Origin of the sequence: Stappia taiwanensis (assembly GCF_014635285.1) — a bacterium.
Classification (GTDB): Bacteria; Pseudomonadota; Alphaproteobacteria; order Rhizobiales; family Stappiaceae; genus Stappia; species Stappia taiwanensis.
In genome coordinates this window covers 114,139-228,491 of the sequence record NZ_BMCR01000005.1, presented here as the reverse complement: position 1 = coordinate 228,491, position 114,353 = coordinate 114,139, and the positions used below count along the sequence as shown (strand labels likewise).

The 114,353-nt window shown below is 64.8% G+C and carries 97 protein-coding genes and 2 tRNA genes (2 of these 99 only partly in view); 52 read left to right on the top strand and 47 right to left on the bottom strand.

From position 1 onward, the window contains the following. The 3 genes from IEV83_RS13650 to IEV83_RS13640 all read left to right on the top strand — a co-directional run. Positions 1 to 1,158 carry the 3' portion of an NnrS family protein gene (locus IEV83_RS13650; RefSeq protein WP_181759802.1) on the top strand. It extends 39 nt beyond the left edge of the window, so the window shows 1,158 of its 1,197 coding nt (coding positions 40-1,197); its start codon lies beyond the left edge, outside the window; it ends in the stop codon at positions 1,156 to 1,158. Between the two features lie 3 nt (positions 1,159 to 1,161). Next, on the top strand, positions 1,162 to 1,833 hold the full coding sequence (locus IEV83_RS13645) for an NnrU family protein (protein ID WP_181759803.1): 672 nt from the start codon (positions 1,162 to 1,164) through the stop codon (positions 1,831 to 1,833). 68 nt (positions 1,834 to 1,901) lie between these two features. Further along, a complete protein-coding gene (locus tag IEV83_RS13640; protein ID WP_181759804.1) occupies positions 1,902 to 2,447 on the top strand; it encodes a DUF2478 domain-containing protein in 546 nt (181 codons plus the stop codon). 32 nt (positions 2,448 to 2,479) lie between these two features. On the opposite strand, the gene IEV83_RS13635 is transcribed toward IEV83_RS13640, so the two are convergent. Genes IEV83_RS13635 through IEV83_RS13620 form a run of 4 tightly spaced genes read right to left on the bottom strand, consistent with a single transcriptional unit; the run spans position 2,480 to position 4,833 of the window. Further along, on the bottom strand, positions 2,480 to 2,899 hold the full coding sequence (locus IEV83_RS13635) for a MaoC family dehydratase (RefSeq protein WP_181759805.1): 420 nt from the start codon (positions 2,897 to 2,899) through the stop codon (positions 2,480 to 2,482). Continuing rightward, positions 2,896 to 3,321: a hypothetical protein gene (locus tag IEV83_RS13630; protein ID WP_181759806.1), complete on the bottom strand. Its 426-nt coding sequence runs from the start codon at positions 3,319 to 3,321 to the stop codon at positions 2,896 to 2,898. Before IEV83_RS13630 ends, IEV83_RS13635 begins: the two co-directional genes overlap by 4 nt. 22 nt (positions 3,322 to 3,343) lie before the next feature. After that, entirely contained in the window at positions 3,344 to 4,564 is a 1,221-nt protein-coding gene (locus tag IEV83_RS13625; RefSeq protein ID WP_280514000.1) for a beta-ketoacyl-[acyl-carrier-protein] synthase family protein, read from the bottom strand. Further along, a complete protein-coding gene (locus IEV83_RS13620) occupies positions 4,561 to 4,833 on the bottom strand; it encodes a phosphopantetheine-binding protein (protein ID WP_181759807.1) in 273 nt (90 codons plus the stop codon). Before IEV83_RS13620 ends, IEV83_RS13625 begins: the two co-directional genes overlap by 4 nt. A gap of 368 nt (positions 4,834 to 5,201) precedes the next feature. Here IEV83_RS13620 and IEV83_RS13615 point away from each other — a divergent pair, with 368 nt between their 5' ends. Then, a complete protein-coding gene (locus tag IEV83_RS13615) occupies positions 5,202 to 5,909 on the top strand; it encodes a hypothetical protein (RefSeq protein WP_181759808.1) in 708 nt (235 codons plus the stop codon). 7 nt (positions 5,910 to 5,916) lie between these two features. Here the strand turns inward: IEV83_RS13615 and IEV83_RS13610 are convergent, their stop codons facing one another. Next, a complete protein-coding gene (locus IEV83_RS13610; protein ID WP_181759809.1) occupies positions 5,917 to 6,681 on the bottom strand; it encodes a lysophospholipid acyltransferase family protein in 765 nt (254 codons plus the stop codon). 52 nt (positions 6,682 to 6,733) lie between these two features. Further along, positions 6,734 to 7,432: a fumarylacetoacetate hydrolase family protein gene (locus tag IEV83_RS13605; RefSeq protein ID WP_181759810.1), complete on the bottom strand. Its 699-nt coding sequence runs from the start codon at positions 7,430 to 7,432 to the stop codon at positions 6,734 to 6,736. 231 nt (positions 7,433 to 7,663) lie between these two features. Here IEV83_RS13605 and parA point away from each other — a divergent pair, with 231 nt between their 5' ends. Further along, positions 7,664 to 8,311, top strand: a complete 648-nt coding sequence (gene parA, locus IEV83_RS13600) for a ParA family partition ATPase (protein WP_181759811.1) — start codon at positions 7,664 to 7,666, stop codon at positions 8,309 to 8,311. Positions 8,312 to 8,356: 45 nt separating this feature from the next. Here parA and aat read toward each other — a convergent pair whose 3' ends face one another. The 6 genes from aat to IEV83_RS13570 form a co-directional block, all read right to left on the bottom strand. After that, positions 8,357 to 9,025: a leucyl/phenylalanyl-tRNA--protein transferase gene (aat, locus tag IEV83_RS13595; RefSeq protein ID WP_181759812.1), complete on the bottom strand. Its 669-nt coding sequence runs from the start codon at positions 9,023 to 9,025 to the stop codon at positions 8,357 to 8,359. 61 nt (positions 9,026 to 9,086) lie between these two features. After that, positions 9,087 to 10,436, bottom strand: a complete 1,350-nt coding sequence (gene accC, locus IEV83_RS13590) for an acetyl-CoA carboxylase biotin carboxylase subunit (protein WP_181759813.1) — start codon at positions 10,434 to 10,436, stop codon at positions 9,087 to 9,089. A gap of 14 nt (positions 10,437 to 10,450) precedes the next feature. Next, complete coding sequence (gene accB, locus IEV83_RS13585) at positions 10,451 to 10,909, bottom strand: acetyl-CoA carboxylase biotin carboxyl carrier protein (RefSeq protein ID WP_181759814.1); 459 nt, start codon at positions 10,907 to 10,909, stop codon at positions 10,451 to 10,453. Positions 10,910 to 10,939: 30 nt separating this feature from the next. Next, on the bottom strand, positions 10,940 to 11,380 hold the full coding sequence (aroQ, locus tag IEV83_RS13580; protein ID WP_181759815.1) for a type II 3-dehydroquinate dehydratase: 441 nt from the start codon (positions 11,378 to 11,380) through the stop codon (positions 10,940 to 10,942). Between the two features lie 143 nt (positions 11,381 to 11,523). After that, positions 11,524 to 12,282 carry a DsbA family protein gene (locus tag IEV83_RS13575; protein ID WP_181759816.1) on the bottom strand — a complete coding sequence of 253 codons (759 nt, stop codon included), beginning with the start codon at positions 12,280 to 12,282 and terminating at the stop codon, positions 11,524 to 11,526. An 84-nt stretch (positions 12,283 to 12,366) separates the two neighbouring features. Next, a complete protein-coding gene (locus IEV83_RS13570; RefSeq protein ID WP_244628190.1) occupies positions 12,367 to 13,701 on the bottom strand; it encodes a M48 family metalloprotease in 1,335 nt (444 codons plus the stop codon). Between the two features lie 268 nt (positions 13,702 to 13,969). On the opposite strand from IEV83_RS13570, the gene IEV83_RS13565 reads away from it, so the two are divergent. Next, a complete protein-coding gene (locus tag IEV83_RS13565) occupies positions 13,970 to 15,130 on the top strand; it encodes a pyridoxal phosphate-dependent aminotransferase (protein WP_181759818.1) in 1,161 nt (386 codons plus the stop codon). A 98-nt stretch (positions 15,131 to 15,228) separates the two neighbouring features. Further along, positions 15,229 to 15,825: a hypothetical protein gene (locus IEV83_RS13560; protein WP_181759819.1), complete on the top strand. Its 597-nt coding sequence runs from the start codon at positions 15,229 to 15,231 to the stop codon at positions 15,823 to 15,825. A 118-nt stretch (positions 15,826 to 15,943) separates the two neighbouring features. On the opposite strand, the gene IEV83_RS13555 is transcribed toward IEV83_RS13560, so the two are convergent. Next, the gene (locus IEV83_RS13555; RefSeq protein WP_181759820.1) at positions 15,944 to 18,787 is read right to left on the bottom strand and encodes an Rne/Rng family ribonuclease; all 2,844 of its coding nucleotides are present in this window, start codon (positions 18,785 to 18,787) and stop codon (positions 15,944 to 15,946) included. A 691-nt stretch (positions 18,788 to 19,478) separates the two neighbouring features. Here IEV83_RS13555 and IEV83_RS13550 point away from each other — a divergent pair. The 3 genes from IEV83_RS13550 to prfB all read left to right on the top strand — a co-directional run bounded on the left by IEV83_RS13550 (position 19,479) and on the right by prfB (position 24,746). Further along, on the top strand, positions 19,479 to 20,756 hold the full coding sequence (locus IEV83_RS13550; RefSeq protein WP_209003154.1) for an N-acetylmuramoyl-L-alanine amidase: 1,278 nt from the start codon (positions 19,479 to 19,481) through the stop codon (positions 20,754 to 20,756). 282 nt (positions 20,757 to 21,038) lie between these two features. After that, complete coding sequence (locus IEV83_RS13545; protein WP_209003174.1) at positions 21,039 to 23,477, top strand: penicillin-binding protein 1A; 2,439 nt, start codon at positions 21,039 to 21,041, stop codon at positions 23,475 to 23,477. Positions 23,478 to 23,614: 137 nt separating this feature from the next. After that, positions 23,615 to 24,746, top strand: a protein-coding gene (gene prfB / locus IEV83_RS13540) for a peptide chain release factor 2 (RefSeq protein ID WP_181759823.1) whose coding sequence is annotated in 2 segments (ribosomal slippage) — positions 23,615 to 23,683 and positions 23,685 to 24,746 — 1,131 coding nt in all. Because the reading frame shifts where the segments join, the coding sequence is not laid out codon by codon here. A gap of 133 nt (positions 24,747 to 24,879) precedes the next feature. On the opposite strand, the gene phnE is transcribed toward prfB, so the two are convergent. The 6 genes from phnE to IEV83_RS13510 form a co-directional block, all read right to left on the bottom strand. After that, positions 24,880 to 25,692, bottom strand: a complete 813-nt coding sequence (phnE, locus tag IEV83_RS13535; protein ID WP_181759824.1) for a phosphonate ABC transporter, permease protein PhnE — start codon at positions 25,690 to 25,692, stop codon at positions 24,880 to 24,882. Between the two features lie 128 nt (positions 25,693 to 25,820). After that, positions 25,821 to 26,825 (bottom strand): phosphonate ABC transporter substrate-binding protein, encoded by a 1,005-nt coding sequence (gene phnD, locus IEV83_RS13530; RefSeq protein ID WP_181759825.1) that lies wholly within the window; start codon positions 26,823 to 26,825, stop codon positions 25,821 to 25,823. Between the two features lie 43 nt (positions 26,826 to 26,868). Continuing rightward, entirely contained in the window at positions 26,869 to 27,732 is an 864-nt protein-coding gene (gene phnC / locus IEV83_RS13525; protein WP_181759826.1) for a phosphonate ABC transporter ATP-binding protein, read from the bottom strand. A 176-nt stretch (positions 27,733 to 27,908) separates the two neighbouring features. After that, entirely contained in the window at positions 27,909 to 29,228 is a 1,320-nt protein-coding gene (locus tag IEV83_RS13520; protein ID WP_181759827.1) for a peptidoglycan DD-metalloendopeptidase family protein, read from the bottom strand. Between the two features lie 134 nt (positions 29,229 to 29,362). Beyond that, positions 29,363 to 30,214, bottom strand: coding sequence for a ferritin-like domain-containing protein (locus tag IEV83_RS13515; protein ID WP_244628189.1), 852 nt, complete (start codon positions 30,212 to 30,214; stop codon positions 29,363 to 29,365). Between the two features lie 55 nt (positions 30,215 to 30,269). After that, on the bottom strand, positions 30,270 to 30,740 hold the full coding sequence (locus IEV83_RS13510; RefSeq protein ID WP_181759828.1) for a peroxiredoxin: 471 nt from the start codon (positions 30,738 to 30,740) through the stop codon (positions 30,270 to 30,272). 243 nt (positions 30,741 to 30,983) lie between these two features. Here IEV83_RS13510 and IEV83_RS13505 point away from each other — a divergent pair, with 243 nt between their 5' ends. Beyond that, positions 30,984 to 34,208 (top strand): AsmA-like C-terminal domain-containing protein, encoded by a 3,225-nt coding sequence (locus IEV83_RS13505; protein WP_181759829.1) that lies wholly within the window; start codon positions 30,984 to 30,986, stop codon positions 34,206 to 34,208. Positions 34,209 to 34,272: 64 nt separating this feature from the next. Here the strand turns inward: IEV83_RS13505 and tyrS are convergent, their stop codons facing one another. The 3 genes from tyrS to IEV83_RS13490 all read right to left on the bottom strand — a co-directional run bounded on the left by tyrS (position 34,273) and on the right by IEV83_RS13490 (position 37,343). After that, a complete protein-coding gene (tyrS, locus tag IEV83_RS13500) occupies positions 34,273 to 35,526 on the bottom strand; it encodes a tyrosine--tRNA ligase (protein WP_181759830.1) in 1,254 nt (417 codons plus the stop codon). A gap of 147 nt (positions 35,527 to 35,673) precedes the next feature. Then, entirely contained in the window at positions 35,674 to 37,104 is a 1,431-nt protein-coding gene (locus IEV83_RS13495; protein ID WP_181759831.1) for an MFS transporter, read from the bottom strand. Next, entirely contained in the window at positions 37,101 to 37,343 is a 243-nt protein-coding gene (locus IEV83_RS13490) for a DUF2798 domain-containing protein (RefSeq protein ID WP_181759832.1), read from the bottom strand. Before IEV83_RS13490 ends, IEV83_RS13495 begins: the two co-directional genes overlap by 4 nt. 130 nt (positions 37,344 to 37,473) lie before the next feature. Between IEV83_RS13490 and IEV83_RS13485 the strand changes: the two genes are divergently transcribed. Next, a complete protein-coding gene (locus IEV83_RS13485) occupies positions 37,474 to 38,388 on the top strand; it encodes a LysR family transcriptional regulator (protein WP_181759833.1) in 915 nt (304 codons plus the stop codon). A 61-nt stretch (positions 38,389 to 38,449) separates the two neighbouring features. After that, entirely contained in the window at positions 38,450 to 39,691 is a 1,242-nt protein-coding gene (locus tag IEV83_RS13480) for an amidase family protein (protein ID WP_181759834.1), read from the top strand. A 92-nt stretch (positions 39,692 to 39,783) separates the two neighbouring features. On the opposite strand, the gene IEV83_RS13475 is transcribed toward IEV83_RS13480, so the two are convergent. The 5 genes from IEV83_RS13475 to rpsF form a co-directional block, all read right to left on the bottom strand. After that, entirely contained in the window at positions 39,784 to 42,330 is a 2,547-nt protein-coding gene (locus tag IEV83_RS13475; RefSeq protein WP_181759835.1) for a zinc-dependent metalloprotease, read from the bottom strand. 489 nt (positions 42,331 to 42,819) lie between these two features. Further along, entirely contained in the window at positions 42,820 to 43,527 is a 708-nt protein-coding gene (locus IEV83_RS13470) for a carbonic anhydrase (protein ID WP_181759836.1), read from the bottom strand. 279 nt (positions 43,528 to 43,806) lie between these two features. Continuing rightward, positions 43,807 to 44,406, bottom strand: coding sequence for a 50S ribosomal protein L9 (rplI, locus tag IEV83_RS13465; RefSeq protein ID WP_181759837.1), 600 nt, complete (start codon positions 44,404 to 44,406; stop codon positions 43,807 to 43,809). 133 nt (positions 44,407 to 44,539) lie between these two features. After that, entirely contained in the window at positions 44,540 to 44,788 is a 249-nt protein-coding gene (gene rpsR / locus IEV83_RS13460; protein ID WP_181759838.1) for a 30S ribosomal protein S18, read from the bottom strand. 11 nt (positions 44,789 to 44,799) lie between these two features. Then, positions 44,800 to 45,219, bottom strand: a complete 420-nt coding sequence (rpsF, locus tag IEV83_RS13455; RefSeq protein ID WP_181759839.1) for a 30S ribosomal protein S6 — start codon at positions 45,217 to 45,219, stop codon at positions 44,800 to 44,802. Between the two features lie 360 nt (positions 45,220 to 45,579). Between rpsF and fabD the strand changes: the two genes are divergently transcribed. From fabD to gmk, 7 genes are all read left to right on the top strand, one after another. Then, positions 45,580 to 46,527 (top strand): ACP S-malonyltransferase, encoded by a 948-nt coding sequence (fabD, locus tag IEV83_RS13450; protein WP_181759840.1) that lies wholly within the window; start codon positions 45,580 to 45,582, stop codon positions 46,525 to 46,527. A gap of 36 nt (positions 46,528 to 46,563) precedes the next feature. Beyond that, entirely contained in the window at positions 46,564 to 47,301 is a 738-nt protein-coding gene (gene fabG / locus IEV83_RS13445) for a 3-oxoacyl-[acyl-carrier-protein] reductase (protein ID WP_181759841.1), read from the top strand. Positions 47,302 to 47,580: 279 nt separating this feature from the next. Further along, positions 47,581 to 47,817, top strand: coding sequence for an acyl carrier protein (locus IEV83_RS13440; RefSeq protein WP_181759842.1), 237 nt, complete (start codon positions 47,581 to 47,583; stop codon positions 47,815 to 47,817). A gap of 60 nt (positions 47,818 to 47,877) precedes the next feature. After that, on the top strand, positions 47,878 to 49,140 hold the full coding sequence (fabF, locus tag IEV83_RS13435) for a beta-ketoacyl-ACP synthase II (protein WP_181759843.1): 1,263 nt from the start codon (positions 47,878 to 47,880) through the stop codon (positions 49,138 to 49,140). Between the two features lie 85 nt (positions 49,141 to 49,225). Continuing rightward, on the top strand, positions 49,226 to 50,443 hold the full coding sequence (mltG, locus tag IEV83_RS13430; RefSeq protein ID WP_181759844.1) for an endolytic transglycosylase MltG: 1,218 nt from the start codon (positions 49,226 to 49,228) through the stop codon (positions 50,441 to 50,443). Beyond that, the gene (locus IEV83_RS13425; protein WP_209003153.1) at positions 50,440 to 51,354 is read left to right on the top strand and encodes a YicC/YloC family endoribonuclease; all 915 of its coding nucleotides are present in this window, start codon (positions 50,440 to 50,442) and stop codon (positions 51,352 to 51,354) included. Before mltG ends, IEV83_RS13425 begins: the two co-directional genes overlap by 4 nt. Positions 51,355 to 51,357: 3 nt before the next feature. Next, entirely contained in the window at positions 51,358 to 52,062 is a 705-nt protein-coding gene (gene gmk, locus IEV83_RS13420) for a guanylate kinase (protein WP_181759845.1), read from the top strand. Between the two features lie 45 nt (positions 52,063 to 52,107). Here the strand turns inward: gmk and rsmA are convergent, their stop codons facing one another. From rsmA to lptF, 6 genes are all read right to left on the bottom strand, one after another. After that, a complete protein-coding gene (rsmA, locus tag IEV83_RS13415) occupies positions 52,108 to 52,965 on the bottom strand; it encodes a 16S rRNA (adenine(1518)-N(6)/adenine(1519)-N(6))-dimethyltransferase RsmA (protein ID WP_181759846.1) in 858 nt (285 codons plus the stop codon). Positions 52,966 to 52,975: 10 nt separating this feature from the next. After that, positions 52,976 to 53,995, bottom strand: coding sequence for a 4-hydroxythreonine-4-phosphate dehydrogenase PdxA (gene pdxA / locus IEV83_RS13410; protein WP_181759847.1), 1,020 nt, complete (start codon positions 53,993 to 53,995; stop codon positions 52,976 to 52,978). Positions 53,996 to 54,002: 7 nt separating this feature from the next. Beyond that, a complete protein-coding gene (locus tag IEV83_RS13405) occupies positions 54,003 to 54,929 on the bottom strand; it encodes a peptidylprolyl isomerase (RefSeq protein WP_209003152.1) in 927 nt (308 codons plus the stop codon). Between the two features lie 177 nt (positions 54,930 to 55,106). Beyond that, a complete protein-coding gene (locus tag IEV83_RS13400; RefSeq protein ID WP_209003151.1) occupies positions 55,107 to 57,524 on the bottom strand; it encodes an LPS-assembly protein LptD in 2,418 nt (805 codons plus the stop codon). After that, the gene (lptG, locus tag IEV83_RS13395; protein ID WP_209003330.1) at positions 57,524 to 58,621 is read right to left on the bottom strand and encodes an LPS export ABC transporter permease LptG; all 1,098 of its coding nucleotides are present in this window, start codon (positions 58,619 to 58,621) and stop codon (positions 57,524 to 57,526) included. The genes IEV83_RS13400 and lptG overlap by 1 nt, the downstream gene beginning before the upstream one ends. A 13-nt stretch (positions 58,622 to 58,634) precedes the next feature. Beyond that, positions 58,635 to 59,822, bottom strand: coding sequence for an LPS export ABC transporter permease LptF (gene lptF, locus IEV83_RS13390; RefSeq protein ID WP_181759849.1), 1,188 nt, complete (start codon positions 59,820 to 59,822; stop codon positions 58,635 to 58,637). A gap of 269 nt (positions 59,823 to 60,091) precedes the next feature. On the opposite strand from lptF, the gene IEV83_RS13385 reads away from it, so the two are divergent. The 3 genes from IEV83_RS13385 (at position 60,092) to IEV83_RS13375 (ending at position 63,266) form a co-directional block, all read left to right on the top strand. Then, positions 60,092 to 61,582 carry a leucyl aminopeptidase gene (locus IEV83_RS13385; RefSeq protein WP_181759975.1) on the top strand — a complete coding sequence of 497 codons (1,491 nt, stop codon included), beginning with the start codon at positions 60,092 to 60,094 and terminating at the stop codon, positions 61,580 to 61,582. Positions 61,583 to 62,103: 521 nt separating this feature from the next. Beyond that, a complete protein-coding gene (locus tag IEV83_RS13380; protein ID WP_181759976.1) occupies positions 62,104 to 62,553 on the top strand; it encodes a DNA polymerase III subunit chi in 450 nt (149 codons plus the stop codon). After that, the gene (locus IEV83_RS13375) at positions 62,550 to 63,266 is read left to right on the top strand and encodes a class I SAM-dependent methyltransferase (RefSeq protein WP_181759850.1); all 717 of its coding nucleotides are present in this window, start codon (positions 62,550 to 62,552) and stop codon (positions 63,264 to 63,266) included. Before IEV83_RS13380 ends, IEV83_RS13375 begins: the two co-directional genes overlap by 4 nt. 11 nt (positions 63,267 to 63,277) lie before the next feature. Here IEV83_RS13375 and IEV83_RS13370 read toward each other — a convergent pair whose 3' ends face one another. The 3 genes from IEV83_RS13370 to IEV83_RS13360 all read right to left on the bottom strand — a co-directional run bounded on the left by IEV83_RS13370 (position 63,278) and on the right by IEV83_RS13360 (position 66,831). Beyond that, entirely contained in the window at positions 63,278 to 63,985 is a 708-nt protein-coding gene (locus IEV83_RS13370) for a hypothetical protein (protein ID WP_181759851.1), read from the bottom strand. Positions 63,986 to 64,004: 19 nt separating this feature from the next. Then, the gene (locus IEV83_RS13365) at positions 64,005 to 64,784 is read right to left on the bottom strand and encodes a hypothetical protein (RefSeq protein ID WP_181759852.1); all 780 of its coding nucleotides are present in this window, start codon (positions 64,782 to 64,784) and stop codon (positions 64,005 to 64,007) included. A gap of 160 nt (positions 64,785 to 64,944) precedes the next feature. Further along, on the bottom strand, positions 64,945 to 66,831 hold the full coding sequence (locus IEV83_RS13360) for an ABC-F family ATP-binding cassette domain-containing protein (RefSeq protein ID WP_181759977.1): 1,887 nt from the start codon (positions 66,829 to 66,831) through the stop codon (positions 64,945 to 64,947). 124 nt (positions 66,832 to 66,955) lie between these two features. Here IEV83_RS13360 and IEV83_RS13355 point away from each other — a divergent pair, with 124 nt between their 5' ends. Together IEV83_RS13355 and IEV83_RS13350 are read left to right on the top strand one after the other, a co-directional pair. Further along, positions 66,956 to 67,780: a cyclase family protein gene (locus IEV83_RS13355; RefSeq protein WP_181759853.1), complete on the top strand. Its 825-nt coding sequence runs from the start codon at positions 66,956 to 66,958 to the stop codon at positions 67,778 to 67,780. A 98-nt stretch (positions 67,781 to 67,878) separates the two neighbouring features. Next, positions 67,879 to 68,118 carry a GIY-YIG nuclease family protein gene (locus IEV83_RS13350; RefSeq protein ID WP_244628186.1) on the top strand — a complete coding sequence of 80 codons (240 nt, stop codon included), beginning with the start codon at positions 67,879 to 67,881 and terminating at the stop codon, positions 68,116 to 68,118. Between the two features lie 49 nt (positions 68,119 to 68,167). Here IEV83_RS13350 and glnA read toward each other — a convergent pair whose 3' ends face one another. Continuing rightward, the gene (glnA, locus tag IEV83_RS13345) at positions 68,168 to 69,577 is read right to left on the bottom strand and encodes a type I glutamate--ammonia ligase (protein ID WP_181759855.1); all 1,410 of its coding nucleotides are present in this window, start codon (positions 69,575 to 69,577) and stop codon (positions 68,168 to 68,170) included. Positions 69,578 to 69,719: 142 nt separating this feature from the next. Continuing rightward, a complete protein-coding gene (locus IEV83_RS13340) occupies positions 69,720 to 70,058 on the bottom strand; it encodes a P-II family nitrogen regulator (RefSeq protein WP_181759856.1) in 339 nt (112 codons plus the stop codon). A gap of 418 nt (positions 70,059 to 70,476) precedes the next feature. Here IEV83_RS13340 and IEV83_RS13335 point away from each other — a divergent pair, with 418 nt between their 5' ends. From IEV83_RS13335 to IEV83_RS13290, 10 genes are all read left to right on the top strand, one after another. Beyond that, a complete protein-coding gene (locus tag IEV83_RS13335) occupies positions 70,477 to 70,887 on the top strand; it encodes a VOC family protein (protein WP_181759857.1) in 411 nt (136 codons plus the stop codon). Further along, positions 70,884 to 72,446 carry an NAD(P)H-hydrate dehydratase gene (locus tag IEV83_RS13330; protein WP_244628185.1) on the top strand — a complete coding sequence of 521 codons (1,563 nt, stop codon included), beginning with the start codon at positions 70,884 to 70,886 and terminating at the stop codon, positions 72,444 to 72,446. The genes IEV83_RS13335 and IEV83_RS13330 overlap by 4 nt, the downstream gene beginning before the upstream one ends. A gap of 101 nt (positions 72,447 to 72,547) precedes the next feature. Next, positions 72,548 to 72,632: transfer RNA gene (locus IEV83_RS13325), tRNA-Leu, on the top strand. Positions 72,633 to 72,727: 95 nt separating this feature from the next. Continuing rightward, positions 72,728 to 74,077 carry a trigger factor gene (gene tig, locus IEV83_RS13320; RefSeq protein WP_181759858.1) on the top strand — a complete coding sequence of 450 codons (1,350 nt, stop codon included), beginning with the start codon at positions 72,728 to 72,730 and terminating at the stop codon, positions 74,075 to 74,077. Positions 74,078 to 74,278: 201 nt separating this feature from the next. Further along, positions 74,279 to 74,923 carry an ATP-dependent Clp endopeptidase proteolytic subunit ClpP gene (clpP, locus tag IEV83_RS13315; protein ID WP_181759859.1) on the top strand — a complete coding sequence of 215 codons (645 nt, stop codon included), beginning with the start codon at positions 74,279 to 74,281 and terminating at the stop codon, positions 74,921 to 74,923. Between the two features lie 224 nt (positions 74,924 to 75,147). Then, positions 75,148 to 76,413, top strand: coding sequence for an ATP-dependent Clp protease ATP-binding subunit ClpX (clpX, locus tag IEV83_RS13310; protein ID WP_181759860.1), 1,266 nt, complete (start codon positions 75,148 to 75,150; stop codon positions 76,411 to 76,413). Positions 76,414 to 76,869: 456 nt separating this feature from the next. Continuing rightward, positions 76,870 to 79,305: an endopeptidase La gene (gene lon / locus IEV83_RS13305; RefSeq protein ID WP_181759861.1), complete on the top strand. Its 2,436-nt coding sequence runs from the start codon at positions 76,870 to 76,872 to the stop codon at positions 79,303 to 79,305. 185 nt (positions 79,306 to 79,490) lie between these two features. Beyond that, positions 79,491 to 79,766, top strand: coding sequence for a non-specific DNA-binding protein Hbs (hbs, locus tag IEV83_RS13300; RefSeq protein WP_181759862.1), 276 nt, complete (start codon positions 79,491 to 79,493; stop codon positions 79,764 to 79,766). A 221-nt stretch (positions 79,767 to 79,987) separates the two neighbouring features. Further along, positions 79,988 to 80,251 carry a hypothetical protein gene (locus tag IEV83_RS13295; protein ID WP_181759863.1) on the top strand — a complete coding sequence of 88 codons (264 nt, stop codon included), beginning with the start codon at positions 79,988 to 79,990 and terminating at the stop codon, positions 80,249 to 80,251. Positions 80,252 to 80,744: 493 nt separating this feature from the next. Beyond that, a complete protein-coding gene (locus tag IEV83_RS13290; RefSeq protein WP_181759864.1) occupies positions 80,745 to 82,241 on the top strand; it encodes a TIR domain-containing anti-phage reverse transcriptase in 1,497 nt (498 codons plus the stop codon). Between the two features lie 461 nt (positions 82,242 to 82,702). Here IEV83_RS13290 and IEV83_RS13285 read toward each other — a convergent pair. Further along, positions 82,703 to 82,778 (bottom strand) — tRNA-Val (locus tag IEV83_RS13285). A gap of 280 nt (positions 82,779 to 83,058) precedes the next feature. Here IEV83_RS13285 and IEV83_RS13280 point away from each other — a divergent pair. The 4 genes from IEV83_RS13280 (at position 83,059) to IEV83_RS13265 (ending at position 87,693) form a co-directional block, all read left to right on the top strand. After that, the gene (locus IEV83_RS13280; RefSeq protein WP_181759865.1) at positions 83,059 to 83,649 is read left to right on the top strand and encodes a gamma-glutamylcyclotransferase family protein; all 591 of its coding nucleotides are present in this window, start codon (positions 83,059 to 83,061) and stop codon (positions 83,647 to 83,649) included. A gap of 207 nt (positions 83,650 to 83,856) precedes the next feature. Continuing rightward, positions 83,857 to 85,239, top strand: a complete 1,383-nt coding sequence (locus tag IEV83_RS13275) for a class II 3-deoxy-7-phosphoheptulonate synthase (protein WP_181759866.1) — start codon at positions 83,857 to 83,859, stop codon at positions 85,237 to 85,239. Between the two features lie 181 nt (positions 85,240 to 85,420). After that, positions 85,421 to 85,921 carry a response regulator gene (locus IEV83_RS13270; RefSeq protein ID WP_181759867.1) on the top strand — a complete coding sequence of 167 codons (501 nt, stop codon included), beginning with the start codon at positions 85,421 to 85,423 and terminating at the stop codon, positions 85,919 to 85,921. A gap of 83 nt (positions 85,922 to 86,004) precedes the next feature. Next, complete coding sequence (locus IEV83_RS13265) at positions 86,005 to 87,693, top strand: NAD+ synthase (RefSeq protein ID WP_181759868.1); 1,689 nt, start codon at positions 86,005 to 86,007, stop codon at positions 87,691 to 87,693. Positions 87,694 to 87,724: 31 nt separating this feature from the next. On the opposite strand, the gene IEV83_RS13260 is transcribed toward IEV83_RS13265, so the two are convergent. Beyond that, on the bottom strand, positions 87,725 to 88,348 hold the full coding sequence (locus IEV83_RS13260) for a TetR/AcrR family transcriptional regulator (protein ID WP_181759869.1): 624 nt from the start codon (positions 88,346 to 88,348) through the stop codon (positions 87,725 to 87,727). Positions 88,349 to 88,562: 214 nt separating this feature from the next. Between IEV83_RS13260 and IEV83_RS13255 the strand changes: the two genes are divergently transcribed. Together IEV83_RS13255 and IEV83_RS13250 are read left to right on the top strand one after the other, a co-directional pair. Beyond that, positions 88,563 to 89,744, top strand: a complete 1,182-nt coding sequence (locus tag IEV83_RS13255; protein WP_181759870.1) for an efflux RND transporter periplasmic adaptor subunit — start codon at positions 88,563 to 88,565, stop codon at positions 89,742 to 89,744. Next, positions 89,741 to 92,824 carry an efflux RND transporter permease subunit gene (locus IEV83_RS13250; protein ID WP_181759871.1) on the top strand — a complete coding sequence of 1,028 codons (3,084 nt, stop codon included), beginning with the start codon at positions 89,741 to 89,743 and terminating at the stop codon, positions 92,822 to 92,824. The genes IEV83_RS13255 and IEV83_RS13250 overlap by 4 nt, the downstream gene beginning before the upstream one ends. Positions 92,825 to 93,052: 228 nt before the next feature. Here the strand turns inward: IEV83_RS13250 and IEV83_RS13245 are convergent, their stop codons facing one another. Continuing rightward, the gene (locus IEV83_RS13245; RefSeq protein ID WP_181759872.1) at positions 93,053 to 95,059 is read right to left on the bottom strand and encodes a HAMP domain-containing methyl-accepting chemotaxis protein; all 2,007 of its coding nucleotides are present in this window, start codon (positions 95,057 to 95,059) and stop codon (positions 93,053 to 93,055) included. 501 nt (positions 95,060 to 95,560) lie between these two features. On the opposite strand from IEV83_RS13245, the gene gltX reads away from it, so the two are divergent. Next, positions 95,561 to 96,934: a glutamate--tRNA ligase gene (gene gltX, locus IEV83_RS13240; protein WP_181759873.1), complete on the top strand. Its 1,374-nt coding sequence runs from the start codon at positions 95,561 to 95,563 to the stop codon at positions 96,932 to 96,934. Here the strand turns inward: gltX and IEV83_RS13235 are convergent. Both IEV83_RS13235 and IEV83_RS13230 read right to left on the bottom strand, forming a co-directional pair. Next, positions 96,897 to 98,141, bottom strand: coding sequence for a DUF2865 domain-containing protein (locus IEV83_RS13235; protein WP_181759874.1), 1,245 nt, complete (start codon positions 98,139 to 98,141; stop codon positions 96,897 to 96,899). The genes gltX and IEV83_RS13235 overlap by 38 nt on opposite strands. 117 nt (positions 98,142 to 98,258) lie before the next feature. Next, the gene (locus IEV83_RS13230; protein ID WP_181759875.1) at positions 98,259 to 98,747 is read right to left on the bottom strand and encodes a MarR family winged helix-turn-helix transcriptional regulator; all 489 of its coding nucleotides are present in this window, start codon (positions 98,745 to 98,747) and stop codon (positions 98,259 to 98,261) included. Between the two features lie 251 nt (positions 98,748 to 98,998). On the opposite strand from IEV83_RS13230, the gene IEV83_RS13225 reads away from it, so the two are divergent. Both IEV83_RS13225 and IEV83_RS13220 read left to right on the top strand, forming a co-directional pair. Continuing rightward, positions 98,999 to 99,352, top strand: a complete 354-nt coding sequence (locus tag IEV83_RS13225; RefSeq protein ID WP_181759876.1) for a hypothetical protein — start codon at positions 98,999 to 99,001, stop codon at positions 99,350 to 99,352. Between the two features lie 124 nt (positions 99,353 to 99,476). Continuing rightward, positions 99,477 to 100,019 carry a CreA family protein gene (locus IEV83_RS13220; RefSeq protein ID WP_181759979.1) on the top strand — a complete coding sequence of 181 codons (543 nt, stop codon included), beginning with the start codon at positions 99,477 to 99,479 and terminating at the stop codon, positions 100,017 to 100,019. 64 nt (positions 100,020 to 100,083) lie between these two features. Here IEV83_RS13220 and IEV83_RS13215 read toward each other — a convergent pair whose 3' ends face one another. Beyond that, on the bottom strand, positions 100,084 to 100,416 hold the full coding sequence (locus IEV83_RS13215; RefSeq protein WP_181759877.1) for an ArsR/SmtB family transcription factor: 333 nt from the start codon (positions 100,414 to 100,416) through the stop codon (positions 100,084 to 100,086). Between the two features lie 486 nt (positions 100,417 to 100,902). After that, on the bottom strand, positions 100,903 to 102,630 hold the full coding sequence (locus IEV83_RS13210) for a L,D-transpeptidase family protein (RefSeq protein ID WP_181759878.1): 1,728 nt from the start codon (positions 102,628 to 102,630) through the stop codon (positions 100,903 to 100,905). A 300-nt stretch (positions 102,631 to 102,930) separates the two neighbouring features. Here IEV83_RS13210 and cysS point away from each other — a divergent pair, with 300 nt between their 5' ends. Genes cysS through rarD form a run of 3 tightly spaced genes read left to right on the top strand, consistent with a single transcriptional unit; the run spans position 102,931 to position 106,957 of the window. Beyond that, a complete protein-coding gene (gene cysS, locus IEV83_RS13205) occupies positions 102,931 to 104,364 on the top strand; it encodes a cysteine--tRNA ligase (protein ID WP_181759879.1) in 1,434 nt (477 codons plus the stop codon). Between the two features lie 35 nt (positions 104,365 to 104,399). Further along, positions 104,400 to 105,992: a citramalate synthase gene (gene cimA, locus IEV83_RS13200; RefSeq protein ID WP_181759880.1), complete on the top strand. Its 1,593-nt coding sequence runs from the start codon at positions 104,400 to 104,402 to the stop codon at positions 105,990 to 105,992. A gap of 35 nt (positions 105,993 to 106,027) precedes the next feature. After that, entirely contained in the window at positions 106,028 to 106,957 is a 930-nt protein-coding gene (gene rarD, locus IEV83_RS13195; RefSeq protein ID WP_209003149.1) for an EamA family transporter RarD, read from the top strand. A 72-nt stretch (positions 106,958 to 107,029) separates the two neighbouring features. Here the strand turns inward: rarD and IEV83_RS13190 are convergent, their stop codons facing one another. Further along, on the bottom strand, positions 107,030 to 107,626 hold the full coding sequence (locus tag IEV83_RS13190) for an LOG family protein (RefSeq protein ID WP_181759881.1): 597 nt from the start codon (positions 107,624 to 107,626) through the stop codon (positions 107,030 to 107,032). A gap of 257 nt (positions 107,627 to 107,883) precedes the next feature. Here IEV83_RS13190 and IEV83_RS13185 point away from each other — a divergent pair, with 257 nt between their 5' ends. The 5 genes from IEV83_RS13185 to pssA all read left to right on the top strand — a co-directional run bounded on the left by IEV83_RS13185 (position 107,884) and on the right by pssA (position 113,387). Next, on the top strand, positions 107,884 to 109,173 hold the full coding sequence (locus IEV83_RS13185; RefSeq protein WP_181759882.1) for an Ig-like domain-containing protein: 1,290 nt from the start codon (positions 107,884 to 107,886) through the stop codon (positions 109,171 to 109,173). A gap of 120 nt (positions 109,174 to 109,293) precedes the next feature. Beyond that, positions 109,294 to 109,650, top strand: coding sequence for an ArsR/SmtB family transcription factor (locus IEV83_RS13180; protein ID WP_181759883.1), 357 nt, complete (start codon positions 109,294 to 109,296; stop codon positions 109,648 to 109,650). Positions 109,651 to 109,697: 47 nt separating this feature from the next. Beyond that, the gene (locus tag IEV83_RS13175; RefSeq protein ID WP_181759884.1) at positions 109,698 to 111,617 is read left to right on the top strand and encodes an ABCB family ABC transporter ATP-binding protein/permease; all 1,920 of its coding nucleotides are present in this window, start codon (positions 109,698 to 109,700) and stop codon (positions 111,615 to 111,617) included. 103 nt (positions 111,618 to 111,720) lie between these two features. After that, complete coding sequence (locus IEV83_RS13170) at positions 111,721 to 112,422, top strand: phosphatidylserine decarboxylase (RefSeq protein WP_181759885.1); 702 nt, start codon at positions 111,721 to 111,723, stop codon at positions 112,420 to 112,422. A gap of 65 nt (positions 112,423 to 112,487) precedes the next feature. Then, on the top strand, positions 112,488 to 113,387 hold the full coding sequence (gene pssA, locus IEV83_RS13165; RefSeq protein ID WP_181759886.1) for a CDP-diacylglycerol--serine O-phosphatidyltransferase: 900 nt from the start codon (positions 112,488 to 112,490) through the stop codon (positions 113,385 to 113,387). A 108-nt stretch (positions 113,388 to 113,495) separates the two neighbouring features. Here the strand turns inward: pssA and IEV83_RS20255 are convergent, their stop codons facing one another. Continuing rightward, positions 113,496 to 114,353: the 3' end of an efflux RND transporter permease subunit gene (locus IEV83_RS20255; RefSeq protein WP_181759887.1), read on the bottom strand. 2,715 nt of this gene lie beyond the right edge of the window; the window shows 858 of its 3,573 coding nt (coding positions 2,716-3,573); its start codon lies beyond the right edge, outside the window; its stop codon occupies positions 113,496 to 113,498.

The window sequence follows — 114,353 nt, the reverse complement described above, 5'->3', positions numbered from 1 at the left end:
CCGGCGCTGCTGACGTATGGCTTTCGTCCGTTTTTTCTGTTTGCCGGGCTGTGGGCGGGCCTGGCGATGGCGCTCTGGGTGCCGATGCTCGCCGGGCATCTTGAGCTGCCGACCGCCTTCGACCCGGTCTCCTGGCACGCCCATGAGCTGCTGTTCGGGTATCTTGGGGCGGTTGTCGCTGGCTTCCTGCTGACGGCGGTGCCCAACTGGACCGGGCGGCTGCCGATCGTCGGCTGGCCGCTGGCCGGGCTTGCGGGCCTGTGGCTGGCCGGCCGTCTTGCGGTGTTCTTCTCCGCCGCCCTGCCACCGCTCGCCGTGGCGCTCATTGATCTCTCCTGCCTGATCGTGCTGGCGGTGGTGATCGCGCGGGAGATCGTTGCCGGGCGCAACTGGCGCAACCTGATTGTTCTGGCGATGCTCTTGGTGCTGACCATCGGCAATGCCGTGTTTCACTGGGAGGCGGCAAACGGCGCCTATGCGGCGCAGGGGCTCGGCCTGCGCATTGGCCTGGCGGCGGGCATCATGATGATCACCGTGATCGGCGGGCGGATCGTTCCGTCCTTCACCCGCAACTGGCTGGTGCGGGAGGGCGACCCGGCGCGCCCCTCCGCGGTCGGACCGTTCGACAAGGCGGCGATCCTGTTGACCCTGTTCGTGCTCTGCGCCTGGGTGTTCATGCCGGAACGGGCGCTGACCGGCGGCGGGCTGATCCTGGCCGGGCTGGTGCAGGCCGTACGGCTCGGACGCTGGGCCGGGTGGCGCACCGGTACCGAACCGCTGGTGTGGATCCTGCACGTTGGCTACGGTTTCGTGCCGCTCGGCAGTCTGGCCATCGGCGTCTCGATCCTCCTTCCCGATTTGCTGCAATTGGCCGCCGCGCAGCATCTGTGGATGGCCGGTGCCATCGGCGTGATGACCGTCGCGGTGATGACGCGGGCGACCCTTGGCCACACCGGCCGCGCCCTGACCGCAGGCAAGGGGACGGGCGCGGTCTATCTGGCGCTGATCCTGTCGGTTTTCGGCCGGATGCTGGCTGGGTTTCTGCCCGATATGGCCTCCGGGCTCTATTCTCTCGCCGGCGGCTTGTGGCTTCTGGCCTTCCTCGGGTTTGTCGTCCTCTACGGGCCGCTTCTGCTGCTGCCCAAGCCGGTGCGCTGAGCCATGGGGTGGAGCGAATATACACTCGCCTTCGCGGCGTTCTTCCTGACCCACTCGGTGCCGCTGCGCCCGCCGGTCAAGCAGCGTCTCGTTGGCGTTCTGGGCGCGCGCGGTTTCACGCTCGCCTATTCGGCGCTGTCGCTCTTCGTGCTGGGCTGGTTGATCGAGGCGTCAAACCGCGCCCCTTACGTGGGGCTCTGGGACTGGGCGCCCTGGCAAAACCATGTGCCGCTGACCGTGATGGGCGCGGTCTGCCTGTTGCTGGCCCTGTCGCTCGGTCGGCCCAATCCGTTCTCCTTCGGCGGGGCGGGCAACGACAGGTTCGATCCGGCGCATCCCGGGCTGGTGCGCTGGATGCGCCATCCCCTGCTCGTGGCGTTGGCGCTCTGGGCGGGGGCGCATCTGGTGCCGAATGGCGATCTGGCGCATGTGCTGTTGTTCGGCACCTTTGCCGGCTTCGCGCTGCTGGGCATGTGGATCGTCGACCGGCGCCGGCGCCGGGAGATGGGCGCGCGGTGGGAGGCGTTGCTGGCCGAGGTTCGTGCCGGCCCCGTGGTGCCGGTGCCGCAGTCGGCCGCCGGACTGGCCTTGCGCTGCGGGCTGGCGCTCGGCGTCTATCTGCTGCTGCTGGCGGCCCATCCCTATCTGTTCGGTGTTTCGCCATTGCCGGTGTAGGAGCGCGCAGTCTGGGCATTTCTGCCGCCGCGCGAATGTGATACCCCGGGAGGGGAAGAGGTGACGAGATGACGATAGCCTATATCATGGCGCCCGGACGGGGAGACACCGATCAGGTGCTCGCGCGCTTTGCCGCCGCGCTTGTCGCGCGCGGCCTGAACTGCCACGGGGTGGTGCAGATCAACACCGACCGGGGCGAGGAACATCCCTGCGATATGGACGTGCAGGTGCTGCCCGATGGGGCGGTGTTTCGCATATCCCAGTCGCTGGGGCCGGAGGCGCGAGGTTGCCGGCTCGATCCGGATGCGCTGGAATGCGCCGTTGCCGAGGTCGCGTCGGGCTTCGACACGTCCGCCGATATCCTGGTTCTCAACAAGTTCGGCAAGCATGAGGCGGATGGGCGCGGCTTTCGCGATCTGATCGGCGAAGCGGTGTCCCACGACATTCCCGTCGCCGTCGCCGTCAACAGCATGAACGAGGCGGCCTTCCTGGAGTTCGCCAGTGGGCTTGCGGTCAAGGTTGCTCCGACCGTGGAGGCACTGGCCGCCTGGTTCCAGACCCTTGGCAAGGGGGCGGCGCACGACGCGCCAGCGGGGGGTACGCTCGCCCTTTGAGCGATCTGCCTGTTGGAAGGTTTCCGGTTCTTTCAGAGCCCGACCCGGGCGTCGCCGACGCAAATCGGCGTGCCGGCACCGTCGCGCACCATCAGCCGGACGATCAGCCGGAGTGGCGCCTCGGTCTCGATCTTGGCGACCCGCCCTTCGATGCGCAGGCCGCCGCCAACCGCCAGCGGCCTCAGGAAGCGGGTCTGCATCGTCTCGATCCGGCACTCGGGCCGCCAGCCGCGCAAGGCCGCTTCGAACTGTCCCATGATCAGCATGCCGTGAACAATGGTGCCCGGCAGTCCCGCCGCGCGGGCGGCATCCTCATCGAGATGGATCGGATTGCGGTCGCCGGAGGCGGCGGCATAGGCCGCCACCTGCTCGCCATCCAGCGCCGTCACCAGATATGTGGGCAGGGGGGCGCCAATGGCCGGCACGGGGAGAGGGGCGGAGGTTGCGGTCATGCGGACGGGGCCCCCTCGTGATCACGGCGATTTTCGAACAGGACGATTTCCGCCCGCAGCCGCTGGACTTCGGCGCCGTCCGTGTCCTGAAGGCGTGCCCGCACGACGATCCGGTCGGCGCGCTCCGGCACCTGGTGCCAGTCGATCACGGCCCGGTAGCGGCTGTCGGGCAAAAGCGGCGCGAAATACTCGAACTGCTGCGCCTGATGGACAAGCACGGCATCGCGATCCGCCGCGAGCCCCTCCAGCACGCGCAGCACTTCCGGCCGCGACAGCACGGTGAAGGCAAAGGTCGCCGGCACCCGCTGCGCGGGCTCGCTCGCCACCGCAGCGGGCTTGCCCGCCAGCGCCGCCGCGAAAGCGGCGACACTCTCGGACCGCGTCTCGAAATCGACGTCGGCGACGGGCTGCCAGTCGGTCATGTCCTCCACCTGAGCCATGGTGTCAGGCGTAGGCCTTCACCGCCAGGGTGGCATTGATGCCGCCAAAGGCGAAGGAGTTGCTGATCGCCGCGTTGATCGGATGCGGCCGGGCGGTGTTGGGCACCGGATCCAGCGTGCATTTCGGATCCGGCTCGAGCCAGTTGATGGTCGGCGGGGCCACGCCCGCGCGCAACGCGGAGATGGTGATCACCATTTCGATGGCACCGGCCGCACCAAGCGCGTGGCCGTGGATCGGCTTTGTCGAGGAAACGGGCAGGGCGTCGAGATGGTCGCCGAACACCTGACGCAGGGCCTGGGTCTCGGAAATGTCGTTGAGAACCGTGCCGGTGCCATGGGCGTTGACATAGCCGATGTCTTCCGGCGCAAGGTCGGCATCGGCCAGCGCGGCCTCCATCGAGGCGGCCGGACCCTCAACGGTCGGGCGCAGCAGGTCGCTGGCATCGCTGGTGGTGCCATAGCCGGCGATTTCCGCCAGCGGCGTTGCCCCGCGCGCTAGCGCGTGCTCCAGCTCCTCGATCATCAGGACGGCGGAGCCTTCGCCCAGCACCATGCCGTTGCGCTTTGCCGAGAACGGGCGGCAGGCTTCCGGCGCCATCACCCGCAGCACTTCCCAGGCGCGGAAGGTGGCGGGGGTGAGCAGCGCTTCGCTGCCGCCGACCAGCGCGGCATCGATGATGCCGGCACGAATCATCTGCAGGCCATAGCCGATCGACTGGGTGCCGGAGGCGCAGGCGCTGGAAATCGCCAGCGAGGGACCACGCGCGCCATAGCGCATGCTGACCTGGGAGGCGGCCGCGTTCGGCATCACCTTGGCGATGGTCATCAGGTCCGTGCGGCCCTTGCTGACATAAAAGCCGTAATGGCCATCGTCGTTGGTATTGGCACCACCAATGCCCGAGCCGATGATGACGCCGGTGCGCAGGCCGCGCGGCTCGTCAATATCGAGGCCGGCCTGTTCCAGCGCCTGGCGTGCGGCCAGAATGGCGAATTGCGCGAACCGGTCCGTGGTCTTCAGTTCCTGGGCGTTGAGAAACCCGGTCGGATCGAAATCGGGAATATGCGCGGCGCATTTGATACGCTGGGTGGGGAAGCGCTCAAGCTGCAGCTGCGAGACGCCGGAGCGACCTTCGCGGGCCGCCTCCCACAGGTCGTCGCAAGTCTTGCCCGCAGCCGTGATCGCACCCATGCCGGTCACGACAATGCGTCGATTGTGTTGTGTCACGCCGCATTGTCCTTCATGCGTTCCGCGAGGACCTTCAGGAAGTCCCCAACCGTTTGGGCGTCGGCAAGATCGCCATCTACCGGAATGTAGATGCCAAATTCCTCTTCGATCGCCATCAGGATGACGACCATATCTGCCGATTGGATGCCCAGTTCTTCGAACGTGGCTTCCAGTGTCAGCTTGTCACGCTCGACCATGCCTTCCGTTGCAACGAGGTCAAGGAGGCGGTCAAGCGTCTCGGGTTCAATCCCGTCGACCTTAAGTTTCATGTGGCTTGTCTGTCCCTATTGTCCTGACGTCATTCGGGCTGTCATAAGTCCTTGTCGGCATAGTATCCAGCAGGAAATGCACCGATAGCGCGCGCGAGGGGCTTCCTGCGTGCCTTCCTGACCTGCCGGTCTGCCGGGGGTGGCTTGTCACGCGGGGCGGCAATCCGGTAAGGACTGGCGATGCTGCCTGGTCCTCGGGTCTGATGACCTTTGTCGTCGATCTGGTGGGGCATGTGCGCGACGGGCATGGTCAAGGCAACCGGGGAAGGTCGAATGGGCTGGGAAACATGATGTCGCGCAGAGGGCTTGTTCTCGGCTTGGTGTTTAGTGCGCCGATCGTCGCCATTCCCCTTGTTCAGATACCGATGATGGTTTGGGCTCGTTGGGCTTTCTACCAGCGTCACCCCGACTACGTCCAGCATAGCGCTCCAACGATCAGCCGGGCAATTTCCGATCCGGTGATCGGCACGCCCTTTGCCGCGATGATCCTGGCGGTAACGACGATCATTGCGCTGGCGCTGGTGCCGATCGTCAACGGCTACCGGCTGGGAATCATGGCGCGCTACGGGGCGGGCGAGGAGCGTCGGCGCCGGTCGCTGATGCGCCTGCTGGTCATCGTTCTCATGGCTCAGCTCATCGGTAGTGGCGGCATGGTGCTGTGCACCCAGTACACCTTTGCCAACAATCACGATCTGCACATGCTGGGCAGCTATCTGTTCTTCCTCGGTCAGGGCACGGCAATCTTCCTGAGCGGGTATCTCGGCTCCCGGCTGGTCGATATGCCGGACGATGGCCTTCGGCCCCGGCTGGCGCTGCTACCCAGGATGAATGCGCTCAGGGTCCGGGCGGCGAAGATCATCACCCTGACCACGGTCCTTTATCTGGCGATGTTCGTGCTGAAGGGGCTGGTGCCCGATACGATCGAGTACACAGTCTACTACATCTACACGCTGCAGGAGATCGTCGCGATCTCGGCCTTCATCGTCTATTTCGCGCTGTTCGCGCCGGATCTTTTCGGGATCGGCCGCAGTCTTGGCGCGGCACGGTCGCCGCTGCCGGCGGGAGCCACCGGCTGAGACGGCGTCAGCGCTGCCGGTTCGTTTCGGCGTCTTCCACCAGGGCGCGCGTTCGGTCCTCGATCTCCTCCTGCAGGCGGGCGCGGAAGCTGTCCTGATCGAGGCCGGGCGGAATAGGGGGCAAGATGTCGATGACGATGCGTCCGGGAAAGCGCCACAGGCTGCGCCGGGGCCAGAACACGCCGGAATTGAGCGCGATCGGTACGCAGGGAACCTTGAGGCTGCGATAGAGCGCGGACAGCCCGGCCTTGTAGTTGGGCGGCGCCAGCGGCGCGCTGCGGGTGCCTTCGGGAAAGATCACCACCTGGCGACCGTCGGCCAGCCGCTCGCGCGCATCGCGCACCATGGTCATCAGGGCGGAGGCGCCGGCGGCACGGTTGATGCTGATATGTCCAAGCCGCCACATGGTCCAGCCAGCGAGAGGGATGAGCGTCAGCTCCCGTTTGAGGACAATGGCCGGATCGTCGAGGATGACCTGCAGCGCCAGCGTCTCGAAGGCCGACTGGTGCTTGGAGGCAACCAGACAGCCGCCCTGAGGCAGGTTCTCAAGGCCGCGCACCTCATAGCCCAGACCGGTGATGACGCGCAGCAGCCACAGCCAGAAGCGAAGTACCTGACGGACGATCGCCAGGCAGGCACGCCGTGGCATGACCAGGAGTGGGGTCAGCACCGACAGCAGCACCAGCGAGGCGAGCACGAGCAAAAGGAACGCCAGAGACCGCAGAACCACCAGCGGTCCGGCGCGCAACGGGCGGAACGGCCTCGGGGGCATGTGATTAGATCCGGCGGGCGTCACGCGCGCCCCTTCCGCAGGAGGAGAGGGATCATGCGCGCGGACCGATGGTCAGGGAAATGTCGGTGATGCCCTCGATGCCGCCTTCGATCTTGTCGCCGGGCTGCAGCGGACCGACGCCAGCCGGCGTGCCGGTGAGGATCAGATCGCCCGGTTCGAGGCGCACCGCGCGGCTGCAGATGGCGACGATATCGGCGACCGGCCAGATCTGGTCGGCCAGATCCCCCTCCTGGCGCAGCTCGCCATTGACCTTGAGCCAGATGCGCCCCGAAACCGGATGTCCGATCCGGCTGGCGGGGATCAGCGGTGCGCAAGGGGCGGACTGGTCGAACCCCTTGGCCCAGTCCCAGGGGCGACCGAGTTTCTTGGCTTGGGCCTGCAAATCGCGGCGGGTGAGGTCGAGGCCGGCGCCATAGCCCCAGATATGATCGGTGGCCGCAGCCGGGTCGATGTCACTGCCGCCGACGCCGATGGCGACGACAAGCTCCATCTCGTGATGCAGATCTTCCGTCAGCGGCGGATAGGGCACCGTGCCGCCGGCGTCGCAGACCGCATCCGCCGGCTTTGAAAAGAAGAACGGAGGTTCGCGATCCGGGTCGTTCCCCATTTCCCGGGCATGGGCCGCATAGTTGCGGCCAACGCAATACACCCGGCGCAGGGGGAAACGTTCGGTGCTTCCCTCAATGGCAAGGCTCGGCTGGCGGGGGGGAGCGATCACGAACTGAGCCATGGGAGATGTCCTTGTTTCAAGGGGGCGGGGGGCGCGACGGGACCGGGCCCGAGTCGTGCGGAAATAGGATCGGTTGCATTACTAGGGGAAGCCCGCGCGCCGGTCCAGCGGCGGCGGTTGGCCTGTCCGCAGGGCGTCTTGCCGCCTTTCGGGTATTTTGTTGCGGCGTCGGGCGAATTCAGCGTTGTCCGGCGCCTTTCGCAGTGCAACACTGTCACCGGAGGCGATGACATGAGTGGCAGAATTCTTTCGGTGGCGCAGCAGAAGGGCGGGTCGGGCAAGACCACGCTGGCCGCGCATCTGGCTGTGGCCCTGGCGCAGAGCGGCGCCTTTCCGGTGGCGCTCGTCGATGTGGATCCGCAAGGCTCGCTCGGCACCTGGTTTGAAGCGCGTGAGCAGGCGTTTGGCGAGCGCGAAACCGGTCTGACCTTCCGCACCTCCAGCGGTTGGGGCGCGCGGCGCGAGGCGCGGTCGCTGGCGCGTGATCATGGGCTGGTGATCATCGACACGCCTCCGAAGACCGACTCGGATGTGCGCCCGGCCATCGAGGCGGCCGATCTGGTGATGATCCCGGTGCAGCCGACCCAGGTGGACCTGTGGGCCACCGGTCAGACGGTCGAGATCGCCGCGCGCGAGAGAACCGCGTCGATGGTGGTGCTCAACCGGGTGCCGCCCCGCGCCGCGCTGACGGCGGAAATCCTGGAGGAGATCGCCGGAAACGGCTTCCAGGTCTGTGACGCGCGGCTGGGCAACCGTACCGCCTTCGCCGCCTCCATGGGGATGGGCAAGACGGTGCTTGAGACCGACGCGCGCGGCAAGGGAGCGGAGGAAGCCCGCCATCTGGCGGCGGAAATCGCCAAGGCACTGAACCTCGGCTGACCGGCCGCAAGGCCGCGCCCGCTGCGTGGGAAGCCCGGCCCGTCGTTACGCCAGCCCCAGCACTTCCAGCACATCGGCGCCAGTGGCATTGCGCGGCAGCGCAAAGAAGTCGCCGCTATGGGTCAGACTGGCTTCCAGCATCCGGTCGTAGCGCGGCTTGGGCACCTCGATGACGCCGAACTGGGCAAGATGCTCGGTGACGAACTGGGTGTCGAGCAGGGTGAAATGACCGGCAACCAGCCGGGCGATGAGGTGGGCCAGCGCCACCTTGGAGGCATCCCGCTCAAAGGCGAACATGCTTTCGCCGAAAAACGCCGCGCCGAGGCAGACGCCGTAGAGCCCGCCGACGAGCCGGCCCTCGCGCCAGGCTTCCACCGTGTGGCAATAGCCCATGTCGAACAGCGCGCCATAGAGCCGGCGGATCTCGCTGTTGATCCAGGTCTTGCGCCGCCCCGGCATGGGGGCGGCACAGCCGTCGATGATGCCCTCGAAATCGGTGTTGATCCGGATCTCGAACGCGTCCTGGCGGAGGGTGCGGCGCAGCCGCTTGGGGATGTGCCAGCTATCCAGTGGCAACACCCCCCGATGCTCCGGCTCGATCCAGAACAGATTGGGATCATCCGCCGATTCCGCCATGGGGAAGATCCCGCAGGCATAGGCCTTCAGCAAAACCTGCGGGGTGATCTCCAGAGCGTCGTTCTTGTTAGCCGCCATGTGCTTTCGTCCCGGAGTGCAGCGTCTCCGGTCCGCAACCGATCAGGATCGTCGATCCGGATCAGTCCTCGCCGGCCGCTGCCAGGTATTTTTCCAGCCAATGGATATCATACATGCCATTGGCGATATCCTGATTGTCGACCAGATCGCGGAACAACGGAATGGTCGATTCGATTCCGTCGACCACGAATTCATCGAGGCAACGGCGCAGCCGCATCAGGCATTCCACCCGATTGCGGCCATGGACAATCAGCTTGCCGATCAGGCTGTCATAATACGGCGGGATCCGGTAGCCCTGATAGACACCGGAATCGACCCGCACACCGAGCCCACCCGGCGGGTGGTAATAGGTGATCTGTCCCGGCGAGGGCACGAAGCTGCGCGGGTTTTCCGCGTTGATGCGGCATTCGATGGCATGGCCCTCGAACAGCACATCTTCCTGACGTATGGTCAGCTTGGCACCGGAGGCGATGCGGATCTGCTCGTTGACGAGATCGATGCCGGTGATCATCTCCGTCACCGGATGTTCCACCTGAAGGCGGGTGTTCATCTCGATGAAGTAGAACTCGCCGTTCTCATAGAGGAACTCGATGGTGCCGACGCCCCGGTACTTGAGCTTGCGCATGGCATCGGCGACGATCTCGCCGATTTCGGTGCGCTGGCTGGCATTGAGGGCCGGGGAGGGTGCCTCTTCCCACACCTTCTGGTGCCGGCGCTGCAAGGAGCAGTCGCGCTCGCCCAGATGGATGGCGTTGCCCTGGCCGTCGCCCAGCACCTGAATTTCGATGTGGCGCGGCTTGCCCAGGTACTTTTCCATGTAAAGGGCGTCGTCGCCGAAGGCGGCCTTGGCTTCGGCCCGGGCGGTCGACAGAGCCCGGTCGAGGTCCTTTTCGGTCTCGGCGACCTTCATGCCGCGCCCGCCGCCACCGGCAGCGGCCTTGACCAGCACCGGATAGCCGATTTCGCGGGCGATGGCATGGGCGTCGTCCGAGGGAGTGACGGCGCCGTCGGAGCCGGGAACCACCGGAATGCCGAGCCGCTGGGCGGTCAGCTTCGCCTCGATCTTGTCGCCCATGATGCGGATATGATCGGCGGTGGGGCCGATGAAGGCGATGTTATGCGCCTCCAGGATGTCCGCGAACCGGGCATTCTCCGACAGGAAGCCATAGCCGGGATGGACCGCGTCGGCACCGGTGATCTCACAGGCCGCCAGAAGTTGCGGGATGTTGAGATAGCTGTCGGTGGCCGAGGCCGGGCCGATGCACACGCTTTCGTCGGCAAGGCGCACATGCATGGCATTGGCGTCGGCGGTGGAGTGCACCGCCACGGTCTGGATGCCCAGTTCCTTGCACGCGCGCAGAACCCGCAGGGCGATTTCGCCACGATTCGCGATCAGGATCTTGGAAAACATCGATTCAACCCCCGTCATTCAAGAATGACGAGGGGCTCGCCATACTCCACCGGCTGCCCGTCCTCGACGAGCACAGCGGTCACCCGGCCGGCCTGCGGCGCCGGGATGTGGTTCATGGTCTTCATCGCCTCGATGATCATCAGCGTGTCACCGGCTGCGACCGTGTCGCCGACCTCGACGAAATTGCGCGCGCCCGGCTCCGGAGCCCGGTAGGCGGTGCCGACCATCGGCGAGGGGACCGCGCCGGGGTGACCGGACGGGTCGGCCGCAGCCGCTGCGGCCGCCGGCTGGGCGGGAGCTGCCGCCTCGGCGCGCGGTGCGGCGTGCACCGGGGCTTCGATGGTGATCTGACGGGCGACCCGGACGCGGAAATCGTCGCGCTCCAGTTCGATCTCGGTCAGCTTGGTTTCGTCGAGCAGCTCCGCGAGCTGGCGGATCAGATCCTGATCGAGCTTCTGCTTCTTGTCTGACATTGTCTTTTCTTGTTGGGCTCCGGTCGCGGATCAGGGCCTGATAACGGTGGAAAGGGCTTCGAGCGCGAGCCGATATCCGGTCGCGCCGAAGCCGCAGATCACACCGAGGGCCACCGGCGACACATAGGAATGGTGCCGAAATGCTTCCCTGGCGAACACGTTCGACAGGTGCACCTCGACGGTGGGAATTTCGACGGCACGAATGGCATCGTGGATCGCCACGGAGGTATGGGTGAAAGCCGCCGGGTTGAGCACCAGGCCCTGGGCCAGGTCGCCGGCTTCCTGAATCCAGTCCACCAGCAGCCCTTCATGATTGGACTGCCGGAACTCGATCTCCAGATTGAGATCCTCGCCGACATCACGGCACAGTCCCTCGATGTCGCCAAGCGTCGTGCTGCCGTAGGTTTCCGGTTCACGGGTGCCGAGGCGATTGAGGTTGGGACCATTGAGGATATAGATGGAGGCGGACATTCATTCCCCGCTAAGGGCGGCGCGACATCGATCATGCGCGCTCATCACACCGCCCCTTATATGCATTTGCCCCGGGGAGGAAAAGGGGAAACCGGACCGGGAGCATCAACAACTCCCGATCGGCTCTTCAGGCGACATGGGGCTCAGCAGGTGCTCTCGTCGCAGTTGCGCGCGGCCGAGATCTTTTCCTTCAGCTCGTCATAGCCGACGGCGCCCATGATGACGTCCTTGCCGACCACATAGGATGGGGTGCCGGTCAGGCCGAGCCGGTTGGCCAGCATGTAGACCTCTTCCACCGTGGCGCCGACTTCCTTGTTGTTCATCGCCGCTTCCACCTTGGCGATGTCGAGGCCGGCCTTCTTGGCCGCGTCGAGGGCGCGGGCGCGGTTGGCCTGGCCCCGGCCGCCCATCAGCACCTTGTGGAAGTCCAGATACTTGGAGGAATCGACCGCCGCCACCGCGATGGCGACCTGTGCCGCTTCCACCGAGCCCTGTCCGAGCACCGGGAATTCCTTCAGCACGATGCGCAGGTTCTTGTCCTCATCGAGGAGGCGCAGCATGTCGTCCATGGCCCGCTTGCAGTAGCCGCAGTTGTAGTCGAAGAACTCCACCAAGGTGACGTCGCCGTCCGGATTGCCGATTTCCACCTGGCGGGTGGAGTTGAACAAGACGTCGGAAACGGTGTTGAGGGCATCGGCCCGGGCCTTGTTCGCCGCCGCGACCTCGCGCCGCTCCAGTTCCTTGATCGCATCGCGGATCACTTCCGGATTGGCGAGAAGGTATTCGCGCACGATGGTTTCCACATCGGTGCGGGCGAGCGGCTCCTCCGCGAGCGCCGGGGCCGGCAGGGCGGGGAGGGTGACGGCCAGCGCCAGCGTGGCGGTCTGCAGCAGTTTCTTCATCTTTGTCTCCAGGCGGGTGGGAGCACCCGTATGCGCCAACAGGCGCGGAATTGCGAGAGGACTTCTTTGGTGTGCCGGGCGGGGTCAGGACCGTCCCGGCAGTTTCGGTGGTTTGTAGGACACGATATCGTCGGCTTGCAGCCAGGCGGGCGTGCCGCGCTTCAACTTTTTCCGGGCGCGAGTGGCGTAGCGCTTGGCGCCGCGGAAGTCACCCCGGGCCATCAGGCCGCGGGCGGTGGCAAGGTCGGCCTCGGCGGTTTCGCCCTGTCGCCCGTGGGCGATGGCGAGCTGGGAATAGCCGATCGGCGAATTCGGGTCGATCCGCAGACCTGCCTTCAGGATCTTTTCCGCCTCGCCCAGGCGGGCCTTGTCGTTGGAAGCGACCAGGGCAAAGCCGAGCCAGATCATGAACTGGGCCTCGCGTGGGCGCAGCGACAGTGCCTTGCGGAAGGGGGCGATCGCGGCCTTCGGATTGCCGGATTCCAGCAGCGCCTGCCCCTTCAGCTCATAAAAATAAGGATTGTCCGGCTGCCGCGAGATCAGCGCGTCGATCATCTTGACGCTGGTGCGGCGGCTCCTGGTGCGCATCGACACCACCGCCCGGGCGTACTCGGCCGCCAGCGACCGGTCGGACGAGGGGTAGGCGCGGGCCACCACATTCGGGTGGCTGGTGAAGGCCAGCAGCTTGGCGCGGACCATGTCGTGACGCGCCTGAAGGGCGGTGGGCGCCGGCTTGTTGTAGTAGCGGCTGCGTTTGGCGAGGGTTTCCAGCGCGTTGAGGCGCTCGCGCGGCATCGGGTGGCTCTGGGCGTAGGGGTCGGTGTATTTCGCCGAGAAAAGCGCCTGGTCGGCGAAGCGGGAGAAGGTCTTCAGCATCCCCTTGGCCGATTGGCCGGTCTTTTCCAGGAAGGTGATGGCGGCCCGGTCGGCCACCGATTCCTCGCCGCGCCGGTAGGCAAGCAGCGTCCGCTGGGCAAGGCCGGCTCCGGCGGTCAGCGCGCCGGCGCCCCCTTGCACGGCGCTGCTGGAGCCGGCCGAGGCGCCGGCCGCGACCGCGCCGGCCCCGAGCAGGATACCGAGGGCGGCCATCAATTGGGCGTTGGCCAGCGCCTGACGCATGCGCACCAGATGATTGCCGGTGATGTGCCCGGTCTCATGCGCCAGCACGCCGATCACCTCGCCCGGGGTTTCCGCGTCGAGGATCACGCCGATGTTGATGAAGATGCGCCGGGCGTCGGCGACAAAGGCGTTGAAGTCGGTCTTGTTGACCAGGATGATATCGACCTGCGAGCGGGCGATGCCGGCAACATCGAAGATCGGCGCGGCATAGTCGCGCATCAACGCCTCGGTCTCCGCATCGCGGACCAGCGGCAGGGAGCGCTGCGCGGCTGCGGGGGGAATGGTGGCTGTGAGCGCCATCACGCCTGCCGTGGCAAGAGCGAGGAGCCGCCGCGCTCGGGTGCGCCGGGGGTGCGTTTCGGCCGCCGATGCGGCTGGGCGATGGGTCATGGCAGCGCCTTGTCGTCTCGATCGTTTTGATAGGCGGCTCTCGACAGAGCTTCGGCTGGAGGGTAGGGAGCAGCCTGACGGCGGTCAACCTGTGCTGGCACGACTTTGACAGGGCGAATGCGGCATCAGCTTGACCGGCACCGGCCCAAGGGGCCGCCGATTGAAAAGGACAGATTTCATGCCTCACCCTTCAAAGCGCTCCGAGGTCGAGCCGTTTCGTGCCATGGATGTTCTGGCCAGGGCGAATGCGCTGGAGGCATCCGGCCGGCATATCCTGCATATGGAGGTCGGCCAGCCGGGCGCGGCGGCGCCCAAGCCGGTGCTGGATGCCGCCCGCGCGGCGCTCGATGGCGGGCGGCTCGGCTACACCGAAGCGCGCGGCCTGCCGGTGCTGCGCGATGCGATTGCCGGGTATTATCGCGACAGCTTCGGCGCCGAGGTGCCGACCGAGCGGATCATCGCCACGACGGGCTCCTCCGCCGGCTTCAATCTGACCTTCCTCGCCGCCTTCGATCCGGGCGACCGGATCGCCATCGCCGCGCCCGGTTACCCGGCTTATCGCAACATCCTGCGTGCGCTCGGCATCGAGCCGGTGGAGATCGAGGTCGGCCCCGAGACCCGCTGGGCCCTGACGCCGGAGCTGATCGAGGCGGCCCATCGCGAGGCGCCGCTGAAGGGTGTGCTGGTGGCGAGCCCGGCCAATCCGACCGGCACGATGATGACGCCAGAGGCGCTGCGCACGCTGATCGCCGCCTGCGAGGACATGGGCCTGTGGTTCATTTCCGATGAGATCTACCACGGGCTGGTGTTCGCCGGTCAGCAGGAAACCGCGCTGACGTTTTCCGATCAGACCATCGTCATCAACAGCTTCTCCAAATACTACTGCATGACCGGCTGGCGGATTGGCTGGATGGTTGTGCCGGACGTGCTGGTGCGGCCGATCGAGCGGCTGGCGCAGAGCCTTTACATCTCCCCGCCGGAGCTGTCGCAGCGCGCCGCTGCCGCCGCGTTCTCCGCGACCGAGGAGCTGGAAGCGGTGAAGGCGGTCTACGCCCGGAACCGGGCGCTGTTGGTGGAGCGGATGCCCGCGCTCGGCTTTGACGAGATGCTGCCGGTGGATGGTGCCTTCTACCTTTATGCCAGCGTGCGCCCCTTCGCCAATGACAGCACCGCCTTCGCGCGGTCAATGCTGGAGGAGGCCGGGATCGCCGCGACACCCGGCGCGGATTTCGACCCGTTCCAGGGCACGCGCTTCATCCGCTTTTCCTTCGCCGGCACCCATGAGGACATGCGCGAGGCGATGGACCGGCTCGGCGACTGGCTGCCCCGTCAGGGATAGCAGGAGGCGGGCGGGACCCTACGGGGCTCGCCCGGCGCGCCTTGCCAGTTCCTCGCCTGCGCCCTAGCCTGAAACCGAGCGGCGAAGGTGGGCTGGCGATGACGAAGTACATCATTCGGGCGGCCATGCAGGACGAGGCCAACGACGGCTGGATCTGGGCCAAGGGGTTTCCCTCCCGCTGCCTCGTGCGCATCGTCAATCCGGACAATGGCTACAACGTCGTCTGCCAGGTCCGGGAGATGGATTCCGGCTTCACCCGGAAATACAACCAGCCGGGCGCGGGCCGTGTTCGCATCCGGCCCGGCACCGATGTGCTTGTCATGTCCTCCTGGTATCGCGACGGGCTCGGCGGTTTCGAGCCCACCGACCGGGACGACCAGCGCGGCTGCAAGAGGCTGCAGATCCTGCCTTTCGACGGATTCCAGTTCTGGGCGCAGATCCGGGCTGCGTCGCATCATCCGGACGTGGCGGTGCGGCTGAGTGCGCGCCTTGGGTTATCGGGGGTCTGGCTCGGCTGTCTCGGCGGCACTCTCGGCCTTTATTCCGCCATTCGCACCGAAGCACTGGAACCGGCGCTGCTGCCGGCCATGCTCACCGCCGTTCTGGGTATTGGCGCGGTCTTCATCGGTGCGTGCCGAGGGCCGAGGCCGCCAGTTCCCCGTAAGGATGATCGGCGGCACCCGGCCCAGGACTGAGGCGGCGCGACGTCCAATTCGTCCTTGGCAAAACAAACCCCGCCGCGTGTGCGACGGGGTTTGCGAAGAGGTGGAAGGCCGGCGGGGCCGGCATTCCCTGTCTGTGGTGATCTTGCGATCAGAAGAAGCTGCGGCGTTGCCACCAGCCGGAGCGCTTGGGACCGGTCTCCTCGGTCTCCTCGGCGGTGCCGTCGCCCTTGATCTTCTCGCTGACGACGACCGGCTCCTTGGGAGCGGCCGGCGCGACCGGCTCCGGCTTGGCCTCGGCGGTAACCGCCGGTTCGGCCTCGGCTGCAACTTCCGGCTCCGCCTCGGGCGTCACCGTCTCGCTCTCGCCAGCTTCGGTCTGCCCGGCCTCGGGCTCAGCTTCGGTCTGGGGCTCGGCCTCGGTCTCGGCCGCGACGAGCGGTGCCGGTTCGTCCGCCGGCGTTTCAATCGCTTCCGCCGTTCCCGTTTCCACGGTCTCGGCCGGTGCGCTGTCGTCTGTTGCGCTCACCGGTGCCGGTACTGTCTCTTCCGCAGAGGCGGCTTCGGCCGGCTCGTTCTCGGAGGCTGCGACGGGTTCCGCGCTCTCGGCAACAGCGGTTTCCGTAAGCGCGGGGGCGGCGGGAGCCGTTTCGCCTTCACCGGCCTCCACAGGTGCCGTTTCCGCGGTCTCGGAAGCTACCTCCGGCGCGGTCTGCGCAGCAGCGTCGGACGCAGGGCCTTCGCCGGAAGCGCCGTCCGACGTCTCAGCCGACGTGTCTGACGCCTCGGCGGTCGCCTCGTTCGTCTCCTCGGTGCCTTCGCCATCGCGCCGACCACGCCGACCGCCGCGCCGGCCACGCCGCCGCTTGCGCCGGGCCCGGTCTTCTTCGCCATCCTCGTCGGAGGCACTCTTGTCCGCAGCGGCTTCGCCCTGGCTGTCGTCGCTCTCGCCTTCGCCGGAGGTCTCGTCGCGCGCGGCGTCCTGCCGGCTCTCCTCGTCCCCACCGCCGCTCTTGCGCCGACGCCGGCGCCGGCGGCGCTTGCGTCCCGAGCCATCGTCCTCGCTGGAGGTGCTGTCGTCACGGCTACGTTCGGTCTCGGTCGCCTCGGCGCTCTCGTCCTCGTCCTGATCGTCAGCCGTGATCGGCGTGACCATATGCGGCTGCACCAGCGGCTGGGCCTCGATCTCGCGCGGTTCGACCGGCTCGCCGCGCTCCATCAGGTAATGGTGCCCGTTCTCCATCGCCGCCGCCTCGATGGCGATCTCCAGGCCGAAGCGGGCTTCCAGATCGGACAGGTGCGCGCGCTTCTGGTTGAGGATATAGAGCGCCGCCTCGGTGGTGGTGCGCACGATCAGATTGTGCGTGACGCCCTTCAGCAGCATGTCCTCGATCGACCGCAGCACATGCAGGGCCACCGATTCGACCGAGCGGATCATGCCGGTGCCATGGCAATGCGGGCAGGGCGTCATGGAGCTTTCCAGGACGCCGGTGCGAATGCGCTGGCGCGACATTTCCAAGAGGCCGAAATGGGAGATCCGGCCAACCTGGATGCGTGCCCGGTCGTTCTTCAGGCACTCCTTGACCTTGCGCTCGACCGCCCGGTTGTTCTTGTTCTCCTCCATATCGATGAAGTCGATCACGATCAGGCCGGCGAGGTCGCGCAGGCGAAGCTGGCGCGCCACTTCCTCCGCCGCTTCCAGATTGGTCTGGACGGCGGTGTCCTCGATGTTGTGCTCGCGGGTGGACTTGCCCGAGTTGACGTCGATCGCCACCAGCGCTTCGGTCTGGTTGATGACGAGATAGCCACCGGACTTCAGGGTGACCTGCGGCGAGAACATGGCGTCAAGCTGCGACTCGACCATGAACCGGGAGAAAATCGGCGTCGCTTCCTTGTAGGGCTGGACGTTCTTCGCGTGGCTCGGCATGAGCATCCGCATGAAGTCCTTGGCCTCGCGGTAGCCCTCGTCGCCGGCAACCAGAACCTGTTCGATGTCCTTGTTGTAAAGGTCGCGGATCGAGCGCTTGATCAGCGACCCTTCCTCATAGACCAGATAGGGGGCGGAGGATTGCAGCGTCAGGTCGCGCACATTCTCCCACAGCCGCATCAGGTATTCGAAGTCGCGCTTGATCTCCGCCTTGGTGCGGCTGGCGCCGGCGGTGCGCAGAATCACCCCCATGCCCTCCGGCACCTCCAGCTCCGAGGCGATCTTCTTGAGACGCTTGCGGTCGGTCGGGTTGGTGATCTTGCGGGAAATGCCACCGCCACGGGCGGTGTTCGGCATCAGCACCGAATAACGGCCGGCCAGGGACAGGTAGGTGGTGAGCGCCGCGCCCTTGTTGCCGCGCTCTTCCTTGACGACCTGAACCAGCAGCACCTGGCGGCGCTTGATCACTTCCTGGATCTTGTACTGCTTGCGATGACGGCGGACGCGCTGCGGCACCTCTTCCATCGCATCTTCAGCGCCGACCGATTCCACATCGTCGTCGTCACCGTTGCCGTCGCTGTCGTCATTGTCGTCGGTGGCGGTTTCGGCGCCATTGTCGTCACTGGCGCTTTCCGCACCAGCGTTGGCACCGTTGCTCTCGTCGTCGCCATTGTCCGAGGCTTCCGAGGCGACGGTGTCTTCCTCGGTTTCGGCCTTGGCCGCGGCCGCCTTGCCGCGACGGCGGCGGGGCTTTTCGGTCACTTCCTCGGCGCTGGCCTCGTCGGCCTCCTCCTCGTCGAGGAGGGCCTGCCGGTCGGCCATCGGGATCTGGTAATAGTCCGGATGGATCTCGCTGAAGGCAAGGAACCCGTGGCGGTTGCCACCGTAGTCGACGAAAGCCGCCTGCAGCGACGGTTCGACGCGGGTTACCTTGGCAAGATAGATGTTGCCGCGAAGCTGTTTGCGGTTTGCGGCCTCGAAATCAAATTCTTCGACCCTGTTGCCACGCACGACGACGACCCGGGTCTCTTCCGGATGCGTGGCGTCGATCAGCATTTTGTTTGCCATTGATGGGGATCTCCACGACCGCCGCCCCGGCTCGGCATCGGGATCTTGCCCAATGCAGCCGTGACGTGGCGGACGTTCTGTTCTTCGATGAGAAGGTTGAAGGGGTGGCGCACTGCGCGGCGATCCCAAAGGGGGCGGCGACCTGGAAGTCGCCAGCCTCAGTCCCCTGTCGGAACGTCATCGCGCATGTGGTCATTGCAGCGCCTGTCTGAACTATATTTCGCAGCGGTGAACCGGTTTGGCACACCTCGAGAACAACACGCAGGAGCAACCTGCGAACGGGCCTGGTCCGAGAGCGCCTGGCCGTCCCTAAATCGGTTTATCCCGGCTTCGGCCGAACGCCCTGCGGGTATGCGCAGGCTGATACCGTTCGAGCGAGCCAGTGACGCACGCGGGATTTGCCCACCCCGGGTTCAAGCTGTCACGTAATCTATTACGGATGACGCGAGGACAGTTGGCCAGGCCGGGCGCCGGTCAATGGCAACAGAACGTCCCGATTCGACACATGTCCGAAACCGAGACCCGTTGCCTATCTTTTACGGGCGCGAACGTGTGTTGGCAAGCAAACTCGATCTTTTCCCGTTCGCAGTCCGCTCGCCCTATTGTCAATGAAAGGTTAACTTGCCTAAGGGTATCCCTTGGGATAGGGGCGGCGGCGCCATCGGGCGAAAGACGAATTGCAGGTGCCTTGGTGACCATTTTTACGCGAACACTGTGCGGTGTGGCCTTGATCGCGGCGGTTTTCGCCGGAACGGTCGGCTTGCGCGCCGAAGAGGCCGCACGGCCGGCGGTGCCGGTCGCCCGCGAGGCGCGCGTTGCCGGGGATGACACCCGGACCCGGTTCGTGATGGATCTGTCGCAGGCGGTGCCATTCACCGTGTCGGTGCTGGCTGATCCGCACCGGCTGGTGATCGATTTTCCCGAGGTGCGATTCGATTTGCCGGAAGGTGCGGGCGCCGAGGCGCGGGGGCTCGTCGGCGCCTGGCGCTTCGGTCTGTTCGCCAAGGGCAAGTCGCGGATCGTGCTGGACCTGCGCGCGCCGGTGGCGGTCGACAAGGTGTTCGTTCTGCCCTCAGTCTCGGAGCAGCCGGCGCGGTTCGTGCTCGATCTGGTGAAGACCTCGCGGTCCGCCTTCCTTGCCAAGGCCGGGGAGGCAACCGCCGCCGCGCCGGTGGCATCGGCGACGACACCCGGCAACAAGGGAGACCGGCTCGCCGGCGGCAAGGTCAAGCACCGGCCGGTGATCGTCATCGACCCGGGGCATGGCGGCATCGACACGGGCGCCGCCGGGACGGGTGGCACGCTGGAAAAGGCGGTGGTCCTGCAGTTCTCACGGCTCCTGAAGAAGAAGCTCGACGCGCTCGACCGCTACGATGTGCATATGACGCGGGACACGGATATCTTCATCCCGCTGCGCGAGCGGGTGGAGATCGCCCGCTCGCTGGAGGCGGATCTGCTGGTGTCGATCCATGCCGATTCGGTGCGCATCGGCCGCGATCAGGTGCGCGGCGCCGGTGTCTATACCCTGTCGGAGACCGCCAGTGACGAGATCGCCGCCGCGCTTGCGGAGCGGGAAAACCGCTCCGATATCATCGCGGGTATCGACCTTGCCGACGAACCGGATGTGGTGACCGACATTCTGATCGACCTGGCGCGGCAGGAGACCAAGACCTTCTCCCATCTGTTCGCGCGGACCCTGGTGGGCGAGCTCAGCGGCGCGGCGAAGATGGTGAAGAATCCGCATCGTTCCGCCGGTTTCCGGGTGTTGACCGCCCATGACGTGCCTTCGACGCTGGTGGAGCTTGGCTACCTGTCCAACCGGCTCGATGAAAAGCTGATGACCACCCGCGAGTGGCGTGAGCGGATGTCCTCGGCGATCAGCGGGGCGATCGACCGGTATTTCGCCAAGCGTCGGGGCAAGAGCGCGGCCCTGCGGCTCTCCGTGACACCGGGTGCCAAGGCGGACTGAATTTTGCCTTTCCGCATGGGTTAAGGTGGGGCAAGTGGTTGCGCACGCCTCAGCATCGCCATATTGGTCGCTGATGGAATGGGGCATGCTGACACCCTGCGAGCCGCAGTGGTGCGGTGAGCATGCCGCGACCCCGAGGGGCGGCGGCCCGGTGAGGGGCCGGGTAACGGGACCTTTTCGATCGTACCGAGGTCGCTGTGCCAGGGGCACGGGGCCAAGGCGACGGGGCGAGACTGGCGTGGCAGACGTTTTCGGAAACAACGAGCCGGATATATGAGATTTCTGATCAAGTTCTTTGGCTATCTGTTCGGCATTGGCGCGGTCTTCGCGCTGATCGGTGCGATCGGCGTGTGGCTCTATCTCCAGGAGATGAGCAAGGACCTGCCGGACTATACCGCGCTGAAGAACTACGAGCCGCCGGTGATGAGCCGCGTGCATGCCGCCGACGGCCAGTTGATGGCCGAATACGCCCGTGAGCGCCGGATGTTCCTGCCGATCCAGGCCATTCCGGACCTGCTGAAGCAGGCGTATCTGTCCGCCGAGGACAAGAATTTCTACGAGCATTTCGGCATCGATCCGGAAGGCATCGCCCGCGCCGCGCTGACCTACGCGCGCAACTACGGTACCGGCCGCCGGCCGCAGGGCGCCTCGACGATCACCCAGCAGGTCGCCAAGAACTTCCTGTTGACCAACGAAGTGTCGATCGAGCGCAAGGTCAAGGAAGCCATTCTGGCGCTCAGAATCGAGCAGGCCTACACCAAGGACGAGATCCTCGAGCTCTATCTGAACGAGATCTATCTCGGCATCGGTGCCTATGGCGTCGCCGCCGCGTCGCTGCTTTACTTCGACAAGTCGGTGCATGAGCTGACGCTTGAGGAGATGGCCTATCTGGCCGCGCTGCCCAAGGGGCCGAGCAACTACCATCCCTTCCGCCAGCGCGAGCAGGCGATCATTCGCCGTAACTGGGTGATCGACCGCATGGTGCAGAACGGCTATGTCGACAGTGCCGCCGGCGAGGAAGCCAAGGCCAAGCCGCTGGACGTCAAGCCGCGGACGCGCGGTTCGCAGCTGTTCGCCTCGGAGTATTTCGCCGAGGAAGTGCGCCGCAAGGTGGTCGCCATCTACGGCGAGGAACGGCTCTATGAAGGCGGGCTGTCGGTGCGTTCCACGCTCGACCCCAGGCTTCAGGTGATCGCGCGCAAGGCGCTGATGGACGGCCTGATCAATTTCGACCGCCGTCGCGGCGGCTGGCGCGGCCCGGTGGAAACGCTGGAGCTCGGAGCAGGCGACTGGGGCGAGGCGCTGGCCAAGGCCAAGTCCTACTCCGATCTTCCCGAATGGCAGCTTGGCGTCGTTCTGTCCGTGTCCGACAAGGCGGCGGAAGTCGGCTTGCAGCCGGAGAAGCTGGTCAGCGGTGCCCTGTCGACCGAACGCGTCCGGGTAACCCTGCCGTTCGAGGGCGTGAAATGGGCCAGGGTCAAGGGCCGCGCGCCCAAGAAGGTGACCGATGTGCTCACCCCCGGCGATGTCATCTATGTGGAGAAGCTGGGCGAGCGCTACGAACTGCGCCAGTTCCCCAAGGTGTCCGGCGCGCTGGTGGCGATGGATCCGTTCACCGGTCGCGTGCTGGCCATGGTCGGCGGGTTCAGCTTCGCCCAGAGTGAGTTCAACCGCGCCACCCAAGCCTATCGCCAGCCCGGCTCGGCCTTCAAGCCGTTCATCTATGCCGCCGCGCTCGACAATGGCTACACCCCGTCCAGCGTGGTGATGGACGCGGAACTGGAGCTGAGCCAGGGGCCGGGCCTGCCGGTCTGGCGGCCGCAGAACTATGGCGGCAAGTATTATGGTCCCTCGACCCTGCGTCTTGGCATCGAGCTGTCGCGAAACGTGATGACCGTGCGGCTGGCGCAGGACATGGGCATGCCGCTGGTGTCCGAATATGCCAAGCGGTTCGGCATTTACGACGACATGATGCCGGTGCTGTCCATGTCGCTGGGCGCGGGCGAGACGACTGTCCTGCGCATGGTCACCGCCTATGCGATGTTGGCCAATGGCGGGCGCAAGGTGACGCCGACGCTGATCGACCGCATTCAGGATCGGTACGGCAAGACCGTCTACCGGCATGAAGAACGGATCTGCGATGCCTGTATCGCCGATCACTGGGCGGAGCAGAGCGAACCGGAGTTGATCGACAATCGCGAGCAGGTGCTCGATCCGATGACCGCCTACCAGATCACCTCGATGATGGAAGGCGTGGTGCTGCGCGGCACCGCGACCCGGGTGAAGAAGCTGGGCCGTCCGGTCGCCGGCAAGACCGGCACCACCAATGACGAGAAGGACGCCTGGTTCGTCGGCTATACGCCCGATCTGACGGTCGGTGTGTTCGTCGGCTACGACACGCCCAAGCCGATGGGCCGTGGTGCCACCGGTGGTCAGATCGCCGCGCCGATCTTCATCGACTTCATGAAGGAAGCGCTGGCGGACACCCCGCCGGTCGAGTTCCGGGTGCCGCGTGGGCTGCAGTTGATCCCGATCAACCGGCGCACGGGCCTGCGCGCTTCGGCGGGCGCTCCGGGGACGATCCTGGAGGCCTTCAAGCCGGGCACGGCACCGCCGGACGAGTATTCAATCATCGGCTTCCAGAACGACGTGGGCATCCCGCGCACGGTCTCGCCGGAAGCGGGCGAAGCGGTGATGACGGGAACTGGCGGGCTCTACTGAGCCCCGGTCAACGCCTTGCCCGTCAAGGCGGTTTACAGCGCTGCGGACCTTCCACTATGGTCCGCAGCCGGGCCGCGCTTCGCGTCGGCCGATGATTTGCCATTCCATTCCCGCACCAACCAACAAGGGGAGTTGCGATGCGCGCCGAAACCGAGGCCGTTGTCGACGAAATCAAGCAGGCCATAAGCCTGCTGAGGAGGCATCTTTGACTGGGATACCGCAATTTCCCGTCTGGATGAACTGAACGCCGCCTCCGAGGATCCTACCCTTTGGGACGATCCCGCGCGGGCACAGAAGCTGATGCGCGAGCGCCAGCAGCTCGATGACGGGCTGAACGGCGTGCGTGCGCTGGAAGCCGATCTGAGCGACAATCTGGAGCTGATCGAGCTCGGTGAAATGGAGGGCGACAAGGACGTCATCCAGGAAGCCGAGACGGCGCTGAAGGCGTTGCGCGGCGATGTCCAGAAGCGTCAGATCGCTTCGCTGTTGTCCGGCGAGGCCGATGGCAACGACGCCTATCTGGAAATCAACGCCGGTGCCGGCGGCACGGAAAGCCAGGACTGGGCGAGCATGCTTTTGCGCATGTACACCCGCTGGGCCGAGCAGCATGGCCACAAGGTCGAGGTGCTTGAAATCCACGATGGCGAAGAGGCCGGGATCAAGTCGGTGACGCTGAAGGTCAAGGGCGAGAACGCCTATGGCTGGCTGAAGACCGAATCCGGTGTCCATCGTCTGGTGCGCATCTCGCCGTATGACAGCCAGGCGCGGCGACACACCAGCTTTGCCTCCGCCTGGGTCTATCCGGTGATCGACGATTCCATCGAGATCGACGTCAACGAGAGCGACTGCCGCATCGACACCTACCGCGCCTCGGGCGCCGGCGGGCAGCACGTCAACACCACCGATTCGGCCGTGCGCATCACGCACCAACCGACCGGCATTGTCGTGCAGTGTCAGAGCGAACGGTCGCAGCACAAGAACCGGGCTACCGCCTGGTCGATGCTAAAGGCCCGGCTCTACGAGCTGGAGCTGCAAAAGCGCGAGGAGCAGGCGAACGCGGAAGCCTCGTCCAAGACCTCGATCGGCTGGGGGCACCAGATCCGCTCCTATGTGCTGCAGCCCTACCAGTTGGTGAAGGACCTGCGGACCGGGGTCGAAAGCACCAGCCCGCAAGACGTTCTGAACGGCGATCTCGACAAGTTCATGGAAGCGACCCTTGCCCAGCGGGCCTTCGGCGGCGCGCCGGAGGAGGTCGAGGACGTCGAGTAGGGCGACCCGACCAGGCGACGGAAACGAAAACGGCGGCCCCCGCAAGGAGGCCGCCGTTTTTTGCGTTTGTGGGCCGGGGCGTCGCTGCCTCCGGCCCGTGGGTTCGGTGCGTGCCGTCCCAGTGCGATCGGTGCTAGATCAGCATCTTGCGCAGGCGGCTGGAGATCATGTCGATCACCGTCACCGTCAGCACCATGACGATGATGATGGCGCTGGCTTCCTCGAAGCGGAAACCCTTGAACGCCTCGTTGAAGGTGAAGCCGATGCCGCCGGCACCGACGATGCCGAGCACGGTGGCGGAGCGCACATTGGTCTCGAAGCGGTAGAGCGAGAAGCTCGACCACAGGGGAATGACCTGCGGGATCACGCCGTAGAGGATTTCCTGGATGCGGCTGGCGCCGGTGGTGCGGATGCCCTCCACCGGGCGTTCGTCGATGGCCTCGACCGCCTCGGAGAACAGTTTGGAGATGATGCCCAGATTGTGCACGAAGATGGCCATCACGCCGGGCAGCGGGCCCAGGCCGACGACGGCGACGAACAGCACTGCGAACACCAGGTCGTTGATGGCGCGGCTTGCGTCCATCAGCCGGCGCATGGGGAAGACGACCCAGGCCGGGGCGATGTTGCTGGAGGCGAGAAGGGCGAGCGGGGCGCCGAAGATCACCGACAGCACGGTGCCCCAAAGGGCGATTTGAACCGTCTCCAGCATCTTGCTCAGATAAAGATCGAGATCGGCGAAATCCGGATTGAGAAACTGGGCGACCATCCCGTCGAGGAAGTCGTTGCCCTTGAGCAGTCGGGTCCAGTTGTTGATTTCCGCCGGATAGTACGACAGGGCCAGCAGGACGACGATCACGCCGGTGATGGCGGCAAGGCGCAGTATGTTCGACCAGCGCGGCTGCATCTGCGCGCGCACGGCGTCCGAAAGAGCGGCTTCGGCGGTCATTCGGCCCGTATCCGCAATCATGTTCGTTTCCTTCCCCTTGGCAGACGGGCCGCAGGGGTGCCTGCGGCCCGGATATTCCGGTATCAGGTGCCGGCCCCAATGCGGGGCCGGTCTCCCGTCAGGCTGGCTCAGTAGCCGCCCTTGCCGACGATCTCGGCCTGCTCGGCCAGATCGGCGAGCAGCGCATCGGCGGCCTTGATCGCCTCGGCATCTCCGGAGGCCTCGGCCTTCAGCTTGGCCTTGAACGCCTCGATCTGGCGCACGTCGAGCAGCTGGGCGTTGGAGGAGGCGAGGAACGGACCCCAGCCATCGGACAGACCGGCGAGGATCTTGCGCTCACGGGCGACCTTCTCCATGTCGCCGAAGCGGCCGTACTGCATGAAGAAGTAGTAGAGCTTCTCCTTGGCAGCGGGCGAGAGGTCGGCGCGCCAGACCATCGGGTCGGACGGGATCAGCGGCGAGCGCCAGATTTCCTTGATCTTCGCGGCGGCTTCCGGCTTGGACTTGGCGAAGCGGGCGTAGATGCTTTCGGTGTTATTGGTGGCGACATCGACCTGGCCGGAGGCAACGGCAAGCGCATTGCCTTCATGGTTGGCGGAGGTCACGCGGGCGAAGCACTCTTCCGGGGTCTTGCCGTTCAGTGCCCAGACGTAATAGCCGGGGATGGCGAAGCCGGAGGTGGAGTTGGGATCGCCATTGCCGAAGGTCAGCGTCTTGTCGCACTTCAGAACGTCGTCGAGCGAGTTCAGCGGGCTGTCCTTCTGGGTGATCAGCAGCGAGTAGTAGCCGCGCGACCCGTCGTCCTTGATGGTCTGGGCGAAGACTTCGCCGCCGGCCTTGTCGACGGCCTGAATGGCCGACTTGTTGCCGAACCAGGCAAGGTCCACCTGCTTGGCGCCCATGCCGGCGATCACGCCAGCGTAGTCGGAGGCGAAGAACGGCTTGACCTTGACGCCGAGCGCCTTGGACATGTCGTCGAGGAAGGGCTGGAAGTTCTTCTCCAGCACCGAGGCGCTTTCGGTGGAAATGATGCCGAAGTTGATGGTCTCGGGCAGGGCGCCCTTTTCCTCAGCCTGGGCGATGCCGGTCGCGGACAGCGCGAAAGCCGCTGCCACAAGGACTTTCTTCAACATGGGTTTTCTCCTGATTGAATCTTTTGACGCGCGCCGTCCGGGCTCACGCGTTCGCGACCGCAAGGGCGGCCACCTTCGGCGCGGCTTCGGGTGCCGCACCGCCATGCCCGACCAATCTCGGGCCTGTGGGCATGTCAGCGGTCGACAGCGTGTCGCTGTCGTAAAGGGCTGCAAGGTCGGCGCGGCTGATGCCGCTGACCGGGCCGTCGTAGACCAGCGTGCCGCGTTTCAGGGCGATGATCCGCTGGCAATGACGGAAGGCATGGTCGATCTGGTGCAGCGACACCACCACGGTCACGCCGTCCTCGCGATTGATGCGGGCGAGGGTGCCCATCACCTTGTCGGCCGAAGCCGGATCGAGCGAGGCGATCGGCTCATCGGCGAGGATCAGCCGCGCTTCCTGGGTCAGGGCACGGGCAATCGCCGCGCGCTGCTGCTGGCCGCCGGACAGGCGCGAGGCGCGGCGGTGGGCGAAGTCGATGATGCCGACCCGCTCCAGTGCCTGCAGGGCGCGAATGCGGTCGGCGCGGGTGAAGAGGCCGAGGGTGCCGCGCCAGAAGGGCGTCTTGCCCAGGCGTCCGGCGAGCACGTTGCGCAGCACGCTGAGGCGATTGACGAGATTGAATTGCTGAAAGATGACACCGACATCGCGGCGGATGCGGCGGGCCTCGGTGGTGCGGCCACCGCTTGCCTGGACGGTGCGATCAAACACGGAAATCGTGCTGACGCTGCCACGGTCGATGGTTTCCAGACCCGAGATCAACCGGAGAAGCGTGGATTTCCCCGAGCCGGAGGCACCGATGAGGGCCACCATCTCGCCATCCTCGATCGACAGCGAGACATCGTTGAGGACCGGCTTGTTGCGCTCGAACGCTTTTGAAACGGAGCGGGCTTCGATTGCTGGCATGTGCTGTGTTCTCCCTTGCGCCGCCGACGTAAGGGAGGAGTGTTGCAGCCAGATGACAGAGGCCGCTGAACCGGGAGCGCAAGGGACCCGGAGGCGTGCGATTGCGTCGTCAAGCGCTGGAAATGCCAACGGCGCCCATGGGGCGCCGTCTGGTCGTCAGCCTGCAAGCGGCGGGCTCAATTCTCGATGATCGGGGTGATCGTCTCGCCGGCCGTCAGGAAACGGGCGGGATTGAGCGGCTTGTCGCCGATGCGGATTTCGTAATGCAGGTGCGGACCGGTGGAGCGTCCGGTGGAGCCGACATAACCGATCGTGTCCCGGGCGGTGACGGTCTGGCCCTTGGTGACGGCGATCCGACTCATATGGGCAAAGCGGGAGACGACCCCGCTGGGATGCTCGATTTCCACCGATTTGCCATAGCCGCCATTGCGGCCGGCGAAAACCACCTTGCCCATGCCCGGGGCCTGGATGGGGGTGCCGCGGGTCGCCTTGAAATCGGTGCCGGTGTGCATCGCCATCCGTCCCATGAACGGGTCGAGGCGCGGACCGAAGGAGGAGGAGATTGGGGCGCCGGCGATCGGACTGCGTACGGGAATGCCGCGCGCGGCCTGCTTGACCTTCTCCAGTGCGAGAAGGGCGCGTTCCGCACGCTCGAACCGGGCGTCGAAGCCGTTTTCGGCGGTCAACGCAACAAAGGGGCCACCGGTGCCTTCCGTTGCCGTGCGGGCGGGCATGCCGGCAAGGCGCAGACCGAGCCGATCCGCCGCGCCGACGATGGCCGCGTGATCGCGTTCGGCAGAGGTGGCAATCACCTCGAGGGCCAGATTCGCTTCCGTGTCCATGCGTGCAAGGGAACCGGACACGTCCTCGATCAGGCTGGCGCGTTTGTCCTCGGCGGTTGCGGTCGAAGGGGCGGCTGGAGCGTTGACCGGTGTGGCGGGTGGCTGCGCGCCCTGACTGCCGCGCAATTGCAGGTCCGGCATCAGGTCGATGGGCTCGGGCATGCCACCGATTCCGGTGTCGCCGGTGTCAGTACCTGCGCCAAAGGCGAGGAGACCCTCGGGTCGGTCCGGCTTGCTTTGCGGCATGGGGTTGCCGATGGCAACGCGGATGCCGGTCTTTGCCGCTTTTTCGATCAGCGAGGCGACGCGGGACTGGCGGCTGTCCAGATCCTGCTGTCGGCTGAGCACGGCGGTGAGCCGCTCGTCGATGGACTGGGCCTCGAGCACCCGGCGGCTGGTCAGCCGGTCGACCTTGGCGCGCAACTGGGCGATGCGGTCCTCATAGGAAAGCTGCATCTGAGCCTGGCGTTCGGCGGAGGACTGGATGATGTCGTCGCGCAGGACCAGATAGGCGGTGGCGCCGATATACCCGACGGCGAATAACAGGCCGACGCCAGTGGCAAGGCCGGCGAACCAGGGGGAAATGGTGAAGGAGCGAACCGTCTCGCCGCGTGCGATGATGACCCGATGCGGTTCCTTGCGTTTGCCGAACACCCTGTCTGATCGTGCACCGTGTTCCGTCATACTCTTCAGCCCCATTCCGGATGATGCCTAGCGCGAAAGGTCACGCGATCCATCCAGCGGGATTAGAGTTGATTAAGGTTAACAAATGCTAAGGAATTGGCATCTCAGCCGATCAGGCGGGCGAGGGGGCGGTAGAATCCCGGGGTCAATCCGGCCTCGGCGCGGGCCCGGTCGTTGAAGGGGGGCTTCAATCCGCCCTTGAAATGGCGCCGGACCAGATCCTGAAAGCGCTTTTCCGGGTCCTGGCGGTCGCGGTCGCAGATAAAGCGGAACCACTTGGCTCCGAAGGCCACATGGCGCTTTTCATCCCGGTAGATGATTTCCAGGATTGCCGCCGTCTCCCGGTCGCCGGCGGCCAGCGTTTTCTCGATCATCGGCGGCGTGATGTCGAGGCCGCGTGCCTCCAGCACCAATGGGATTACCGCCAGCCGGGCGGCGAGATCGTCGCCGGTGCTCTCCGCCGCTTCCCATAGGCCGTGATGGGCCGGCAATGCACCATAATGCGAATCAAGCTCGATAAGCCTCTGCCGCAAAAGGGAAAAGTGCTTGGCTTCCTCCAGCCCCACGCGCACCCAGTCGTCAAAGAACGAGCGCGGCATCTGACGGTCGGCGAAGCGTCCGACCAGGTCCCAGGTGAGGTCGACCGCGTTCAGCTCGATATGGGCCAGAGAGTGGATCAGCGCGATCTTGCCCTGCCGGCCGCCGGCGGCGCGCTTGGGCATGTCGCGCGGCGGCAGGAGGACGGGACGCTCCGGACGCCCGGGCTGATCGGGCATTGCCGCAGCGCCGGTGCGGCGGCGCACCGACAGGGTGCGGGCGAACCACGCCCGGGCCGTGGCATGGGACAGTCGTATCTTCTCATCGAGATCGGCGGCGGCAACGATCCGCCGGGCGCCGCAGGCCAGCGAGGCCGGTGCGTGGCCTTCAAGATCCATTCGGGTGGGGGAAATCGACATGTCGGCCGGCGGCTTTCCTTCGAGAGGCTGCACAGAAGCGGTTTGCCTTGCGGGGTTACCCTTGCGCGCGCACTGCGTCCAGTACGGCTTCTGCATGGCCAGCGACCTTGACCTTGCGCCAGATCTTCAGGAGCGTGCCATCGGCGCCGATCAGGAAGGTGGAGCGCTCGATGCCCATGTATTTGCGGCCATACATGGATTTTTCGACCCACACGCGATAGGCGTTGGCGGTGGCTTGGTCGGTGTCGGCCGCCAGATGCACGCTCAGTTCATGCTTGGCCTTGAATTTGTCGTGTTTGGCCGGGGTATCGGGGGAGACCCCAATCACCACGGCGCCGGCTTTTTCGAACTCATCTCGCAGAGCGCTGAAGGCAATCGCCTCCTTGGTGCAGCCGGGCGTGTCATCCTTGGGATAGAAGTACAGCACCACCATCTTGCCGGTGAGGTCGGCCAGGGCAAGCCGCCCATCGCCATCCGTCGGCAGATCGAAATCCGGAGCGGGATTTCCTTCTTCGAGTTTCGTCATTCCGCCTTCCTTTCGTCACATGCTGCTTCGACTAGTAACCGATTCCCAAGGTGCCAGTCCTTGCGACCCGTGCCCACGCAGATATCGCGAGGTGCGGCGGCAACCGCTGGTATCATCGGGTTGATTCGGCTTTGTATCGATTGTTGGCAGCCAAGGAACGAGAGTCTGTATAAGCGACTGATCCGCCGCAATATTCCGCTTCGCGATACATTGCGTCACTCGCGCCGGCGCTGGCCGAGACGCGTGGCGGGGGCTTGTCTTGCGCTGCTGGTGCTGGCTATCGGCCTTGGTGTGATCCGGGCGATGCAGGGGCCGATCCCGATCGGCTTCGCCGCGCGCATGATCGAGCGCGAGGTGTCGTTCAGCGGCGTGGCTCTGACCATCGGTGCCGCGACGGTGGATCTTTCCGAGGGGTTGCCGGCGCGGCTGGAGCTTGAAAACGCCGCTGTCGAGCTGGAGGGCGCGCGCCCGCTCTCGCTGTTCCTGCCGCGTATTTCCGCGCCGCTCGATCTGACCGCATTGCTGATGGGCCGTCTTTCCATCTCCGAAATCGTGCTGGAGCAACCGCGGCTGGAGCTGGAAACCGAACCGGCGGAAACCACCTCCGTACCGAAGATGTCCGGCATTGCCGAGGCGATGGATCAGATCGGTATCCTCGCGGGGCAGCAGCTCTCCCGCCGGGGCATTTCCCGCATCGAGATCGTGTCCGGCGAGGTGCTGGCCGAGGCGGAGGAGACCTATCGGATCTCCGGGATCGACGCCGAACTGACCCATGACGAAGACCTGACCTTGCGCATGGAGGCCGAGGTCGCCGGGCGCCTCGGTCGGTGGCGGGCGCAGGCATTGCGGCGGGTCGATCCGGAGACAGGCCAGCGGACCATTACCCTGGCCTTGCGCGATGTCACCATTGGCGAGTTCATGCCCATTGACGCGGAACTGGCGACCGGCAAGGGGCTCGGGGTGCCGATCCAGCCGACCATCGAGGTGTCACTGGACGCCGCGGGCGCATTTCAAACCACCCGGGCGAGCCTGATCGTCACACCGGGCTGGATCAACACCGGTCGGGCCATTGTCGGCTTCGACCGGATCGACGTGCAGCTTCTCTGGGAAGAGGGGAGGCCCGGGTTCCTGATCGCGCCCTCGGTCTACATGCGCGGCAACACGGTGTTTCCCTTCGAAGGGGTGGTTGAACCTCCCAGGCAGCCGGGAGCCCTGTGGTCTTACCGGATCGAGTCCCGCAACGGCCGCATCGGGCCGAGCGATGTGCCTGGACCGCCGTTCCTGCTGGAAAGTTTCACCGCCAAGGGGCGGGCGGACCTGCGCCGCCGGGAGGTGTTTTTCGACACGCTGGTGCTGCAATCGGGCACGGCGTCGATGGATGGGGCCGGCTCGCTGCGCCTTGCCGAGGATGGTCCCTATCTGGCGCTTGCGGTGCAAAGCGGGCCGATGCCGGTGGCAACCATGAAGCGGCTCTGGCCGGTGACAATGGTCCCGCCGGCGCGGGCCTGGATCATCGAACACATGATCGACGGGCGGATCCTCAAGGGGCGGGCCACGGTGGCACTGCAGCCGCCGGCCTTCGATTCCCAGGATCCGGATCCGGGCTGGTCCGGCAATGACGTTCGCGTCGATATCGCCTTTGCCGATGTCAGCCTGAAGACCATCGGCACGATCCCGGTGGCGCAGCGGCTGACTGGCACCATCAACGTGGCGGACGCGATGCTCACCGTTTCCGCCGACAGCGGCGTGATGGTGGCCGGCGAGACCGATCCGCTCGATCTGGGACAAACCGTGTTCCGCATCCCGGATCTGCGCAAACCCGGCATCAAGACCGGAGAGCTGGAGCTGGCGGTCAGCGGACCGGCGGAAGGTCTGGCAAGTCTGATCGACGCGGAGCCTTTCCAGGTTCTGTCGAAGCGGGATATCGCGCCGGCGGATGTTTCGGGCGAAGGCAATCTCGACGTTCGGGCGCGGTTCCCGCTGGCAAAGGACGTGGCGATGGAGGAGGTCGACTGGTCGGTGACCGGCGCCTTGCGCAAGTTCGCCAATGCCGAGCCGATCAACGGGCACAAGCTCGCTGGGGCCAAACTGACATTCGATGCCAATGCCAACCGTCTGGAGCTGAAGGGCTCGGGGCGACTTGACGGTTTGGCGGCCAATCTGGATCTGGTCGTGCCGTTCGAGGGGCCGGGCGGCGATGCGGTGGCTTCGCGGCAGGGGGTGGTGCTGAATGTCACCGCCAAGGAGCTGGCCGCCCGTGGCTTCGACCTGCGCGAGTTCATCACCGGCAAGCTGCAATTGGCGACGGAGGATACCTCCGACGGGATGGCCTATGACGTCGATCTGACGCGGGCGCGGGTGCATCTGCCGCAGGTCGGCTGGATCAAGAGCCAGGGCGTGCCGGCGCGCGCGCGCTTCACGATGCACCAGGGGGAGGGGCGCCGGCAGGTCCGCAACTTCCAACTGACCTCGGAAGGGGTCGATATCGCCGGGTCGATCGATCTCAGCGAGGCCGGCGGGTTCACCGGCGCACGGTTCGACCGGTTCGCCTTGCGTCCCAGCGATGACGCCAGCCTGCGGATCTCGCGCAAGGGCAAGGGATTTGTCGCCGACTTCAGAGCTCGCCGTTTCGATGGGCGCGGGCTTGTCGCCAGTTTCACGGAGGGCGGCAAGAGCAGTTCCGGGAAGGGCGGGGCCAGCGTTCAGGTCAATGCGGAAATTGATCGGCTGACCGGTTTCAACGGTGTGGTGGCCAATGACGTCCGCCTCCGGCTTGCCAGCAGCGGAAGCACGTTGCGCAGTCTGTCGCTGTCGGGCAAGACCGGGGCCCGTGCCGGCTTCGAGATTGCCCTGGCGCCGGGCTCCGGCGGACGGACCCTGAGCGGCGAGATCGCCGATACCGGGGCGCTGCTGCGCTTCACCGATCTTTACAAGCGCATGCGCGGCGGGCGCGGTGTGCTCGTGCTGCAGATGCCGGGCGACAAGACCTGGCACGGCACCTTCAAGGTGCGGCGGCTGTCGATCACCGAAGATCCGGCGATCCGCAAGCTGGCCGAGGTTCCGCAGGTGGCCAACCCGGAAGGCAGCCAGCGAGGCTTGCGCGGGGCTGCCCGGAAGGGCGAAGCCTCGTTCAGCGCGCTCGACATCGTCTTCCGGCGCGAGGGCGATCTGTTGCGGGTGGTGGAGGGAACCCTTGCCGGGGCTACGGTCGGCGGCAACATTTCCGGGACGGTCAATCTGGCCAGCCGGACCCTCGACATGACCGGCACTTTCGTGCCGATCTTCGCGCTCAACAATCTCTTCGCCAAGATCCCGATCCTCGGCTTTGCCCTTGGCGGCGGCTCGGATGAGGGGCTGATCGGTGTTACCTATCGCCTGTCCGGACCGGTCAGCGATCCGGTGCTGACGGTCAACCCGGCCTCGATAATGGCGCCGGGGATCTTCCGCAAGATCTTCGAATACCAGTAACAAAAACGGGAGGCGGTTTCCCGCCCCCCGTCTGTAGTCGGATCCTGGTGCATTCTGGTGCCGGTCAGACCGGCTTCAGCAAAACGTGCCGCTTCTTGCCGAGCGAGAGCTTGATCACCCCGTCATCCACCAGATCGGCTTCCGTCAGGCTGCGGCGCTCGTCGCCTTCCGACTGGTCGTTGATGCGCACGCCGCCGCTCTTGACCTGACGGCGCACCTCGCCGTTGGAGGCGCACAGGCCGGCGGTGACGAAGGCCGCCAGCACGCCGAGACCGGCGGAAAGATCGGCCCGGGGGATTTCCACCGTGGGCAGACCGGCGGCCAGCGCGCCTTCCTCGAAGGCCTGGCGCGCGGTCGCGGCGGCAGCCTCCGCCGCCTCCCGGCCATGGGCCATGGCGGTCGCCTCGGTGGCCAGCACCTTCTTCGCCTCGTTGATTTCCGACCCGCCAAGGGCGGCAAGGCGGGCGATCTCGTCCAGGGGCAGGGTGGTGAACAGCTTGAGGAAACGCTCCACGTCGCTGTCCTCGGTGTTGCGCCAGAACTGCCAGTAGTCGTAAGGGGCGAGCATGTCCGGGTTGAGCCAGACGGCGCCGGCGGCGGTCTTGCCCATCTTCGCGCCGGACGCGGTGGTGAGAAGCGGCGTCGTCAGGGCGAACAGCTCCACCTCTTCCATGCGCCGGCCAAGGTCGACGCCGGACAAGATGTTGCCCCACTGGTCGGAACCGCCCATCTGCACCCGGCAGCCGGTGCGCCGGTACAGCTCGACGAAGTCGTAGCCCTGCAGCAGCATGTAGTTGAATTCGAGGAAGGACATGTGCTGCTCGCGCTCAAGGCGCAGGCGCACGGCGTCCCGCTGGATCATCTGATTGACGGAGAAATGCCGGCCGACCTCGCGCAGGAAGTCGATGTACTGCAGGCCGAGCAGCCAGTCGGCGTTGTCCAGCATCAACGCGTCCTTCGGTCCCTCGCCGAAGGTCAGGAAATTGGAGAACACCTTGCGGATGCCGGCCTTGTTGTCCTCGATCTGCTCGCCGGTGAGGAGCGGGCGCGCGTCATCGCGGAAGGTCGGGTCGCCGATCCGGGTGGTTCCGCCGCCCATCAGGGTGATCGGCCGGTGACCGGTCTTCTGCATCCAGTGCAGCATCATGATCTGGACGAGCGAACCGACATGCAGGCTTTTCGCCGTGCAGTCGAAGCCGATATAGGCGGTGACCGTTCCGGACGCATACAGATCGTCGAGCCCGTCCGGGTTCGAGATCTGATGGATGAAGCCTCGCTCTTGGAGGGTCTTCAAGAACTCCGATTTGAAAGCGGTCATGATATTCACTGTCCGTGATGGTGAAGGTCGTCATGTGAGACGGCCCGGGCGGTGCCTTTGTGGGGCCTTGCCGCGCGAGCCACGTCCCTCATAGCCGAACTGGCGGGAAAGGGGCAAAAAAAAGCCGCCGATCAGCTATGCGCTACCTCAGGAAATGGTCTTGCGCCGCATTGCGGTGCTGGCGGCAAGAAGAAACGCGCCGACGACCAGAAGCCCGGCGAGCCCGAAGGTGACCTGCATTCCCCCTGCGACAGCGTCAGGCGTGGCCTGGGATATGTCGCTGGCGCCTGCGGCGGCGGCGAACACCGCGCCCATCAGCGAGGCGCCGGTGATCAGCCCGAGATTGCGCGACAGGTTGAGCAGGCCGGAAATCACGCCACGGCGGGCCTTGTCGACCCCTTGCATGAGGGATGTGTTGTTGGCCGCCTGAAACAACTGGTAGCCGGGCGTCAGCAGGGCGATGGCGGCGATGTAGCCGGCAAGGCCGAACAGGGCCGGCAGGATGGCCAGGCCGAAGGATCCGGCCGCCATGACGCCAAGGCCAAGGCGGACGGTTGTCGGCGCGCCGAGCCGGTCGACCAGCCGTCCGGCGGGGACGCCGCTGAGGGCGGCGATGATCGGGCCGACCGACATGGCAAGGCCAACCATCGCCGCGTTGAGCCCCAGCGCTTGCGCCAGGTAGAACGGCCCGACGATCAGGGTTGCCATCATCACCGTTGCCACCACCGCGTTGACAGCAAGACTGCTGCTGAAGGTGCCATCGCGGAAGGCGGACAGCCGGATCAAGGGCGCGGATACGCGGGTTTGCGACAGCACGAACAGCAGGGTGCCAAGTGCGGCTCCGGCGAGAAGGGCGATGTTCAAAGTGCCGAAATCGCCCCGCCCGAGCGTCATGGCAAGTGCATAGGCGGCGAGCGTCGCCGCGAGCAGTGCGGTTCCGACCATGTCGAGGCGTGGCCGCTCCGCGCTGGCCTTGCGCGCGTCCGCCGGCAAGGTGCGCCAGGCCAGACCCAGTGTCAGCAGGGCCAGCGGCACGGTGACCAGAAAGATGGCGCGCCAGCCGGCGCCGGCGATCAGAACGCCGCCGAGCGTCGGGCCGAGCGCGGTGCCGACCGCCGACATGGTTCCCAAAAGCCCCATGGCGCTGCCGGTTCTCTCGCTGGACACCGTGCCGCCGACAAGGGCCATGGCAAGGGCCATCATGACCGCCGCGCCAAGGCCCTGCACCGCGCGGGCGGCGATCAGCGACGGGAGGCCGGGGGCAAGGCCGCTGGCGGCGGAGCCGGCGGCGAACAGCACCAGCCCAATGAGCAGCAGCCGGCGATGACCGATGAGGTCGCCAAGCCGTCCGGCGCTGACGATCAAGGTGGTGATGGCCAGCAGATAGGCCAGCACGACCCACTGGATCTGGCCGAAGGGAGCCTGGAACACCTCCGCAAGCCTCGGCAGGGCGACATTGGCGATGCTGGTGCCCAGGGACGACAGCAGCACCGACAGGGACAGGCTGGCGAGTGCCCAACGGGCGGCGGGCGATCCGGTCTCGCTTGCCGCGCTCACGTTGTTTCTTGCCGTCGTCATCGGGAATTTTCCTGGTCGGATCGCACTAGCCGGCGCACGGCGCGGCGGGCAATGGGGGCTATGGCCAGAACGAGCGGGAAGGCGACAAGCCAGGAGGCAAGCCATGCCCCGAGCCAGAGCCTGGGAAAGCCTTCGGCCAACCCGGCGCTGCGCCAGGTGGAGATCGCCGAGACCACCAGCGACATCAGGCCGGAGAGGAGGAGGGCGAAGAGAGCGGGTTCAAATCTGGCCGGGATCATCGGGTGACTTTCTGCGGGTGGAACTCATCCACAGGTAGCCGGTCCCCAGTCATGGCGGAACGCGCATCATTTGCAGCTTATTCATGCATGAAACGCCTCATATGGCTGGAATCATGCTAGGGTTCGGCCCATGTCGCGGCCCGATCTCAACCTGCTCGTCACCCTGGAGGTGCTGCTGGCCGAAGGCAGCGTGGCTCGCGCCGCCGCGCGGCTGCACCTCAGCCCCTCGGCCATGAGCCGGGCACTGAAACGCCTGCGCGAGACGACCGGCGATCCGCTGCTGGTACGCGCCGGGCGCGGGCTGGTTCCCACCCCCCGGGCGCTTGAGCTGCGGGAGCGGGTCGCTGGGCTGGTCGCGGAGGCGGAAGCGGCTTTGCGCCCGGCGGCGGCGCTCGATCTCGCCCGGCTGCAGCGGGTCTTTACCCTGAGGACCAGCGAAGGTTTCGTGGAGAGTTACGGCGCGGATCTGATGGCCCGTCTCATGCGTCAGGCCCCTGGCGTGCGTCTGCGCTTCGTGCAAAAGCCGGACCGGGACAGCACGCCGCTGCGCGAAGGCACCGTTGATCTGGAAACCGGGGTCGTCGGCGAGGAGATGGGGCCGGAGTTGCGGGCGCAGGCGCTGTTTCGCGACCGGTTCATCGGCGTCGTGCGGTCCGGGCATGCCTTGTGCCGGGGCGAGATCACACCGGCGCGCTATGCGGCCGGGCGGCATGTGCTCGTCTCCCGTCAGGGTCGGGATGCGGGGCCGGTCGATCAAGCGCTGCAGGCGCTTGGGCTGGCGCGGAAGATTGCGGCAATCGTCGGCGGGTTTTCCTCGGCGCTGGCGCTGGTGCGGGGCTCGGATCTGATCACTGCTGTTCCCGAACGGCACACCGTATCCTTGCGCGATGATCTTTTCAGTTTTCCCCTGCCGGTTTTGGTGCCGGAGGTCACCGTGTCGCTGCTCTGGCACCCGAGGCTGGACGCCGATCCGGCCCATCGCTGGCTGCGTGAGTGCGTGCGCGAGGTCTGTGCGGGGGCGCCGCGATCCGTCGCGGACGGTTGAGCCGCACGGTCCGATTGGCTATCGGTCTTTGCGTATTTTGCAGTTTTTTCCGGAGATTTTCATGGCGTCTTCCCCGCACGTTTCCGCATCCGATCCGACCGGCTCGCTGGTCGAGCGCTTGTCGATCCCGCCCTATCGCGGCGGGGTGCTCGATGGTTTGCGCTTCACGGTGAAGGACAACATCGATCTGGCCGGCCGAAAAACCTCCTATGGCAGCCCGGCTTGGCGCGATGCCCATGCGGCGCCGCAGCAGAACGCGCTTTGCGTCGATCAGCTGCTGGCGGCGGGCGGAACTTGCATCGGTAAGGTGGTCGCCGATGAGTTCACCTACAGCCTTGACGGCGAGAGCCAGTTCTTTGGCACGCCGGTGAACGCGCGGGCGCCGGAGCGCGTCCCGGGCGGCTCGTCCAGCGGTTCCGCCGCCTCGGTCGCCGGCGGGCTCGCCGACTTCTCCCTGGGCACCGATTCCGGAGGCTCGATCCGGGTTCCGGCGAGCCTGTGCGGCCTTTGGGGCATGCGCCCGTCGCTGCACCGGATTTCCGAAGCCGGGGTGCTGCCGTTCATGCCGGGCGTCAGCACGGTCGGGGCGGCGGCGGACCGGTTCGCCGTGCTCGACAAGGCGATGCGGGTGCTGCTGCGCAGCGCGCCGGAAGGGGATGCGACGGCTGACGGGGAGCCGGCGGTTGAGCGGCTGCTGATTCTGGAGGATGCGTTTGAGCTTTGCGACGGCGCGGTCGCCCGCGCGGCGGAGGAAGCGCTGGGGACGATCTGCGACCGGGCCGGCATCGTCCCGGAGCGGGTGCGTTTTGCCGATCTGGTCGGCCGCGACATGGGGCTTGCCGACTGCAACGCAAAGGCCTTGCGCAATTTGCAGACGGCGGAGTTTCAAAACACCGGCGGCAACTGGATCGAGACGCAAAAGCCGGAGCTCGGCTTCGTCTTCTCCATGGCCTATGGCAATGTGCGGGCATTCGACCGGATCGCCGCGCTCGACAGTCTTGCCTTGTGCGAGCGGCTGTTCGAGGCGATCAACGCGGCGCTGCCGCAAGGCACGGTGATCTGTTTTCCGACCACACCGGTAATCGCCCCGTTGAAGGGGTCGCTGACCAGTCTGGAGGCGGTGCTGGCGTTCTACGATCCGACCATGGCGATCACGTCGTTTTCCGGTGTGGGCCGGCTGCCGGAAATCACTGCGCCGCTGCTGACTGTCGACGACGCGCCGGTCGGGCTCTCCTTCGCCGCTCGGCACTACGGCGATGAAGCCCTGCTCGCCGCCACCCGCGCCCTGCTGCAGCCGGAGTAGGGACCGGGAGAAGCGGACGCGCGGCGGCTGCGCCTAAGCGCTCGGGGGCTTGAGTGTTCTCAGCTTTCCTGCCTGCCCCGGCCGGTTGCGGTCTACCGGGCGAGCTGTCTGGCACGCGCGGCCATTGCCAGAAAATGGTAACGCTCGTCAGCGGTCCCGGCTTCATCGGCGGCGATCTCCAGACGATCCGCCAGCTTTGGCAACATGTCCCGCGCCCAGCCCGGAAAGACCGTCTCGGCGCTTGAGGATGTGATGCTCGCCGCGAATGCGGCTGTCAGCCCCTGGGCCATGGCGCTTCTTGCTTTCAGCCGGTCGGCCCGGTTCGAGGTCCTTTCTTCCTTCAGGATCGCAGCAATGTTGTCCAGATAGGCGCGTTGCAAGACGCGCCGCCAGGTCGGCGCGGACGACAGGTTGCTCCAGAGCGCCTCATAGGTGTCATCCGCGAAGTCCAGCGGCCCATAGGCAGCGGCGTTGCCGGCTTTCTGGGCCTCCAGTAATGGAAGTTTTTTGATGCCGGACGGAAACCCCGGATTTGGCAGAACTTCGAACAGATCGTCGACCAGCGAGGCCTGCAGGCCGGCGATTGCCTCCGCTCCACCAAAAACTGAGATGCGCTCGACCAGACCCGGTTCCAGATAGGCATTCAGGCTGCGGGCACCTTCTCCGAGGAGGTAGTGGATCGCGGCGCGCTGCTGTTCAGCGGGAACCAGTCGTCTGTAGGGGCTGGGCGCCCAGGGATAGGCCTCCACGCCGGCAATCAGCTTCGTCACCGATTTCAGGAACCGCATGTGGAAGGTCTGGATTGCGCCATAGGCGGCTGCCAGCTCCGTCTCGTCGCCCTTCGTTGCCGCCGACAGCTTCTCAATCGCCCGGACGATGTTGGTGACGCCGAGCCGTGTGGCTTCAACTCGCTCGATCCCTGTGCTTTCCATCAGAACGCGAGGGTCGGCATTCCAGATCTCCATTTCGCCGGCCAGTTCCCCCGCAGCCCATTGCAACCGGCGATCGGCTTGCGCCGCCTCGACGAGACTGGCGAGCGCCTTGTTTTCCTCATCCGGCGTCTTTCCGAAATCGCCATAGCCCCATTTGATCGCGAAGAAATCATAAGGCCCGGGATCCGGTATGAACTTGGTGACGCCGTCTCCGGGTTGCGCTGCCTGGTTCCAGCGTCCGTAGGACATGATCGAGGTGGTCGCACCGGATGCGCTGTTGGCGAACTCCGGATTGCGCATCTGGGCGATGGAATAGGCGGTGGATGCCAGGTGATTGTGCCGCAAGCCAATGCCATGGCCGACTTCATGGGCAACGGCATATTGCAGCAACCGTCCCTGCAATTCTTCGCTCAAGGGGAGAGAGGTGACCCTCGGGTCGAGCGCGGCATGGATGCCGAAATAGTATTGGCTGAATATCGTGATGACCCCTGGCCAGACCTCCACGTGCGACGACAGGATCTCGCCCGATCGCGGATCGACGATATGCGGTCCGGTCGCGTTTTGCGTCGGCCGGGCAAGCCACCTGATGGTGCTGTGGCGCGCATCCTCCGGTGTCCAGTTCGGATCGTCCGCGAAAGACGGAGCATCGCGCGCGACAATTGCGTTGGAAAAGCCCGCAGCCTCGAAGGCAGGCTGCCAGCTCTCCACTGCGCGTTTCAGATAGGGCCGCCACCGGTCCGGCACCTCGCGGCCGATGTAGAAGACGATCGGCTCGACAGGGTCGCTGACTGGAGCGTCCGGGGTCTTCTTCTCCAGCCTGTACCGCATGATCAAACCTTGCGTTTGCGCCAGGCGGCCGGCGTCTTCATAGACGGTGAAATCGGAATCCTGTTCGGTCACACCGGACCCGGTGCGAAAATACCCGACTCTGGGATCGAACTGCCGTGCGGCCATCGGTTTTTCGGGCAGCATGACCAGCGAATGACCGACCCGCATCGAGATGTTCCGTGGCGGCGCAATCGGGTCCTTGGCCTTGGCAAGGAAGGTCAGATGCGTCCTGACATTGAAGTTCTCGGGGAACACGCGCACGCTGGTGATGTAGGAGGCTGCCGGATTCACCTTGAGTGGCGTTAATCCGGTCTTGGCGATCAGCGCACGCGCCGACATGAAGTCGATGTCGTTGGAAAAGAGCGCCGTGATATCGACCAGAACACGCCCGTCCTCGGCCGAGGCGACAACTGGCAAAATCGCCGCGATCGGCGGCTCGTTGGACCGGCGCACGGCAATCGCAATCGGATTGATCGTCGCTCCCGTTTGCTGGCCGAGCTCTGGCGCCTGGGTGTCGCCGATGCGAGTGCCGAAGGTCGCCGTCAGGTCGCGGACAAAGACCTTGTCGCCGCGATGCTGGAACTGGACGACAGAGCCGCCCAACCATAGATGGTCATCTGCGCCGGATGGCACGGTGACCGTTTCAGAGTACCACAGGAACAGCCGCTCGAAGGCTGCTGTGGGAAGGACAACCAGAGCCTTTTCGTTTTTCGAATAGGCCTCGATGGTTCCCTTGCCGAGAAGTTTGGCATCGGAGAGAGCAGTTTCGATTGAAACCGCCTCGGGGGCGTTTTTCTGATCCTGAGCGCTGACGGAAAAGCAACTTGCCAGCAAGCCGAGAACACTTGCGACGACAGCGACAATCACATCCTGTTTCATGACATGCTCCCAATCCTGAGTGCTCCCTCCGGGACCTCACGCCGTCGAAGGCATGCGCCTGCCATCAGGGTGGCCGAGACGCTGCACCATTGGCCGGCGTCGATCTCAAGCGACGGGTTGCGGTACGGATGGACGGGTGCCGCACGCCATCCCCGCCGGGACGCAAGGTTCCCGCTGGCGAGGAGGGGGCGGGCTGCGCCAATCCGTTGCCATGGTCACATATTTTCTTTGAAATATTACACGATTTTTCGAATAAATCAGAACATATCGCAGGGTAAATTATTTTGCATTGCAGCATTTTGTTTTGGATGGATTTAGGTGAATTTTGGGGCTTATGCTTTCATTGATGTTTTCTTTTTTAATTCTCGAAATTATTTTGGCGATGCTATCTTCCAAGACACAAAAGTCCCGCCGGCGTTGGCGGGGCTTGTCTCGTCGTTTGCAATCCCCGCCCGGAGTGCGGGCGGGGGCGCTGCCGGTCTGGGGCTCCTAGATGAAGCTGACCTTGCCGGTGGCGATGTCGTAGACGCCGGCCATGGACTTCAGCTTCCCGGCAGCGGCCTGCTCCGACAGGATCGGCGCGGCGCCCTGCGCCTTTGCCGCGTTCAGCCGGGCGTTCTCGGCGGTGGCGGCCGCCAGAAGGTCGCCCGGATCGCTGGCCATGGCGCTTTCCACCGCCGGACGGATGGCATCTGTCAGGCTCGGCAGGTGGCCGGGCAGGGTGGTCTTCTCCTTGACCACCTTGATGGTGGCGTCGACCGCACCGCAGGCACTGTGGCCGAGAACGACGATCAGCTTGATGCCGAGAACGGCGGCGCCGTATTCAAGGCTCGCCAGCCCGTCTTCATTGATGAAGTTGCCAGCCACCCGGATCACGAACAACTCACCCGGCCCCTGGTCGAAGATCAGTTCCGGTGAAACACGGGAATCGGCGCAGCTGACGATGGCGGCAAAGGGCTGCTGCCCGAGCGCCCGGTTGGCGCGGCCGACCGAATGGTCGGTGTTGACCGGGGTGTTCGCCACATAGCGTGCATTGCCCTCGATCAGCCGCTGCATTGCTTCATCTGGCGAGACCGGCATGGCGGCGGTTTCCGCTGAAGCGCGCGAGGCGACCAGCGGCGCGGCCATGGAAAGTGCCAGGCCGCCGGCGAGCAGGCCACGCCGGGTTACGAATGTCGTCGCACATTTCTCACACATGAAACTCTCCTCCTGACTGCGTCTCGCAGGATGTTACTAAGAGGAAGGTTAAATCAACCTGTCGTTTCGCTCGGAGGTTGTCGCAATGTCCGATTTCATCGACTCCAGCAAGCCATACCCCGGGAGGGGTTTCGTTGCATCGCGCTGCGTTACCCGCTTTCAGAAGGACTTGTCCGCCGCAGCGGAAGGAGGTGAAGGCATGACAAAGAAAAAGGCCCCGCCGTTGCCGGCGAGGCCTTGTTTTTTTCAATCAGGGGCAGAGCCCGGGCTGAGCCTTGCTCAGAGAGCTTCTTCGGAGGTCTCGTCCTCGGCGGAAGCCTCTTCGCCTTCGCCTTCGCCCTCGGTGCCTTCCTCGTCCTCTTCTTCCTCGAACTCGAACGTGTCGTGGTCGCGGCTGGTGAGGTCTTCACCACGCGCCTGACGCTCGGCCTCGTCGGCGGAACGGGCGATGTTGACAGTCACGCTGACCTCGACTTCCGGGTGCAGCACGATGGCAACCGTGTGCAGACCGATGGTCTTGATCGGACGGTCGAGGCGGACCTGGGAGCGGGCAACGGAGAAGCCGTTCTCGGTCATTGCCTCGGCGATGTCGCGCGGGGAGGCCGAGCCGTAGAGCTGACCGGTCTCGCCGGCCTGGCGCACGATCACGAAGGACTGTCCGTCCAGGGTGCTCGCGACCTGTTCGGCCTCGGTCTTGCGCTCCAGGTTGCGAGCCTCAAGCTGCGCGCGCTCGTTCTCGAAGCGCTGCAGGTTGGCCTTGTTGGCGCGTAGCGCCTTGCCCTGCGGCAGAAGGTAGTTACGGGCGTAGCCGTCGCGAACCTTCACCGTGTCGCCCATCTGGCCGAGCTTGGCAACGCGTTCCAGCAGAATGATCTTCATTGGTCTATGTCCTTTAGGTCTGTCCCACGCGAGGAGAGAAGTCCGCCGCGTGGTTAGGGGCGGCGCCGTGGCGCCAGACCCCAGCCGAATGTGATCCGGGCCGGCACGAGGCCGGCCGCACCAGTTCAGGTGCTTACTTGATCACGAAGGGAAGCAGGCCAAGGAAGCGGGCGCGCTTGATCGCACGGGCCAGCTCACGCTGCTTCTTGGCGGACACCGCGGTGATGCGGCTCGGGACGATCTTGCCGCGCTCGGAAACGTAGCGCTGCAGCAGACGGACGTCCTTGTAGTCGATCTTCGGCGAGTTGGCGCCGGAGAACGGGCAGGTCTTGCGACGGCGGAAGAACGGGCGGCGCGTCGGAAGTTGAGCGATATCAACCATCGTTTCTCTCCTTACGAGTCTTCGCCGCGGCGGCCGCCGCGATCACCACGGTCACGGTCGCCGCCACGTTCCGGGCGGTCGCCACGGCCACGGCGACGGTCATCCCGATCGCGCTTCTGCATCATTGCGGAGGGCTCTTCCTCGTGCTCGGCGACCTTGAGGGTCATGAAGCGCAGGATGTCCTCGTTGAGGCGCATCTGACGTTCCATCTCCGCGATCGCCGCCGGCGATGCGTCGAGGTTCATCAGCGTGTAATGCGCCTTGCGGTTCTTGTTGATCCGGTAGGCGAGGGTGCGAAGACCCCAGGATTCCACCTTGCCGACGGATCCTTCGTTCTCGGTGATCAGCGTCTTGTACTGCTCGACCATCTGCTCGACCTGCTGGGCCGAGACGTCCTGGCGAGCCAGGAACACATGCTCGTAAAGCGGCATATCAGTGCCTTCCTTTTCGTTCGGTTCACGGAACCCGGCGCTAAGCCTCTTCGAGCCTTCTAGAAGGCGGACGAAGCAACTTCGAAGGCGGAGACACGGGAAGACGGATGGGAATCGGGCCATCCTGCCAAGGCGAAACCGCTTGCGCGGTCCGGCCATCGACCTTCCGTTCAGCCCCCGGCCAGAGTTCCGAACGACGCGCGGCTTATACAGCAATTGGCGTGTTTCGCAAGGGTGGCGGCTTCTTCTGCCCGCTTTTTTATAGCGAACGGCTTGACAGGCAAGCGTTGGCCCGTGTCTTTGCGGCAACTTCATTTGTGCGCTCGCTGGGGCGGCGCGGCAGAAAGACGGAGCCACGAGATGAGCATTGCATTCACCTTTCCCGGCCAGGGCAGCCAGGGCGTCGGCATGGGCAAGGAGCTGGCCGATCGCTTTCCCGAGGCGCGCGCGGTCTTTGAGGAAGTGGACGCAGCGCTCGGCCAGCGCCTGTCGGATGTGATGTGGAACGGGCCGGCGGACGAGCTGACCCTGACGGCCAATGCCCAGCCGGCGCTGATGGCGGTCAGCCTGGCGACGATCCGGGTGGCGGAAGCGCGCGGTCTGGACCTTGCCGGCTCGGTGGCTTTCGTCGCCGGCCATTCGCTGGGTGAGTATTCCGCGCTGGCCGCCGCCGGTGCGCTGAGCATCGGCGATGCGGCGCGGCTGTTGCGCACGCGCGGCACGGCGATGCAGCAGGCGGTGCCGGTGGGCGAGGGCGCCATGGCGGCGCTTCTCGGGCTCGATTTCGAGACGGCGGAAAAGGTGGCGGCGGAAGCGGCCGGAGACGAGGTCTGCCAGGCGGCCAATGACAATGCGCCGGGGCAGGTTGTGGTGTCGGGCCACAAGGGCGCGGTGGAGCGGGCCATCGCGATTGCCCAGGAGCATGGGGCCCGCCGCGCGGTGCTCCTGCCGGTCAGCGCGCCGTTCCACTGTTCGCTGATGGCGCCGGCCGCCGATGTGATGGCCGAGGCGCTCGCCGCCGTCGAGCTCAAGGCGCCGGTGGTGCCGCTGGTGGCCAATGTGCTGGCCGGCCCGGTCTCCGACCCGGACGAGATTCGCAAGCTCCTGGTGCAGCAGGTGACCGGAACCGTGCGCTGGCGCGAGTCTGTGAGCTTCATGGCGGCCGAGGGCGTGGACACCGCCTTCGAGATCGGCACGGGCAAGGTGCTGACCGGGATGGTCAAGCGCATCGCTCGCGGGGTGACCGGCATTGCCGTGAACACGCCGGAGGATGTCGATCTGCTGATGGACCGGCTGGGCAACCCCTGATAGGCATACTGGGACAACAACAGGAAGTATCTGTGCATGTTTGATCTGACGTCAAAAACGGCTCTCGTTACCGGTGCGACCGGTGGGATCGGCGAGGCAATCGCGCGGGCCCTGCACGCGCGCGGCGCGACCGTGGCCCTGTCGGGCACTCGGGCGGAGAAGCTGGAGGCGCTGGCCGCCGATCTCGGCGAACGGGCACACGTGCTCCCGGCGAACCTGTCCGATCGCGAGGCGGTCGAGGGGCTGGTGCCGGCGGCCGAGGCGGCAATGGGCGGCCTCGACATTCTCGTCAACAACGCAGGCATCACCCGCGACAACATCTTCATGCGCATGAAGGACGAGGAGTGGGAGCAGGTGCTGGAGGTCAATCTGACCGCCGGTTTTCGGCTGTGCCGCTCCGCCGTCAAGGGCATGATGCGGCGCCGCTCCGGCCGGATCATCGGCATCGGCTCCGTCGTCGGCACCACGGGCAACCCGGGGCAGGCGAACTATGCCGCCGCCAAGGCCGGCATGATCGGCATGGCCAAGGCGCTGGCGCGTGAGGTTGCCAGCCGCAATGTCACCGTCAACACCATCTCGCCGGGGTTCATCGAAACGGCGATGACCGATGTGCTGAATGACAAGCAAAAAGAATCGATCCTCGGCACGGTGCCGGCAGGTCGGCTCGGCACGGCGGCTGAAATCGCCGCCGCCGCTGTCTATCTCGCCAGCGACGAGGCAGCCTATGTCACGGGACAGACGCTGCACGTCAATGGCGGTATGGCAATGATTTAAAAGAGGAATTGGCGCCGGGGGCATGGTGCTCCCGGATGCCTGTCGTGCCCGATCCGGGCGGCTGGTCAATGCTGGGAAAGTGTGTTACGAACCCGCCGGCCAGCAGACGCGAACATGGACGATTGGCGCTCGGGCGCGGCCGACCAGACGGACGAGGTCCACAGGATTTGGTGTCGGTTCGGGCTGGTACCCAATTCACCGAGTTCCGAAGATCGGGTACAAGGTACGGCGCTGGGCGCTGGATATGCGGAAACCGTTGGAAACATTAAGGATCATAAAATGAGCGATATCGCGGATCGGGTTAAGAAGATCGTCATCGAGCACCTCGGCGTGGACGCCGAGAAGGTGACGGTGGAAGCCAGCTTCATCGACGATCTTGGCGCTGACAGCCTTGACACCGTGGAACTGGTCATGGCCTTCGAGGAAGAGTTCGGGGTCGAGATTCCCGATGACGCTGCCGAGACGATCCTGACCGTCGGCGATGCGGTCAAGTTCCTTGAAAAGGCTGCCGCTTGATTTGAACTTCTTCACATCGGGCGGCATGCGTCGCCCGATGTGAGCAGAGATGGATTTGTGATGAGGCGAGTTGTCGTTACCGGCCTTGGTATGGTCACGCCGTTGGCGTGCGGTGTCGAGGAGAGCTGGTCCAGGATTCTCAAGGGCGAGAGCGGTGCAAGCCGGGTCTCCAGTTTCGAGGTCGAAGACCTGGCGTGTCAGATCGCCTGTCAGATCCCCCGTGGCGACGGGTCGAACGGGACCTTCAATCCAGATGACTGGATGGACCCGAAAGAGCAACGCAAGGTCGACGATTTCATTGTCTTCGCCATGGCGGCGGCCGAGCAGGCCATTGCCGACTGCGGCTGGAAGCCCGAGACCTATGAGGAGCAGATCCGTGCCGGCGTGTTGATCGGTTCCGGGATCGGCGGCCTGCAGGGCATCGAGGCAACGGCCCATGTGCTGCGCGACAAGGGGCCGCGGCGGGTCTCTCCGTTCTTTATTCCCGGTCGCCTGATCAATCTGGCGGGTGGCTATGTTTCGATCCGTCATGGATTGAAGGGGCCGAACCACGCGGTGGTGACGGCTTGCTCCACCGGTGCGCATGCCATTGGCGACGCGGCGCGGCTGATCGCGCTCGACGATGCCGATGTGATGGTCGCCGGCGGTACGGAATCGCCGGTTTGTCGGCTGGCGCTGGCCGGGTTCGCCTCGGCGCGGGCGCTGTCCACCGGTTTCAACGATCGGGCGAGCGAGGCCTCGCGCCCCTATGACAAGGACCGGGACGGGTTCGTCATGGGTGAGGGCGCTGGTGTGGTCGTGCTTGAGGAATACGAGCGGGCCAAGGCACGCGGCGCGACCATCTATGGCGAGGTGGTCGGCTACGGGATGTCGGGCGATGCCTATCACATCACCGCGCCGTCCTCCGATGGCGATGGCGCCTACCGCTGCATGCAGGCGGCGCTGAAGCGGGCCGGAATGTCGGCTGGCGAGATCGACTACGTCAATGCTCATGGTACCTCGACGCCGCTTGGCGACGAGATCGAGCTTGGCGCGATCCAGCGTCTGGCCGGCGATGCGGCAAGCCGGATGACCATGTCCTCGACCAAGTCCTCGACCGGGCACCTGCTCGGCGCGGCGGGTGCGATCGAGGCAATCTTCTCGCTTTTGGCGATGCGCGACGGCATGGCGCCGCCGACGATCAATCTGGTCAATCCCTCCGTGGAGACCGAGATCGATCTGGTGCCGAACAAGGCCAAGCCGATGACCATCGATTCCGCTTTGTCGAATTCCTTCGGCTTTGGCGGCACGAACGCCTCTTTGGTGTTCCGTAAGGTCGCTTGATACAAGCGACCTCCTTCGCGGTTTGGCCATAATTTCGCTTCATGTGGCGAACCCATTCACTCGTTCAACCTGACCGGATGGGATCATGACCGAGACGCCCAACAATGGATCCACAGGCTGCACGGAGGACACCGCGTCCTCCCTGCGCGTGCATCCGAAAAGTCCGCGTGAAGCGATCCAGCCGGATCAGGCACCGCCGCCGCCCTCGCGGTCGCGGCACGCGCGCAACCCGATCGTCATCTTCATCAATTTCCTGCTGAGCGTCGCCGTGATCGGCGTGGTCGCCGCCGGCGGTCTGCTCTATTGGGGCAAGACCGAGTTCGACGCGCCCGGTCCGATGACCGAGGACAAGACCGTTGTGATTCCTTCCGGTTCCGGCCTGTCGGTGATCGCCGATACGCTGGAGAACCAGGGGGTGATCGACAATGCCCAGATTTTCTGGGCCGGGGTGCTCGCCTACAAGAACGCGCAAAAGCTGAAAGCCGGCGAATACGCCTTCACCGCCGGCAGCTCGATGCGGCAGGTGATGGAAGACCTGGTGGAGGGCAAGGCGGTCTACCACACGGTGACCGTGCCGGAGGGCTGGACCAGTGCGCAGATCGTGGCGCGGGTGCGCGAGCATCCGGTGTTGACGGGCACGCTCGACAAGATCCCGCCGGAAGGGTCGCTGCTGCCGGAAACCTATACCTTCACCCGTGGCACCAGCCGGGCGCAGATCATCAAGCAGATGATGGAGGCGCAGAAGAATGCTCTGGCCAGCATCTGGGAGCGGCGTAACAAGGACATCCCGCTGGAAAGCCCGGAAGAGCTGGTGATCCTGGCATCGATCGTCGAGAAGGAAACCGCCCGGTCGGACGAGCGGACCCGGGTGGCCGGCGTGTTCATCAACCGGCTGCGCAAGTCGATGCGGCTGCAGTCGGATCCGACGATCCTTTACGGGCTGCATGGCGGCTCCGCCTGGCAGCAGGACCGCTCGGCGATCACCCGGTCCGATCTGGATGCGCGCAACCCCTACAACACCTATCAGATCGACGGGTTGCCGCCGGGGCCGATCGGCAATCCGGGCCGGGCGGCGATGGAGGCGGTGGCCAATCCGTCACGCACCAAGGATCTTTATTTCGTTGCCGATGGCACCGGTGGGCATGTGTTCGCCGAGACCTATGAGCAGCATCGTCGCAATGTCGCCAACTGGCGCAAGGTGGAGCGGGAGGCGCGCCGCAAGGCAGCCGAGGCCGCCAAGGCGGAAAAGGCCAAGGACGGTGATGCGAAAGAGCCCGCCGCAAACGGCGACGTGTCGCAATGAGCGGCGGCGGTCGGGAAACCGCTCCGGTTTCCAGCATGACCGGCTTCGGCCGGGCCGATGGCCGGGAAGGCACGGCGCGCTGGAGCTGGGAGTTGCGCTCGGTCAATGGCAAGGGGCTCGATGTGCGCCTGCGCCTGCCGGTGGGCTTCGATGCGCTTGAGGCACCCTGCCGTGAGGCGGTGACGCGCCGGCTTGCCCGGGGCAATGTAACCGTCGGGCTCAGCTTGCAGCGGGACCAGAGCGAGGCGACGCCGCAGGTCAATGAAGCGGCCCTGAGCGCCGTTCTTTCGGCGCTGGAGGCGCTGCGCCGCAGGCTGCCGGAGGCGGCGCCCGTGTCGCTCGACGGGATTCTGAACCAGCGCGGTGTGGTGGAGTGGAAGGAACCGGAAGAGGACGAGGCGGAGCGCGCGGCCTTGCTGGCGGCGATGAAGGCCTCGCTGGAAACCGGTCTCGACGCGCTTGAGGGCATGCGCCGCTCCGAAGGCAAGGCCATCGAGGCCGTGCTGCGCGGGCAGCTGGCGAAGATCGCGGAGTTGCGCGAGGCGGCCGAAGCCGCGCCCTGCCGCTCGCTGGAGGCGATCCGGGCGCGGTTGACCGCGCAGGTGGAAGCCTTGATGGAAACCGGAACGGGGCTCGATGCGGCGCGGCTGCATCAGGAGGCCGCGCTTCTGGCCACCAAGGCGGATGTGCGCGAGGAGCTGGACCGGCTGAAGGCGCATGTGGATGCGGCGCTGGAGCTCCTGGACGGCGGCGGGGCGATTGGCCGGCGGCTGGATTTCCTGGCGCAGGAGTTCAACCGCGAGGCCAACACCCTGTGCTCCAAGTCCAACGGAACGGAATTGACGGCCATCGGGCTTGAGCTGAAGGCGGTGATCGACCAGATGCGTGAGCAGATTCAGAACCTGGAGTAGATGATGAGCGAGTTTCCGAGCGGAACCGTGGTGACCTCGGACGAGGCGGATGCACGGCGCCGGGGCGTCATGCTGGTGCTGTCCTCGCCATCGGGGGCGGGCAAGTCGACCATTGCCCGCCAGTTGCTTGATCATGAAACCAACCTGAAACTGTCGATCTCGGTGACGACCCGGCCGCGCCGGTCGAGCGAGATCGACGGTGTGCACTATCATTTCATCACGCTGGAGCGGTTCGAGCAGATGCGTGCCCGCGATGAGCTGCTGGAATGGGCTGAAGTGCATGGCAATTTCTACGGCACGCCGCGTGACCCTGTGGAGAGGGCGCTGGAGAGCGGTCAGGACGTGCTGTTCGACATCGATATCCAGGGCACCTTCCAGCTCTACGAGACGGTGCGTCCGGATGTGGTGTCGCTGTTCATTCTGCCGCCGTCGATCGCCGAGATGAAGTCGCGGCTGCACCGGCGGGCGGAGGATACCCCCGAGGTGATCCAGCGCCGGCTGAAGACCGCCGTTGGCGAGATGAAACACTGGTCAAAATACGACTACGTGATCGTCAACGACGACCTGCAGCGCGCTTTCGACGGCGCCCGGTCGATCCTCAAGGCCGAGCGCCTGCGGCGCGAGCGCAGCCCGGCCATCGGCCGGTTCATCGACGGTATGGTCGAAGACCTGAAGCGGGAAACCGGCGAGGCGGCGGCGGACGACTGAGCCGCCCGTTTCCCCTGAATTGGCTCGCAAGGCGGCCCTTGGCTGCTAGCTGAAGGTCGCCTCGGCGCCGGCAAAGGCGTTGGCAAGGGCGACGAATTCCTCGATCGACAGTTGCTCGGCCCGTTCGGTCGGCGTGATGCCCGCCGCCACGATCCGCTCTTCCGCATCGGTGGCCAGCGGCTTCAGGCTGGCGCGCAGCATCTTGCGCCGCTGGCCGAAGGCGGCGGCGGTGACCCGCTCCAGCGCCTTCAGATCGCAGGCGAGCGGCTCGGCGCGCGGGGTCAGGTGGACGATTGCCGAAGTCACCTTGGGCGGCGGCGTGAATGCTTTGGGGCTGACATCGAAGGCAAGGCTTGCATGGCAGCGCCAGCCGGCCAGCACCCCGAGCCGGCCATAGGCTTTCGAGCCGGGGCGGGCGACGATGCGCTCGGCCACTTCCTTCTGGAACATCAGCGTCAGCGATTGCCACGCCGGTGGCCACTCGGCGCAGGCGATCCAGTTGATCAGCAACTGGGTGCCGACATTGTAGGGCAGGTTGGCAACGATCTTCAGCGGTCCACCGCCGGCGATGTCCGCAAGACGGATCTGCAGCGCATCGCCGGAAATCACCTCAAGGCGGCCCGGATAGTGGGCGGCGATTTCCGCCAGCGCCGGCAGGCAGCGCTCGTCCTTTTCCACCGCGACAACGCGCCGGGCACCAGCCACCAGCAGCGCCCGGGTGAGGCCTCCGGGGCCGGGGCCGACCTCCAGCACCGTGGCGTCTTCCAGCGGCGCGGCGGTGCGGGCGATGCGCAGCGTCAGATTGAGATCGAGCAGGAAATTCTGCCCGAGGGTCTTCTTGGCGCGCAGATCGTGGGTCTGGATCACCTCGCGCAAGGGCGGCAGCGTGTCGATCTGGCTCATGCAGTCGGGCTCATTCGATCAGGCCCGGATCCGACATCACCGCGGCCAGGCGCACGGCGGCGGCGAAACTGTCCGGCCGGGCCTCGCCGGTCCCGGCAATGGAAAGCGCCGTGCCGTGGTCGGGGGAGGTGCGCACGAAGGGCAGGCCGAGGGTGGCGTTGACCGCCTCATGGAAGGCGAGGGTCTTGGCCGGGATCAGCGCCTGGTCGTGGTACATCGCCAGGGCACAGTCATAGCCGGCGCGCGCTTCCGCGTGGAACATGGTGTCGGCCGGCAGGGGGCCTGTGGCGTCGATGCCCTCGGCCTGTAGCCGGGCGATGGCCGGGGCGATCACCTGATCGTCTTCCTGCCCCAACGCGCCGCCTTCGCCGGCATGCGGGTTGAGCCCGGCAATGGCAAGGCGCGGCTTGGCGATGCCGAAGCGGGTGATCAGGTCGTGATGGACGATCCGGGCGGTGGCAAGGATGCGCTCGCCGGTCAGTTCGGTCGGCACCGCGCTCAGCGGAATATGCACGGTGACGGGCACGACCAGGAGGTCCGGGCCGGCCAGCAGCATCACCGGCTGGTGCCGCTCCGCGCCGGACTGGCGGGCGAGGGCGCCGAGGAACTCGGTGTGCCCGGGATGCTGGAAGCCGGCGTCATAAAGCGCCTTCTTGTGGATCGGATTGGTAACGACCGCTGCGGCCTTGCCGGCCAGGGTGTCGGCGACCGCGCGCTCGATGGAGGCGATGACCTTCGCGCCGGTGGTCGGATCGGCCGTGCCGGGAGTATCTGCTACCGGTCCGTCCAATGGCACCACCGGCAGCGCATCGGGAAAGGTCTCCAGCGCCTCTTCCGGTGCGCATTCGCGCAGCTTCACCCGCAGGCCCAGACGCTCCGCCCGGGCGGTCAGAAAGGCGGGGTCGGCGATCACATAGAAGGGCGGGAGATCGTTTTCCAGCCGGTCGCGGTAGGCGCGCAAGGTAACATCCGGGCCAATGCCACCCGGTTCACCCATTGTCACGGCGAGGGGACGCAGGCTGGGGCGCATCATCCGCTCAGCGATAGTCGATCAGCGCCTTGCGGCGCAGTTCGCGGAGATAACGACGGCTGAGCTGCTGGCCTTCCTTGTTGCGCAGCTCATCCTCCACCTCGGCCCGGGCGGCGGCATCGCTGGCGATCTCGCGCTTGTCGCAGACGGCGATCATCTCATAGCCGTTCTGGGAGCTCTCCGGTGCGGTCAGCTTGCCGACAGCGGTTTTCGCCACGGCCTTGCGCAGGTTGTCCGGCAATTCCGATTCCAGCCGAAGCTGGGTCGGCATGACCACCACCTCGCGAAACTGCTTGGCCAAGGTTGCGGCCTGGTCGCAGGAGGAGACCTTGGAGCGGAAGCGTTGCGCCTCGCCCTTGCGCTTGGACTTCTGCCCCGAGGAGGCCTTTGCCGGCACCACGAAGATGACCGACTGGAGGCGGTACTCCATGCTCTTCTCGGCATCCTTGTCATTGTCGCGCTGCAGGGCAGCAATGACATCGGCTTCCTCAATGCGCACTTCGGCCTGGAACCGGCCGCGGATGATCTGCCCCCAGGCGATCTCCGCCCGAAGACGGTCGCGCAGGGTCTCCGGGTTGACACCGGACTGGCGCAACACGCCGGAGAGCTTCTTCGGTGACAGCTTGACGCGGGAGGCGAGGGTGGCGAAGGCGGCGTCGACCTCGGCCTTGGACACCGAAACACCGCGGCGGCTGGCTTCCAGCAGCTTCAGTTCATCGTTGATGAGCTCTTCGGTCGCCTGACGGCGTGCAGTCGAGCCGCCCACCCGGGTGGTCAGGCGGATCAGACCTGCCCGCTGGGCAATGTCATAGCTTGTGATCGGGCGATCATTGACGAGGACCTTGATCGACGTTTTCGCCATGGCCGGTGCGCTGAGCAGTCCCGCCGTCAACAGCGCCATTGCCGCAACACGCAGCCTTCGCATCATCGTCATCCCGTACCCCCTTCCTGTTTCGTCTCGCTGGCCGCCATGCCGGCCGCACGGAAGGTTGCCGCGTGCGGGGGGCGAATACCAATTTTTGTTCGGACAGTCTGCTGACACCAGAAAACGGCCAAATTCCGAACGTCCGCCGCCAATGCGAGGGCCTTGCCCCTACAGCCCACCGCCCGGTTAGCTGCCGCCGCCGGTGGAGAGTTGCGTATCGCCGAGCGTGCGCAGCCCCAGTCTCAGGAATAACAGCCGGTCGGTGGTCTGTCCGTTGTTGCGGCTGCGATCTTCCGAATAGGCCAGCGAGAGGGAAAACCCTTCGTCGTCATAACCGAAGCCGAGGCTGTCGCGAACCGTGTTGTTGCTCTCCAGATCGTAGCGCACCGAGCCAAACAGGCGCCAGTTCTCCTGAAGCCGCAGGCTGGCGGAGCCGATCACCTCCTGGCGCAGGGTCTCGATGCCGATGCTCGGCTGCGGCGAGAGATAGGCATAGGCAAGGTTGCCGGTGAGCGGACCATAGATTCCGGTCGCCTCGATCTGTCCGCGCTGGACGGCGAAGCTCTCACCGTCGAAGCGCGCCTGTGCGCCGATGCGGAAGCCTTGCCGGCTGTCGAAATACAGGCTGCCGACATAGTCGCTGGCGCCGGTTTCCAGGCCCGAGCTGCTGGTGGCGTCGAGAATGTCGGCCTGGCTGAAGGAGTTGGTGCCGGCCAGGTGGAAGGAGCGGCCGATCAGGGCGCTCACATTGATGCCATTGTCGAGCTGCAGGCTGTATTTCAGGCCGAGGTTGGCGCGGGTGCCGCCCTCGCTGCGGTCGAAGCCGGAGAACTTGTCGTATTCGAACAAGGTGGTGGAATCGAAGACAATGCTTTGTGCGTCCTCGTTCGGCAACTCGCCGATCCGGCCTTCGTTCGGGCGGACGATGATCTGGGCCATCGGCTCGAAGATCTGATTGCCGCCCTCGAAGGTGGCAAGGATCGGGAAGCGGTACTCCAGGCCCACGGCGGGCATGATCCGACCGACCACGCTCTCGTCGGTGAGGGCGGCAACGTTCTTGTCCGCCGAGGCGAGGAAGAACAGGTCGCCCTTCACATAGGCAAACGGCGTGAACATCTGGCCGAGCGGGTCGATCACCGTGGTGCGCCAGTCCGCCTGCAGGCTGGTGCGGGTGAAGGTGCCTTCGACGCCGCGGAAACGGGTGACGCCGCCGATCTGCACCGCATCGGTCTGGTCGCGGGTGAGGCTGGTCCAGTTGCCGGTGAGGGAAAGTTCACCGCCGGCGATCGGATCCTCGAAGATGTAGTTGTAGTCCAGCACCGGGTGGACGAGAGGCTGCTTGTCCTGGAGCCCCGAGCCAACCGGCAGGAAGCCCGGTGCATTCAGCGAAGCGGGCGTCGCCGCATAGTCTTCCTGGGAGATGCGGAAGGCATAGGCGCGCAGGTCGAAGCGGTTGCGTTCGCTCTGCCCGGTCAGGAAGATCTTGGATACGTCGCTGGCGTTGCCGAAGCGGGTGAACTTGTAGTCCTGAAGAAAGGCCCGGTCGGAGCGGAACGAGGCATCCCAGCCCCATTGCCAGCGGTCATTGATGTCGAAGGTGCCGGTCGAGGCGATGACACCGCGGAAGCGCCGGTTGCCGCTCGATGTGCCGAACTCGCCGGGTTGGGCCTGCATCAGACCGCCCAGATGCACCGAATACTCGCCGTTGGCGAGCTTCTGCCGCCAATCTGCCTGCGCCAGCACGCCCTGCTTGCTCAGCGGGGTCGCCGAGAGCAGCAGATCGTAGGTGGGGTCAAGGGCAATGTAATACGGAATGCGCACGCCGGCGCCGATCCGGTCACCAATCGCGAGGGTCGGGATCAGAAAGCCGGTCTTGCGCTTGACCGTGGGGTCCGGCATCGTCAGATATGGCAGGTAAACCAAGGGCTTGCCGAAGAACTCAAGCGCCGCATCGGAGAACTCGATGCTTTTTTCCTGCTGGTCGTGGACAATGGTCGTCGCGCGCACGTTCCACAGCGGAGGCTTGCCCGGCGGGTTCGTCGGCCGGGTGTAGACCGTGTAGACGCCGTTTTCGAACGTGGTCCGGTTGCCGTCCTCGCGCTTGGCGCTTTCGGCGATGAAACGGGTGCGCTCAGGCGTGTCGAGCTGCAGCGCACTGGCGAAGCCGTCGCGCAGGTCTTCCGACAGGTCCAGCTCCTGCGCGTAAAGCACATTGCCGTCCGGCTCGGTCATGCGGACGTCGCCTTCGGCGCGCAGACGGTTGTTGCGGCGGTCGAACACGACCCGCTTCGCTTCGACGGTGTTGCCGCCGTAGTAGATCTGCACATTGCCGAGCGCGGAAATCCGGTCGCGCTTGAAGTCGTAGCGCAGCTCGTCCGCTTCCAGCAGCAGCGGTTCCTTCTCGTCGACCCGGGCGCCGAGCGAATCGACCAGATCCGACTGGGCCGCGACTCCTTGCGGAAGAAGCAGGGGGGCGGTGACGGTGCCGAGCACGAGACCGGCAAGGGCGGTGCTGCGCAGAAGCCGGGCGGCAAGCGACACGCCGCGCAGGGCCGCGCCACGGCACATACGAGCCATCTGCGGAAGGACGGTGGCCGATGACATCAGCCGTCCTCCAGATGCAAGAGGATCGTAAAACCCATCAGAACTCCAAACACTCCAGGCGCCCAAGCAGCAACGATCGGCGGCACGATTCCCGCGCCTCCGAGATCCTTTCCCAACTCCGAGAGAACGTAAAGCACGAACCCGGCAAGGATGCCACCCAGAATCAGCCGTCCGATGCCCCCCATCCTCGTTACCCTCAGGGAGACGCAGGCGGCAATCAGCACCATCGCGGCCAGGAGCACGGGCCGCGCCAGAAGTGTCTGATACTGAAGTGAATACCGATAGGCCGGCAAACCGGCGCGTTGCGACAGCTCGATCACCCTCGGCAGGTCCCAGAAGCCGATGGATTCGGGCGCGGCAATGCTCTCGCGCACCTCGGTCGGCGTCAGGTAGGTGCTGATGGTGTAGGCCGCATATTTCCGGGGATCGGCCTCGGTGGTGTAGACTGTGACATCGCTCAGTTTCCAGACCTTGTCGCCGAGCCGGGCCTCGCGCGCCTCGATTCGCTCGGAAAAGAAGCCGTCCCGATCGAAACTGAAGATGGTGACGCCATAGAGTCGGGCGCCGCCGGCCAGGATCTGGTTGGCATGCAGCACCGATTCCCCGTCCAGCCCATCCTGGCGTAGCCAGGTCGCGCCGGTGGTCTGCATCAGAAAGTTCTGCTCCCGGCCAAACAGCCCGGCGGCGATTTCATCGGACTGGGCGCGCAGCACCACCGCCAGCGGATTGTAGACTGTCACCGCGAATACGCCGAGGCCGATGCCGACGATCAGCGCCGGGGCAATGAATTGCCAGACGGACACGCCGGCGGCGCGGGCGACCACCAGCTCCAGCTTGCGGCTGAGGGCGAGAAAGGCGGCGATGGACCCGAACAGCACGGCAAAGGGCAGCACCTGCTCCATCAGTTGCGGCGTGCGCAGCAGGGAAATCAGACTGATGCGGATCAGTCCGGCATCGTCCTCGCCGCCGCTCCGGCGCAGCAGCTCCAGAAGGTCGAAGATGAAGATCAGGACGGCGGCGAGTGCGAACAGGCCGAGGATGGCGCCAAGAAAGCGCCAGGAGAAATAGGTGGCGAGGGTTCGCCGCGTGATGCTCATGCCCATGATCATGCTACGCCGTGCCATCCTGACGGTTGCGGGTCAAGCGGGCGGCGAGCCCGGAGAGCCAATCGCCAAGCTGATCGCCGAGATGGGTCAGGAAAAGCACCCAGCGCGGGGTGCGTCCATGGATGATCGCCCAGCCGGCCAGCGCAATGGCGGCCAGCGGCAGCAGATAGAGCCCGAATCGAATGGCCGGGAGGGCCGGCACCAGGGTCAGCATGCCGAAGCCGGCGGTCCGCAACAGGATCGACAGGCCAAGGGCGGCGAGGATGGCCGTATGGCGGTTCTGCCGCGTGGTGCTGGGCTGGCCGAGAAACAGGAAGACGATGGCGGCAAAGGCCAGCGGATAGAGCGGCTGCGACAGGCGGTCATGCAATTCCGCCTGGAGGCGCTGCGGATAGGCGGCGGCATATTCATCGTCCGGCGACGGCGACAAGAGGTCGGCGAGCGAGCGCTCGCTCGCCTTGTAGGTGGCGGTGGTCGCCGTTGGAATCATGCTCGACAGATCGAAGGCATAGGACTGGAAGCGGACGATGGAGATGTTGTCGTCCTCGCCGGTGCGCCGCTGGATCGTGCCGTTCTGCATCACCAGCAAGGTGCGGTCGGCGGCTTCGACGATCCGGCCATGGGCGGCCTCATAGGTGAGTACCTTGTCGGCGGCGCGCTGATCATGCATCAGCAGGCCGTCGAGCTGACCCTCGCCGCTGCGGTTGCGAATGTGGAATGTCAGGCCGTCCTCGATGCTGATGAACCGCCCGGGGCGGACGATATTGGCCACCAGATCGACACGCACCCGGGTGATCTCATCGCGCAGCGCTGCAAGGCCCAGCGGCGCAATGGTGGTGGACAGCAGCGCGCAGAGCACGGAAACCAGCACGGCGGCGACCAGCACCGGGCGCAGCAGCACCGTACGCGAAGCGCCGGAGGCGTTGATGACGATCAGCTCGCTGTCGTTCGACAGGGTGTTGAGCACGACGATCAATGCGATCAGGAAGGCAAAGGGGGCGATGGCCAGGGCCAGGAACGGCATGGCCAGCAGCGTCATGCCGACGAACTGGACAATGGTCTGTCCCTTGGACGTGACCAGATCGAGCTGGCGCAAGGCCTGGGTGGCCCAGACAACACCGGCAAGGGCGGCGAGCGTTACCAGAAAGGCCGCGGAAAGGCGTCGCAGAACATAGCGTTCAAAGGTCGTCATCGGGCGCCGCGGTCTGATCGGTCAAAGGCGGCCGAGATGCCTCGCGGCCGGTCGCTGGGTTTCGGGATCCTGAGATATAGGACCGAATTTAGGTAAATACTCCCAAAATAAAAAGGGTTAACGCGACATGAAGACGCTGGCGCTTGCCGGGAAGCGGTTCCCGGACCATTGTAGGCGCCAAGGTCGCCAGTTCGCGTGCAACCGATCCGTGTCGCGGATCCGGCGTTGCGCCAGCCTGATGCGGCCCGCCACTGTTCAATCACGAGGTCATTGTCTTGTTGCCGAAACTCTCCTTTTCCAAATTGTCCGTCCCCGGCAAGGGTGTGGCGGTCGTTTTCGCGAACGACAAGCTGGCCGCCGGCGCGGTTACTTCGGACCTGCTCGGCGGGGCTGGGGGCTTGCTCGCCCGTGCCGCGGAGACGGCTGGCTTTTCCGGCAAGGCGCGTACGGTGCTCGACCTCATCGCGCCGGCTGGTCTCGACCTCGACCGGCTGATCGTCATCGGCCTCGGCGATGCGTCGCAGATCTCCGAAGCGGACTGGATGGCGCTTGGCGGCGTGGCGATGGGTGCGATCGGTTCGGCCAAGGCCGCCACCGTCTGCCTGGAAATCCCCGGCGGCGAGGTCCCGGCGGAGATGGCCGCGGCCTTTGCCATGGGCATGAAGCTGCGCGGGTACAGCTTCGACCGCTACAAGTCGCGCAAGGATGACGATGCGCCGGCAGTGTCGGCGGCGGTGGAGATCGGCACCTCGGACGCAAAGGCCGCAAAGAAGGCCTGGGCGGAGGCGGATGGCGTCAGCGATGGCGTGGTTCTTGCCCGCGATCTCGTCAACGAGCCGGCCAACGTGCTGACCACGCTGGAATTCGCCAAGCGGGCGCAGGCGCTCGCCGATCTCGGGGTCGAGGTCGAGGTGCTTGACGAAAAGGCGATGAAGAAGCTGAAGATGAACGCGCTTCTGGGCGTGGCCCAGGGCTCGGAAAGCCCGCCACGGCTGGTGGTGATGCGCTGGAACGGCGGCAAGAAGGACGCGCAGCCAGTGGCCTTCGTCGGCAAGGGCGTCGTCTTCGACACCGGCGGCATTTCCATCAAGCCGGCCGCCAGCATGGAAGACATGAAGGGCGACATGGGCGGGGCGGCGGCCGTCACCGGCCTGATGCACGCCCTGGCCGCGCGCAAGGCCAAGGTCAATGTGGTCGGCGTCATCGGTCTTGTGGAAAACATGCCCGACGGCAAGGCGCAGCGGCCGGGTGATATCGTCACCGCCATGTCGGGTGCAACCATCGAGGTGATCAACACTGACGCGGAAGGCCGGCTCGTGCTCGCCGATGCGCTCTGGTACACGCAGGATCGCTTCAAGCCGGCGTTCATGATCAACCTGGCCACCTTGACCGGTGCGGTTCTGGTGGCGCTCGGCAGCCATCATGCCGGTGTCTTTTCCAACGATGACACGCTGGTGGGACGGCTCGCCGAGGCCGGTACGGCGACCGATGAAAAGGTCTGGCGCCTGCCGCTGTCCAAGGACTACGACAAGCTGATCGACACGCCGAACGCCGACATGAAGAACACTGGCGGACGGATGGCCGGCTCGATCACCGCCGCCCAGTTCCTGCAGCGTTTCGTCAACGATGTGCCCTGGGTGCATATCGATGTGGCCGGCACGGCGATGGCAAGCCCGAAGACCGAGACCAGCAAGGGCTGGGCCTCCGGCTATGGCGTGCGCCTGCTCGACCGGCTGGTACGCGAGCATTACGAGGGCTGATGCCGATTGTGGCAACGGGCGCGGGGTTTCCCGCGCCCGTTGGTGCTCCTTCAGACAAAAAAAACGCCGTCAGACAACAAAAAACCCGCCGTCAAGCGGCGGGTCGGTCTCGTGTCTTTGCTCTGTTGGCGGCCCTGAAACGGGTGGGCCGAGCCTCAGCAGGTCTTGTAGGCGGCGCAGGAGCCGGAAGGTTCGCTGACGACCACGCCCATTGCCGTGGTGGCGCCGGCAAGGCCGAGGACAAGGCCAAAGAACAAAGCAATCCGCACAGCCATTCAATCGTTCTCCGTTGCCCTGACGAGGGAAGGGCGAGTACCGTCCTTCGCAAGGGGATAGGTCGCCGGTCAGGGGGCAGTCCGTTCAGGGAATCTCCGACGCAATGGTGCCGCGCCGGCCGTTGGCATTTGGTTAATCGTGAATCGGCTTGAAGGCAAAGCCGCTTTGCGCCATCCACATGCTTCCGCTGGGCGGTGTTGCGCAACTGCCGCAGTTTTCGCCGCCCGACAAGATGAGGTGCCGTGTTGGCCGATGTGCTGTTCTATCATCTGACCCGTCAGCCGCTGGAAGAGGTGCTGCCGGGCCTGTTGGAAACCTGCCTCAAGCGGGAGTGGCGGGTTGTTGTCCAGACCGGCACGCCGGAGCGGTGCCAGGCGCTCGACGCGCTGTTGTGGACCTATCGCGACGACAGTTTCCTGCCGCATGGCACCTCCGCCGACGGACACGAGGCGGCTCAGCCGGTGTTTCTCACCTGCGGCGAGGACAATCCCAATGGGGCGCACGTGCGCTTTCTCGTCGACCGCGCGGTACCGCCGGACCTTTCCCCCTATCAGCGCGGTGTCTTCCTGTTCGATGGCGGCGATCCGGAAGCGGTGATGGATGCGCGCGGCCAGTGGAAGGCGGCGAAGGCCGCCGGCCATGCCATCACCTATTGGCAGCAGGGGGAAAGCGGACGTTGGGAGAAAAAGGCATGAACGCTTCGCCCAAGGATCCGGATTTCGCCGGGCGGCGCAATGCGGCACGCGACCGGCTCGACGGGCTGTTCGGCGCCAAGGGCGGCGACCGGGCCGACCGCAGTGCGTGGTTCCATGCGGTCTATGAGACGGCTGGCGGCGACCCGGCCGCCGTGCCCTGGGCGGACCTTGCCGCCAAGCCGGAGCTTCTTGCCTGGCTGGCGGACAATCCGGGAGGCGGGGCGGACGCCCCGCTGCGGGCGCTCGATGTCGGTTGCGGTCTGGGGGACAATGCCGAGGCGCTGGCCGCCGCCGGCTATGCCACCACCGCCTTCGATCTGGCGTCAGCGGCCATCGACTGGGCGCGTCAGCGGTTTCCGCAAAGCACGGTGGACTATTGCGCCGCCGATCTGTTCGATCCGCCGGCGGCATGGATCGGTGCCTTCGATCTCGTGCATGAATGCTACACGCTGCAGGCGCTGGACGGTGCGCTGCGCGCCGCCGCCTTTCCCGCCACCGCCCGGCTGCTCGCCCCCGGTGGACGGCTCCTGATCCTCACTCGGTCGCGGGCGGAGGGAACGGAGGCGGACGGCCCGCCCTGGCCGTTGATGCCGTCGGAGCTCACCCGGTTCGAGGAACTGGGACTGGAGAAGGTCGAGAAGACGCCCTATGAGCTGCGCAAGGGTGAGCGGGTCATTCCGCATATAAGGGCGGTTTTCCGCCGCCCGGATTAAATTCAGGGCTGCTACAGGATGGGTGGGCGTTCGCTGGATACGCCCAGAACCTTCAGACTGGGGTCGGGCGCGCTGGAGGGCATGGCGGTTTCCACGGTCCAGAACTCAGGCGCCATTTGACAGAGCTCCGGTGTGGTGCGGGTCTCGGCTGCAACCTCGGTCTTGTTGTCGGGGGAAACGCCAAAACGGGCGAGTGCGTTCTGAGAGCCGGCGACTGTGCTGCTGCCATCAAGCGCGGTTTGCGCGGTGATCAGCAGAGCTGGAGGCAGCTTTGTGCAGTCCACGGACGCCAGTCGAATGCCATCGCTCGATGCACTGACTTGGAAGTGGTTGGTTGCGGGGTCCAGTTTCCAGCGCTTGGCGGCGGTTCTGGGAAAACTCGGGAGTGGAAGCCCCGGAACGGAGCCGCAGATTTCGCTCGTTTTCAACACGAGTTCTGCGGGGATTATATCAGGCGTATCTGAACCGCATTTCTTGAACGCGACGTTGCTGGTGCCTTCGATGGGGGCGAACTCCCCGAGCGGATTTTGCCCATCCGTCCTGACGCCGTTGCTCCAACTTCCCACCGTTGCGAACACCTTGTCGTCGCGCGGCGCGGTGTTTTCCGTGAGGCTGAGAATCAGCCGTTTGGCATCCTGGCTTGGAGAAGCGGCTTCCTGAGCGGAGGCAAATGAACCGAAAATGCTTGCCAGAAGAGCAAGCCAATATGCGTTATTCATTGTTGGCGCTCCTCTTGTTTCATCGCTCCGGCTTCGTGCAGAATGGCAGTTTGCGCCACTCTCTTGCCACGCAGGGCTGAAGACGTCTTACCGGCAGATATCGATCCGAGGCGCTCAGATGGATGACGAGAAACCCCTCGCTGTTGATGACGCAAAGGGAATACGAGCGCTGCGGTGTTGAGATCAGGTGCTTGATTTCGGCGCCGGCGAGGCATTTGCTGAAGCGGAGCCTTTGCGCGACACCCAAGCGGTTCTCGAAAACAGAGAGCGTCGTACGCGGTATCACAATCGCATTGGCTTCATTCCAAATTCGATGTGCGGCGATGCGGGCGGTTTCATCGGCGCTCGCCTTGATGCTCATGAAGGTAAGGAATGCCGCGATTGGCAAGCTTATTAGGAAAAAGTACCGCCATCTCATTGTTTTTAGGGCGGCATCGGATTGTCGCAGTTGCGCGAAAATCCAGGCGAGAACCGCGATGACCGCGCCGATGCCGAGAAGCTTCCATATGAAGGCTGCGTGGGTGAAGACGTTGTAGGAATGGGCGACGATGGTCGCCAATGGGGCATCGACCTCATGGATCGAGATCGAAAACGCGGTAAGGAATGCGTCAAGGTAAGCGATGCCGGCAAAATATCCCAAGGCAAGCGGCGCGACGACAAGCGCAACATCGGTGAGCGACTGAGCTACGCTTCGTCCGGTGTCGCCTGATTGTTGCTCTTCCTGCTCAGGGGGCGGTACGATCACAATCGTGTTGTATGTCGCACCGGCCTCTGGGCACTGTTCGCCCGGCGCCGACATATCATTTCACCGCATCAATAATGATATGTAATATTTAAGTGTATCTTTCAGGTTGCGTCAATGGGTTCTTCTTTTAAACAGGGGGCGTCGGCGACGCATCGGATGATGAGGGCATAGCAACGCCCCGTGCTCTCAGAAGCTATAGTCTCCCGGATTTTTCTCAGGTGCCTTCCAGCTCGGCGGACAGTTCCAGCCAGAGTTCCTCGGTCTTCGCCAGCTTCTTTTCCATGAAGGCACGCTCCTTGGCGAACTTTGTCGCCCGTTCCGGATCTCTTGTGAAAAAGTCCGGATCGGCGAGCGTTTCGTCGATGCGGGCGAGCTTTTCGGTGATCCGCGCCATTTCCTTCTCGGCGGCGGCGATGTCCTTGCGCAAGGGGGCGAGTTGCGCCCGGCGCTCGGCGGCGTTGCGCCGTTTGGTCGAGCGTTCCTCTTCGCCGGCATCCGCTGCCGTCTCGCGTTCGGACTTCTCCTTCCGATCTCCCCGGTCGCGCTGCAGGATCAGCCGGCGGTAGTCCTCCATGTCGCCATCGAAGCTGCGCACCCCGCCATCGGCAACCAGCCACAGCCGGTCGGCGCAGGCCTCCACCAGATGCCGGTCGTGCGAGATCAGCACCACGGCGCCCTCATAGTCGTTGATTGCCTGGATCAGCGCCTCGCGGCTTTCGATGTCGAGGTGGTTGGTCGGCTCGTCGAGGATGAGCAGATGCGGCCCCTCGAAGGTGGCAAGGCCGAGCAGCAGGCGCGCCTTCTCGCCGCCAGAGAGGTCCTTGGCGGGGGTGTCCATGCGGCTCGTCGGCAGGCCGAAACGGTCGACCCGGGCGCGCACCTTGGATTCGGCTGCATCTGGCATCAGCTTGCGCACATGGGCGACCGGGCTGTCTGCGGGAATGAGATCGTCGAGCTGGTGCTGGGCGAAGAAGGCGACCTTCAGCTTTCGTGCCCGGGTGATCTTGCCGCTCATCGCTTCCAGTCGGCCGGCAATCAGCTTGGCGAAGGTCGACTTGCCGTTGCCGTTGGCGCCAAGCAGGGCAATCCGGTCGTCATTGTCGATGTTGAGCGCCAGCGACGACAGGATGGTGGTTTCGCCGTAGCCGACGGCGACATCGTCCAGCCGGATGATCGGCGGAGCAAGGCTGCCATCGGGATCGGGGAAGGAGATCGGCAGCGCTTCCTCGCCGCGAATGGCGGCGATGGGCTCCATCTTCTCCAGCATCTTCAGCCGTGACTGGGCCTGACGGGCCTTGGTGGCCTTGGCGCGGAAGCGGTCGACGAAGGCCTGCATGTGCTTGCGCTGGGCCTCCTGCTTCTCGCGGCTCTTTTCCTGAAGCGCCATCGTTTCGCGCCGCTGCCGGTCGAAGCTGTCGAAGCCGCCGCGATAGAAGGTCAGGCCGAGTTGATCGAGATGGACGATGGAATCCACCGCCTTGTTCAGGAGGTCGCGGTCGTGGCTGATCAGCAGCACCTGATGCGGGTAGCGGGAGACGTAGTTCTCCAGCCAGAGCGTGCCTTCCAGATCGAGGTAGTTGGTCGGCTCGTCGAGCAGCAGCAGGTCCGGCTCGGAAAACAGCACGGCGGCAAGGGCCACCCGCATGCGCCAGCCGCCGGAGAAGGACGAGCAGGGGCGCGCCTGCGCCTCCGCGTCGAAGCCGAGGCCGGCGAGAATGCGGGCCGCGCGGGCCTCCGCCGTGTGACTGTCGATGTCGGCCAGACGGGTGTGGATCTCGGCGATCCGGTGCGGGTCCTCGGCCGTTTCCGCTTCCGCCAGAAGAGCGGTGCGTTCCGTGTCCGCGGCCAGCACGATCTCCAGCAGGGTCTCTTCCGTTCCGGGAGCCTCCTGCGCCACCTGGCCGATCCGCAGGCCCTTGGGCATGCGGATCTCGCCGCTCTCTGGTGAGGCATCGCCGGTGATCAGGCGGAAGAGTGTGGACTTGCCGGCACCGTTGCGACCGACGAAGCCGGTCTTGGCGCCGCTGGGCAGGGTGACGCTGGCCCGCTCCAGAAGCGTGCGGCCGGCGATGCGGAAGGTGAGGTCGGTGATCTGTAACATGGTCGGATCAATGGCGGGAAAACACGCGCCGTGCAAGGGGAAGGCGCGGTGGCAGGGGTGATTGCCGCCGCGAAAGGTGCATCCTACCATGGTGCTCTTGTCAGACGTGCAAGGGAGGATCGATATGTGTGTTCCAGGATGCCAGGACGTGGTGGCACGCCGTCTCAGCCGGCGCGGATTGTTCAAGGGAGTGGCGGGCACGCTCGCCGGCGCCGCCGTCTTCACCGCCTTTCCGCCGCCGCGTGCGGCCCGTGCGGCCACCAACGGATTTTCCAGGGTGGTCGACCTGACCCACACCCTGATGGAGGACTTTCCCACCTATTTCGGTGTGCCCGGACTGGAGATGGAACGTACCGCCGCCTTCGATGAAAACGGCTTCAACATGTACAAGTGGCACCTGGTGGAGCACACGGGCACCCATCTCGATGCGCCGATCCATTTCGCCAAGGACGCTTCCACCGCCGACGAGATCGCCATCGACCAGCTGGTGGTGCCGCTGGCGGTGGTGGATGTGAAGGAGAAGGCGGCCGCCGATCCGGACTACCTGGTCTCGGTGGAGGATCTGAAGGCCTATGAGGCCGGCGTCGGGCCGCTGCCGCAAGGGGGCTGCGTGGCGATGAACTCCGGCTGGGCCGAGAAGGTCGGCGGCGAGGAGTTCCGCAATGCCGATGGCGACGGGATGATGCATTTCCCGGGCTTTTCCAAGGACGCGGCGCTCTACATGATGGAGCAGGGCGTGGTCGGCATGGCGGTCGACACCCTCTCGCTCGACCATGGGGCGTCCAAGACCTTCGATACCCACTACAGCTGGCTGCCGAGCGGGCGCTGGGGGCTGGAGTGCGTTGCCGCGCTTGACGAAGTTCCGGCCAGCGGGGCGACGCTGGTGGTCGGCGCGCCGAAGATCAAGGGTGCGACCGGCGGGCCGAGCCGGATCATGGCGCTGGTATAGAGACTTGGGGCATTTGAATTTTAGATGCGGGATTTTGAAGATTGAAGGTCATATACAAGATTACTTGGCCGAACGGAAAGATATATATTGGGAGTGATATGACTGACTCGATATCGTATTTTGGAAGCGCTGACTCAGAATATGTGGGTCGTGATTTTCCAACTCGTGAATCGCGTTCTGATATTACGATTCGGAAGGAAGTGCTCTGGGAGTCTGATGTGGCTACCAAGGGTGAGGTGCTGGCAAAGGAGCGAAGTCTCATCGTTCAGTATCGCTCTAACGATCCCAATATCGGCTATAATAAATTTCCCAAGAAAAAGGAAAGCCCCGGCGGATAACCGCCGGGGCTTTCTTATTGCGCAAGGTCGCCCTTTATCGCGGCGTGGATCAGACCGAGAAGTAGAGGTCGTACTCGACCGGATGCGGCGTCATTTCGTACCGCATGTTCTCTTCCATCTTCAGCTCGATGTAGGAGTCGATCTGGTCGTCGTCCATCACGCCGCCGGCCTTCAGGAAGTCGCGGTCGGCGTCGAGGGATTCCAGTGCCTCACGCAGCGAGGCGCAGACGGTCGGAATGTCCTTCAGCTCTTCCGGCGGCAGGTCGTAGAGGTTCTTGTCCATCGCATCGCCCGGATGGATCTTGTTCTTGATGCCGTCGAGGCCGGCCATCAGGATGGCCGCGAAGCACAGGTACGGGTTCGCGGACGGATCCGGGAACCGCACCTCGACGCGCTTTGCCTTTGGCGAGGAGGTGAAGGGGATGCGGCAAGAGGCCGAGCGGTTGCGCGAGGAGTAGGCCAGGAGTACCGGCGCCTCGTAACCCGGGACCAGACGCTTGTAGGAGTTGGTCGAGGGGTTGGTGAAGGCGTTCAGCGCCTTGGCGTGCTTCAGGATGCCGCCGATGTAGTAGAGGCAGGTCTCCGACAGGTCGGCATACTGGTTGCCGGCGAAGGTCGGCTTGCCGTCCTTCCAGATCGACAGGTGCACATGCATGCCCGTGCCGTTGTCGCCGAACACCGGCTTGGGCATGAAGGTCGCGGTCTTGCCATAGGCGTGGGCGACCTGATGCACAGCGTACTTGTAGATCTGCATCTTGTCGGCGTTGCGGGTCAGCGTGTCGAACATGATGCCGAGCTCATGCTGGGCCGCGGCCACCTCGTGGTGGTGCTTCTCGACGGTGACGCCCATTTCCTTGAGCACGGTCAGCATCTCGGAGCGGATGTCCTGGCAGCTGTCGATCGGCGGAACCGGGAAGTAGCCGCCCTTGGTGCGCGGACGGTGGCCGAGGTTGCCCGTGTCGTATTCCGAACCCATGTTGGACGGCAGCTCGGAGGAATCCACCTGGAAGCCGGTGTTGTAGGGGTCGGCGGAGAAGCGCACGTCGTCGAAGATGAAGAACTCGGCTTCCGGACCGACATACACGGTGTCGCCGATGCCCAGCGACTTCACGTAGGCCTCGGCCTTCTTGGCCGTGGTGCGCGGGTCGCGGTTGTAGGCCTCGCCGGAGATCGGGTCGATGACATCGCAGATGATCGACAGGGTCGACTGGGCGAAGAACGGGTCGATATGCGCGGTCTCGGGATCGAGCACCAGCATCATGTCGGACTCGTTGATCGCCTTCCAGCCGGCAATGGAGGAGCCGTCGAAGGCGACGCCTTCGGCGAACATGTCCTCGTCCACCAGGCCGGCGTCCATGGTCACATGCTGCATCTTGCCGCGCGGATCGGAGAAGCGAAGGTCAACGAACTTGATGTCCTTGTCCTTGATCTCCTTGAGAACTTCAGTGGCGGTCGTCATGGAAAACTTCCCTGTCATTCGTGGTGGTCACTGGCGCCGCCTCTGGAACACCGGATCTCCGGTTGTCTTGCGCGAAGCGGCCTGAAAGCTCATGGATCGAGCGGTTCTGCGACTGCGGGAAACCGCTCTGGATGTCGGGAGGCTAGATCGCGTCCGTTCCCGTCTCGCCGGTGCGGATGCGCACCGCATCCTCGATGGAGGAAACGAAGATCTTGCCATCGCCGATCCGTCCGGTCTGGGCCGCATTGCGGATGGCCTCGACCGCCTTGTCGACCAGATCGTCGGTCAGGACGATCTCGACCTTCACCTTGGGCAGGAAGTCGACGACGTATTCGGCGCCGCGATAAAGTTCGGTATGGCCCTTCTGGCGACCGAAGCCCTTGGCTTCTGTCACCGTGATGCCCTGGAGGCCGACTTCCTGAAGCGCCTCCTTGACCTCGTCGAGCTTGAACGGCTTGATAATCGCTTCGATCTTTTTCATCGTCTCCGCCACTTCACGTCGCCCGGGTTCAAAAAGCGGGTCCCCGTGTTTCGGGGCCGTGTCCCTTGATTAGCATGGGCCGTGCCAGTCCCGCCTGCCGAAAAAAACAGCCTGCTATTCGGGCAGTTGCGCGCGCAAACCCGCAGCCGGCCGCAATCGCTCCTTGGTGCCTGTTTATTTTCTGCCCACTCTGCACAATAAATATGCAGAAAAACAAGGCGGGTGGAACGATGGCCGGTGCGGCCGATTGCATCGGCGCGCGGCAGGCTGCGCAATCGCTGGGCAACGGCAGGGCCGTTCGGGACGTTCGCGGCAAGGCGGTTGCGTTTGGCCGTCATTCCCGGCGAAATGCGATGAGCCTGTCTGGAGAGGCCGTCTGGCGTAGCGGCGGAAAGGGCAGGGCAAAAAGGAGGTCACGATGCGGATCACGGCACTCGATCACATCGTCCTGACGGTCACGGACATGGATGCCGCCGTCAGATTCTATTCTGAGGTTCTCGGCATGGAGGAGGTGGTATTCGGCGGTGGCCGCCGGGCGCTGCGCTTCGGCAGCCAGAAGATCAACCTGCATCCGCCCGGGCATGATTATGCCCCGGTGGCTGAGCGGCCCGCGCCGGGGTCGGCGGATCTGTGCTTCCTCGTCGCCTCGCTGGATGCGGCCATCGTCGCGCTGGAGGCGGCCGGGGTCGGGATCGAGGAGGGGCCGGTGTCGCGCACCGGTGCGCTCTCGCCGCTGCGCTCGATCTACATCCGCGATCCGGACGGCAATCTGGTGGAGTTGTCCGAACCTCAGAACGTGGTGCTGGCCGGTAGCGGGGACCGTGGATGACAGGCGAATTGCTGACACCGGTGCAGATGGGCGAGGCGGACCGGCTGACCATTGAGGGCGGGGTGCCCGGCATCGAACTGATGGAGGTCGCCGGACGGGCGGTCGCCGATGCGGCCTGCCGTATGGCCGGATATGACGCGGGCATTCTCGTGCTGGCCGGACCGGGGAACAATGGCGGCGATGGGTTCGTTGCCGCCCGTCTCTTGAAACGGCGCGGGTATAAGGTGCGGGTCGTCCTGCTGCCGCGGGGCTGGGAGGCGCGCGGCGATGCGGCGCTGGCGCTCGCGGCGATGAAAGAGGCTGGCGTTTCGCCTGAGACGCTGCCGCAGGCGCAGGAAGAAGAGGCGCTGGGCGCGTATCTCGCTGCCGCTGGGCTGGTGATCGACGCGCTGTTCGGGGCCGGGCTCGACCGGTCGTTGACCGGGCCGATCGCGGCGGCGGTACGCCAGGTCAACGCGGCGCGGGAGGCTGCGGGGCTTTTGGTTCTGGCCGTCGATCTGCCCTCGGGGGTGAGCGGCGAAAGCGGCGCCATCCTGGGTACGGCGGTGGCGGCCGATCGCACGGTCACCTTTTTTCGCGCCAAGCCGGGACATCTGCTTTATCCCGGACGCGGTCTGTGCGGCGCGTTGGAGATTGCCGATATCGGCATCAAGGACGCGGTGCTGGAGACGGTGCGGCCGGCGCTGTTCCGCAATGCGCCGGAGCTGTGGCGGTGTGTGTGGCGCCCGCCGGGGCCGGAGGGGCACAAGTACAGCCGGGGCCATGCGGTGGTGATCTCCGGTCCCGCGCTTGCCACCGGCGCGGCGCGGCTCGCGGCGGGGGCGGCACTGCGCTGCGGCGCCGGGCTGGTGACGGTGGCGACCCCGCCATCGGCGGCGCTGGTCAATGCGGCGCATCTGACGGCGGTGATGGTGCGCTCCTTTCGCGGCGAGAAGGGACTGTCGGAGCTGCTCGCCGATCCCCGGCTCAACGCGGTGCTTCTGGGACCAGGCGCCGGAGTGGGCGAGGGAACACGGGCGCTGGCGCGGGCCTGTCTCGCCGGGCCGCGCGCGGTGGTGCTCGATGCCGATGCCCTGACCAGCCATGCGGATGCGCCCGAGGAGTTGTTCGCGCTGATTGCCGCTTTGAACCGGTCGGGCGCGGGAGAGGGCGCGGCTCCAGTCGTGCTGACGCCGCATGAGGGGGAGTTCACCCGGCTGTTTCCGGATCTGTCTGCTGCCGGGCTGCCGTCCAAGGTGGAGCGGGCGCGGGCGGCGGCGCGGCGCAGCGGAGCGGTGGTGCTCTTGAAAGGCGGCGACACGGTGATCGCCGAACCCGGCGGCCGGGCGGCGATCAACGATTGCGCGCCGCCCTGGCTGGCGACCGCCGGCTCCGGCGATGTGCTGGCGGGGATCGTCACCGGATTGCTGGCGCAAGGAATGCCGGGATTCGAGGCCGCCTGCATGGCGGTCTGGCTACACGGCCAGGCCGGCGCCGAGGCGGGGGCGGCGCTGACGGCGGAGGATCTTGAGCCGGCTTTGCGGGCGGTCTTGCGCCAAATGGTGGAGGAAAAGCGGTAAATGAAGGGTGGGCGGGACGGTGCGAAGCCCGGATTTTCCTTTGACCCTGTCATATGCGGTGCTATAGAGGCCGCGCCTCGGTTCAAGGCGCTGCGCAAGTTGCGGGTGTGGTGGAATTGGTATACACGCCAGATTTAGGTTCTGGTGGCGCAAGCCGTGGGGGTTCAAGTCCCTCCGCCCGCACCACGTATGGCCTGAACCCGAAGCAGACCCGGTACAGGGCATCAATTTCAAACGAGCTGTCGGAAAGACGTTCTCGATCAAGGACGAAGCACACGACCATGCAGGTAACAGAGACCCTGGCCGAGGGGCTGAAACGCGAACTGAAAGTCGTCATTCCGGCGTCTGAGCTTGCAAGCCGCCTCGATACGTATCTTGAAGATCTCAAGGGCAAGGTTCAGATCAAGGGCTTCCGCCCGGGCAAGGTTCCGGCTGCCCATCTGAAGCGCCTTTACGGGCGTCAGGCAACCGCCGAGTTGCTCAACGAGATGATCACCGAGACCACGCGCTCGGCGGTTCAGGAGCGCAACGAGAAGCCTGCGCTCCAGCCGGAAATCGATCTGGCTGACGACGACGCCGAGGCGATTCTCACCGGCGGCGCCGATATCGCCTTCACGATGAGCTACGACATCCTGCCGGAGTTCGAGATCATCGATTTCAAGACGATCTCGATCGAGCGCCCGGTGGTGGAGATCGACGATTCGGAAATCGACGAGCAGATCGCGCAGATCGCCAACAACAACAAGCCGTTCGAGACCAAGGACGGTGCGGCGGAAGATGGCGACCGGGTGCTGATGAGCTACCTGGGCAAGCTCGACGGCGAGCCCTTCGAGGGCGGTGCCGACGAGAACGGCCAGTTGGTGATCGGCTCCAAGCAGTTCATTCCGGGCTTCGAGGAGCAGCTTGTCGGCCTGAAGGCCGGTGACGAGAAGACCATCGAGGTCAGCTTCCCCGAGGATTATCCGGCGAAGCACCTGGCCGGCAAGCCGGTGACCTTCGATATCGTCGTCAAGGAAGTGCAGTCGGCCGGTGAGGTGACCATCGATGATGAGTTCGCCAAGGGGCTGGGTCTGGACTCGCTCGACAAGCTGAAGGAGATCGTCCGCGGTCAGATCGAGAGCCAGTACGGCGCGATGACCCGCCAGAAGATCAAGCGGCAGCTTCTCGACAAGCTCGACGAGCATTACCAGTTCGATCTTCCGGAGCGTCTGGTCGCGTCCGAGTTCGACGGCGTATGGCGCCAGGTCGAGGCGGACATGCAGAACGCCGGCAAGTCCTTCGAGGACGAGGGGTCCTCCGAGGAAGAGACCCGTGCGGAGTACCGCAAGATCGCCGAACGCCGCGTACGGCTCGGCCTGGTCCTGTCGGAAGTCGGCGACCAGAACGAGATCAAGGTCAGCGACGAGGAAGTGCAGCGCGCGCTGTACGATCGGGTGCGTCAGTTCCCGGGCCAGGAAAAGGAAGTGTTCGAGTTCTACAAGAGCAATCCGACCGCTCTGGCCAGTCTCCAGGCTCCGATCTACGAAGAGAAGGTGGTGGACTACATCCTCGAACTTGCCACGGTGACCGACAAGACCGTGTCCAAGGAAGAGCTGATGGCCGAGGACGAGGAAGAGGGCGCGTCGTCGTAATCGGCGGCACGCACTTTTAACCCTTGCCTGTGTGCAATTAGCACCTACCTTTCGAAATGAAGCGACATCCCCTATGTATGGGTGTCGCTTTTTTCGACTCAAGAAGACCGAGGCCGAGACCGTCCCTCCCGAAGGCCTGCCGACCCGCTGACACGAATGCGGTTCCCAGGCAGGGGCGTTCCTCCAAAACATGGACGAGGCATGAAGGATCCAGTTGATTTCGCCATGAGTTCACTCGTTCCGATGGTCGTCGAACAGACGAACCGGGGTGAACGCGCATTCGATATCTATTCGCGGCTGCTCAAGGAGCGGATCATTTTCCTGACCGGCCCGGTCGAGGACCATCTGGCGACGCTGGTCTGCGCCCAGCTTCTTTATCTGGAAGCGGAAAACCCGACCAAGGAAATCGCGATCTACATCAATTCCCCGGGCGGTCTGGTGACCTCGGGCCTGGCGATCTACGACACGATGCAGTTCATTCGGCCGGCCGTGTCGACCCTGTGCATCGGTCAGGCCGCCTCCATGGGCTCGCTGCTTCTGGCGGCTGGCGCCAAGGGGATGCGGTTCTCGCTGCCGAACGCGCGGGTGATGGTGCATCAGCCGTCGGGCGGCTTCCGCGGCCAGGCGGCGGACATCATGCTTCATGCTCAGGAAATCCTGAAGATGAAGCAGCGCCTGAACGAGATCTACGTCACGCACACCGGGCAGTCGCTCGATGCCGTCGAAGAGGCGCTCGACCGCGACAACTTCATGTCGGCGGATACGGCCAAGGCTTTCGGCATCGTCGATGAAGTGATCCTTGATCGCGCGGCGGTGCTTGGCGGTGCCGAGGAAACGTCTAAATAACACTTGGATGGCGAGGTTTTCGCCATTCAGCGGGACTTGGGCGATCCGTCGCCATGCCCCTGCCTTAAACGAATATTGATTTTTGAGGTGGAAGCATGGTGAGATTCCGGGACACTGACCGGTGGGCGGTGTACCCGGAGCCCGGAGGAAGACGCGCCGCGCGCTTCTTTCACCAATAAACACCGGGGGGACAAGGTCCTTCCGAACCACGCGGGGTTTACCTGATGACTAAGGCCAGCGGCGGCGATTCGAAAAACACGCTCTATTGCTCCTTCTGCGGCAAGAGCCAGCATGAAGTGCGCAAACTGATCGCCGGCCCGACCGTCTTTATCTGCGATGAATGCGTTGAGCTGTGTATGGACATCATCCGTGAGGAAAACAAATCCTCGCTGGTCAAGTCCCGTGACGGCATTCCGACGCCGCAGGAAATCCGCGATGTTCTCGATGACTATGTGATCGGCCAGAGCAGCGCGAAAAAGGTACTGTCGGTCGCGGTCCACAATCACTACAAGCGTCTGAACCACGCGTCGAAGAACAACGATGTGGAATTGGCCAAGTCCAACATCCTGCTTGTCGGTCCGACCGGCTGCGGCAAGACGTTGCTGGCACAGACGCTGGCGCGCATCCTTGATGTGCCCTTCACCATGGCCGATGCGACGACGCTCACCGAAGCCGGGTATGTCGGTGAGGATGTGGAGAACATCATCCTCAAGCTGCTGCAATCGGCCGATTACAACGTGGAGCGGGCGCAGCGCGGCATCGTCTACATCGACGAGGTCGACAAGATCAGCCGCAAGGCGGACAACCCCTCGATCACACGTGATGTGTCGGGCGAGGGCGTCCAGCAGGCGCTGCTGAAGATCATGGAAGGTACGGTCGCCAGCGTGCCGCCGCAGGGCGGGCGCAAGCATCCGCAGCAGGAATTCCTGCAGGTGGACACGACCAACATCCTGTTCATCTGTGGCGGCGCCTTCGCCGGGCTGGAGAAGATCATTTCCGAGCGCGGCCGCAAGACCTCGATCGGCTTCAAGGCCAATGTGGAGGCCCCTGAAGACCGGCGTGCGGGCGAGCTGTTCGGGGAACTGGAGCCGGAGGATCTGCTGAAATTCGGCCTGATCCCGGAGTTCGTCGGCCGTTTGCCGGTGATTGCCACCCTGATCGACCTCGACGAGGCGGCGCTGGTGCAGATCCTGACCGAGCCGAAGAACGCGCTGGTCAAGCAGTACCAGCGGCTGTTCGAGATGGAAAACGTCGAGCTGACCTACCACGAGGAAGCCCTGAAGGCGATTGCCCGCAAGGCGATCGAGCGCAAGACTGGCGCGCGTGGCCTGCGGTCGATCCTGGAATCGATCCTGCTCGACACCATGTACGAGCTGCCGGGGCTGAAGGGGGTCAAGGAGGTGGTGATTTCCGCCGAGGTGGTCACCGGCGAGGCCCGTCCGCTGTACATCTACGAGGACCGGGCGGAAAACTCGGCGACCAGCGCCTGACGCCGATCGCGGACCGGCCCAAGGCCGGTTCCAGCCCTATCTGACGAATTTCGGCCCCGATCCTTTCCCAGGATCGGGGCCGATTTGCGTTCGCGCCGGGATGGCGGGTTTGCGTAAGCGCCAGGGCGGTGCGGGGGCGGAGAACGCGGCGGCGGATTTCCACCGATTGCTTGTGCGAAAGCGTTGTTTTTACGCGAATCAGCGGCTTTTCCGCCTAATGTTGAGATCAAAGTTCCGGTTGGTCTGGCCCCTTGCCTTGACACTGCCCGGGGTGGGAGCCACCTAATGAGGCAACTGGCAGCGGGGCGGATGCCACCCGTGCCCATTCGGGGCGGTGGCGACCGGCCAGGTGGTGTGATCGGTGTGTGCCGTTTCGATCCATCGCCGCTGCCGCCAATGCGCCCGTCCGTATCTGCCACTTTCTGGGGCGGCGGGTTCGCAAGGAAAGGACGACCTATGACTGAGTTCGAAACGCGGCCCATGGGCGAGGGAGACGGCGAGGGCACGCTGTACCCGGTTTTGCCGCTGCGGGATATCGTCGTGTTCCCGCACATGATCGTGCCCCTGTTCGTTGGCCGTGAGAAGTCCATTCGCGCCCTTGAGGAGGTGATGAACGCGGACAAGCAGATCCTGCTTGCCACGCAGGTCAACGCTTCCGACGATGAGCCGGCGCCGGAGGATATCTACAAGGTCGGAACGCTGGCCACTGTTCTCCAACTGCTGAAACTGCCGGACAACACCGTCAAGGTGCTGGTCGAGGGCGGAGCGCGTGCGTCGATTTCCGACTATACCGACCGCAGCGACCTGTTCGAGGCCCGCGCGGTGGTGCTGGAAGAGGAAGAGGCGGACACCGTCGAGGTGGAAGCCCTGTCGCGCTCGGTGGTCTCGGAGTTCGAGAATTACGTCAAGCTGAACAAGAAGGTCTCGCCGGAGGTGCTGGGCGCCATCGGGCAGATCGACGACAACTCCAAGCTGGCGGATACCATCGCCTCGCATCTGGCGGTCAAGATTCCGGAAAAGCAGGAGATCCTGGGGATCACCTCCGTCGCCGCGCGGCTGGAACGGGTGCTGGGCCTGATGGAGAGCGAGATTTCCGTTCTCCAGGTGGAAAAGCGTATCCGCTCGCGGGTCAAGCGGCAGATGGAGAAGACCCAGCGCGAGTATTATCTCAACGAGCAGATGAAGGCGATCCAGAAGGAACTCGGCGACGGCGAGGACGGCCGCGACGAGGTTGCCGAGCTCGAGGAGCGGATCACCAAGACCAAGCTGTCGAAGGAAGCGCGCGAAAAGGCCACGGCGGAGCTCAGGAAGCTCAAGCAGATGAGCCCGATGTCCGCCGAGGCGACGGTGGTGCGCAACTACCTCGACTGGCTGCTGGGCATTCCCTGGGGCAAGCGGGGCAAGGTCAAGCATGATCTGAAACATGCGCAGACCGTGCTCGACACCGACCATTATGGCCTGGAGAAGGTCAAGGAGCGGATCGTCGAGTATCTGGCGGTGCAGAAGCGCGCCAACAAGCTGAAGGGGCCGATCCTGTGCCTCGTCGGCCCTCCGGGCGTCGGCAAGACCTCGCTGGGCAAGTCGATTGCCAAGGCGACGGGCCGCGAGTTCGTGCGCATGTCGCTGGGCGGCGTGCGGGACGAGGCGGAGATCCGTGGTCACCGGCGCACCTACATCGGCTCGATGCCCGGCAAGGTCATCCAGTCGATGAAGAAGGCGAAGAAGTCCAACCCTCTGTTCCTGCTCGACGAGATCGACAAGATGGGCATGGACTTCCGGGGCGATCCGTCCTCGGCGCTGCTTGAGGTGCTGGATCCGGAGCAGAACAGCTCGTTCATGGATCACTATCTGGAGGTCGAATATGACCTCTCCGATGTGATGTTCGTGACCACTGCCAACACGCTCAACATCCCTGCACCGCTGATGGACCGGATGGAGATCATCCGCATCGCCGGTTACACCGAGGATGAGAAGGTCGAGATCGCGCGCCGGCACCTGCTGCCGAAGGCGGAGAAGGACCATGGCCTGAAGGCCGGCGAGTTCGAAGTTGGCGATGCGGCGCTGCGCATGGTGATCCGGCGTTACACCCGGGAAGCGGGCGTGCGTAACCTTGAGCGGGAGCTGGCGACCCTCGCCCGCAAGGCGGTCAAGGACATCCTGATGAACGACAAGGAGGCCATCGTCGTCGACGAGGCGGTTGTCGAGGAATTCCTCGGGGTGCCGCGCTACCGCTTCGGCGAGGCCGAGCTGGAGGATCAGGTCGGTGTCGTCACCGGGCTGGCCTGGACCGAGGTGGGCGGCGAGCTGCTGACCATCGAAGGGGTGATGATGCCCGGCAAGGGCAAGATGACCGTCACCGGCAACCTGCGCGACGTGATGAAGGAATCGATTTCGGCGGCGGCGTCCTATGTGCGCTCGCGGGCGGTCGATTTCGGCATCGAGCCGCCGCTGTTCGACCGGCGCGACATCCACGTGCACGTGCCGGAGGGCGCGACGCCCAAGGACGGACCGTCGGCGGGCATCGCCATGGCGACGGCGGTGATTTCGGCCATGACCGGCATTCCGGTGCGCCGCCATGTGGCGATGACCGGCGAGATCACCCTGCGTGGCCGGGTGCTGCCGATCGGCGGGCTGAAGGAGAAGCTGCTGGCCGCGCTGCGGGGCGGGATCAAGACCGTTCTCATTCCGGAAGACAACGCCAAGGACCTGGCGGATATCCCGGATAACGTGAAGAACGACCTCGACATCATCCCGGTTTCGCGGATGGAGGATGTCCTGAAGACCGCGCTGTTGCGTCAGCCCGAGCCGATCGAATGGGACGAGGCGGCGGCCGATGCGGCCCGCAAGGCCGTGGTTTCGGACGAGGATGGGCCCAACGTCCTGGCCCATTGAGCCAACGGCTTTCCACAGAAATAGGGGCTCCGGTGCCAGCCGGGGCCCTTTCTTTTGCCAAAATGACGGAAAAATCGCGGAATTCCGCCACTTTCAGCTTGCCAAGGCCGGGAAATCGCAAGAGTGTCCTGCCCCGAGGCCTGTCACGAATCGACGGGCTTGCTGTTTCCAGGAAAGGGACTGCCATGAACAAGAATGATCTGATCGCTGCGGTCGCGGACAAGACCGGTCTCACCAAGGCGCAGGCCGGTGAAGCTGTTGACGCTGCTCTCGAAGCCGTCACCAACACCCTGAAGAGCGGCGACGAAGTCCGGATCATCGGCTTCGGCAACTTCAGCGTTTCCGAGCGCGCTGCCTCCGAGGGCCGCAACCCGCGCACCGGCGAGACGATCCAGATCCCGGCGTCGAAGACGCCGAAGTTCAAGGCCGGCAAGGGCCTGAAGGACGCAGTCAACGCCTGATCAGGCGGACGGCTCCTGGAAGCTCCCGCATTCTGATCTCAGAATGCGGGCGCGCCAGGCGGACGGCTCCCCGGGCTTCCGGGCCGAGTGGTCCGGTCAGTCAAAAAGACCCCGGTGGCGTTCGGCCGCGGGGTCTTTTTTTATGTCCGCTTGCCTGCCTGAAGCCGCGCCGGGCGTTCAAGCGCTCCGGCTATATCGACATCTTCGAAGGCGGCCACGGGGTGTTGGTGCGGCCGGAGTGGTTTGCGCCGGAGGATTGCGACATTCCGCCGGTGATCTGGTCGGTGGATGATGTCTGGCTGTCCGGGATGGTCGCCCGCAAGGGCATCCCGATCTGGCTCGACGCCAATGTGCTCGACCCCATCGAGACGATGTCCTCGCCGGTGGCCTCGCTCAATGCCGCGGTGCTGGATGGGGTGGGGCGGGAAGACGCCGATGCCGCCGCCGTCACCTACATGCGCAACACCCACGGCCTGTGGTTGTAGCGTGGCCAGCGCCCGAGGGAGGGCGTCAAAACGGGAAATTGGTGGGCGGTGAGAGACTCGAATTCGCCAAATCCGCTCACGGCGCATTGATTTATAAACGTTTTTCCGACCGGCGCCGGGATTTTGTATACTACCTCGGTGAACGACCGAAGCAAGACAAGCCTAGCCGAACGTGAAGGTGAATGCACGTCCATTCAGCATCCCTGTGCCGGTCCGTCGGGTGCCGGTTGAAACGAACTCGAATGGACCGCTAGCCCCGTCGTTGCACGTGAAGGTTCCGCTTCCTTGCCGTCCGTTCACTTGCAAGAACGTGCAGGTGCAATTCCGACCGCCGGGATTGACCCCTGTTGCCAGTTCAGTAGTATTGTGGCGTCGGCTCAACTCTCTAATTTGCGCTGGTGAATCCCCGGCGGCTCGCTGAAAAGTTAGTCCAAAATCGCGGCGGTCTGGCGGTTTCTCAACGTTGGACCCTGAACTAGGTAGAGAACGAGGGTTGAGCCTTCCAAAAGATTTCGATGCTGCCAGCGCCCATCTCTTGATCGGCATTGCGCATTCCGTCAAGGATATAGCGGGGGCATTGATGATGCGCCCCGATGGCCTGTTTCATGTTCTCCAGAACACAGAGACAGGCAAGTATTACAAAACCTTCGAAATTCCAAAGAAACGCGGCGGAACAAGAACCATAGACAAACCTCTGCGAGGGCTGGCAATGGCGCAGGAACGATTTGCAGCCGTTTTGTTGGAGGTTTACAATCCAAAACCCTTTGTTCATGGATACATCCGCGGACGATCATTTCTTTCGAATGCAGAATACCATAAAAAGCAAAGATGGATACTGAACATTGATATTGAAGACTTCTTTGGATCTATCGGCTTCGCACGGGTCCGAGGTCTCTTCATGTCAAAGCTATTCGGATACAATGCACGCGTTGCAACGAGTCTGGCTCGTATTTGCACCTGTCAAGATCGTCTACCACAGGGAGCCAAAACCTCACCGATTTTGGCCAACCTCATTGCTCACAACCTAGACAAAGAGCTCATTTCATTGGCCGCGAAGGAGAAGCTCCGCTTCTCACGGTATGCCGATGACATCACGTTCTCTTCCAGTTCGAAGAAGATACCAAGGTCCTTGATCAAGGAATGGGAGCCAGAATACGGCGACCGTGAAATTGAACTAGGCGAGCGCCTTCAAGAAGCGTTTCGCGCTTCGTCGCTTCAGATCAATAAGGACAAGACCCGGATTCAGCTCTTCGGTGAGAGGCAAGTCGTGACCGGCCTCATCGTAAATCAGTATCCAAATGTTTGGCGAAGAGACATCAAGCGTCTGCGAATGAAGCTCTACTCAGCCAAGAAGTACGGCTTGGAGCAAGCGGCAGCTATCTGGATTAGGCCCGGTGCCGAGCCCAAGGCCTTCTGGTCTCACGTTGAAGGCTGGCTGGGCTACATCAAGCAAGTTCGAGGAGAAGGTGACCCTGTACTTTCCAAGCTCTGTAAGCAAGCTATTGAGGTGAACCCAGACTCCTCAGGCTGGATCAAGGAACACGCCCACATGATTCATGAATTCGACCTATTCCTTTCTCATGCATCCGAAGATAAAACAAGAGTCAGAAAGCTTCATGACAAGCTTATCAGACTTGACTTGAAGGTATTCTTTGATGAGAGCAGCATTTCTTGGGGCGAATCAATAGTGGAGCAGATCAACATTGGATTGATGAAATCCACCTTCTTCGTTCCATTCCTCTCTAACACGTTTGCGGAAAAAGGCTGGACGAACAAAGAGTTAAACTCTGCGATTTCGATTAACATAAACCGGAAGGGGAGAATTCTTCCCATCTGCGATCACGACTTCCATGTCGGACAGAACTACCCGCTACTGGCTGACATCTTGTATGAGAGTTGGCCCAGTCCCGACGCAGATGAGGAAGCCAAGCTGGGCGAGATTGCCGACAAGCTTCTTGCAGCCGCAGAGAAGGCGAGGCACTCTCAATGAGCCGCTTGACCGCAGCAAATCGCCCGGAATATCTGACAAGAATTTCCGAGCTCCCAATCTGATTACAGGATTGCGCGAGCTTCCCCCGTGCCGGGGGCTCAATGCCACCCAGCGCCCCGGCGCTTGCCCAGGAATGCATGGTCTTCGCGGGGTTGCCGTGCCGCCCTGCTGTCCGGCGCAGTCCTGTCGTCGTCCTCGTTTTCCCTTCAGCTGGTAGGGAGTGGGAGGGCTTGCGCGGTCTGTGCTCGAGGTGTGCTCGCCTACGGGAACACGGATCGACCTGCCCTTGATCCGCTCCACGAGATCGTGGGGAACGCGGCTGCGCAGATAGTAGGTTCCGAACTTGGGATGTTGTGTTGGGCGTGTCATCGGAAGGGGCATCGTGTACCAGCCATGTGTACAAGTCGGCTGGCCGGAAACCCTTCTAAATCAATTCGTTCCACCAAATCAACAGGATAAGGTGGTGGGCGGTGAGAGACTCGAACTCCCGACATCCTCGGTGTAAACGAGGCGCTCTACCAACTGAGCTAACCGCCCGTTCCGGGCCGCCTTTGGCGACCTTGCTGCTCTCCGTCCGGCCGGTAACCCGGCGGGGAAGGGAGAAGGCGCGGCAATCCGGCGCCGGATGGCCGGCCAGATCGCGCGACCGCTTGTCTAAGGCGCCTTGCCGGGGATTGCAAGACGCTTTGCGCCTTGTTCGGCCTGTGGCGGCTGGCCAAGGGGGCTCCTCAGCGGTTAAGTGGGGCGGGGCTTGGCGAAAACACGATTGCATCTCCTGTGGGAAACGGCAGGCGGTGGTGAAGGACCGGAAACACCCATGACGATCACCTATTTCGGCTACGGCTCGCTGGTGAATGTGCGCACGCTGGACCCGGCCGCGCGGGCAACGCCCGGAACCCTTGCCGGCTGGCGCCGGGAATGGCGGGCCTGGTGGACGGAGCACGAGGGGCCGCGCGTGTGCACCTTGACGGTGGTGCCCGACCCGGATTGTGCCATTGACGGGGTGATGGTCAGCGAACCGGCGGAGGGGCTGGCGGTGCTGCAGCAGCGCGAGCGCCGCTATGAGCGGATCGATGGCATCGGTTCGCAGTTTCGCGGGGCCGCCGATGGCGCGCCGGCCGGCGCCGATGCCTTCCTGTTCCAGGCCGATACGGCAATCCGCAAATGGGGCGATGAGAGCCATCCGATCCTGCAAAGCTATGTGGATTGCGTGCTGGCCGGCTTTCACGCCTTCTGGGGCGAGGAGGGGGTGGCGCGCTTCATCGCCTCCACCCATGGCTGGCACGCGCCGATCCTCGCCGACCGCGCCGTGCCGCGCTACCCGCGCGCGCAGGAGATCGACGAAGGGCTGCTCGCCCGGTTCGATGAGATGCTGGCCGGCGAAGGGGTGCGGTATCTGGCGCCCTGAGCTGCCCTGGCGCGGGTGCTTGCGCTGGCGGGGGGCCATAAACGGTGGCCTCGACCGGGCAAGATGTGTATAACCGCGCACACCCGGCCTGCGACGAAGTCGCGGCTGGACATTGTTGCGTGCAACACGATGTAAACACGCAATGCAGACAAAGGCCGATGGGCAGAAGACGCTCATCGGCGGATCGGGTTTTTGGGAGTTGAGGTGATGGCGCAGAACTGGACACCGGAAAGCTGGCGGTCGAAGCCGATCGTGCAGGTGCCGGAGTATCGCGACGCGGAAGCGCTCGCGGAAGTGGAGCGCCGCCTGGCAGACTTTCCGCCGCTGGTTTTTGCAGGTGAGGCGCGCAAGCTGAAGGCCCAGCTCGCCGAAGTGGCCGAAGGACGTGGGTTCCTGTTGCAGGGCGGCGATTGCGCCGAGAGCTTCGCCGAGCATCACGCCGATCATATCCGCGACTTCTTCAGCGTTTTCCTGCAGATGTCCGTGGTGCTGACCTACGCTTCGGCGCAGCCGGTGGTGAAGGTTGGCCGGATTGCCGGCCAGTTCGCCAAGCCGCGTTCCGCGCCGACGGAAACCAAGGATGGTGTCGAGCTGCCGAGCTACCGCGGTGACATCATCAACGACATCAACTTCGATGCGGTCAATCGCGAGCCCAATCCGCAGCGCCAGATCATGGCCTACCGCCAGGCGGCGGCGACGCTGAACCTGCTGCGCGCCTTCGCGCAAGGCGGTTTCGCCAATCTCGACCACGTGCATCGCTGGATGCTGTCCTTCGTCAAGGACAGCCCGCAGAGCCACCGCTATCAGGTGCTGGCCGACCGGATTTCCGAAAGCCTCGACTTCATGCGGGCTTGCGGCATTGATCCGGATACGGCGCCGCAGCTGCGCTCGACCGAGTTCTTCACCAGTCACGAGGCGCTGCTTCTGGGCTATGAGCAGGCGCTGACCCGCGTCGACAGCACCTCCGGCGACTGGTACGCCACCTCCGGCCATATGCTGTGGATCGGTGACCGCACCCGCCAGCCGGATCATGCCCATGTGGAGTACTTCCGCGGCGTGAAGAACCCGATCGGTCTGAAGTGCGGTCCGAGCCTTTCCGCCGACGGGCTGCTGGAGCTGATCGACACGCTCAACCCGGAGAATGAGGCCGGCCGGCTGACGCTGATCTGCCGCTTCGGCGCGGACAAGGTGTTCGAGCATCTGCCGGCGCTGGTGCGCGCGGTGGAGCGGGAAGGGCGCAAGGTGGTGTGGTCCTGCGATCCGATGCATGGCAACACCATCACCGCCAATGGCTACAAGACCCGGCCGTTCGACCGGATCCTGCGTGAGGTGGAGGCGTTCTTCGCCGTGCATCGCGCCGAAGGCAGTTATGCCGGCGGCATCCATGTGGAGATGACCGGCAAGAACGTGACCGAGTGCACCGGCGGTGCCCGGGCCGTGACCGCCGAGGATCTGGCCGACCGCTACCACACCTATTGCGATCCGCGCCTCAACGCCGAGCAGGCGATTGAACTGGCGTTCCTTGTTGCCGAGAATGTGCGCAAGGAGCGGGACCTGCGCAGCTCCGCCCCGCAGGCCGCCGCAAGCTGACCCCTCAGGCCCCGTTGCATCGGTGATGCAGCGGGGCTTTTTGCATCACGATTTTCTTTTCCCGCGATTTTCGAGACCGGCGCCTTGTCGCGCCGCCGCCGTCGTTCGCTCACGTAACGGAATTTTTCGAATTCAGGGATATGACTTGGTTGGGCCGAACGGGAAGGGGGACCGTGGCGCCATGAAGCTGGATCTTTCAGGTATTTCCGTCCTTGTCGTTGACGACAATGCGCATATGCGCTCGCTTTTCCGCGCCATTCTCGGTGGGTTCGGCATTCGCCGGGTGTTCGAGGCGGCCGATGGCGCCGATGGTCTTGCACTCATTCTCGACAGGCAGCCGGATGTGGTGATCTGCGACTGGCTGATGGCACCGGTCAGCGGCGCCGATTTCCTGTCGCTCTTGCGGCGGGATACCGACGAGGCGCTGGCGATGACGCCGGTGATCATGGTCAGCGCCGATGCGCGCAAACCGGTGATCCTGCGCGCGGTCAAGCTCGGCATTCATGAATTCCTGGCCAAGCCGATCTCGCCGGCGCTGCTTTACCAGCGGCTGCAACGGGTGGTGACCGAGAATCGCCCTTTCCTGCGCTGTGGCGCGGCGGTGCATCCGGTGCCGCGCGCGGCGATGCCAGCACCGGGCGCAGTGTCCCCGGCCGGGCAGGGTGCGGCCGTCTTTATCTGATCAGAAGAAGCTTCGCTCTCCGGCATGCCGCGCGGCAGCGGAGGATGATTGCGCTCGGACAACCTGCGGGCTAAACGGGGAACATGATCGACACGACCACACCCCGTTCCAACGACCGCCTGCGCCTGGCGGTTGCCCAGTTGAATCCGACCGTTGGCGATATCGCCGGAAACCTTGCGCTGGTGCGCGAGGCCCGGGCCGAGGCCGCCGCCGCCGGGGCGGATCTGGTGCTGTTTTCCGAGCTGTTCCTGTCCGGCTATCCGCCGGAGGATCTGGTGCTGAAGCCGGCCTTCTTGCGGGCCTGCCGGCATGCGCTCGACGATCTAGCGGCCGATACGGCAGATGGCGGGCCGGGGGTGCTGGTGGGTCTGCCCTGGCGCGAGGGCGACAAGCTGCACAATGCGGTGGCGCTGGTCGATGGCGGGCGGATCGAGGGGGTGCGCTTCAAGGTCGATCTGCCGAACTACGGCGAGTTCGACGAAAAGCGCGTGTTTCAGGCCGGACCGCTGCCCGGGCCGATCGGCTTTCGCGGCATTCGGCTCGGTGTTCCGGTTTGCGAGGACACCTGGACCGACGAGGTCTGCGAGTGTCTGCAGGAGACCGGGGCGGAGCTTTTGCTGGTGCCCAACGGCTCGCCCTTCCATGCGGGCAAGCCGGACATCCGCCTGCAGGTGATGCTGCAACGGGTGGTGGAGACCGGATTGCCGCTGGTCTATTGCAACCAGGTTGGCGGCCAGGACGAGCTTGTGTTCGACGGGGCCTCCTTCGGGCTGCAAGCGGATCGCCGGCTGGCGTTCCAGATGCCGGAGTTCGAGGCGGCGGTGACGGTCACCGAGTGGCGGCGGCGGCCGGACGGGGGCTGGGTCTGTGACGGCGGGCCGGTCGCGTCGCTGCCGGATCTGGATGCGGCGCGCTGGTCGGCCTGCGTGCTGGGCCTGCGCGACTATGTGGAGAAGAACCGGTTCCCCGGCGTCGTTCTCGGGCTGTCGGGGGGCATCGACAGCGCCATCGTCGCGGCGATGGCGGTGGATGCGCTCGGGCCGGAGCGGGTGCATTGCGTGATGCTGCCCTATCGCTACACCTCCGAGGAGAGCCACGCGGATGCGCGGGGCTGCGCCGAGGCGCTGGGGCTGCGCTATGACACGGTGCCGATCGCGCCGGCGGTGGAGGGTTTCACCGAGGCGCTTTCCGGTCTGTTCAGCGGCACGGAGACAGGGGTCACCGAGGAGAACATCCAGTCGCGTGCGCGCGGTGTCATCCTGATGGCGATTTCCAACAAGTTCGGCTACATGGTCGCCACCACCGGCAACAAGTCGGAGATGTCGGTGGGCTACGCGACCCTTTACGGCGACATGAACGGCGGGTTCAACCCGATCAAGGACCTCTACAAGATGCAGGTCTATCGGCTGGCCGCCTGGCGCAACGCGAACCGGCCGGCGGGCATGCTTGGGCCGGAGGGTGAGGTCATCCCCGCCAATATTCTCGTCAAGGTGCCCTCCGCCGAGCTCCGGGAAGGGCAGAGCGATCAGGATTCCCTGCCCGAATACGACGTGCTCGACGATATTCTCGAATGCCTGGTGGAGAACGAGATGTCGGTGCGTGAGATCGAGGCGCGCGGTCATGACCGGGCGCTGATTCACCGGATCGAGCATCTGCTTTACATCGCCGAGTACAAGCGCCGGCAGTCGGCGCCGGGGGTGAAGATCACCCGCAAGAATTTCGGCCGCGACCGTCGCTACCCGATCACCAACCGGTTTCGCGACCGCCACTGACGGGGGACTGTGAGGGGCAGGGCCGGGCTGGTCAGCCCGGCTGCGGCGCGGTGCGCGCGCCCGTGTCTCCCACGCTGCCACGGTCGGTCAGGGCGATCAGCCGGTCGATCACGGCAAGGGTTTCCGCGTCGGACATCTCATCGACGTCGAACAGGCGCGCATGGCGAATGCCTTCCAAAGTCAGGAAGGTCATCATGGCGAAGCCCGGGTCCTTGCAGCCCTCGCGAATGGTCTGCATGAGCTTCGCATTCTGTTCGCGAACCGGGTCGAGCAGTTCCGGAGCTTCGGCAATTGCCGCGAGAAAGCCTGAGGGAGGTCTGCTCTTGCGGCAGAGGTGAAACCGGAAGGTTTCCAGATAACCGCGCATCAGCGGATCCGGGTGGCCTTCGCTGGCAAAGCGCTCCCGTTCTTCCTGAAAGTGCCGGGAAAATCCGTCCACATGCCGGGCGACCATGGCGGTCATCAGCGCGGCCTTGGTGGGGAAATTGTACAGCAGGCCGCCCTTGGAAATGCCGGCTTTCTGGGCCACTGCATCAAGAGAGAACTTGCGCGCGCCCTGTTCCGCCACCACTTCTATGGCCGCCTCCACGATCCGCGTGCGTGTTTCAGCGCCGCGTTTGGTGGCGCCCTGTTTCTTCTGTGTTGTCCGTGCCACAGTTGCTCCCTCGTCTGTCGCCCTGTCCCCGGTGGCAGGGACAGGGTGTTGACTTTACCGTCTGGACGGTAAAGAAACAACCTGCGTAGGAATAACCATGACATACGGCAGGCTCCGGTTTTTTCGGGCGGCGCGTCGGTGAAGAGCCGCGTGACGCCATGGCGGTCCAGCCGTTCCCACTCACATTTTCGCACCGAGCCCGTCCGAGAGCCCCATGCTGAAGCGCATTCTTGCTTTCCTTTTCGTCCTCGTCATTCTCGCCGCCTGTGCCGGCCTGATCTGGTTCAATGTCTTCCGGGACAAGATGATCGGTCAGTTCTTCGCCAACATGCAGCGCCCGACCGTCACGGTCTCGACCCTGGTGGTGGAGCCGCAGGACTGGCACCCGGGCATTGAGGCGATCGGCACGATCGTTGCCCGGCAGGGTGTCGACGTCGCCTCGCGCGCGCCCGGTCTGGTGCGGGAAATCCACTTCAAGGCCAATGACAAGGTCGAGGCCGGGGCGCTCCTGGTCCAACTCGACGATGCGGTCGAGCAGGCCGACCTGATCGCTGCCAAGGCCAATCTGGCGCGTGACCAGCAGGCGCTCAACCGCGCCGAGGCGCTGGCCGGGCGCGGGGTCAGCTCCGCCTCCGTCCTGGACAATGCACGGGCGGCGCTCGATGCCTCCCGCTCGCTGCTGGAGCGCGTCAAGGCGCAGCTCGACCTGAAGCAGATCAGGGCGCCGTTCTCCGGCACCATCGGCATCCCGCGCATCGATCTGGGCCAGTATCTCGGCGCCGGGGCGGTGATCGCCACCCTGCAGGATCTCGACACCATGAAGGTCGACTTCAACGTGCCGGAAGGGCAGATCAAGTCGATCGGCCTTGGCCAGACGATCCGCCTCGGGCTCGATGCGGACCATCTGGACCACACCGGCGAGATCATCGGTATCGACCCGAAGGCCGACCCGAATTCGCGACTGGTGGCGGTGCAGGCCGAGGTGGACAACGCCGATTATGCCTTGCGCCCGGGTCAGTTCGCGGCCGTCCGCATCGAACTGCCGGTTGAAAAGGACTTGATCGCGCTGCCGCAGACCGCCGTGGTGATGAGCCTTTACGGCTCCTATGTCTATGCGGTGCGTGAGGTCGAGGACGAAGCGGGCGCGGCGGCTGACGCGGCCAAGCCGGAGACGGGCACGGACGACGAGGCGGGCGAGAAGAAGCTCGTGGCCCGCCAGGTGTTCGTCAAGACCGGCCGCCGCTATCTCGGCATGATCGAGGTCACCGAGGGGCTGAAGCCGGGCGACGTGATTGTCACCGCCGGCCAGAACAAGCTGTCCATCGGCACGCCGGTGCGGATCGACAACACCATCGACCCGTCCACCACGTCGGGCCTTGGCGGAGGTGAATCGTGAATTTTTCCGAAATCTTCATTCGCCGGCCGGTGCTGTCCACGGTCGTCAGTCTGATCATCCTGCTGGTCGGTGTGCAGGGGATCCTCAACATGACCATCCGGCAGTATCCGGAGGTCGAGGAAACCGTCATCACCGTGTCGACGGTCTATCCGGGCGCCAGTGCGGATCTGATCCAGGGCTTCATCACCACGCCGGTCGCCAAGGCGGTGGCGACGGCCGAGGGCGTCGATTACGTCTCCTCCAAGAGCACCCTCGGCATGTCGACGGTGACCGTGCAGATGCGCCTCAACACCAGCCCGGATGCGGCGCTGACGGAGGTGATCTCCAAGGTGCAGCAGATCCGGGGCCAGTTGCCGCGCGAGGCGGAGGATCCGGTGATCCAGAAGGGGACCGGCAACACCTTCGCCCTGATGTATCTGTCGGTGCTGTCCGACATCATGTCGCCGCAGCAGATGACCGAGTTCATCTCGCGGGTGATCGAGCCGCAGCTCTCCACCGTGGAGGGTGTTGCCGATGCGCAGGTGCTGGGCGGCCAGACCTTCGCCATGCGGATCTGGATCGACCCGATCAAGCTGGCCGCGCGCGGCGTGACGGCGACCGATATCCAGAAGGCGGTGCAGAGCGCCAACTTCCTGTCGGCGCCGGGCAAGACTGAGAACGAGTACGTCGCCTACCAGATCGAGATGCAGACGACGCTGCAGACGCCGGAAGCCTTCGGCCTCTTGCCGATCCGCTCCGATGGTGACGAAATCGTGCGGCTGCGCGATGTGGCGCGCATCGAGCTGGGCAGCGAGAACACCGATACCAAGGTCTCGTTCAACGGCCAGCAGGGTGTGTTCATCGGCATCATGCCGAGCCCTTCGGCCAACCCGCTGGACACCGCCGACGGGGTGCGGGCGGAACTGGAACGGATTTCCGCCAACCTGCCGGATGGGGTGTCGATCACGGTGCTCTACGACAGCACCAGCTTCATCAAGGCGTCGATTGGCGAGGTGTTCACGACGATTGCCGAGGCGGTGGTCATCGTCATTCTGGTGATCCTTCTGTTCCTTGGCTCGTTCCGGGCGGTGCTGGTGCCCATCGTGACGATCCCGCTGTCGCTGGTCGGTGTCTGTTTCTTCCTCTGGGGGCTCGACTACTCGCTCAACACGCTGACGCTGCTGGCGATGGTGCTGGCCATTGGCCTCGTCGTCGATGACGCCATCGTCGTGGTGGAGAACATTCACCGGCACCTGGAAAACGGCATGAAACCCTTGCCGGCGGCCATCGTCGGCATGAAGGAAATCTTCGGCCCGGTGGTGGCGATGACCATCACCCTGGCTGCCGTTTACGCGCCGATCGGCTTCGCGCAAGGGCTGACGGGCTCGCTGTTCCGGGAGTTCGCCTTCACGCTGGCCGGTGCGGTGGTGATCTCCGGCTTTGTCGCCGTCACCTTGTCGCCGATGATGTCGGCGCGGCTGCTCTCCAGCAAGCCGAGCCGGTTCCAGCATTTCGTCGACCGGATCTTCACCCGGCTGGCGGACTGGTACGGGCGGCGGCTCGACGGCTCGCTGAACTACAAGCCGGCGACGCTGGCAATCGTCGCCATTCTGCTCGCCACCACCGGCTATCTGTTCGTCAACACCAAGACGGAACTGGCGCCGGAGGAGGATCAGGGGGCGTTGTTCGCGCTGATCACGGCGCCGCGCTACGCCACCTCCGACTACACCAAGCTCTACACCGATCAGTTCTACGACCTGACCGATGACGTGCCGGGTGTGGAGGCGCGGTTTCAGGTGGTTGGCACCGGTTCGACCAATTCGGCCTTCGCCATCTGGGCGCTGAAGCCGTGGGACGAGCGCGAAGAGAGCCAGAAGGCGATCCAGGAGATGATCCAGCCGCGCCTGAAGCAGTCGGCCGGCGTCGAGGCCTTCGTGTTCGCGCCACCCTCTCTGCCGGGCGCCGGTGGCGGGTTGCCGATCCAGTTCGTGTTGCAGTCCACCGGTGCGGCCGAGCAGGTGTATGAGATTGCCGAGGAAATCCGCCAGAAGGCGATGGCCTCGGGCAAGTTCATCGTCGTCCAGAACTCCCTGTCCTATGACAGCCCGCGGGTGCGGGTGGTGATCGACCGGGACCGGGCGGCGACCCTTGGCGTGCCGATTTCCAGCATTGGCCAGACGCTCAACATCCTCGTCGGCGAGGCGGAGGTGTCGAAGTTCGACCGGGAGAGCCGGTCCTACAAGATCATCCCGCAGGTCGACCGGGCCTTCCGCCTGAACCCCGAACGGCTCGACTATTTCTACGTGCGTTCGGCCAATGGGGCGATGGTGCCGTTGTCGGCGGTGGTGAAGATCGACGCGACCGCAGCGCCTGCGGCGATCGAGCAGTTCAACCAGCTCAACTCGGCGACGATTGCCGCCCTGCCGCTGCCCACCGTGACCTCCGGCGAGGGGCTTGCCACCTTGCAGGAGATTGCCCGGGACGCGATGCCCGATGGCTTCTTTGAGGATTACGCCGGTCAGTCGCGGCTGGAGATCAAGCAGGGGTCGACGATCCTGTTCGTCTTCGCCATGGCGGTGGTGGTGATCTATCTGGTGCTGGCGGCGCAGTTCGAGAGCTTCCGCGATCCGTTCATCATCATGATGTCGGTGCCACTGTCGATCTTCGGAGCGATCGTGCCGCTGAACCTCGGTCTGGGCACGCTGAACATCTACACCCAGGTCGGGTTGATCACCCTTGTGGGGCTGATCACCAAGCATGGCATCCTGATGGTGGAGTTCGCCAATGCCCAGCGGGACGAACATGGCCTGAGCAAGCGCGAGGGCATCGTCGAGGCGGCGCGCGAGCGTTTGCGGCCGATCCTGATGACCACCGGTGCGATGGTGCTTGGCGTCATTCCGCTGGTGCTGGCCGAGGGCGCGGGCGCGGCCGCGCGCTACTCCATTGGCCTGGTCATCGCGTCGGGCATGTCGGTGGGCACCATCTTCACCCTGTTCGTGGTGCCGATGTTCTACATGTATGTGGGGCATCCGGACCGCAAGCCGGTCACTGACGACGATGCGGGCGAGCCGGTGACGGCGAGCCCGGCGCCCGCCGAGTAGGCACGCCGCCGGGCAGGGCGGCACCGCCGCTTTCAGTGAAGCTTCCCCGCAAAAAAGACCCCGTCGCCGGCCTCCGGCGGCGGGGTTTTTCGTGCGCTGAAAGGACGCCTGGGGAAGGGGGCACGCTGCGGCCCGTTGCCACAAAAAGGCCCACCGATGCTGGGCATCGGTGGGCTTTTTTGTTTTGGTGGCGCCAGCCCCGGTTGGGCTGGCGTCAGCCCCTCGCGATCAGGCAGCGCGCACGTCGGCGAGGAACTGCTCCACCTCGGCCTTCAGGCGTTCGGCCTTGCTGCTGAGGTCGGCGGCGACGCCGGTCACCTGGGTGGCCGCCGCACCGGTTTCGGTCGCCCCGTGAGTGACCTCGACGATGTTGCTGGACACTTCCTGGGTGCCAATCGACGCCTGTTCCACGTTGCGGGCGATTTCGCCGGTGGCGGCGCTCTGTTCCTCAACGGCGGAGGCGATGCCGGCGGCGATCTCGTTGATCTCGGTGATGGTGCGGCCGATCACCTGGATTGCGGAGACCGCCTCGTCCGTCTCGGTCTGGATCGAGCCGATCTGCTGGCTGATATCCTCGGTTGCCTTGGCGGTCTGGTTGGCCAGTTCCTTGACCTCGGCGGCGACGACCGCAAAGCCCTTGCCCGCTTCTCCGGCGCGGGCGGCCTCGATGGTCGCGTTGAGGGCCAGAAGGTTGGTCTGTTCGGCGATTGCCGAGATCAGGCTCACCACCTCGCCGATGCGCTGGGCCGCCAGGGCGAGCCCCTGGACCTGACCGTTGGTCTTTTCCGCCTGTTCCACCGCGCGGCCGGCGATGTCGGAGGACTGGGCCACCTGACGGGAAATCTCCTGGATCGAACTCGACAGCTCATCGGTCGCCGAGGCCACCGTCTGCACATTGGTGGAGGCTTCCTCGGCGGCGCTGGCCACGGTGGTTGCCCGGTGGTTGGTGTCGTTGGCAATGGTCGACATGGAGCTGGCCGTTCCCTCCATTTCAGTGGAGGCGCTGGCCACGGCATTGAGCAGTTCGGAGATGCTGGCGTCGAAGTTCTGGGTCAGCTCCTCGATCCGCCGGGCCCGTGCCTGACGCGCCCGGGTTTCTTCGGCCTCGCGCGCCGACAGGGTGTCGGCCTTGATCATGTTCTCCTTGAAGATGTTGACGGCGGCAGCCATGTCGCCAATCTCGTCGCGATGGTCCTGACCGGGGATCTCGGTGGTCTTGTCGCCGGCGGCCAGGGACTTCATTGCCTCGGTGATCGCGCGGATCGGGTTGGCAATACCGCGGCCGATGAACCAGGCGGCCCAAAGGCCAAGGGCGATGGCGATCAGTGCGACGGTCACCGTCAGCACGACGGCCTGGCTCATGGCGGCGGTGGCCTGCGGACCGAGGCTCTCCTGTTCGGCCTTGATGGCCAGCTTCAGTTGCTCCATCTCCTGGGCGATCTTCGGGCCATAGACGTCGAGAGCCTGGGCGGTGATGGCGTTGCGCTCGGTCGTGGCATCGTGAATGCGGGTGGCGCCGGTGATATAGGCCTCGCGCAGGGTGCCCACCTCCTTGGCGAGGGCGCGTCGGGTGGGGTCCTGAAGCTCGATGACCAGAGCCTTGTGCAGCTCCGCCATCTCGGTCGCTTCCTGGAGGACACGGTCGAAGTCGGCGTCGCTGCTGGTGACCAGGAACTTGGCCATGTAAAGCCGCATCAGCAGCAGGCTGCGCTGGACATTGGCGGCGCGGTAGGCAGCGCCCACGTCCCGATCACCATAGGCGCTGTGCATGATTTCCGTCAGCTTGCGCTCGATTTCCACACCGGCAGTGTCGAGGACGTCGGCGATCAGCCCGTCGCGTTCCGCCTGCAGGCGGACCACCTGTGCAAAGCCGTCGGTATAGGCGGTGATTTCCTCGCCTGCATTGGCGATGATCTTGCCAATCTCCGATCCGGCGAGCCCTTCGTTCAGCTCTCGGCCAAGCTCACGGGTCCGCTGGATGCGGCTTTCGACGGTTGCCACATCCTCCTGGGAAGAGCGCTGGATGAAGTTCTTCACCGCCAGGCGCGCTTCAAGAAGATTGGACTGCACCTCGCCGGCAAGGTTGGTTTGGATGGCAATGGCTCTGTAGCGGGCGAAACTGTCGCTTCCGCTGCTGAGATTGAACGATGAGACGGCGCTGATGACAAGAAGAAGGAGGAGGATCGTGCCGAATCCTCCGAATATCTTCTTTGAAATCTTTATGTGATTTAGCAAGGGACTTCACCTTTTTAGTGAGTGTGCTTTGTTGTATTTTGTTTGATTTCGCTTCGCGATTTTTGATTTATTTTGTTATTTTTCATGGGGTTTTTTAGTAAATTCTGGTTAATGAATTGTTATGAGGGTAATTTATTTTTCTGGAATTGCCTTCGTATTTGCTGCGATTTGAGCAAAATAAATTTGTTTATTTGTTATAAAAATGACTTCTACGAATTTATTTTATTTTTGCTGGGGCGGAAATTTCGGTTTCTTTCAGGTGCAGTTCGTTTAATAATTTTGAATGTCTTTTTCAATTTGATTGATCCGTTGCGGAAATAGGATGTCGGTGTTGTCTCGCTCGAAAAACGAGCGGGGGCGGACTCAACGTCCGCTGCAGGAAATGACTTGCGATTGCTGGTGACGTCAGGCGCGCGACTGCGCGCGGGCGGCTCCGGCGCAACGGGGGAGGGCGGTGCGATCGGGATTGCCGCACGTGCTGCTTCTGGGTAAGAGAGCGTCATGACCGTTACCGTTCGATTTGCTCCCTCGCCCACCGGATTTCTCCATATCGGCAATGCCCGGCCGGCGCTGTTCAACTGGCTCTATGCGCTGAAGACCGGCGGCAGCTTCGTGCTGCGCTACGATGACACCGATCTGGAGCGCTCGACCGCCGAGTTCGCGGCGGCGATTGCCGAGGATCTTGGCTGGCTCGGCATTGCGCCGGACCGGGTCTATCGCCAGTCGGAGCGGATCGCCGCCTATGACGCGGCGGCGGAGCGGCTGAAGGCCGCCGGGCTGCTTTATCCCTGTTATGAGACTGCGGAGGAGCTGGAGCGCCGCCGGGCGCGGGCGCGGGCGCTTGGCCGTCCGCCGGTCTATGACCGCGCCGGGCTTCGGCTTACCCCGGAGGAACGGGCGGCGCTGGAGGCCGAGGGGCGTAAGCCGCACTGGCGCTTCCTGCTACCCAATCACGCGGGCGATCCGTTCTCCACCGTGCGCACGGAGGAAAGCTGGCAGGACCTGTGCCGTGGTGAGCAGGCGGTGGATCTGGCCTCCTTGTCCGATCCGGTGCTGATCCGCGCCGACGGGACTTACCTTTATACGCTGCCGTCGATTGTCGATGATATCGAGATGGGCATCACCCATGTCATTCGCGGCGAAGATCATGTGGCCAACACCGCCGTGCAACTGGCGATCTTTGCCGCGCTCGGCGCCAAACCGCCGGTATTCGCCCATCACAACCTTCTGACCACCGTGTCCGGCGAAGGGCTGTCGAAGCGAAAAGGGGCCTTGTCGCTAAGGTCGCTGCGCGAGGCGGGCTACGAGCCGCTGGCGGTGGCGTCTCTGGCGGTACTCACCGGCACCCGCCATGCCATCGAGCCGGCGGAAAGCCTTGCGGCGCTGGCCGGGCAGGTGGAGCTGACCGATATCTCCCGCTCCGCCGCCAAGTTCAATCCGGACGACCTGCGCCCGCTCAATGCCCGGCTGGTTCACGGGCTGCCGTTTGCGGCGGTGTCGGAGCGGCTTGCGGCGCTTGGCATCGGCGGCGGTGCGCCGTTCTGGGATGCGGTGCGGGCCAATTGCGAGACGGTGGCGGATGCGCAGCGCTGGTGGCAGGTGGTCGCGGGTGGCGAGGACATGCCGGTCGATGCGGCGCCGTCGCCCGAGGATGCGGAGTATCTGAAGCTGGCGGCGGAGCTGCTGCCGGCCGAGCCGTGGGACGAGACCACCTGGGGCGCCTGGACAGGCGCGCTGAAGGCGCAGACCGGGCGCAAGGGCAAGGCCCTGTTCCTGCCGCTGCGGCTGGCCCTGACCGGTGCCGCGCATGGGCCGGACATGAAGACCTTCCTGCCGGTTATTGGGCGACGTAGTACCGTGGGCCGACTACCCTGACCGGGCGCTTGCCCTCCTCGGCGGGTTTTGTCATGGCAGGCGTGGCAGGCTCTTCCTGCGGCTTTGCCTCGGTGGGTGTCGGGGCCGTTTCTGCCTGAGGGCGCCCGAGCACCGGCAGGCGGGTCGGGGCACGCGCCGGCGCAAAGCCGAGGCGCAGGTTAAGGGCAGTGTCCGGATCGGCGCCTCTTGGGACACTTGGCTGCGGCACTTTCGGTTCGGCCTTGCCTGCAATGCTGTCGCGCAGATACCCGGCGGCGGTTGCGTCATCGCCGCTGGTGATCAGGCGGGCCATGGTCTGGCGTTCGCTGTTCTCCGACTGACAACTGCATCCGGCGACGAACTGGGTGCGGAACCGGTTGGCATTGGGCAGCATCTCATAGGGGGTGCCGTCGAGGGCCACCAGATCGTTTAGGGTTTCGCCGGGGTTGCGATGCAGGAACAGGCGGGTTTCCGCCGAGGGGCACATGGAGCGGCAGACGGCGGCATCGCGGCTCAGGCCGTTTTCGGTCACCGCATAGCTGACGGGGAAGAAAAAGCCATCGCAGGTGCGCACGCACATGGTGCGGTAGGTCTGGCCCATGGCCCGGCGGGGCGCTCTGCGGGTGCTGGAGGAGGTGACGCGGACGCTGGAACGGCGCCGGTCCGGCGTGCGCGTCGTGGATGTGGTACGCACGGCGCTGCCCCTGTCCCTGTCGTTTGCCCTGTCCGTGTCCCGGCCAATGCCGAACAGTGCGAGGAAGCCGCCACCGCGCTCTGACGACCGGGCGCTGCGGGTGGTGCCGCAGCCCTGGCTTTTCATGGCGCGCCTGAGCTGCGCCGTGCGCGCCTTGGCGCCGCCGCCACCCCGGGTGAGCCGGTCGCGCTTGCGCTCCAGCTTTGCCAGATTGGCGCGCATCTTCTTGATCTTGGCAGTGAGGGCGGCGCAGGAGGCATCGCCGCCGCCCGCGTTGCAGCCGAGATGGCGTGCATCCCGCTCGGCGAGCGACAGGGATTTGGCCTGTTGCCGTGCGGCCCGGGCCCATTTGCGCTGCTCCGCCGATTGCGGCGTGCGCGCGGCAGCGCGGTTCAGTTCGGCGGCAAGAGCCTGACAGGTGGCGGCGGATGCGCCTTGCGTGCCCGTGATCAGCAGCGCAGCCGTCAGCAGCACGCCCGCCAAGAGGGCGCGCGCCACAGGCGCGACGGCGCGTTGCCGTTTGGCGTTTCTCATCACGTCTTGCCGTCCCTGGCTCGTTCGCACGTTTCCCTTGTGGGAAATCTCTTGCCCAACTATCGCCGCCGGGCGGCTTCGACACAACAAAAGCCGGGGAGTTTAGTAAATTGCGCGCTAACCTCCCCCGCCGTCTGGCCGCTCGCCCATTCGGTCGTTCAGCTCGAAGGCGCGCTCGGTCAGGCGCTGCAGCAGCGGCTCCAGCGCGGTCCGTTCTTCCTCCGACAGCGGGGCGAGCAGCCGGTCGACAAAGCCAAGGGCTTCCGGCACGAGCTCGTTGTAGATGCGGCGGCCCGCGCTGGTCAGTTCCAGAAAACTCTCGCGCATGTCGCGGTTGTTGGTGTGGCGACGTACCAGTCGGCGCTCTTCCAACGTGGCCACGGCGCGCGACACCTTGGTCTTGTGCATGCGCGAGTGCAGGCCGATTTCCTTGGCGGTCATGCTGTCGAACTGGCCGAGCGTGGCCAGCACCCGCCATTCGGGGATGGCAATGCCGTAGCGGCGCCGATAGACGCCGGCCAGCGACTGGCTGACAGCCTCGGCCAGGATGCTCAGTCGGTAGGGGAGAAAGGCCTCCAGCTTCAGCATGGGCGGCGTGGCGGTCATGATGGCGATACGGCCCTTGATTTCAATTGTCTTTTTTGTGATTGCACGCAAAAGGGGTAAAGATGCGAGCGCAACGAGTTTAGGCCAGTTTGGTGGGAGCCGTCATCGCTTTCTTGCGAAAACCGCCTCTCTTTCAAGCTTCTCTATGATGCTGTGCCCCGGCGTCGGTCTGAAGAGGTGCGGAAACCGGTTGCCAGCGGTGCGCGGGGCATGTCACCTCGACATAGTGCAACAGGGCTCACGCGAATCGCATGAAACGACCGGCCAACACACCCCCTCCGCCACAGAGTGTGGCCCTTGTCTGGACCGTGCTGGTGCATGTGCTGGCGCTGCCGCTGGCCGGTGCCTTCCTGCCGGCGCTGGTGATCCGCCCCGTCGCGGCCGGTGGAAGCGGGCCGTGGGCCGGGTATCTTTTGGCCGGCGTCTTCCTGGTTCTGATCGTCGGATTGCACCTTGCGCTCTGGCGGCAGGCGCGCGGCAAGGGGGAGCGGCGGCTGGCCGTGGCCATTCTGGTGCTGGGAGCGCTCAGCCTGGCCTCCCTGGCATTGCTGGCGACCCCATCCCCGCTGGTGGGGTTGGTGCATCTGGGCGCGCTTTTGGTGTGAGGCGCCGCGCTGTCTCTAGCTGGGGCGTGGCCTTCTTCTCTCGCAATTTACCGTCTCCGCCCCCATATCGGGGCCGGCGGACTTTCGGCGCCAACAACCTTTCGGGGAGACAGACCGGATGACCTTGACGACACGGCTGGCCGGTGCGGCCTTTGTGACCTTGCTCGCACTTGGGCTCGGACTGGGGCTCGGGCTCGGGCTTGCCAGCGGCGCGCAGGCTGAGGACGAGCCGGACCTGATTTTCAAGAAATCGACGGTCTGGAAGCTGCTGACGCCGGATCACAAGCTGGCTACCTACGCGATCGACGATCCGATCGTGCAGGGGGTGGCCTGTCATTTCACCGTTCCGGAAAAAGGCGGCGTGTCCGGCTGGCTGGGGGTGGCCGAGGAGGTCTCGGACGTGTCGCTCGCCTGCCGTCAGGTCGGGCCGGTGAGCTTCAAGGAGAAATTCGAGCAGGGCGAGGAGATGTTCCGCCAACGCCGCTCGTTCATGTTCAAGAAGATGCGGATCGTGCGTGGCTGCGATGCCAAGCGCAATGTGCTGGTCTATCTGGTCTATTCGGACAAGATTATCGAGGGCAGCCCGAAGAACTCCACCTCGACCGTGCCGATCATGCCCTGGGGCGGGGCCGAAGCGCCGGCCTGTGCCGATTGGCTCGACGAATAATCGCGGGCGTCGATGCGGGGAGGCGGGCAGCGCCTGTCAGGGAGCGCTGGCACGGGGGCGACGCTTATTGCGCGGCCGCGCGCTCCTTTGTTGCCTGGATCTCTTCGGGCGGACAGAAGTGCTTTTGCAGCAGCGCCAGCACGTCGATGGCGATCTCGCTGTCGAGGCTGTAGTAGATGGTGGTGCCATCCCGCCGTGTGCGCACCAGCCCTTGCGCCCGCAACAGGGCCAGTTGCTGCGACACCGTCGGCATGCGCATGCCGGTCTGTTCGGCCAGATGACCGACGCTGGTTTCCCCGCCTGCCATGTTGCACAGGAGCATCAGCCGTGGGGCCGAAGCCAGCATCTTGAGAAAGCTTGCTGCGTCCTCTGCCTTGTTCTGCAGCGCGTCGATCATCCGTTTCTTCCTGTCGAGCCCTTGGCTTGTGCCGCCGTCTCCCAGAAAGTGTGGTGCGGGAATATGGCGTCTTGACGATAGCGCCGCTTTGCCACCCTCTGGCGCAAATCGGCGCAGAGACTATCGTCGCGACTTTCCCTTTCGTCAACGTGTGGAATGCATGTGGTATGCCCTGGCGCTGCAGCCAAAGGCATCGGGAATGCAATCCGAAACGCGGGAAAGCCGGATTTCAGAACGGTTTCCAGCCTCTGGGGCGGAGACCATCAGGACAACCGGCGAGAGAAGAACGGCGGACAGAACCACTGCGGTGAGCACCTGACGAAACATCTGGGACATGAGAAACCACCCGATACGCGAGACCTGATCGATGTGTGATCGTCGCATTTGGGCCGTGAACCGCCCCTGAGGGGGGCGTTTATCCACCGTTCAGTTTCCTTGCCGCCGCAGTGTGGGGCACCGAAAGGTCGCCCCAGCCGCGACCGTGTCTCAAAGGTCGGTGCGACGATTCGTCGTCAGCGCGGTTTTCAGCACCTTGTCCCGGCCATAGACGTCCCGGCGGAAATGGGTCGAGCCATCCTTGTTTACCCAGGCGGTCAGATAGGTGAGGTGGACCGGAATGGGTTCCTTCAGCTTGACGATGCGGCGCTTCTTCGTGTCCCGGGCGGCGATCAGCCGATCCTTGCTCCAGCCATCACGGGCGAGCAGCACCTCGCCGAGATCGAACGGGTTTTCCGCGCGAATGCAGCCATGGCTGAACGAGCGCTGGGCACGGGAGAACAGCGCCTTCGACGGAGTGTCGTGGATGTAGATGCTGTACTTGTTCGGGAACATGAACTTGATGCGCCCCAGGGCATTGCGCGGGCCCGGATCCTGGCGCAGCGTGTAGGAAAAGTTGCGCCGGCTGACCCCGTTCCAGTCCACCGAATAGGGGCTGATCTCGCGGTTGCCGGAAAAGATGCGGATGTTCTTGGCGGCCAGCGCGCCGGGATTGCGCTGAAGCTGCGGCAGGTATTCCTTGGTCGCGATGGAGAAGGGCACCGTCCAGAACGGATTGATTTCCGCATAGGTGATCTGGTCGGAAAACACCGGGGTGGCATGATAGGGCTTGCCCACCACCACCCGGGTGGTGTGCACGGTCTTGTCGTTATCCACCACCTTCAGGTTCTGGTCGGCGAGGTTGATGAAGACATAGCGCTCGCCCAGATCGTCCGGCATCCAGCGCCGCCGCTCCATGTTGAGCGCCATCTGTTCGATCCGCGCGGCGATCGGCACATTGATCTCGACCAGGGTGTTCTTGCCGATGATGCCATCGACCTCCAGCCCGTGCCGCTCCTGAAACAGCTTCACCGCCGCGAGCAGGGCGCCGTCATAGACATCGCCGGAATGACTGCCGGGGGCCAGAAGATCTTCCTCGATCATCCGGGCGCGCAGGGCCTCCAGCCGGTCGTCGGTCATGCCGGGTTTCAGCACCGGACCACTCGGCACGGCGGTGAAGCCGCCGGCCGCCTGCTTGGCGCGGTAGTCGGCGAGGCGGTCCTTCAGCCGGTCGTAGTTGGGGGTATTCGGCGACAGACCTTCGAGAACCTCGGTGAAGCTCTCGCTGGAGTCGACCAGATCCAGCAGGGTGACCGGATCGGGTGCCAGCGGGAAGAGCTTCAGGGACTTGTTGACCCGGTTCGGCTTGACCCGGCCGGCGGCCAGATGGCTCGCATAGGTTACATAGGTGCTCGACAGGGCGACGTCGAGCGCGGCCAGATCCGCAAGGCCGGCGGCGTTGAAGGCGAGCTGGGCGAGCCGGTCCGGGTCGTAATCCTCCGGGTCGAGCGCATGTTCGCCCGCGTTCTCAAGGGCGACGAGCAGCTCCTTGGCGAACGGGTTAAGCCCATCCTCCGAGAGCCAGAGCGGCTGGAACAGGCGCTGCTGGTAGAAATCGCGGACGCTGAGTTCGGTTTCCTCCTCGCTGCCGGCATTGAGCGCGGCGTCCAGCATCATGCTGTCGGCACTGTCGAGCTGGGCGGCGATGGCAAAGGCCAGCGGATCGGTCGGAAGCTGTTCAGCCGGGGCGAATTCCGTGAGCGTCGTTTCATCCACCTCCGGCTGCGCGGTAGGCTGGGCCGCCGACTGGGCAAGCGCCGGTGCCGCCAGGGGCAACGGGCCGACAAGAGGCAGTCCCGCCGCAAGCGAGGCGGCCAGGATGGTGGTGGCAAGACGCATGAAATTCTCCCTTTTCCGGCGCATGTGGCGCCATCCTACACAACCGGAGGGAAAACGGGGAGGGCGGATCGGCCAGGCGTCCGGAGCGAACCACAAGGAACTGGCGCATTGAAATGCTTGACCCGCTGCGGCAATCGGGCCAAAACGCTCCCCATGACAACGGCCACGCGGAACCGAATCTCGATTCTCATTATTTGCAGCTAGCGACACCGCTGGCTGTGGCCGTTCTCCTCATGCGTGATGCCTCCCGACGGGAGATGAGACGGACGCCCCGGCCAGCCGGCCAGGAGATGTTCGACCATGAGCTTTGACCATGCGTTCAAGCTGACCAATACCCTGACCCGGACCAAGGACGTATTCGTCCCCGAGGATCGGAACAATGTGCGCATGTATGTCTGCGGGCCGACGGTCTATGACTATGCGCATATCGGCAATGCGCGCCCGGTGGTCGTGTTCGACATGCTGTTCCGCCTGCTGCGCCATCTCTACGGCGCGGAGCACGTCACCTATGTGCGCAACATCACCGACGTGGATGATAAGATCAACGCACGGGCGGCGGCCGAAGGGGTGTCGATTGGCGAACTGACCGAACGCACGGCGGCGCAGTATCATGCGGACATGCGGGCGCTGGGCGCGCTCGATCCGACCATCGAGCCGCGCGCGACTGAGCATATCGCCGAGATGAAGGCGATGATCGAGCAACTGGTGGCCAAGGGCCATGCCTATGTGGCCGAAGGCCATGTGCTGTTCGACGTGGGCTCGATGGCCGACTACGGCAAACTCTCGGGCCGGTCGCTGGAGGACATGCAGGCCGGTGCGCGGGTCGAGGTCGCGCCTTACAAGAAGGATCCGATGGACTTCGTCCTGTGGAAGCCGTCGAAGGAGGGCGAGCCGGGCTGGCCGGGGCCGTGCGGCATCGAGGAGCCGGGGCGGCCGGGCTGGCATATCGAATGCTCGGCGATGGCGCGGCGGCACCTTGGTGAGACCTTCGATATTCACGGTGGCGGCGCCGATCTCGTGTTCCCGCATCACGAGAACGAGGTGGCCCAGTCGCGTTGCAGCCACGATACGGAGGTGATGGCGCGGTACTGGCTGCACAACGGCTTCCTTCAGGTCGAAGGCGAGAAGATGTCGAAATCGCTCGGCAACTTCATCACCGTGCATGACCTTCTGGACACGGACAAGCTCGGCGGGCGGGTCTGGCCCGGGGCGGCGATCCGGCTTGCCCTCTTGATGACCCACTACCGCCAGCCGCTCGACTTTACCGAAAAGAGCCTGTCGGAGGCCGAGGGGCTGTTGCAGAAGTGGGATGGGCTTTTGTCCTCCCTGCCGGCAGATCAGGCCGATACCAAGGTGCCGGATGCGCTGGTGGAGGCCCTGTGCGACGATCTCAACACCCCGCGCGCCATTGCCGTGTTGCATGGGCTGGCGCGGGAGGCCCGTGGCGGTGAGGTGCAGGCGAAAGCGGCGCTGGCCGCCTCGCTGAACTTCCTCGGCATCGACCTTGCCGGCATCCGGGCGGCGGCGGAGGAGGCCACGGCCCGGGCGGCGGATCCGGAGCTGGCGGCACGGGTCGATGGCCTGATCGCGGAGCGCAACGCGGCCCGCGCGGCGAAGAACTGGGGCGAGGCGGACCGGATCCGCGACCTTCTCGCCGCCGAGGGCGTCGTCCTGAAGGACACGCGCAATGCGGACACCGGCACGGTGGAAACCACATGGGAACTGGCACGATGACTGCGCCGGAAGGCCAGGAGCTCAAGGACACGTCAATGACACGCGATCGCCTCTACCTGTTCGACACCACCTTGCGCGATGGGGCGCAGACGGCTGGCATCGACTTCTCGGTGGAGGAGAAGATCGTCATTGCCGAACTGCTCGACCGGCTCGGTATCGACTATGTGGAGGGCGGCTATCCGGGCGCCAATCCCACCGACACGGCGTTCTTTTCCGAAAAGCGCACCCGGAAGGCCACCTTCACCGCCTTTGGCATGACCAAGCGGGCCGGACGGTCGCTGGCCAACGATCCGGGCGTGCAACTGCTGCTCGATTCCGCCGCCGAGGCGATCTGTTTCGTCGCCAAGAGCTGGGACTACCACGTCAAGGTGGCGCTGGGCTGCAGCAACGAGGAAAACGTCGCCTCGATCCGCGAGAGCGTTGAGGCGGCGGTGGCCGCCGGCCGGGAAGCGATGGTCGATTGCGAGCATTTCTTCGATGGGTACAAGGCCAATCCGGAGTATGCGCTGGAGTGTGCCCGCACCGCCTATGAGGCGGGCGCGCGCTGGGTGGTCTTGTGCGACACCAATGGCGGCACCCTGCCGGGTGAGCTGCGCGAGATTGTCGGTGCGGTGACCAAGGTCGTGCCGGGCACCCACCTGGGCATTCACGCTCATGACGACACCGGCCATGCGGTCGCCAATTCGCTGGCGGCGGTGGAAGCGGGCGTGCGCCAGATTCAGGGCACGCTGAACGGCATCGGCGAGCGCTGCGGCAATGCCAATCTGATCACCCTGATCCCGACCTTGATGCTGAAGCCGGCCTATCGCGCGCAGCTGGAGCTGGGGGTGAGCGGTGAGGCGCTGGCGGAGATCACCTCCATCTCCCGCGCCTTTGACGAGATCATCAACCGGTCGCCGGACCGGCACGCGCCTTACGTTGGCGAGAATGCCTTTGCCACCAAGGCCGGCATTCATGCCTCGGCGATCCTCAAGGAGCCGCAGACCTATGAGCATGTGCCGCCGGAGACGGTCGGAAACCGGCGCCGGGTACTTGTTTCCGATCAGGCGGGCAAGTCGAACCTGCTTGGCGAATTGCAGCGGCTCGGCATCGCCGTCGACAAGGCCGATCCCCGGCTCGATGCGCTTCTGGCGGATGTGAAGGAGCGGGAGGCGCAGGGCTATGCTTATGAGGCGGCGGATGCCTCCTTCGAGCTTCTGGCCCGGCGCCGGCTCGGCGAGGTGCCGCAGTTCTTCGACGTCAAGTCGTTCCGGGTGATGGTCGAGCGGCGGCACAACGCGCTTGGCGAGCTGGTGACCGTCTCCGAGGCGGTGGTGAAGCTGGAGGTCGATGGCGAAACGCTGATGTCGGTGGCGGAGGGCAACGGTCCGGTCAACGCGCTGGACAAGGCGCTGCGCAAGGATCTCGGCCGCTATCAGGAGGCCATCGACGCCATGGAGCTGATCGACTTCAAGGTGCGGATCCTCAATGGCGGCACGGATGCGGTGACACGCGTTCTGGTGGAGAGCCAGGACCGGCGCACGCATAAACGCTGGTTCACCATCGGCGTTTCCGGCAATATCGTCGATGCGTCGTTTCAGGCGCTGATCGATTCCCACACCTACACGCTGCTGAAGGCGACCCGCTAGCGGGTCGGCCCTTCGGGGCTGAAAGCGCATCCGCGATGACTTCACTTGCGTCCGACGAGGCGGCCCGAGCCGAATGGCGGCTCGGCATGATCTTCATGGTGTCGGCCTACCTGCTTTGGGGGTTCCTGCCGGTCTATTACAAATGGACCGGGGACATTGACGCCGACATCATCGTCGCGCACCGGATCCTGTGGTCGGTGCTGTTCCTGGCGATCTTCCTGGGGCTGCGCGGCCGGCTTTCGGAGGTGCGCGCCATCCTCGCCAACCCGCGGATCCGGGGCAAGCTGACCCTGTCGGCGCTGATCATCTCAGTCAACTGGCTGGTGTTCATCTGGGCGATCGACAATGCGCGGATCCTGGAGATCAGCTTCGGCTATTTCGCCAATCCGCTGGTCTCCGTGGCGATCGGCATGATCGTGCTGAAGGAGCAGGTCAGCGGCACGCAGAAGATCGCGCTCACCATCGCCGCGCTGGCGGTGGGCGCGCAAGGCATGGCGCTCGGCACCTTTCCCTGGGTGGCCATGCTGCTGGCGGTGACCTTCGCGATCTATGGCTATATCCGCAAGATGGTGCCGGTGGGCGCCTCGCCCGGGCTGATGGTCGAGGCATTGCTGCTGTCGCCGCTGGCGCTGGGCTATCTGCTTTATGCCGGCGTCACGGGAACGGCGGATGTGCTGCCGCTCGACCGGCCGGGGCTGTTCCTGCTGCTCGCCGGCACGGGCATCGTCACGGCGGTGCCGCTGGCGCTGTTTGCCGGGGGCGCGCGGCGCTTGCCGCTGACCACCACCGGGCTGCTGCAGTATCTGGCGCCCAGCCTGCATCTCTTGATGGCGGTCTACATTTATCACGAACCGATCAGCTCGCTTCGGCTCGGCACCTTCGTGCTGATCTGGCTTTCGCTGGCGCTGTTCACCGCCGACGCCTGGCGGCGGCGGGACCGGGTGCGGCCGCAAAAGGTGATGTAGGTCAGATCAGCCGGCGCGCGGCGTCGCGCGCCGGCCCTTTTGAGGCGGTTCGGGTGCGGGCAGGTGCGCCGCTCAGAACCGGTTCAAATCGGCGAGCTGGGCGCCCTGAGTGGCGCGCTTGCAGGCTTCGCGAAGGGTGGGAACGATGTCGGCGGCCCGGCCGACCGCATGGTAGTCGATCTCGAAGCCGGGGCGGATGAAGGCTTCGCTCTTCATGTGCTCCAAGAGGTCGACGAGCGGGCGCCAGAAGCCGTTGATGTCGGCAAGCACCACCGGCTTGCGGTGGCGGCCGAGTTGGCCCCAGGTCAGCACCTCGACCAGCTCTTCCAGGGTGCCGATGCCGCCGGGCAGGGCGACGAAGCCGTCGGCCCGTTCGAACATCGCCCGTTTGCGCTCGTGCATGTCCTCGGTGACGATCAGCTCGGTGACGGATTGCATCATCACCTCCCGTTCCTGCAGGAAGCGGGGTATAATGCCGGTGACCTTGCCGCCGGCTTCCAGCGTCGCGCGGGCGACGGCGCCCATCAGGCCGATGGAGCCTCCGCCATAGACGAGGGACAGACCAGCCTCGGCGATGTTCCGGCCGAGGGTGGTGGCGGCTGCCACATAGGCAGGGTCGGTGCCCTCGCCGGTGCCGCAGTAAACGCAGATGGATTTGAGTTCGCTCATGCGATCTGTTTGACATCGCCGCGCGATGCCGGTCAAGCGGCCAATTCATCCGGCGACGGAGCGGGTGCGCTTGCCGCTCCCGGCAAAGCGGTATAACCATGCCTGCCGGTCTCGGGTCGGTCGAAATCGGCACGTTTCGGGCGTGGTTTTCCGCTGTTGATGCGTGGAAGCGTTGCGCCGACCCTTGAAAGACGATCAACTGGTGATCCTTGGCCGATTCCGGTCGCGGCACAGGGGATCGGGGAGTAGGTTTCTTCATGTCGCGAAAAGTCCTGGTTCAACTGCTCGTGGTCGCTGGCATCGTTGCCGCCGGCGCGCTTGGCTTTGGCTGGTGGAAGACGCAGCAGCAGGACGAGGCGGGCAAGCCGGCGCCCGAGGTCTCGGCGCAAGCCCCGCAAACGGGCGAGAGCGCTGTCACACCGGACGCTGACGAGGCTGCATCCGGCGACGCCGCACAGCAGACCGCCGATGCGGACGAGACGGGCACGGACGAGGCTGGGACCGAGGCTTCGGTTCCCACCTTCGATGTGATGCGCGTGGAGCGGGATGGCTCAGCGGTGGTGGCCGGCCGGTCGGAGCCGGGCGCGATCGTCGCGCTCCTGTCCAATGGCAAGGTGGTCGGCAAGGGCATTGCCAATGCCACCGGCGAATTCGCCATCGTGCTTGAGGAGCCGCTGGCGCCGGGTGCCCATTCGGTGACGCTGGAAGTCCGGAATGCCGAGGGTGAGACGACCGCGCAGTCGGTCCAGAGCCTGGCGGTGTCGGTGCCGCAGGATCCGGCAAGCGGCGAGGTGCTGGTGATGCTCAACGCGCCGGGCACCGCCTCGAAGATCCTGCAGAAACCGGAAGTCCTGGAAGCGGCAGCGGAGACCGCTGGCGGCGAGGCGCCGACGGACGAGGTTGCGCCGGGCGAGGTGGCGGCGACGGGCGCACCCGACACGGCGGCCCGCCCGGAGGATGCGGCACCGGCCGAGAGCGCCGCCGAGGATGCGACCGGCGCGCCTGCTGCCGCGCCGACGGTCACGGTCGATGCGGTGGAGACCGAAGACAGCAAGGTCTATGTGGCCGGGGCGGGCGAGCCGAACAGCGATGTGCGGGTCTATCTCGACAACAAGCTGGTGGGCGAGGCGCGCACCGACAGCAAGGGCCGTTGGCTCCTGGAAGCGGACAGCGCGGTGGCGCCGGGCGAGGTGGATGTACGCGCCGACCAGGTGGCGCCGAAGACCGGGGCGGTGACCGCCCGGGCCGAGGTGACCTTCAACCGGGCGGACGAGGACGACATCGTGCTGCGGCCGGTGGCGGCCTCCGGCAGTGTGGGCGGCGGCGAAGGGGCGAGCGGCGATGCCGCCAAGCGCCAGATCGCCAACATCATCATTCGCTCTGGCGACAATCTGTGGACCATCTCGCAGCGGCGCTATGGCGAGGGACTGCGCTACACCACCATCTATCAGGCCAACAAGGATCAGATTCGCGATCCGGACCTGATCTATCCTGGGCAGGTATTCATGATGCCCGAGGGCGACCGCAACTGGCCGTCGCGGAACTGATCGGCTCGCCGGACCACCGGCGGGCGCGCCATCGGCGTGGCGGATTGACAAAATATCGTAATAAACGGATATTATCGTCATCTAACGATGATTTGATATCGCCATGCCTGCGTTCGAAACATGACCGTTTCCAAAAAAACAGACGCAGCCGGGGCGCCGGGCGACTGCCGGGCGCTTGCCGAGTTGTTTCGCGCCTTGTCGCACCCTGCACGGATCGAGATCGTGCGGACCTTGGCCAGCTGTGAAGCGGCCTGCTGCGGCGAGATCGTGGAGTGCCTGCCGCTGGCCCAGTCGACGGTGTCCCAGCACCTTTCGGTGTTGCGGGAGGCGGGGCTGGTGGAGCGGCGGGACGATGGCCGCTGCTGCCATTATTCCCTGCGTGCGGAGGTTATCGAACGGTTTTCACGGGAGGTGGGGGATTTGTTCGCGCTCTTGCGCGCGGCCACCACCGGCGCTCCGCGCGCCCCTGGCGATTGATCCGGCTCAGCCCGCGGCCCATCAAGGCGCCGCGATAAGGAGAATACATGACAAGTCGCCGTTCCGGCGTGGCCCCGCGCGTGTCCGCCGACGAGGCCTCGACCCTGTCCACTCTGCGCGGGCTCTGGCCCTTCATCTGGCCTCATGACCGCGCCGACCTGAAGGTTCGGGTCGGCCTTGCGTTGATCGCGCTGGTCATCGCCAAGATCGTCACTGTGATCTCGCCCTATTTCTTCAAATGGGCGACCGATGCGCTGGCCGGCGAGGGCGGGCTTTCCGGGGATGGCCTGGTGCCCGGCTGGTTGCTGGCGCCGGTGATGCTGGTGATTGCCTATAATGTCGCCCGGGTGCTGTTCGTCGGCTTCAACCAGTTGCGCGATGCGCTGTTCGCCCGGGTCGGACAGCATGCGGTACGGCAACTGGCGTTCCTCACCTTTCGCCACCTGCATCTTCTGTCGCTGCGGTTTCACCTGCAGCGCAAGACCGGCGGTCTGTCCCGGGTGATCGAGCGCGGTGTGAAGGGGATCGAGAACATCGTCCGCTTCACCATCCTCAACGGCATTCCGACGATCTTCGAATTCGCCATCATGGCCGGGGTGATCTGGTACCAGTTCGGCTTTTCCTATGTGGTGGTCGTGGCGGTGATGATCGTCGCCTATACCTGGTTCACGGTGCAGACCTCGAACTGGCGCATCGGCATTCGGCGGGAGATGAATGCCAGCGACACCGACGCCAATTCCAAGGCGATCGACAGCCTGCTGAATTTCGAGACGGTCAAGTATTTCGGCAACGAGGAGATGGAGGCGCGGCGGTTCGACCGGTCGATGGCCGATTACGAGGTCGCCGCGACCCGTACCTGGACCTCGCTCGCCTGGCTCAACTTCGGGCAGGCGTTCATTCTCGCCATTGGCACGGGCATCTGCATGGTGTTCTCGGCACAGGCGGTGATGGCCGGCACCCAGACCCTCGGCGATTTCGTGCTGATCAACGCGCTGTTGCTGCAGCTCTCGATCCCGCTCAACTTCATCGGTTTCCTCTACCGGGAAATTCGTCAGGGGCTGACCGATCTGGAGGCGATGTTCGACCTTCTGGCCGAGCCGGCGGAAATCACCGATGCGCCGGATGCCGCGCCGCTGGCGGTCAAGGGCGGGACCCTTCGCTTTGAGGATGTGCATTTCCACTACGATGCCGACCGGCCGATCCTGAAGGGCATTTCCTTCGAGGTGCCGGCGGGAGAGACGGTGGCGATCGTCGGCCCGTCGGGGGCCGGCAAGTCGACCATTTCGCGCCTGTTGTTCCGCTTCTACGACGTCACCGGCGGGCGCGTGACCATCGACGGGCAGGACCTGCGCTCCGTGACCCAGCACAGCCTGCGCCAAGCCACGGGCATGGTGCCGCAGGACACGGTGCTGTTCAACGACACCATTGCCTACAACATCCGCTATGGCCGGCCCACGGCGAGCGATGAAGAGGTGCGCGAGGCCGCGCGCATGGCGCAGATCGCCGATTTCATCGAGACCCTGCCGGAGGGATTCGATACGGAAGTGGGGGAGCGCGGGTTGAAGCTGTCGGGCGGCGAGAAGCAGCGTGTGGCAATTGCCCGCACCATTCTCAAGGCGCCGCCGATCCTCATTCTCGATGAGGCGACCTCGGCGCTCGATACCCACACGGAGCGGGAGATCCAGACCGCGCTCGATCAGGTGTCGCGCAACCGCACCACCGTGGTGATCGCGCACCGGCTGTCCACCGTGGTCAACGCCGAGACGATCCTGGTGCTCGAAAAGGGCGAGATCGTCGAGCGCGGCCGGCATCAGGAGCTGCTTGCGGCCGGGGGGCTCTACGCCTCCATGTGGGCGCGGCAGCAGGAAGCCACGGAAGCGGAGGAGCGCCTGCGGGCGGTTACCGAAGCCGACGATGGCTATATCGTTCGCGGTCCGCGTGCCGGCGAGGAAGTGCCGGCGGAGTGAGCGGATTGCCGCTGCGGATTGATTTTCCTGCCCGCTCCGGTGCAAATGGGGCCCTGCGCGCCGGACGGCCGGCGCGCCATCGCTCTTTTGACTGGATGGCTTGATGTCGCTGACGGATACGATCTCGAAAACCCTTGTCCCCATTCATCGCGAGGGTTGGCCCTTCATCGCCATCGCCGGTGTCGCCACCCTGGTGCTCGGCTGGTTCTTCGATCCGCTGTTCTGGATCGGTCTGATCCTGACCGGCTGGGTCTGCTACTTCTTCCGCGACCCGGCGCGGGTGACGCCACTGGATGACGCGCTGGTGGTGTCGCCGGCCGATGGCACGGTCTGTCAGATCGGCATGGCCCGGCCGCCGGTGGAGCTGGAGCTGGGCGACGCGCCGATGATGCGCGTCTGCATCTTCATGAATGTGTTCAACTGCCACGTGAACCGGGCGCCGATCGGCGGGCGGGTCACCCGCATTGCCTATCGCGCCGGCAAGTTCGTCAATGCCGAGAGCGACAAGGCGAGCGAGGAGAACGAACGCAACGGTCTCGTCATCGAAAATGGCGATACCCGCATCGGCGTGGTGCAGATCGCCGGCCTGGTGGCGCGGCGGATCGTCTGCTTCGTGAACGAGGGTGAGAACATCGGCGCCGGCGAGCGGTTCGGCCTGATCCGCTTCGGCTCCCGTCTCGATGTCTATCTGCCGGAGGGGGCGTCGGTGAAGGTGGCCATCGGCCAGACCATGGTGGCGGGCGAGAGCGTCGTCGCGGATCTGTCCGGCGCGGGGCGGGACAGCGTTCTGACCCGGGTAAGCTGAGCCCATCCGGGTTCGCCGGTTCGGCGCATCGCCCCCATGCAACGCATACAAAGGTAACTCGCGCCATGTCCGCTCCCTTTGCTCCCTACGATCCGGGCCCGACGCGCCGCCGGCGCGGCCGGGCGCCGCGCTTTCGCCGGGTGCCGCTTCGTCTCGTTCTGCCCAATCTGGTGACCCTGCTGGCGCTGTGCTCCGGGCTCACCGCCATCCGCATGGCGCTGGAGGCGCGCTGGGACTACGCCATCGGCGCCATCGTCCTGGCCGCCGTGCTCGATGCGCTGGACGGCCGCGTCGCGCGCTTTCTGAAGGGCACCTCGCGCTTCGGCGCGGAGCTGGATTCGCTGGCGGATTTCGTCAACTTCGGCGTCGCGCCGGCGTTGATCCTCTATTCCTGGCTGCTCAACGAGGTGCGCTCGATCGGTTGGATCGCCGCGCTGGTGTTCTCCATTTCCGCCGCCTTGCGCCTTGCCCGGTTCAACGTCTCGATCGACGATCCGGACAAGCCCGCCTGGGCGGTCAATTTCTTCACCGGGGTGCCGGCGCCGGCCGGCGCCTTGAGCGTGCTCCTGCCGGTCTATCTGGAGTTCGTCGGCCTGTTGCCGCATTGGCCGGCGCTGGCGCCGGTGGTGGCGGTCTATGTGGTGCTGATCGCGCTCTTGATGGTCAGCCGGTTGCCGACCTTCTCCGGCAAGAAGCTGGGCTCGCGCATTCGCCGCGATCTGGTGTTGCCGCTGTTCGTCGCGGCGGTGCTGGTGGTGGCGCTTTTGGTCAGCTACCCGTTCCAGATGCTGGCGGTGGGGGCCACCGGGTATCTCATCTCCATCCCCTTCGCCCTGCACTGGCACGCAAAATACCGCGATGGCCGGATCGGCGGCGCGAGCGCGGCGGAGGCCGGCGAGGATGAGAGCGAGGACGACACCGATCTCGACCACCTCGGCGACAACGACAAGGACGACACCGGCTGACGGGTTGGTGCTGATCCGTTCGGGATACACCTGAATGAACGAAAGGCGGCGCGGGGGTTCCCACGCCGCCTTTCTTTTTTGTCGGATCGTTCGTGCCGCGCCGGCCGGTTATTCCGCCGCGTGCGGCAGGGTGTCCGGGGCGCTGCGCGGCGTCTCCTTCGTGGTGGCCGGCCGTGCGGTCAGCGCCGTGACATTGGAGGGGCCGGGCAGGGGCGCGGCCTGCGTCCCGCGTTCCTCCTGCGCCCCCTTGGCGTCATCCGTGGCCGCGTCACCCTTCTTCCGCAGCAGCCTGGCGAAGGCCCGGCTCCAGACCGTCGGTAGCGCCAGCATGGTGGGGATCAGGATCAACGTCAGGATGGTGGCAAAGGACAGGCCGGCGATGATCGCCGTCGACAGCTGCACCCACCAGACCGCCGTGATCGAGCCCTTGGTGATCACCCGCTCGGCGAAGTCGAAGTTGATCTGGGTGGCCATCGGCACCAGACCGGCGACGGTGGTGGCGGTGGTCAGGAGCACCGGCCGGATGCGCTGGGCCGCCGTCTTCAGCACCGCCTCCACCGGTTCGATGCCGTCATGGCGGAACCGATTGTAGGTGTCGATCAGCACGATGGCGTTGTTGACGACGATGCCCGCGAGCGCGACGACGCCGGTGCCGGTCATGATGATGGAGAACTTCTGCCCCGTCAGCGCCATGCCGAGCAGGACGCCGAAGATCGACATCACCACCGTGGAGAGGGTCAGGACCGTCTGGTAGAAGCTGTTGTACTGGGTCACCAGAATGAGGAACATCAGGAACAGCGAACCGACCATCGCCTTTTGCAGGAACTCGCCGGATTCCTTCTGGTCCTCGTCGGCGCCGCGGAAGCGGAAATAGACGTTGTCGCCGAAGTTCTGGGTCTTCAGCCAGGCGCCAAGCTCGGCCACCTTGTCATCCGGGGTCAGCGGTCGGGAGACGCCCTCCGCCGT

Coding starts and splice junctions, on each gene's coding strand:
- rplI (WP_181759837.1), bottom strand. CDS start 44,406: ATGAAGATCATTCTGCTGGAACGCGTTGCCAAGCTCGGCCAGATGGGC.
- IEV83_RS13180 (WP_181759883.1), top strand. CDS start 109,294: ATGACCGTTTCCAAAAAAACAGACGCAGCCGGGGCGCCGGGCGACTGC.
- cysS (WP_181759879.1), top strand. CDS start 102,931: ATGAGCTTTGACCATGCGTTCAAGCTGACCAATACCCTGACCCGGACC.
- IEV83_RS13365 (WP_181759852.1), bottom strand. CDS start 64,784: ATGTCGGCGCCGGGCGAACAGTGCCCAGAGGCCGGTGCGACATACAAC.
- IEV83_RS13495 (WP_181759831.1), bottom strand. CDS start 37,104: ATGACGACGGCAAGAAACAACGTGAGCGCGGCAAGCGAGACCGGATCG.
- IEV83_RS13565 (WP_181759818.1), top strand. CDS start 13,970: ATGCCTCACCCTTCAAAGCGCTCCGAGGTCGAGCCGTTTCGTGCCATG.
- IEV83_RS13355 (WP_181759853.1), top strand. CDS start 66,956: ATGTGTGTTCCAGGATGCCAGGACGTGGTGGCACGCCGTCTCAGCCGG.
- IEV83_RS13215 (WP_181759877.1), bottom strand. CDS start 100,416: ATGATCGACGCGCTGCAGAACAAGGCAGAGGACGCAGCAAGCTTTCTC.
- IEV83_RS13555 (WP_181759820.1), bottom strand. CDS start 18,787: ATGGCAAACAAAATGCTGATCGACGCCACGCATCCGGAAGAGACCCGG.
- pdxA (WP_181759847.1), bottom strand. CDS start 53,995: ATGCGCCCCAGCCTGCGTCCCCTCGCCGTGACAATGGGTGAACCGGGT.
- clpX (WP_181759860.1), top strand. CDS start 75,148: ATGACTAAGGCCAGCGGCGGCGATTCGAAAAACACGCTCTATTGCTCC.
- IEV83_RS13425 (WP_209003153.1), top strand. CDS start 50,440: ATGAGCGGCGGCGGTCGGGAAACCGCTCCGGTTTCCAGCATGACCGGC.
- IEV83_RS13515 (WP_244628189.1), bottom strand. CDS start 30,214: ATGTCGATTTCCCCCACCCGAATGGATCTTGAAGGCCACGCACCGGCC.
- phnD (WP_181759825.1), bottom strand. CDS start 26,825: ATGTTGAAGAAAGTCCTTGTGGCAGCGGCTTTCGCGCTGTCCGCGACC.
- hbs (WP_181759862.1), top strand. CDS start 79,491: ATGAACAAGAATGATCTGATCGCTGCGGTCGCGGACAAGACCGGTCTC.
- IEV83_RS13615 (WP_181759808.1), top strand. CDS start 5,202: ATGGTTTGGGCTCGTTGGGCTTTCTACCAGCGTCACCCCGACTACGTC.
- phnC (WP_181759826.1), bottom strand. CDS start 27,732: ATGCCAGCAATCGAAGCCCGCTCCGTTTCAAAAGCGTTCGAGCGCAAC.
- fabF (WP_181759843.1), top strand. CDS start 47,878: ATGAGGCGAGTTGTCGTTACCGGCCTTGGTATGGTCACGCCGTTGGCG.
- IEV83_RS13480 (WP_181759834.1), top strand. CDS start 38,450: ATGGCGTCTTCCCCGCACGTTTCCGCATCCGATCCGACCGGCTCGCTG.
- IEV83_RS13490 (WP_181759832.1), bottom strand. CDS start 37,343: ATGATCCCGGCCAGATTTGAACCCGCTCTCTTCGCCCTCCTCCTCTCC.
- IEV83_RS13510 (WP_181759828.1), bottom strand. CDS start 30,740: ATGACGAAACTCGAAGAAGGAAATCCCGCTCCGGATTTCGATCTGCCG.
- IEV83_RS13630 (WP_181759806.1), bottom strand. CDS start 3,321: ATGACCGACTGGCAGCCCGTCGCCGACGTCGATTTCGAGACGCGGTCC.
- IEV83_RS13350 (WP_244628186.1), top strand. CDS start 67,879: ATGACTGACTCGATATCGTATTTTGGAAGCGCTGACTCAGAATATGTG.
- fabD (WP_181759840.1), top strand. CDS start 45,580: ATGAGCATTGCATTCACCTTTCCCGGCCAGGGCAGCCAGGGCGTCGGC.
- IEV83_RS13640 (WP_181759804.1), top strand. CDS start 1,902: ATGACGATAGCCTATATCATGGCGCCCGGACGGGGAGACACCGATCAG.
- aat (WP_181759812.1), bottom strand. CDS start 9,025: ATGGCGGCTAACAAGAACGACGCTCTGGAGATCACCCCGCAGGTTTTG.
- IEV83_RS13575 (WP_181759816.1), bottom strand. CDS start 12,282: ATGAAGAAACTGCTGCAGACCGCCACGCTGGCGCTGGCCGTCACCCTC.
- IEV83_RS13280 (WP_181759865.1), top strand. CDS start 83,059: ATGACGATCACCTATTTCGGCTACGGCTCGCTGGTGAATGTGCGCACG.
- fabG (WP_181759841.1), top strand. CDS start 46,564: ATGTTTGATCTGACGTCAAAAACGGCTCTCGTTACCGGTGCGACCGGT.
- parA (WP_181759811.1), top strand. CDS start 7,664: ATGAGTGGCAGAATTCTTTCGGTGGCGCAGCAGAAGGGCGGGTCGGGC.
- accC (WP_181759813.1), bottom strand. CDS start 10,436: ATGTTTTCCAAGATCCTGATCGCGAATCGTGGCGAAATCGCCCTGCGG.
- IEV83_RS13170 (WP_181759885.1), top strand. CDS start 111,721: ATGTCGCTGACGGATACGATCTCGAAAACCCTTGTCCCCATTCATCGC.
- IEV83_RS13635 (WP_181759805.1), bottom strand. CDS start 2,899: ATGACCGCAACCTCCGCCCCTCTCCCCGTGCCGGCCATTGGCGCCCCC.
- rpsF (WP_181759839.1), bottom strand. CDS start 45,219: ATGCCGCTTTACGAGCATGTGTTCCTGGCTCGCCAGGACGTCTCGGCC.
- rsmA (WP_181759846.1), bottom strand. CDS start 52,965: ATGAGCCAGATCGACACGCTGCCGCCCTTGCGCGAGGTGATCCAGACC.
- gmk (WP_181759845.1), top strand. CDS start 51,358: ATGAGCGAGTTTCCGAGCGGAACCGTGGTGACCTCGGACGAGGCGGAT.
- IEV83_RS13185 (WP_181759882.1), top strand. CDS start 107,884: ATGTCGCGAAAAGTCCTGGTTCAACTGCTCGTGGTCGCTGGCATCGTT.
- IEV83_RS13340 (WP_181759856.1), bottom strand. CDS start 70,058: ATGAAAAAGATCGAAGCGATTATCAAGCCGTTCAAGCTCGACGAGGTC.
- gltX (WP_181759873.1), top strand. CDS start 95,561: ATGACCGTTACCGTTCGATTTGCTCCCTCGCCCACCGGATTTCTCCAT.
- IEV83_RS13330 (WP_244628185.1), top strand. CDS start 70,884: ATGACAGGCGAATTGCTGACACCGGTGCAGATGGGCGAGGCGGACCGG.
- aroQ (WP_181759815.1), bottom strand. CDS start 11,380: ATGTCCGCCTCCATCTATATCCTCAATGGTCCCAACCTCAATCGCCTC.
- IEV83_RS13370 (WP_181759851.1), bottom strand. CDS start 63,985: ATGAATAACGCATATTGGCTTGCTCTTCTGGCAAGCATTTTCGGTTCA.
- IEV83_RS13225 (WP_181759876.1), top strand. CDS start 98,999: ATGAAACGACCGGCCAACACACCCCCTCCGCCACAGAGTGTGGCCCTT.
- IEV83_RS13265 (WP_181759868.1), top strand. CDS start 86,005: ATGATCGACACGACCACACCCCGTTCCAACGACCGCCTGCGCCTGGCG.
- IEV83_RS13470 (WP_181759836.1), bottom strand. CDS start 43,527: ATGTGTGAGAAATGTGCGACGACATTCGTAACCCGGCGTGGCCTGCTC.
- pssA (WP_181759886.1), top strand. CDS start 112,488: ATGTCCGCTCCCTTTGCTCCCTACGATCCGGGCCCGACGCGCCGCCGG.
- IEV83_RS13175 (WP_181759884.1), top strand. CDS start 109,698: ATGACAAGTCGCCGTTCCGGCGTGGCCCCGCGCGTGTCCGCCGACGAG.
- IEV83_RS13335 (WP_181759857.1), top strand. CDS start 70,477: ATGCGGATCACGGCACTCGATCACATCGTCCTGACGGTCACGGACATG.
- IEV83_RS13375 (WP_181759850.1), top strand. CDS start 62,550: ATGAACGCTTCGCCCAAGGATCCGGATTTCGCCGGGCGGCGCAATGCG.
- IEV83_RS13610 (WP_181759809.1), bottom strand. CDS start 6,681: ATGCCCCCGAGGCCGTTCCGCCCGTTGCGCGCCGGACCGCTGGTGGTT.
- IEV83_RS13560 (WP_181759819.1), top strand. CDS start 15,229: ATGACGAAGTACATCATTCGGGCGGCCATGCAGGACGAGGCCAACGAC.
- tig (WP_181759858.1), top strand. CDS start 72,728: ATGCAGGTAACAGAGACCCTGGCCGAGGGGCTGAAACGCGAACTGAAA.
- lptG (WP_209003330.1), bottom strand. CDS start 58,621: ATGAGCATCACGCGGCGAACCCTCGCCACCTATTTCTCCTGGCGCTTT.
- cimA (WP_181759880.1), top strand. CDS start 104,400: ATGACACGCGATCGCCTCTACCTGTTCGACACCACCTTGCGCGATGGG.
- IEV83_RS13405 (WP_209003152.1), bottom strand. CDS start 54,929: ATGACGATGATGCGAAGGCTGCGTGTTGCGGCAATGGCGCTGTTGACG.
- IEV83_RS13360 (WP_181759977.1), bottom strand. CDS start 66,831: ATGTTACAGATCACCGACCTCACCTTCCGCATCGCCGGCCGCACGCTT.
- rarD (WP_209003149.1), top strand. CDS start 106,028: ATGACTTCACTTGCGTCCGACGAGGCGGCCCGAGCCGAATGGCGGCTC.
- lon (WP_181759861.1), top strand. CDS start 76,870: ATGACTGAGTTCGAAACGCGGCCCATGGGCGAGGGAGACGGCGAGGGC.
- IEV83_RS13190 (WP_181759881.1), bottom strand. CDS start 107,626: ATGAGCGAACTCAAATCCATCTGCGTTTACTGCGGCACCGGCGAGGGC.
- IEV83_RS13570 (WP_244628190.1), bottom strand. CDS start 13,701: ATGGCGCTCACAGCCACCATTCCCCCCGCAGCCGCGCAGCGCTCCCTG.
- IEV83_RS13605 (WP_181759810.1), bottom strand. CDS start 7,432: ATGGCTCAGTTCGTGATCGCTCCCCCCCGCCAGCCGAGCCTTGCCATT.
- IEV83_RS13620 (WP_181759807.1), bottom strand. CDS start 4,833: ATGAAACTTAAGGTCGACGGGATTGAACCCGAGACGCTTGACCGCCTC.
- IEV83_RS13275 (WP_181759866.1), top strand. CDS start 83,857: ATGGCGCAGAACTGGACACCGGAAAGCTGGCGGTCGAAGCCGATCGTG.
- IEV83_RS13255 (WP_181759870.1), top strand. CDS start 88,563: ATGCTGAAGCGCATTCTTGCTTTCCTTTTCGTCCTCGTCATTCTCGCC.
- accB (WP_181759814.1), bottom strand. CDS start 10,909: ATGTCAGACAAGAAGCAGAAGCTCGATCAGGATCTGATCCGCCAGCTC.
- phnE (WP_181759824.1), bottom strand. CDS start 25,692: ATGACCGCCGAAGCCGCTCTTTCGGACGCCGTGCGCGCGCAGATGCAG.
- IEV83_RS13235 (WP_181759874.1), bottom strand. CDS start 98,141: ATGAGAAACGCCAAACGGCAACGCGCCGTCGCGCCTGTGGCGCGCGCC.
- lptF (WP_181759849.1), bottom strand. CDS start 59,822: ATGACGACCTTTGAACGCTATGTTCTGCGACGCCTTTCCGCGGCCTTT.
- IEV83_RS13440 (WP_181759842.1), top strand. CDS start 47,581: ATGAGCGATATCGCGGATCGGGTTAAGAAGATCGTCATCGAGCACCTC.
- glnA (WP_181759855.1), bottom strand. CDS start 69,577: ATGACGACCGCCACTGAAGTTCTCAAGGAGATCAAGGACAAGGACATC.
- IEV83_RS13400 (WP_209003151.1), bottom strand. CDS start 57,524: ATGTCATCGGCCACCGTCCTTCCGCAGATGGCTCGTATGTGCCGTGGC.
- IEV83_RS13270 (WP_181759867.1), top strand. CDS start 85,421: ATGAAGCTGGATCTTTCAGGTATTTCCGTCCTTGTCGTTGACGACAAT.
- tyrS (WP_181759830.1), bottom strand. CDS start 35,526: ATGACCGCTTTCAAATCGGAGTTCTTGAAGACCCTCCAAGAGCGAGGC.
- IEV83_RS13230 (WP_181759875.1), bottom strand. CDS start 98,747: ATGACCGCCACGCCGCCCATGCTGAAGCTGGAGGCCTTTCTCCCCTAC.
- IEV83_RS13485 (WP_181759833.1), top strand. CDS start 37,474: ATGTCGCGGCCCGATCTCAACCTGCTCGTCACCCTGGAGGTGCTGCTG.
- IEV83_RS13210 (WP_181759878.1), bottom strand. CDS start 102,630: ATGCGTCTTGCCACCACCATCCTGGCCGCCTCGCTTGCGGCGGGACTG.
- clpP (WP_181759859.1), top strand. CDS start 74,279: ATGAAGGATCCAGTTGATTTCGCCATGAGTTCACTCGTTCCGATGGTC.
- IEV83_RS13475 (WP_181759835.1), bottom strand. CDS start 42,330: ATGAAACAGGATGTGATTGTCGCTGTCGTCGCAAGTGTTCTCGGCTTG.
- rpsR (WP_181759838.1), bottom strand. CDS start 44,788: ATGGTTGATATCGCTCAACTTCCGACGCGCCGCCCGTTCTTCCGCCGT.
- mltG (WP_181759844.1), top strand. CDS start 49,226: ATGACCGAGACGCCCAACAATGGATCCACAGGCTGCACGGAGGACACC.
- IEV83_RS13645 (WP_181759803.1), top strand. CDS start 1,162: ATGGGGTGGAGCGAATATACACTCGCCTTCGCGGCGTTCTTCCTGACC.